This window comes from Aeromonas sp. s8, assembly GCF_040907785.1.
Lineage (GTDB): Bacteria > Pseudomonadota > Gammaproteobacteria > Enterobacterales > Aeromonadaceae > Aeromonas > Aeromonas veronii.
The window spans coordinates 78,256-188,552 of the sequence record NZ_JBFOCL010000039.1; the positions used below are offsets into that span (position 1 = coordinate 78,256).

109 protein-coding genes, 1 other RNA gene and 2 pseudogenes are annotated in these 110,297 nt (G+C 59.6%); 51 read left to right on the forward strand and 61 right to left on the reverse strand.

Going from position 1 to position 110,297, the window contains the following annotated elements; translation table 11 throughout:
• Positions 1-31 precede the first annotated feature (31 nt).
• From aceE to ampD, 3 genes are all read right to left on the reverse strand, one after another.
• A complete protein-coding gene (gene aceE, locus AB5Y86_RS12240; protein ID WP_040068936.1) occupies positions 32-2,692 on the reverse strand; it encodes a pyruvate dehydrogenase (acetyl-transferring), homodimeric type in 2,661 nt (886 codons plus the stop codon).
• A 79-nt stretch (positions 2,693-2,771) separates the two neighbouring features.
• Positions 2,772-3,536: a pyruvate dehydrogenase complex transcriptional repressor PdhR gene (gene pdhR, locus AB5Y86_RS12245; protein ID WP_236382362.1), complete on the reverse strand. Its 765-nt coding sequence runs from the start codon at positions 3,534-3,536 to the stop codon at positions 2,772-2,774.
• 278 nt (positions 3,537-3,814) lie between these two features.
• Positions 3,815-4,390: a 1,6-anhydro-N-acetylmuramyl-L-alanine amidase AmpD gene (gene ampD, locus AB5Y86_RS12250; RefSeq protein ID WP_167571392.1), complete on the reverse strand. Its 576-nt coding sequence runs from the start codon at positions 4,388-4,390 to the stop codon at positions 3,815-3,817.
• A 130-nt stretch (positions 4,391-4,520) separates the two neighbouring features.
• On the opposite strand from ampD, the gene AB5Y86_RS12255 reads away from it, so the two are divergent.
• From AB5Y86_RS12255 to yacG, 9 genes are all read left to right on the forward strand, one after another.
• Positions 4,521-4,991 carry a TIGR02281 family clan AA aspartic protease gene (locus tag AB5Y86_RS12255; RefSeq protein WP_040068932.1) on the forward strand — a complete coding sequence of 157 codons (471 nt, stop codon included), beginning with the start codon at positions 4,521-4,523 and terminating at the stop codon, positions 4,989-4,991.
• Positions 4,992-4,994: 3 nt separating this feature from the next.
• The gene (gene nadC / locus AB5Y86_RS12260; protein WP_368192960.1) at positions 4,995-5,858 is read left to right on the forward strand and encodes a carboxylating nicotinate-nucleotide diphosphorylase; all 864 of its coding nucleotides are present in this window, start codon (positions 4,995-4,997) and stop codon (positions 5,856-5,858) included.
• Between the two features lie 315 nt (positions 5,859-6,173).
• Positions 6,174-6,605 (forward strand): type IVa pilus major pilin TapA, encoded by a 432-nt coding sequence (gene tapA, locus AB5Y86_RS12265; RefSeq protein WP_368192961.1) that lies wholly within the window; start codon positions 6,174-6,176, stop codon positions 6,603-6,605.
• A gap of 7 nt (positions 6,606-6,612) precedes the next feature.
• Positions 6,613-8,319, forward strand: a complete 1,707-nt coding sequence (tapB, locus tag AB5Y86_RS12270; RefSeq protein ID WP_005336134.1) for a PilB family type IVa pilus assembly ATPase TapB — start codon at positions 6,613-6,615, stop codon at positions 8,317-8,319.
• Between the two features lie 240 nt (positions 8,320-8,559).
• A complete protein-coding gene (locus tag AB5Y86_RS12275; protein WP_005336136.1) occupies positions 8,560-9,801 on the forward strand; it encodes a type II secretion system F family protein in 1,242 nt (413 codons plus the stop codon).
• Between the two features lie 61 nt (positions 9,802-9,862).
• Positions 9,863-10,735: an A24 family peptidase gene (locus AB5Y86_RS12280; protein WP_368192962.1), complete on the forward strand. Its 873-nt coding sequence runs from the start codon at positions 9,863-9,865 to the stop codon at positions 10,733-10,735.
• Positions 10,736-10,748: 13 nt separating this feature from the next.
• Positions 10,749-11,363 carry a dephospho-CoA kinase gene (gene coaE / locus AB5Y86_RS12285; RefSeq protein WP_368192963.1) on the forward strand — a complete coding sequence of 205 codons (615 nt, stop codon included), beginning with the start codon at positions 10,749-10,751 and terminating at the stop codon, positions 11,361-11,363.
• Between the two features lie 37 nt (positions 11,364-11,400).
• Entirely contained in the window at positions 11,401-12,123 is a 723-nt protein-coding gene (gene zapD, locus AB5Y86_RS12290; RefSeq protein WP_005355104.1) for a cell division protein ZapD, read from the forward strand.
• A gap of 9 nt (positions 12,124-12,132) precedes the next feature.
• Entirely contained in the window at positions 12,133-12,327 is a 195-nt protein-coding gene (gene yacG, locus AB5Y86_RS12295; RefSeq protein WP_005336142.1) for a DNA gyrase inhibitor YacG, read from the forward strand.
• Positions 12,328-12,404: 77 nt separating this feature from the next.
• Here the strand turns inward: yacG and mutT are convergent, their stop codons facing one another.
• The 21 genes from mutT to rsmI form a co-directional block, all read right to left on the reverse strand.
• Positions 12,405-12,809, reverse strand: coding sequence for an 8-oxo-dGTP diphosphatase MutT (mutT, locus tag AB5Y86_RS12300; protein WP_368192995.1), 405 nt, complete (start codon positions 12,807-12,809; stop codon positions 12,405-12,407).
• An 8-nt stretch (positions 12,810-12,817) separates the two neighbouring features.
• Complete coding sequence (locus AB5Y86_RS12305; RefSeq protein ID WP_368192964.1) at positions 12,818-14,002, reverse strand: tetratricopeptide repeat protein; 1,185 nt, start codon at positions 14,000-14,002, stop codon at positions 12,818-12,820.
• Between the two features lie 66 nt (positions 14,003-14,068).
• Entirely contained in the window at positions 14,069-16,789 is a 2,721-nt protein-coding gene (gene secA / locus AB5Y86_RS12310) for a preprotein translocase subunit SecA (protein ID WP_113740269.1), read from the reverse strand.
• Between the two features lie 59 nt (positions 16,790-16,848).
• Complete coding sequence (locus tag AB5Y86_RS12315; protein WP_005355107.1) at positions 16,849-17,754, reverse strand: M23 family metallopeptidase; 906 nt, start codon at positions 17,752-17,754, stop codon at positions 16,849-16,851.
• Between the two features lie 140 nt (positions 17,755-17,894).
• A complete protein-coding gene (gene lpxC, locus AB5Y86_RS12320) occupies positions 17,895-18,818 on the reverse strand; it encodes a UDP-3-O-acyl-N-acetylglucosamine deacetylase (protein WP_005336146.1) in 924 nt (307 codons plus the stop codon).
• Between the two features lie 99 nt (positions 18,819-18,917).
• The gene (ftsZ, locus tag AB5Y86_RS12325; protein ID WP_005336147.1) at positions 18,918-20,069 is read right to left on the reverse strand and encodes a cell division protein FtsZ; all 1,152 of its coding nucleotides are present in this window, start codon (positions 20,067-20,069) and stop codon (positions 18,918-18,920) included.
• A 39-nt stretch (positions 20,070-20,108) separates the two neighbouring features.
• Entirely contained in the window at positions 20,109-21,368 is a 1,260-nt protein-coding gene (ftsA, locus tag AB5Y86_RS12330; protein WP_005336148.1) for a cell division protein FtsA, read from the reverse strand.
• Positions 21,349-22,101 carry a cell division protein FtsQ/DivIB gene (locus tag AB5Y86_RS12335; protein ID WP_005336149.1) on the reverse strand — a complete coding sequence of 251 codons (753 nt, stop codon included), beginning with the start codon at positions 22,099-22,101 and terminating at the stop codon, positions 21,349-21,351. Before AB5Y86_RS12335 ends, ftsA begins: the two co-directional genes overlap by 20 nt.
• Before the next feature lie 97 nt (positions 22,102-22,198).
• Positions 22,199-23,653 carry a UDP-N-acetylmuramate--L-alanine ligase gene (gene murC, locus AB5Y86_RS12340; protein ID WP_005336150.1) on the reverse strand — a complete coding sequence of 485 codons (1,455 nt, stop codon included), beginning with the start codon at positions 23,651-23,653 and terminating at the stop codon, positions 22,199-22,201.
• Between the two features lie 111 nt (positions 23,654-23,764).
• A complete protein-coding gene (gene murG / locus AB5Y86_RS12345) occupies positions 23,765-24,847 on the reverse strand; it encodes an undecaprenyldiphospho-muramoylpentapeptide beta-N-acetylglucosaminyltransferase (protein WP_236360869.1) in 1,083 nt (360 codons plus the stop codon).
• Positions 24,847-26,028, reverse strand: a complete 1,182-nt coding sequence (gene ftsW / locus AB5Y86_RS12350; RefSeq protein ID WP_005336154.1) for a cell division protein FtsW — start codon at positions 26,026-26,028, stop codon at positions 24,847-24,849. The genes murG and ftsW overlap by 1 nt, the downstream gene beginning before the upstream one ends.
• A complete protein-coding gene (gene murD / locus AB5Y86_RS12355) occupies positions 26,025-27,308 on the reverse strand; it encodes a UDP-N-acetylmuramoyl-L-alanine--D-glutamate ligase (protein WP_368192965.1) in 1,284 nt (427 codons plus the stop codon). Before murD ends, ftsW begins: the two co-directional genes overlap by 4 nt.
• A 4-nt stretch (positions 27,309-27,312) precedes the next feature.
• Positions 27,313-28,395: a phospho-N-acetylmuramoyl-pentapeptide-transferase gene (gene mraY / locus AB5Y86_RS12360; RefSeq protein WP_005336158.1), complete on the reverse strand. Its 1,083-nt coding sequence runs from the start codon at positions 28,393-28,395 to the stop codon at positions 27,313-27,315.
• Entirely contained in the window at positions 28,389-29,744 is a 1,356-nt protein-coding gene (gene murF / locus AB5Y86_RS12365; RefSeq protein WP_110304000.1) for a UDP-N-acetylmuramoyl-tripeptide--D-alanyl-D-alanine ligase, read from the reverse strand. Before murF ends, mraY begins: the two co-directional genes overlap by 7 nt.
• A complete protein-coding gene (murE, locus tag AB5Y86_RS12370) occupies positions 29,741-31,273 on the reverse strand; it encodes a UDP-N-acetylmuramoyl-L-alanyl-D-glutamate--2,6-diaminopimelate ligase (protein WP_368192966.1) in 1,533 nt (510 codons plus the stop codon). The genes murF and murE overlap by 4 nt, the downstream gene beginning before the upstream one ends.
• Positions 31,206-32,960: a peptidoglycan glycosyltransferase FtsI gene (locus tag AB5Y86_RS12375; RefSeq protein ID WP_005336163.1), complete on the reverse strand. Its 1,755-nt coding sequence runs from the start codon at positions 32,958-32,960 to the stop codon at positions 31,206-31,208. The genes murE and AB5Y86_RS12375 overlap by 68 nt, the downstream gene beginning before the upstream one ends.
• Positions 32,957-33,271 (reverse strand): cell division protein FtsL, encoded by a 315-nt coding sequence (gene ftsL, locus AB5Y86_RS12380; protein ID WP_368192967.1) that lies wholly within the window; start codon positions 33,269-33,271, stop codon positions 32,957-32,959. The genes AB5Y86_RS12375 and ftsL overlap by 4 nt, the downstream gene beginning before the upstream one ends.
• A gap of 3 nt (positions 33,272-33,274) precedes the next feature.
• On the reverse strand, positions 33,275-34,213 hold the full coding sequence (gene rsmH / locus AB5Y86_RS12385) for a 16S rRNA (cytosine(1402)-N(4))-methyltransferase RsmH (protein WP_005336168.1): 939 nt from the start codon (positions 34,211-34,213) through the stop codon (positions 33,275-33,277).
• The gene (mraZ, locus tag AB5Y86_RS12390; RefSeq protein WP_013723406.1) at positions 34,214-34,672 is read right to left on the reverse strand and encodes a division/cell wall cluster transcriptional repressor MraZ; all 459 of its coding nucleotides are present in this window, start codon (positions 34,670-34,672) and stop codon (positions 34,214-34,216) included.
• A gap of 442 nt (positions 34,673-35,114) precedes the next feature.
• Positions 35,115-35,501: RNase P RNA component class A (gene rnpB, locus AB5Y86_RS12395), an RNA gene on the reverse strand.
• 156 nt (positions 35,502-35,657) lie between these two features.
• The gene (rsmI, locus tag AB5Y86_RS12400) at positions 35,658-36,491 is read right to left on the reverse strand and encodes a 16S rRNA (cytidine(1402)-2'-O)-methyltransferase (RefSeq protein ID WP_005356638.1); all 834 of its coding nucleotides are present in this window, start codon (positions 36,489-36,491) and stop codon (positions 35,658-35,660) included.
• A 199-nt stretch (positions 36,492-36,690) separates the two neighbouring features.
• Between rsmI and AB5Y86_RS12405 the strand changes: the two genes are divergently transcribed.
• Genes AB5Y86_RS12405 through dolP form a run of 4 tightly spaced genes read left to right on the forward strand, consistent with a single transcriptional unit; the run spans position 36,691 to position 39,974 of the window.
• Positions 36,691-38,478 (forward strand): penicillin-binding protein activator, encoded by a 1,788-nt coding sequence (locus AB5Y86_RS12405; RefSeq protein ID WP_368192968.1) that lies wholly within the window; start codon positions 36,691-36,693, stop codon positions 38,476-38,478.
• Positions 38,399-38,791 carry a YraN family protein gene (locus tag AB5Y86_RS12410; protein WP_085941981.1) on the forward strand — a complete coding sequence of 131 codons (393 nt, stop codon included), beginning with the start codon at positions 38,399-38,401 and terminating at the stop codon, positions 38,789-38,791. Before AB5Y86_RS12405 ends, AB5Y86_RS12410 begins: the two co-directional genes overlap by 80 nt.
• A 9-nt stretch (positions 38,792-38,800) precedes the next feature.
• The gene (locus AB5Y86_RS12415) at positions 38,801-39,391 is read left to right on the forward strand and encodes an SIS domain-containing protein (RefSeq protein WP_005336275.1); all 591 of its coding nucleotides are present in this window, start codon (positions 38,801-38,803) and stop codon (positions 39,389-39,391) included.
• A 4-nt stretch (positions 39,392-39,395) separates the two neighbouring features.
• Positions 39,396-39,974 (forward strand): division/outer membrane stress-associated lipid-binding lipoprotein, encoded by a 579-nt coding sequence (gene dolP / locus AB5Y86_RS12420; protein ID WP_005336277.1) that lies wholly within the window; start codon positions 39,396-39,398, stop codon positions 39,972-39,974.
• Positions 39,975-40,017: 43 nt separating this feature from the next.
• On the opposite strand, the gene AB5Y86_RS12425 is transcribed toward dolP, so the two are convergent.
• The 8 genes from AB5Y86_RS12425 to zapE all read right to left on the reverse strand — a co-directional run bounded on the left by AB5Y86_RS12425 (position 40,018) and on the right by zapE (position 46,191).
• Positions 40,018-40,443, reverse strand: a complete 426-nt coding sequence (locus AB5Y86_RS12425) for a ClpXP protease specificity-enhancing factor (protein WP_005336278.1) — start codon at positions 40,441-40,443, stop codon at positions 40,018-40,020.
• A complete protein-coding gene (gene sspA, locus AB5Y86_RS12430) occupies positions 40,440-41,069 on the reverse strand; it encodes a stringent starvation protein SspA (protein WP_005336279.1) in 630 nt (209 codons plus the stop codon). The genes AB5Y86_RS12425 and sspA overlap by 4 nt, the downstream gene beginning before the upstream one ends.
• A gap of 87 nt (positions 41,070-41,156) precedes the next feature.
• Positions 41,157-41,891, reverse strand: a complete 735-nt coding sequence (locus AB5Y86_RS12435; protein ID WP_110303993.1) for a cytochrome c1 — start codon at positions 41,889-41,891, stop codon at positions 41,157-41,159.
• A complete protein-coding gene (locus AB5Y86_RS12440; protein WP_124928336.1) occupies positions 41,888-43,105 on the reverse strand; it encodes a cytochrome bc complex cytochrome b subunit in 1,218 nt (405 codons plus the stop codon). The genes AB5Y86_RS12435 and AB5Y86_RS12440 overlap by 4 nt, the downstream gene beginning before the upstream one ends.
• A gap of 2 nt (positions 43,106-43,107) precedes the next feature.
• Positions 43,108-43,698, reverse strand: a complete 591-nt coding sequence (gene petA / locus AB5Y86_RS12445; RefSeq protein ID WP_040068840.1) for a ubiquinol-cytochrome c reductase iron-sulfur subunit — start codon at positions 43,696-43,698, stop codon at positions 43,108-43,110.
• 295 nt (positions 43,699-43,993) lie between these two features.
• On the reverse strand, positions 43,994-44,386 hold the full coding sequence (gene rpsI, locus AB5Y86_RS12450; protein ID WP_005336286.1) for a 30S ribosomal protein S9: 393 nt from the start codon (positions 44,384-44,386) through the stop codon (positions 43,994-43,996).
• A 15-nt stretch (positions 44,387-44,401) separates the two neighbouring features.
• Positions 44,402-44,830, reverse strand: a complete 429-nt coding sequence (gene rplM / locus AB5Y86_RS12455; protein WP_005336289.1) for a 50S ribosomal protein L13 — start codon at positions 44,828-44,830, stop codon at positions 44,402-44,404.
• Positions 44,831-45,096: 266 nt separating this feature from the next.
• A complete protein-coding gene (zapE, locus tag AB5Y86_RS12460) occupies positions 45,097-46,191 on the reverse strand; it encodes a cell division protein ZapE (protein ID WP_115544965.1) in 1,095 nt (364 codons plus the stop codon).
• Positions 46,192-46,331: 140 nt separating this feature from the next.
• Between zapE and AB5Y86_RS12465 the strand changes: the two genes are divergently transcribed.
• The 12 genes from AB5Y86_RS12465 to AB5Y86_RS12520 all read left to right on the forward strand — a co-directional run bounded on the left by AB5Y86_RS12465 (position 46,332) and on the right by AB5Y86_RS12520 (position 57,253).
• Entirely contained in the window at positions 46,332-46,712 is a 381-nt protein-coding gene (locus AB5Y86_RS12465; RefSeq protein ID WP_005356646.1) for a YhcB family protein, read from the forward strand.
• An 81-nt stretch (positions 46,713-46,793) separates the two neighbouring features.
• Complete coding sequence (locus AB5Y86_RS12470) at positions 46,794-48,155, forward strand: Do family serine endopeptidase (protein WP_005336295.1); 1,362 nt, start codon at positions 46,794-46,796, stop codon at positions 48,153-48,155.
• Positions 48,156-48,264: 109 nt separating this feature from the next.
• A complete protein-coding gene (gene degS, locus AB5Y86_RS12475) occupies positions 48,265-49,389 on the forward strand; it encodes an outer membrane-stress sensor serine endopeptidase DegS (RefSeq protein ID WP_005336297.1) in 1,125 nt (374 codons plus the stop codon).
• A 314-nt stretch (positions 49,390-49,703) separates the two neighbouring features.
• The gene (locus AB5Y86_RS12480) at positions 49,704-50,063 is read left to right on the forward strand and encodes a transcriptional regulator (RefSeq protein WP_005355140.1); all 360 of its coding nucleotides are present in this window, start codon (positions 49,704-49,706) and stop codon (positions 50,061-50,063) included.
• A gap of 17 nt (positions 50,064-50,080) precedes the next feature.
• Positions 50,081-50,446 (forward strand): SFCGS family glycine-rich protein, encoded by a 366-nt coding sequence (locus AB5Y86_RS12485; RefSeq protein ID WP_005355141.1) that lies wholly within the window; start codon positions 50,081-50,083, stop codon positions 50,444-50,446.
• Positions 50,446-50,742 (forward strand): DUF4312 family protein, encoded by a 297-nt coding sequence (locus AB5Y86_RS12490; protein WP_368192969.1) that lies wholly within the window; start codon positions 50,446-50,448, stop codon positions 50,740-50,742. Before AB5Y86_RS12485 ends, AB5Y86_RS12490 begins: the two co-directional genes overlap by 1 nt.
• Positions 50,743-50,781: 39 nt before the next feature.
• A complete protein-coding gene (locus tag AB5Y86_RS12495; RefSeq protein WP_005355143.1) occupies positions 50,782-51,558 on the forward strand; it encodes a DUF4311 domain-containing protein in 777 nt (258 codons plus the stop codon).
• Between the two features lie 11 nt (positions 51,559-51,569).
• Entirely contained in the window at positions 51,570-52,220 is a 651-nt protein-coding gene (locus AB5Y86_RS12500; protein ID WP_368192970.1) for a DUF4310 family protein, read from the forward strand.
• 42 nt (positions 52,221-52,262) lie between these two features.
• On the forward strand, positions 52,263-53,402 hold the full coding sequence (locus AB5Y86_RS12505; protein ID WP_368192972.1) for an amidohydrolase/deacetylase family metallohydrolase: 1,140 nt from the start codon (positions 52,263-52,265) through the stop codon (positions 53,400-53,402).
• Positions 53,386-54,501: a DgaE family pyridoxal phosphate-dependent ammonia lyase gene (locus AB5Y86_RS12510; RefSeq protein ID WP_368192973.1), complete on the forward strand. Its 1,116-nt coding sequence runs from the start codon at positions 53,386-53,388 to the stop codon at positions 54,499-54,501. Before AB5Y86_RS12505 ends, AB5Y86_RS12510 begins: the two co-directional genes overlap by 17 nt.
• The gene (locus AB5Y86_RS12515; RefSeq protein WP_368192974.1) at positions 54,501-55,241 is read left to right on the forward strand and encodes a KDGP aldolase family protein; all 741 of its coding nucleotides are present in this window, start codon (positions 54,501-54,503) and stop codon (positions 55,239-55,241) included. The genes AB5Y86_RS12510 and AB5Y86_RS12515 overlap by 1 nt, the downstream gene beginning before the upstream one ends.
• Before the next feature lie 107 nt (positions 55,242-55,348).
• Positions 55,349-57,253 (forward strand): transcription antiterminator, encoded by a 1,905-nt coding sequence (locus AB5Y86_RS12520; protein ID WP_199415646.1) that lies wholly within the window; start codon positions 55,349-55,351, stop codon positions 57,251-57,253.
• Positions 57,254-57,270: 17 nt separating this feature from the next.
• Here AB5Y86_RS12520 and npr read toward each other — a convergent pair whose 3' ends face one another.
• From npr to AB5Y86_RS12570, 10 genes are all read right to left on the reverse strand, one after another.
• Positions 57,271-57,543, reverse strand: coding sequence for a PTS phosphocarrier protein NPr (gene npr, locus AB5Y86_RS12525; protein WP_005336318.1), 273 nt, complete (start codon positions 57,541-57,543; stop codon positions 57,271-57,273).
• Between the two features lie 20 nt (positions 57,544-57,563).
• The gene (gene rapZ, locus AB5Y86_RS12530) at positions 57,564-58,430 is read right to left on the reverse strand and encodes an RNase adapter RapZ (RefSeq protein ID WP_064339242.1); all 867 of its coding nucleotides are present in this window, start codon (positions 58,428-58,430) and stop codon (positions 57,564-57,566) included.
• Positions 58,431-58,475: 45 nt separating this feature from the next.
• A complete protein-coding gene (gene ptsN, locus AB5Y86_RS12535; protein WP_005336322.1) occupies positions 58,476-58,922 on the reverse strand; it encodes a PTS IIA-like nitrogen regulatory protein PtsN in 447 nt (148 codons plus the stop codon).
• Between the two features lie 2 nt (positions 58,923-58,924).
• Positions 58,925-59,212, reverse strand: coding sequence for a ribosome hibernation promoting factor (gene hpf, locus AB5Y86_RS12540; RefSeq protein WP_005336323.1), 288 nt, complete (start codon positions 59,210-59,212; stop codon positions 58,925-58,927).
• A 20-nt stretch (positions 59,213-59,232) separates the two neighbouring features.
• Complete coding sequence (locus AB5Y86_RS12545; protein ID WP_005336331.1) at positions 59,233-60,672, reverse strand: RNA polymerase factor sigma-54; 1,440 nt, start codon at positions 60,670-60,672, stop codon at positions 59,233-59,235.
• 65 nt (positions 60,673-60,737) lie between these two features.
• Positions 60,738-61,463 carry an LPS export ABC transporter ATP-binding protein gene (gene lptB, locus AB5Y86_RS12550; RefSeq protein WP_005336333.1) on the reverse strand — a complete coding sequence of 242 codons (726 nt, stop codon included), beginning with the start codon at positions 61,461-61,463 and terminating at the stop codon, positions 60,738-60,740.
• A 3-nt stretch (positions 61,464-61,466) separates the two neighbouring features.
• The gene (gene lptA, locus AB5Y86_RS12555; protein ID WP_040068817.1) at positions 61,467-61,994 is read right to left on the reverse strand and encodes a lipopolysaccharide transport periplasmic protein LptA; all 528 of its coding nucleotides are present in this window, start codon (positions 61,992-61,994) and stop codon (positions 61,467-61,469) included.
• Positions 61,981-62,541, reverse strand: a complete 561-nt coding sequence (lptC, locus tag AB5Y86_RS12560) for an LPS export ABC transporter periplasmic protein LptC (RefSeq protein WP_047438732.1) — start codon at positions 62,539-62,541, stop codon at positions 61,981-61,983. The genes lptA and lptC overlap by 14 nt, the downstream gene beginning before the upstream one ends.
• Positions 62,538-63,092 (reverse strand): 3-deoxy-manno-octulosonate-8-phosphatase KdsC, encoded by a 555-nt coding sequence (gene kdsC, locus AB5Y86_RS12565; RefSeq protein WP_201907782.1) that lies wholly within the window; start codon positions 63,090-63,092, stop codon positions 62,538-62,540. The genes lptC and kdsC overlap by 4 nt, the downstream gene beginning before the upstream one ends.
• Entirely contained in the window at positions 63,092-64,087 is a 996-nt protein-coding gene (locus tag AB5Y86_RS12570; RefSeq protein ID WP_005336342.1) for a KpsF/GutQ family sugar-phosphate isomerase, read from the reverse strand. The genes kdsC and AB5Y86_RS12570 overlap by 1 nt, the downstream gene beginning before the upstream one ends.
• A 207-nt stretch (positions 64,088-64,294) precedes the next feature.
• Here AB5Y86_RS12570 and mlaF point away from each other — a divergent pair, with 207 nt between their 5' ends.
• The 7 genes from mlaF to murA are packed head-to-tail and all read left to right on the forward strand — an operon-like array spanning position 64,295 to position 68,815.
• The gene (gene mlaF, locus AB5Y86_RS12575) at positions 64,295-65,095 is read left to right on the forward strand and encodes a phospholipid ABC transporter ATP-binding protein MlaF (protein ID WP_005336343.1); all 801 of its coding nucleotides are present in this window, start codon (positions 64,295-64,297) and stop codon (positions 65,093-65,095) included.
• Positions 65,095-65,874 (forward strand): lipid asymmetry maintenance ABC transporter permease subunit MlaE, encoded by a 780-nt coding sequence (mlaE, locus tag AB5Y86_RS12580; RefSeq protein ID WP_005336345.1) that lies wholly within the window; start codon positions 65,095-65,097, stop codon positions 65,872-65,874. The genes mlaF and mlaE overlap by 1 nt, the downstream gene beginning before the upstream one ends.
• Positions 65,875-65,881: 7 nt before the next feature.
• Positions 65,882-66,379 (forward strand): outer membrane lipid asymmetry maintenance protein MlaD, encoded by a 498-nt coding sequence (gene mlaD, locus AB5Y86_RS12585; RefSeq protein WP_005336348.1) that lies wholly within the window; start codon positions 65,882-65,884, stop codon positions 66,377-66,379.
• Positions 66,380-66,381: 2 nt separating this feature from the next.
• Positions 66,382-67,014 (forward strand): phospholipid-binding protein MlaC, encoded by a 633-nt coding sequence (locus AB5Y86_RS12590; protein ID WP_005336350.1) that lies wholly within the window; start codon positions 66,382-66,384, stop codon positions 67,012-67,014.
• Positions 67,011-67,283 carry a lipid asymmetry maintenance protein MlaB gene (locus AB5Y86_RS12595; protein WP_194495606.1) on the forward strand — a complete coding sequence of 91 codons (273 nt, stop codon included), beginning with the start codon at positions 67,011-67,013 and terminating at the stop codon, positions 67,281-67,283. The genes AB5Y86_RS12590 and AB5Y86_RS12595 overlap by 4 nt, the downstream gene beginning before the upstream one ends.
• Positions 67,283-67,540 (forward strand): BolA family iron metabolism protein IbaG, encoded by a 258-nt coding sequence (gene ibaG, locus AB5Y86_RS12600; protein WP_005306001.1) that lies wholly within the window; start codon positions 67,283-67,285, stop codon positions 67,538-67,540. The genes AB5Y86_RS12595 and ibaG overlap by 1 nt, the downstream gene beginning before the upstream one ends.
• An 18-nt stretch (positions 67,541-67,558) precedes the next feature.
• Positions 67,559-68,815, forward strand: a complete 1,257-nt coding sequence (murA, locus tag AB5Y86_RS12605; protein ID WP_368192975.1) for a UDP-N-acetylglucosamine 1-carboxyvinyltransferase — start codon at positions 67,559-67,561, stop codon at positions 68,813-68,815.
• A gap of 87 nt (positions 68,816-68,902) precedes the next feature.
• On the opposite strand, the gene pmbA is transcribed toward murA, so the two are convergent.
• Positions 68,903-70,246, reverse strand: a complete 1,344-nt coding sequence (pmbA, locus tag AB5Y86_RS12610) for a metalloprotease PmbA (protein WP_139463640.1) — start codon at positions 70,244-70,246, stop codon at positions 68,903-68,905.
• 113 nt (positions 70,247-70,359) lie between these two features.
• Here pmbA and yjgA point away from each other — a divergent pair, with 113 nt between their 5' ends.
• Both yjgA and AB5Y86_RS12620 read left to right on the forward strand, forming a co-directional pair.
• Positions 70,360-70,884 carry a ribosome biogenesis factor YjgA gene (yjgA, locus tag AB5Y86_RS12615; protein ID WP_368192976.1) on the forward strand — a complete coding sequence of 175 codons (525 nt, stop codon included), beginning with the start codon at positions 70,360-70,362 and terminating at the stop codon, positions 70,882-70,884.
• Between the two features lie 397 nt (positions 70,885-71,281).
• Positions 71,282-72,064: a gamma-glutamyl-gamma-aminobutyrate hydrolase family protein gene (locus AB5Y86_RS12620; protein ID WP_368192977.1), complete on the forward strand. Its 783-nt coding sequence runs from the start codon at positions 71,282-71,284 to the stop codon at positions 72,062-72,064.
• A gap of 12 nt (positions 72,065-72,076) precedes the next feature.
• Here AB5Y86_RS12620 and AB5Y86_RS12625 read toward each other — a convergent pair whose 3' ends face one another.
• Positions 72,077-72,460 carry a hypothetical protein gene (locus AB5Y86_RS12625; protein WP_040069030.1) on the reverse strand — a complete coding sequence of 128 codons (384 nt, stop codon included), beginning with the start codon at positions 72,458-72,460 and terminating at the stop codon, positions 72,077-72,079.
• A gap of 145 nt (positions 72,461-72,605) precedes the next feature.
• Here AB5Y86_RS12625 and AB5Y86_RS12630 point away from each other — a divergent pair, with 145 nt between their 5' ends.
• Positions 72,606-74,132: a cyclic nucleotide-binding domain-containing protein gene (locus tag AB5Y86_RS12630; protein WP_005356684.1), complete on the forward strand. Its 1,527-nt coding sequence runs from the start codon at positions 72,606-72,608 to the stop codon at positions 74,130-74,132.
• Between the two features lie 45 nt (positions 74,133-74,177).
• Positions 74,178-74,576, forward strand: coding sequence for an STY0301 family protein (locus tag AB5Y86_RS12635; RefSeq protein WP_368192978.1), 399 nt, complete (start codon positions 74,178-74,180; stop codon positions 74,574-74,576).
• Between the two features lie 76 nt (positions 74,577-74,652).
• Here AB5Y86_RS12635 and AB5Y86_RS12640 read toward each other — a convergent pair whose 3' ends face one another.
• From AB5Y86_RS12640 to AB5Y86_RS12665, 6 genes are all read right to left on the reverse strand, one after another.
• On the reverse strand, positions 74,653-75,363 hold the full coding sequence (locus tag AB5Y86_RS12640) for an HAD-IA family hydrolase (protein ID WP_338710927.1): 711 nt from the start codon (positions 75,361-75,363) through the stop codon (positions 74,653-74,655).
• A gap of 32 nt (positions 75,364-75,395) precedes the next feature.
• Positions 75,396-76,373: a tyrosine recombinase XerC gene (gene xerC, locus AB5Y86_RS12645; protein WP_368192979.1), complete on the reverse strand. Its 978-nt coding sequence runs from the start codon at positions 76,371-76,373 to the stop codon at positions 75,396-75,398.
• A complete protein-coding gene (locus AB5Y86_RS12650) occupies positions 76,366-77,046 on the reverse strand; it encodes a DUF484 family protein (protein WP_323889012.1) in 681 nt (226 codons plus the stop codon). Before AB5Y86_RS12650 ends, xerC begins: the two co-directional genes overlap by 8 nt.
• Before the next feature lie 92 nt (positions 77,047-77,138).
• Complete coding sequence (dapF, locus tag AB5Y86_RS12655; RefSeq protein ID WP_005336371.1) at positions 77,139-77,969, reverse strand: diaminopimelate epimerase; 831 nt, start codon at positions 77,967-77,969, stop codon at positions 77,139-77,141.
• Between the two features lie 152 nt (positions 77,970-78,121).
• Positions 78,122-79,372, reverse strand: a complete 1,251-nt coding sequence (lysA, locus tag AB5Y86_RS12660; protein ID WP_075115816.1) for a diaminopimelate decarboxylase — start codon at positions 79,370-79,372, stop codon at positions 78,122-78,124.
• A 32-nt stretch (positions 79,373-79,404) separates the two neighbouring features.
• Entirely contained in the window at positions 79,405-79,581 is a 177-nt protein-coding gene (locus AB5Y86_RS12665; RefSeq protein ID WP_019444858.1) for a lipoprotein, read from the reverse strand.
• Positions 79,582-79,654: 73 nt separating this feature from the next.
• Between AB5Y86_RS12665 and cyaY the strand changes: the two genes are divergently transcribed.
• Both cyaY and AB5Y86_RS12675 read left to right on the forward strand, forming a co-directional pair.
• A complete protein-coding gene (gene cyaY / locus AB5Y86_RS12670) occupies positions 79,655-79,969 on the forward strand; it encodes an iron donor protein CyaY (RefSeq protein WP_368192980.1) in 315 nt (104 codons plus the stop codon).
• Entirely contained in the window at positions 79,966-80,619 is a 654-nt protein-coding gene (locus AB5Y86_RS12675; RefSeq protein WP_368192981.1) for an alpha/beta hydrolase, read from the forward strand. The genes cyaY and AB5Y86_RS12675 overlap by 4 nt, the downstream gene beginning before the upstream one ends.
• Before the next feature lie 64 nt (positions 80,620-80,683).
• Here AB5Y86_RS12675 and AB5Y86_RS12680 read toward each other — a convergent pair whose 3' ends face one another.
• On the reverse strand, positions 80,684-83,203 hold the full coding sequence (locus AB5Y86_RS12680) for a class I adenylate cyclase (protein ID WP_368192983.1): 2,520 nt from the start codon (positions 83,201-83,203) through the stop codon (positions 80,684-80,686).
• A 323-nt stretch (positions 83,204-83,526) separates the two neighbouring features.
• Between AB5Y86_RS12680 and hemC the strand changes: the two genes are divergently transcribed.
• Genes hemC through AB5Y86_RS12700 form a run of 4 tightly spaced genes read left to right on the forward strand, consistent with a single transcriptional unit; the run spans position 83,527 to position 87,407 of the window.
• Entirely contained in the window at positions 83,527-84,456 is a 930-nt protein-coding gene (hemC, locus tag AB5Y86_RS12685) for a hydroxymethylbilane synthase (RefSeq protein ID WP_368192996.1), read from the forward strand.
• Complete coding sequence (locus tag AB5Y86_RS12690; RefSeq protein ID WP_368192985.1) at positions 84,453-85,187, forward strand: uroporphyrinogen-III synthase; 735 nt, start codon at positions 84,453-84,455, stop codon at positions 85,185-85,187. Before hemC ends, AB5Y86_RS12690 begins: the two co-directional genes overlap by 4 nt.
• Positions 85,184-86,233, forward strand: coding sequence for a uroporphyrinogen-III C-methyltransferase (locus AB5Y86_RS12695; protein ID WP_368192986.1), 1,050 nt, complete (start codon positions 85,184-85,186; stop codon positions 86,231-86,233). Before AB5Y86_RS12690 ends, AB5Y86_RS12695 begins: the two co-directional genes overlap by 4 nt.
• A gap of 10 nt (positions 86,234-86,243) precedes the next feature.
• A complete protein-coding gene (locus AB5Y86_RS12700) occupies positions 86,244-87,407 on the forward strand; it encodes a heme biosynthesis HemY N-terminal domain-containing protein (RefSeq protein WP_368192987.1) in 1,164 nt (387 codons plus the stop codon).
• A 70-nt stretch (positions 87,408-87,477) separates the two neighbouring features.
• On the opposite strand, the gene AB5Y86_RS12705 is transcribed toward AB5Y86_RS12700, so the two are convergent.
• Both AB5Y86_RS12705 and glpX read right to left on the reverse strand, forming a co-directional pair.
• A complete protein-coding gene (locus tag AB5Y86_RS12705; protein ID WP_075115810.1) occupies positions 87,478-87,729 on the reverse strand; it encodes a YkgJ family cysteine cluster protein in 252 nt (83 codons plus the stop codon).
• A gap of 134 nt (positions 87,730-87,863) precedes the next feature.
• Positions 87,864-88,874 carry a class II fructose-bisphosphatase gene (glpX, locus tag AB5Y86_RS12710; RefSeq protein WP_005336386.1) on the reverse strand — a complete coding sequence of 337 codons (1,011 nt, stop codon included), beginning with the start codon at positions 88,872-88,874 and terminating at the stop codon, positions 87,864-87,866.
• A 221-nt stretch (positions 88,875-89,095) separates the two neighbouring features.
• Here glpX and AB5Y86_RS12715 point away from each other — a divergent pair, with 221 nt between their 5' ends.
• The 8 genes from AB5Y86_RS12715 (at position 89,096) to AB5Y86_RS12750 (ending at position 99,455) form a co-directional block, all read left to right on the forward strand.
• Entirely contained in the window at positions 89,096-90,151 is a 1,056-nt protein-coding gene (locus AB5Y86_RS12715; RefSeq protein WP_019444867.1) for a porin, read from the forward strand.
• Positions 90,152-90,271: 120 nt separating this feature from the next.
• Positions 90,272-91,192, forward strand: a complete 921-nt coding sequence (locus AB5Y86_RS12720; RefSeq protein WP_368192988.1) for an ABC transporter substrate-binding protein — start codon at positions 90,272-90,274, stop codon at positions 91,190-91,192.
• A 33-nt stretch (positions 91,193-91,225) separates the two neighbouring features.
• Entirely contained in the window at positions 91,226-92,104 is an 879-nt protein-coding gene (locus AB5Y86_RS12725; RefSeq protein ID WP_205759564.1) for a DMT family transporter, read from the forward strand.
• 433 nt (positions 92,105-92,537) lie between these two features.
• Positions 92,538-94,004, forward strand: a complete 1,467-nt coding sequence (yjeM, locus tag AB5Y86_RS12730; RefSeq protein WP_368192989.1) for a glutamate/gamma-aminobutyrate family transporter YjeM — start codon at positions 92,538-92,540, stop codon at positions 94,002-94,004.
• Between the two features lie 259 nt (positions 94,005-94,263).
• Positions 94,264-95,175 (forward strand): D-alanyl-D-alanine endopeptidase, encoded by a 912-nt coding sequence (gene pbpG, locus AB5Y86_RS12735; protein WP_005336410.1) that lies wholly within the window; start codon positions 94,264-94,266, stop codon positions 95,173-95,175.
• Positions 95,176-95,394: 219 nt separating this feature from the next.
• Positions 95,395-96,432, forward strand: coding sequence for an acyltransferase (locus AB5Y86_RS12740; RefSeq protein WP_368192990.1), 1,038 nt, complete (start codon positions 95,395-95,397; stop codon positions 96,430-96,432).
• A gap of 292 nt (positions 96,433-96,724) precedes the next feature.
• On the forward strand, positions 96,725-98,767 hold the full coding sequence (locus AB5Y86_RS12745; protein WP_368192991.1) for a TonB-dependent receptor: 2,043 nt from the start codon (positions 96,725-96,727) through the stop codon (positions 98,765-98,767).
• A 64-nt stretch (positions 98,768-98,831) separates the two neighbouring features.
• Positions 98,832-99,455 carry a PepSY-associated TM helix domain-containing protein gene (locus tag AB5Y86_RS12750; protein WP_368192992.1) on the forward strand — a complete coding sequence of 208 codons (624 nt, stop codon included), beginning with the start codon at positions 98,832-98,834 and terminating at the stop codon, positions 99,453-99,455.
• Positions 99,456-100,562: 1,107 nt separating this feature from the next.
• On the opposite strand, the gene AB5Y86_RS12755 is transcribed toward AB5Y86_RS12750, so the two are convergent.
• The 8 genes and pseudogenes from AB5Y86_RS12755 to AB5Y86_RS12790 all read right to left on the reverse strand — a co-directional run bounded on the left by AB5Y86_RS12755 (position 100,563) and on the right by AB5Y86_RS12790 (position 108,923).
• Entirely contained in the window at positions 100,563-101,531 is a 969-nt protein-coding gene (locus AB5Y86_RS12755; protein ID WP_100652460.1) for an aldose epimerase family protein, read from the reverse strand.
• Positions 101,532-101,560: 29 nt separating this feature from the next.
• A pseudogene (locus tag AB5Y86_RS12760) lies at positions 101,561-101,707 on the reverse strand (galactokinase family protein); the annotation flags it as partial.
• A pseudogene (locus AB5Y86_RS12765) lies at positions 101,704-101,844 on the reverse strand (UDP-glucose--hexose-1-phosphate uridylyltransferase); the annotation flags it as partial. The pseudogenes AB5Y86_RS12760 and AB5Y86_RS12765, both read right to left, overlap by 4 nt.
• A gap of 23 nt (positions 101,845-101,867) precedes the next feature.
• On the reverse strand, positions 101,868-103,859 hold the full coding sequence (gene tkt, locus AB5Y86_RS12770; RefSeq protein WP_144715420.1) for a transketolase: 1,992 nt from the start codon (positions 103,857-103,859) through the stop codon (positions 101,868-101,870).
• 100 nt (positions 103,860-103,959) lie between these two features.
• Positions 103,960-104,910, reverse strand: coding sequence for a transaldolase (gene tal, locus AB5Y86_RS12775; RefSeq protein ID WP_100652456.1), 951 nt, complete (start codon positions 104,908-104,910; stop codon positions 103,960-103,962).
• 111 nt (positions 104,911-105,021) lie between these two features.
• The gene (gene araA / locus AB5Y86_RS12780) at positions 105,022-106,521 is read right to left on the reverse strand and encodes an L-arabinose isomerase (protein ID WP_100652453.1); all 1,500 of its coding nucleotides are present in this window, start codon (positions 106,519-106,521) and stop codon (positions 105,022-105,024) included.
• Positions 106,522-106,551: 30 nt separating this feature from the next.
• Positions 106,552-107,250, reverse strand: a complete 699-nt coding sequence (locus tag AB5Y86_RS12785; RefSeq protein WP_100652451.1) for an L-ribulose-5-phosphate 4-epimerase — start codon at positions 107,248-107,250, stop codon at positions 106,552-106,554.
• Positions 107,247-108,923, reverse strand: a complete 1,677-nt coding sequence (locus AB5Y86_RS12790; protein WP_100652449.1) for a ribulokinase — start codon at positions 108,921-108,923, stop codon at positions 107,247-107,249. Before AB5Y86_RS12790 ends, AB5Y86_RS12785 begins: the two co-directional genes overlap by 4 nt.
• 358 nt (positions 108,924-109,281) lie before the next feature.
• Between AB5Y86_RS12790 and AB5Y86_RS12795 the strand changes: the two genes are divergently transcribed.
• Positions 109,282-110,262 (forward strand): arabinose ABC transporter substrate-binding protein, encoded by a 981-nt coding sequence (locus tag AB5Y86_RS12795; protein WP_100652447.1) that lies wholly within the window; start codon positions 109,282-109,284, stop codon positions 110,260-110,262.
• Positions 110,263-110,297 lie beyond the last annotated feature (35 nt).

The window sequence follows — 110,297 nt, forward strand, 5'->3', positions numbered from 1 at the left end:
GCGCCGTCATACGGCGCGACCCTTGATCCACTTACGCGTACAGCGGGTTGACCTTGTCGGCATCGATGCCGTACTTGGCGATGGCGTCGGCCACAACCTGCTTGTCTACCTCGCCGCGCTTGGCCAGTTCGGTCAAAGCAGCAACCACCACGTAGAACTCGTTCACTTCGAAGTGACGACGCAGGTTGGCACGGCTGTCGGAACGGCCGTAACCGTCGGTACCCAGCACGCGGTAGTTCTCGGTCGGAACGAAGGCGCGAACCTGATCGGCGAAGGACTTCATGTAGTCAGTCGCAGCGATGGTGGCTTCGGACCCCAGTACCTGAGCGATGTAGGGAACACGCGCTTCAGAGGTCGGGTGCAGCATGTTCCAGCGATCCGCGTCCTGACCGTCACGGGCCAGTTCGTTGAAGGAGGTGACGCTGAACACATCGGAACCGATTCCGTACTCGCTGGCCAGGATCTGGGCAGCCTTGCGTACGTGACCCAGGATGGAACCACAACCCAGCAGCTGAACTTTCGCCTTGGCACCGGCGACGGATTCCAGCTTGTAGATACCCTTGCGGATGCCTTCCTCGGCGCCTTCCGGCATGGCCGGCATGGCGTAGTTCTCGTTCAGGGTGGTGATGTAGTAGAACACGTTCTCCGGGTTCTCACCGTACATGCGGCGCAGGCCGTCCTGTACGATCACCGCCACTTCATAGGCGTAGGACGGATCGTAGGAGATGCAGTTCGGGATGGTGTTCGCAAGGATGTGGCTGTGACCATCTTCGTGCTGCAGACCTTCGCCGTTCAGGGTAGTACGACCGGAGGTCGCACCCAGCAGGAAGCCACGGGCTTGCTGGTCACCGGCTGCCCACGCCATGTCGCCGATCCGCTGGAAGCCGAACATGGAGTAGTAGATGTAGAACGGGATCATCGGGCAATCGTTGGTGCTGTAAGAGGTCGCAGCAGCCAGCCAGGAGGACATGGCGCCCAACTCGTTGATACCGTCTTGCAGAACCTGACCCTGCTTGTCTTCCTTGTAGTAGGAGACGATGTCGCGGTCTTGCGGGGTGTACTGCTGACCGTGCGGGCTGTAGATACCGATCTGGCGGAACAGACCTTCCATACCGAAGGTACGGGCTTCGTCAGCCAGGATCGGAACGATGCGCTTGCCGATGGACTTGTCTTTCAGCATCACGTTCAGGGAACGCACAAACGCCATGGTGGTGGAGATTTCGCGCGCCTGCTCACCCAGCAGCGGACCGAAGGCATCCAGTGCCGGGATTTCCAGCTTGGTGGTGCTTTCGCGCAGACGGGTCGGCACATAGCCTTTCAGGGCAGTGCGACGGTCGTGCAGGTATTTGTGCTCGGCAGAACCGGCTTCGATCTTCAGGTAAGGCAGATCGGCCAGCTGCTCGTCGGCCACCGGCAGGTTGAAACGGTCACGCAGGTGACGCACGGAGTCCAGCTCCATCTTCTTGACCTGGTGAGCGATGTTCTTGCCTTCGGCCGCTTCACCCATGCCATAACCCTTGATGGTCTTGGCCAGAATAACGGTCGGCTTGCCCTTGGTCTGGGTCGCCTTGTTGAACGCGGCGAACAGTTTGCGAGGATCGTGACCACCGCGGTTCAGAGCGAAGATCTCCTCGTCGGTCATGTCTTTGACCAGCGCGGCAGTTTCCGGATAACGGTTGAAGAAGTGCTCGCGGATGTAGCCACCGTCGCGGGACTTCATGGTCTGGTAGTCACCGTCCACGGTCTCGTTCATCAGCTGGATCAGCTTGCCGGAAGTGTCTTTCTTCAGCAGCTCATCCCACTTGCGACCCCAGATAACCTTGGTGACATCCCAGCCGGCGCCAGCGAACAGGCCTTCCAGCTCGTTGATGACCTTGCCGTTACCGACAACCGGACCATCCAGACGCTGCAGGTTGCAGTTGACCACGAACACCAGGTTGTCGAGCTTTTCACGCACGGCAACGGTCAGGGCACCCTTGGCTTCCGGCTCGTCCATCTCGCCGTCACCCAGGAAGGCGTAAACGGTCTGCTCGGAGCAATCCTTGATACCACGGTCGGTCAGGTACTTCAGGAAGCGAGCCTGATAGATGGCGGCGATGGGGCCCAGACCCATGGATACGGTCGGGAACTGCCAGAAGTCCGGCATCAGTTTCGGGTGCGGATAGGAAGGGATACCCTTGCCGTCCACTTCCTGACGGAAGTTGTCCAGCTGCTCTTCGGTCAGACGACCTTCAGCAAAGGCGCGAGCATAGATGCCCGGGGAGATATGACCCTGGAAGTAAACCAGATCGCCACCATCCTTCTCGTTGCGAGCACGGAAGAAGTGGTTGAAGCAGACATCATAGATGGTCGCAGAAGAAGCGAAGGAAGACATGTGACCACCCAGGTCCAGGTCTTTCTTGGACGCGCGCAGCACGATCATCATGGCGTTCCAGCGGATGATGGCGCGAATGCGGCGTTCCATCTCCAGGTCACCCGGGTAGTCCGGCTCATCGCTGGACGGGATGGTGTTGATGTAATCGCGATTTGCCTTGGCAGCCACGTCCACACCGCTTACGCGGGCTTTCTCGGCCAACTGTTCAAGGATGAACTGAGCGCGTTGCGGACCCTCTTCACGCAGCAGGGATTCCAGAGAGGCAAGCCACTCCAGCGTTTCTATCGGGTCCACATCGTTCTTCAGGATATCAGACATGGCTGGTTCCTATGTTGTTGTGATTGCACGGCATTGCACGGCGAAGGGCGCAAGCATTCGACAATAGAGCCTTGTGGGATTAGTTTTCCTGCTGACGGATCCGACGCATGGATCGCTGGATCCGGCTGTCTTCCCTCTGCATATCCAACAAGGTGTCCTCGATAAAGGCCAGATGCTCATGACAAGCTGTTCTGGCCCGCTCCGGAGCCCCCGAAAGAATAGCCTCGATCAGATGCGCGCGATGGCGACGTATCTTGGCTACCACTCCCGGGCGGCGATTCAAAATCTCGTTATTCTGCAGAATGTTCTGTTCGAGCATCGGGCTCATGGCCCGCAGCAGGTGCAGCAGCACCACGTTGTGGGACGCCTCGGCCACCGCCAGATAGAACTGGGTGACGGCTGCCGATTCGGCCACCAGCGAGCCCAGCTGGCCCGCCTCTTCGATGGTGGTTTGCACCTGACGAATACGCTCGAAATCAGACCCGGTTCCCCGCAAGGCCGCGTAGTAGGCACAGATGCCTTCCAACGCGTGGCGAAACTCCAGCAGGTCATACTGGGCTTCCGGGTGGGTACTGAGCAGTTCGAACAGAGGATCGGCGATCCCCTTGCTCAGGGCATTCTGCACATAAGTGCCGCCGCCCTGACGGCGATAAAGCAATCCGCGCGCTTCCAGTCGCTGGATGGCTTCGCGCAAGGAGGGGCGCGATACCTGAAACTGGATGGCGAGTTCCCGCTCGGGAGGCAATTTCTGCCCCGGTTGCAGGCTGCCTTCCAGAATCATCTGTTCCAGCTCTGCGACAATGGAGTCGGCCAACTTGGGTTGCGTAATCTTGCGATAGGGCATGAGGCTACTTTGTTAAATTGGTATTACCAATTTTATGGATGGGGCGAAAATTAGCAGAGGCCTTTTGAAAAGTCCACTCAAAAGATGATCTGAGTCAAGAATCACCCCCACCACTTAAGGGGTAAAGCAGGGGAAACATGATTTAGCTCATAGAAAATGGTCTGACCAATATTCTTGACCACGCTCACAAATAACATTTGCGCAACCAGAGACAAGAATGGCCTGCCAGATAGGCAAGCCATTGATTTTAAAACCCAAACTGAATTTTAATATTTACTTTAGCTGTTTAGTAACTGACGGTAGTAATCCCACTGGAAACTGGCTCCGGGATCCGTCTTGCGCCCTGGTGCGATATCGCAATGGCCGACAATTTTTTCGTGGGTAATGGCCGGATAGCGCTCCGAGATAGCTCGAGTGAGCCCTGCCAATGCCCGGTATTGAGCCTCGGTATAGGGGGTCTCGTCGGTCCCTTCCAGCTCGATACCGATGGAGAAGTCATTGCACGCCTCCCTCCCCTGCCAGCTCGATACTCCCGCATGCCAGGCGCGCGCGCCGAACGGCACATACTGCACCAGCTCGCCATCACGGCGGATCAGGCAATGAGCCGAGACCCTCAGCTGATGGATACCGGCAAAATAGGGGTGAGCCTCAGGGTCGAGTCGTCCCATAAAGAGATCGTCGATAAAGGGACCGCCAAACTCCCCCGGCGGCAGGCTGATGCCATGAACCACCAGCAGGGAGATATCGTCCGGGGCGGCCCGTTCGTTGTGATGGGGAGAAGGCACCCGGCGCGCCTGCTGGCACCAGCCAGCGGCATCGATAGAGAAACAAGGTTGCGAAGCGAGTTGAGTCATCGGCTACTCGAGTTGGGTGATAAATGGCGAAAAAACGAAGATACCTGATAGGCAACCCGGCACCAACTCACTGAATCAACGGGAAATGGTATGTTAGGCTGAGTCATCTTCCGCTCGATATGGATGGGGTATGCAGCACACGGCACGCTGGATGTGGTTACTGGCCTGGCTCTCTTTGATGGGCCTGCTGACCCTCTATTTTCACTCCCGCAACCAACCAAGTGTCACTGCCAGCGGCGAGCTGTTGCTGCGAGCCGACCAGAGCGGCCACTATCGTCTGGAGGGTGCCATCAACGGCCAGCCGGTGCAACTGCTGCTCGATACCGGCGCCACCCGTATCACCATCCCGCAGCAGGTTGCCGAACGGCTCGGCCTGACCGCTCATGGCAGCAGCCAGGTCAATACCGCCGCGGGGCAGATCCGGGTCGGCAACGGCACCATCGAAACGCTGGCGATGGGGCCATTGACCTTGTACGATCTGGCCATCTTTATCAATCCGGCGGCAGACGGTGACGAAGTGCTGGTTGGCATGAACGCCCTCGGTCGGCTGGAGCTGGTTCAAAAGGAGCGGCAACTGCTGCTCAGACCCTTGCAGGAATAAGGCATGTTTCAACAGGATGTCAGCCGCGCCGTGCGCGCCGCACTACTCGAAGATCTGGGCGATGCCCTCACCACACTGGACCAACCGGACGCCAGCACCGATATCACCGCACAGCTGATCCCGGTAGATCGGATGGCCACTGCCCGGGTCATCACCCGTGAAGCCGGAGTATTCTGCGGCCAGCCCTGGGTGGATGAAGTGTTCGTACAACTCGGCGGCGACGTGAAGGTGGAGTGGAAGGTGCAGGATGGGGAAGTGCTCTCCCCCAATCAGGAGCTGTTCCGCCTCCATGGCCCTGCCCGCCAGCTGCTGACTGGCGAGCGCAATGCGCTGAACTTTGTCCAGACCCTATCCGGCGTCGCCACCCTCACCGCCCGCTATGTGGCGGAGCTGGAGGGCACTGACTGCCGCCTGCTCGACACCCGCAAAACCATCCCCGGGCTGCGCACTGCACAGAAATACGCTGTCACCTGCGGCGGCGGCAAGAATCACCGCATCGGCCTCTACGACGCCTATCTCATCAAAGAGAACCATATCCTCGCCTGTGGCGGCATTGCCGAGGCGATTAATGAGGCTCGTCATCTCAATCCGGGCAAACCGGTGGAAGTAGAAGTGGAATCACTAGCAGAGCTGGAACAGGCGCTGGCGGCAAAGGCCGATATCGTGATGCTGGACAACTTCGACGTGACCATGATGCGGGAAGCGGTCGCCATCAATCAGGGCCGCGCCAAGCTGGAAGTCTCCGGCAATGTCACCCTCGATACTCTGGCCGAGTTTGCTGCCACCGGTGTCGATTTTATCTCGGTCGGGGCGCTCACCAAGCATGTGCGGGCGCTCGATCTCTCCATGCGCTTTATCCCGCAGTGAGATTCACCCCGCAGGCCTGAGCAAATACTCGACCTAACCGGATAAACAACTTGCAAAAGGCGCCATGGGCGCCTTTTCTTTATGCAGGATCCCTCAGCAAAGGAGTGTAATGACGGACCCGCTTTCACCCGTAACAAAGAGTCATAAGAAGCCACTTATTTTATGACTCGCATCAAGTTTTTGGTAAATGACATGAAAGTAGTTAACAAAGGCAGCAATCTCTGTTGCCACCCCTGACAGCTCGGATAAGATACTGACGTTCGGATGGTTTTCTACCGACACTTCCCAGGAACCAAGGATAAAAGGATATTTCAAATGAAGAAACAATCGGGTTTTACCCTTATTGAACTGATGATCGTGGTTGCGATCGTAGCCATTTTGGCGGCCGTCGCACTGCCGGCGTATCAGACTTACACCCAAAAAGCACGCTTTAGTGAAGTAGTAGCAGCAACAGGCCCAGTTAAAACAGCTGTTGAACTCTGCTTCCAAACCACCAATGTTGCAGCAAATTGTCAAGCTGCGGGGAGCAATGGAATACCAACCGCACCAAGTGCTGCAGGTAACGTTGCGAGTGTTGTATTAGCCGCAGGGACTGGGGGAGCTGAGTTTCAAATAACCGCAACATCCCAAAACCTTACACCTAACTACACCTACATTCTCGTTGGAGAAACCTCAACAGGGAATGTTGTCTGGACGGCCAACCCATCTGGTGCCGCAGGAACATGTGCAGCCGCTGGCGTTTGCTAATTAGCACATGACCTCTAGCCCCAATAGCGGCCTGGCGTTAAGCCTGGCCGCCTCTTCACTGATCAGTGAAGAGGACTCCCAGCGCTATCTGAGCCAGGCCAAGGCCCAGCGCAAGCCCTTTGTGACATTTCTGATAGAGAACGAGATCCTCGACAGCAAGGCGCTCGCCGATTTTTGCGAGCTGGAGTATGGGGTACCTCTGCTGGATCTTGCCGCCTTCGACTTGGCCGAGATCCCGCAGAAATACCTCAATCAGAAGCTGATTGAGAAACACCATGTGCTGCCCATCTACACCCAGGGCCACACCCTCTATATCGCCATGTCGGATCCGACCAATGTCTCGGCATTGGAGGACTTTGGCTTCAGCTTCGGGCTTCATACCGAGGCGCTGCTGGTGGAGGAGAACAAGCTCACCGCCGCCATCGGCAAGCTGCTGGAGAGCGAAAACGACGCCCTCGGCATGGAGGATATCGACGAGTCCGAGATTTCGGATCTCGAGGTCTCCGACGAAAACAGTCGGCTGGACGAGAGCGTCAATACTGCCGATGACGATGCTCCCATCGTCAAGTACATCAACAAAATCCTGATGGACGCCATCAAGCGTGGTGCCTCCGACCTGCATTTCGAGCCCTATGAGTTCAAGTATCGGGTGCGCTTTCGCATCGATGGCATTCTGCATGAGATCGCCACACCGCCGGTTAACCTCTCCAACCGCTTCTCCGCCCGCCTCAAGGTCATGGCACGACTCGATATCGCCGAACGGCGGCTGCCACAGGATGGCCGCATCAAGCTGAAGCTGTCGCGCAACAAGTCGATGGATATGCGGGTTAATACCCTGCCCACCATGTGGGGGGAGAAGATCGTTATCCGTCTGCTCGACTCCTCGGCGGCACGCCTCAATATCGAGCAACTCGGCTTTGATGACCGGCAGAAGGCGCAGTACCTGCGCGCCCTCTCGAAACCGCAGGGGATGATCCTGGTGACTGGCCCCACCGGCTCGGGTAAAACGGTCTCGCTCTATACCGGCCTCAATATTCTCAACACCACCGAGGTCAATATCTCTACCGCCGAAGATCCGGTGGAAATCAACCTGCCCGGCGTCAATCAGGTACAGGTCAATCCCAAGGCGGGGCTCACCTTTGCCAGCGCCCTGCGCTCCTTCTTGCGGCAAGACCCGGATGTGGTGATGGTGGGTGAAATTCGCGATCTCGAAACCGCCGAAATCGCCATCAAGGCTGCCCAGACCGGTCACCTGGTGCTTTCGACCCTGCACACCAACTCCGCCGCCGAGACCCTGACCCGGATGATGAACATGGGGGTACCGGCCTTCAACATCGCCTCCTCGGTGACCCTGATCATGGCCCAGCGGCTGGCCCGTAAACTGTGCGACCATTGCAAAGCGCCGGAAGTGGTGCCGGAAGCCGAACTGCTGGAGCTGGGCTTTACCCCACAGCAGTTGGCAGCCGGACTGCGACTGTTCAAACCGGTCGGCTGCAAGGAGTGTTCCGGCGGCTACAAGGGACGGGTCGGCATCTACGAAATCATGCTGATGTCGGAGAATATCGCCAAATTGATCATGCAAGGCGCAAACTCCCTGCAAATCGCCGCGATCGCCCAGAAGGAAGGGATGCGTACCCTGCGCACCTCGGGACTGGAGAAGGCCCGGCTCGGGGTCACCAGTCTGGCCGAGGTCAACCGGGTTACCACCAACTGATCCGTGTGACGGAACGACCCGCCGGTTTGGTTGGCAGAGTCTATCAGCCGTTAACGAATACGGAACGGATGATAGTCCGGACAACAGAGTAATCAGATATTCAAGTGACCGGGCTGGCGCCAAGAAGGTACCACCCACCCTATCAGTACCCCGCAGGCATCAAGCCAGTCGGGCTCCTTGACCAGGTTGGTGATGTGCGGAGTCCGACTCTGACAACCAACCCCATTGCAGGATGCAAAGATGGCAACCCTAACGAAAAAGAACAATGCCCCCAAGAAAGTCTTCGCCTTCCGCTGGCACGGAGTAAATCGCAAGGGGCAGAAGGTCTCCGGCGAGCTGCAGGCCGACAGCATCAACACCGTCAAGACCGAACTGCGCAAGCAGGGGGTCAACGTCACCAAGGTAGCCAAGAAATCCCAAGGGCTCTTCTCCAAGGGAGGCGCCAAGATCAAACCGATGGATATCGCCATCGTCTCCCGTCAGATCACCACCATGCTCTCCGCCGGTGTACCGCTGGTGCAGAGCCTGCAGATCATCGCCCGCAGCCACGAGAAAGCCTCGATGCGCGAGCTGATGGGGCAGATTGCCGCCGATGTGGAGACCGGTACCCCCATGTCGGAGGCGCTGCGTCGCCATCCTCTCTATTTCGATGATCTCTACTGCGATCTGGTGGAAGCCGGTGAGCAATCCGGTGCGCTGGAGACCATCTACGACCGTATCGCCACTTACCGGGAAAAGTCGGAAGCGCTCAAGTCGAAGATCAAGAAGGCGATGTTCTATCCCACCATGGTCATTCTGGTCGCCATCGTGGTCACCTCCATCCTGCTGCTGTTCGTCATTCCGCAGTTCGAGGATATCTTCAAGAGCTTCGGCGCCGAGCTGCCGGTGTTCACCCAGTTTGTTATCGGCATCTCCCGCTTTATGCAGAACTGGTGGTATGTCTTCTTTGGTGGCACGGCCCTTGGCATCTTCCTTTACGTGCGGGCCTGGCGGGCCTCCCAGAAGGTGAAAGACAATACCGACAAGTTCGTCCTCACCATTCCGGTGGTCGGAATGATCCTGCACAAGGCGGCGATGGCCCGCTTTGCCCGTACTCTGTCGACCACCTTCTCCGCCGGTATCCCGCTGGTGGATGCGCTGATTTCGGCAGCAGGGGCCTCGGGCAACTATGTCTATCGCACCGCGGTCATGGCCATCCGCAACGAGGTGGTGGCAGGCATGCAGATCAACGTGGCGATGCGCACCGTCGATCTCTTCCCCGACATGGTGATCCAGATGGTGATGATCGGTGAGGAGTCCGGTGCCATCGATGATATGCTCTCCAAGGTCGCCACCATCTTCGAACAGGAGGTGGATGATCTGGTCGATGGCCTCACCAGCCTGCTGGAACCCCTCATCATGGTGGTGCTCGGGGTGCTGGTCGGCGGCATGGTTATCGCCATGTACCTGCCCATCTTCAAGCTTGGCGACGTTGTAGGCTGATTCATCAGGGCATGGCACCACAACCATGCCCTCCCCCTCATTCAATAACTGACGGTTGGTTATGACACTTCTTCTCGAGCTGGTTCACAGCTTGCCCTGGCTCTACTTCTCGCTGGTTTTTCTCTTCTCCCTGATGATCGGCAGCTTCCTCAACGTAGTGATCCACCGCCTGCCCATCATGCTGGAGCGGGAGTGGCAGGCCGAGTATCGCAGCTACTTCGCCCCTGATGAGGAGGCCACTGCGCCAGAGCGCTACAACCTGATGGTGCCGCGCTCCGCATGCCCTCACTGTGGCCACGCCATCACTGCGCTGGAGAACATCCCGCTGTTGAGCTGGCTCTGGCTCAAAGGGCGTTGCCGCGACTGTCAGGCCCCCATCTCGGCCCGCTATCCGCTGGTAGAGCTGCTGACCGCCCTGCTCTCGGTGGCCGTAGCCATGGTCATAACACCGGGCTGGGGCACACTGGCCGCCCTGTTGCTGACCTGGGTGCTGGTCGCCCTCACCTTCATCGATCTCGACAAGATGTTGCTGCCCGACCAGCTCACCCTGCCACTGCTGTGGGGCGGGCTGCTGTTCAATCTGGCTGGTGGTTTCGTGCCGCTGGCAGATGCCGTGATCGGCGCCATGGCGGGCTATCTGGTGCTCTGGAGCCTCTACTGGGCTTTCAAGCTGCTCACTGGCAAGGAGGGGATGGGCTATGGCGACTTCAAGCTGCTGGCGGCGCTGGGCGCCTGGCTCGGTTGGCAGGCGCTGCCCATAATTCTGCTGCTCTCATCTCTGGTCGGCGCCGTGATCGGCATCAGCCTGATCGCCTTGCACAAACACCATCAGGGCAAGCCTATCCCCTTCGGCCCCTACCTCGCCATCGCGGGCTGGATCGCCCTGTTGTGGGGCGATACCATCACCCGCTGGTATCTCTCTACCCTGCTTTGAGCAAGAGGCCCCCATGTATGTAGTTGCTATCACAGGTGGTATCGGCAGCGGCAAGACCACTATCGCCAATCAGTTTGCCGCGCTGGGTATCGAGGTGGTGGATGCCGATGTGATCGCCCGCGAAGTGGTCGAGCCGGGCACCCCGGCCCTTGCCGCCATCGCCGACCATTTTGGCCCGGATGTGATTGATCCGAGCGGTCAACTCGACCGTCGTGCCCTGCGCGAGCGGGTCTTCAGCGATCCACAGGCCAAGGAGTGGCTCAATGCCCTGCTTCACCCGCTTATTCGCAGCGAAATGCAGCGCCAATGTGCCGCAGCCAGTTCACCTTACTGCCTGCTGGTGGTGCCGCTGCTGGTGGAGAACAAACTCACCGGCCTCGCCAATCGGGTGCTGGTGATCGATGTGGATGAAGCCACCCAGATTGAGCGCACCTGCCGCCGGGATGGGGTATCGGCCGAGCAGGCCCGTGCCATCATTGCGGCCCAAGCGAGTCTGGCGGAACGCCTCGCTGCGGCGGATGATGTCATTGAAAACCACAATGGCAGCGAAATGGCGATTAAAACGCGGATTTTGGCGCTGCACGAGACATATCTGGCAATTGCCTCTCAACAAGCCCACCAAGTGTGAGTACACTAGGCCGGTTTATGGCTGGCCAGGATTAGGCATGATTTACGATTTCCCCCTCAATGAAAAAAGCCGGACCTATCTTCGTCTGGAGTCCCTGTTTTCCCAGATCCGCGACAATCTGGAGAGTGAACAATCCTGGGCACACATCGCCTTCTTCAAGGGGCTGTTCGATCTGCAGGAGTTGCTGGAGCGTGGTGACCTGCGCGCCGACCTCATCAAGGATCTGGAGCGTCTCGGCCAGCGTCTGAGCCACTGGGCCAGCCTGCCCGACGTCGATCTGGAGCAGATCAAACTGATGCAGCAAGAGAGCAGTCAGCTCTCCCGCAATCTGCTCAACTCGCCACGCCCGGGTGCCCGCCTGAAAGAGGATCGTCTGCTCGGCTCCATTCGCCAGCGTTTCTCCATCCCTGGTGGCCTGTGTGCCTTCGATGTGCCGCAGCTACACCACTGGCTCGGCACACCGGCCATTGCCCGTCACCAGCAGATGCAAGGCTGGCTGAGCGATATCAATCTGCTGATGAATGCCATCACTCTGCTGCTGCGCCTGTGGCGCGAATCAGGCAGCTTCAGTGAGCAGGTTGCCAGCAACGGTTTCTTCCAGGACACCGCCGAGAGCGCCGAGCTGATCCGCATCAAGCTGCCGGGCAATCTGTTCTGCTACCCGACCTTGAGCGGCCACAAGAACCGCTTCGCCCTACGCTTTCTGCCCACCGCAGAACAGCCGATTGGCGACGTGCCGTTCCAGCTCGCCTGCTGCTAAGGAGGGCTTATGGTCACCAAGGTAAAGTGTCCGACCTGTCAGAGCGAAGTGGAGTGGGGCCCGCAGAGTCCGTTCCGCCCCTTCTGCAGCAAGCGCTGCCAGCTGATCGATCTCGGCGAATGGGCCGATGAAGAGAAGCGCATTCCCGGCGAAATCAACCCTGATCTGCTGCCGGAGCCGGAAGAGGGCGATCAGTGGCTGTAAGCCCCTGGTCACGCACCTCTGCAATATGAAAAAAGGGCCGATTGGCCCTTTTTTCATGCTTGTTGATTGCTACCGGCTCACGCCAGCAGACCCTGTAGCCGCGCTACAATCGGGCCATTGGCATCGGGGAAATGGTAGCTGTGCAGCTCGGCCACCGGCACCCACAGACACTCCTGACCCTCCTTGCCGAACGGCTCGCCGCTGAAACGGGTCACCTTCCAGATATCCAGCAATACCTGCTTCTCGGGGTAGTCGTGCTGCAGTTCCATAAAGGGGGCACAATCCAAAACCCGAATACCGATCTCTTCCCACAGCTCCCGATCCAGCGCAGTCAGCAGATCCTCACCGGACTCCACCTTGCCACCGGGAAACTCCCAGCGATCCCCCTGATGGCGATCGGAGGAGCGCCTGGCGATGAAGATATCGCCCCGTTCATTCTCGATGACGCCAACCGCCACCCAGATCCGTTTCTTCTGTTCCATCATTGTCCTCAGCGTAAACACGGCAAACGGGCGATCCAAGGGGCAAGCCGAATAGCCTGCTGCTCCCCCCGCGCCCTGAAGAGATCCTGCCCGACATGCTCATTGCCCGGCGGCGCAACCTGCGGCCAAGGCACCGCACCAGGCGGAGTGAAACAACGATCGTGTACCCGCGCGCTCTGGCGCAAATAGCGCCATAAACAGTCTCGCAAGAACCACTGGTCGATGTTAGGGGTTTCCATGGTACTGGGTTGATAGCTCGCCATCAGCGGCGCAAGGGGAGGCAGCACACCGGCCACACCACCCCACATGCCGGCCAGCACCAGATCGGTGTGGCTCCACCAGTCACGCATGATATGGAACCAGCGCCCCGATGCAAGCCAGTCATCGACCGCCCACCGCTCCCGCAGATTCAGCACGGAGTCAGCATCGCGTACAAGAAAACGCCCCACTCCGGGATCATTGGTGACCTGGAAGCGCCAGCAGAGGCGCTGACGCTGGGATTGGCCATCGGGCTGTACCTTTATCTCGGCGCCATGTTCCTGCAGGCAGACCAGAAACCCCTGAGGGACGCTGCCATCCACATAGAAGCGCACCCGCCAGCCGGGATAGAGGTAGGCTGCTGCCAGCACATTGTCGAGCGCCCCCCGTAAATAGCGGGGCTGCGCTCCCCACAAGGAGAATGCGATGACTGCCTGCTTCTTCCCCTGCTCCGCGAGCCAGGCATCCGGCCCCTCTGCCGGCAGCGCCCACCCCGCGACGGGCTGCGAGACAGCCTCATCCTTGAGAGTCAGGGCACGGGTCCCTGCTTTCGCCGCTTCTTCATGACGCCCTAGCTTGGCAAGGGAGGCGCAAAGCCCGTCATGAACCAGATAATCATCCGGCTCGCGCCGCACCAGTTCGACCAGGTGCGTCACGGCCCGCTCATGTTGATCGGAGCGCGAGAGGCAGACACAGAGATTGCGCAGCACCTCAATGTTATCGGGCGTGGCCCGGTACGCCAGCGTCAGCACCTGGGCCGCCGAGGCGGGATCGCCGGACAAAAAGAGGTAATAGGCAAACTGCAGTTGCAAGGGAACGGATTTGTTCGTCTCTGCGTTCAGCCTGTTCAGCACACACCGGATAGCCTCCTGGCGTCTCTCCTGCAGCCAGTGCCCATGTGCCTCCCCATCCCATCCCGCCGGAAATCTGCTCATCGTCCGCTCCTTGGTCCGAAAATGAATACACCGCCCGGAGGGCGGTGTATTCATCATGGCAGGGTATCAGGTCAACTGACCATGGCAGTGCTTGTACTTCTTGCCGGAACCGCACGGGCAGGGATCGTTGCGACCAACCTTCTGCTCGTCGCGCACGAAGGTGGTGTGGCCATCTTCGGCTGCGGCCTGTTCATCGGCCAGCTGGCTCTCGGCAGCGGCGTGGGTGTAGGTGCGGGGAGCGGCTTCCGCCTGCTGGCGTTGCTGCTCTTCCATCGCTTCCACATCGCGCTCCTGCACCTGAACACGGCTCAGGATGCTGACCACGTCGCGCTTGAGGGTTTCCAGCATCTGGGTGAACAGATCGAAGGATTCGCGCTTGTACTCCTGCTTGGGGTTCTTCTGGGCGTAACCGCGCAGATGGATGCCCTGACGCAGGTGATCCATGGCCGCCAGATGCTCTTTCCACAGACCATCCAGAGTTTGCAGCATCACTGCCTTCTCGAAGTTGCGCAGCACCTCTTTGCCGACCAGCTCCTCCTTGTGGGCATAGAGCTTGGTGGCTTCGTCCAGAATGCGCTCGCGCAGCTTCTCTTCATACAGCTTGTCATCTTCCGCCAGCCACTGTTGCAGCGGCAAATCCAGCGCGAAGTCGGCCTTCAGGCGTGCTTCCAGACCCGGCACATCCCACATCTCTTCCAGAGACTGGGGCGGGATGTATTCATCGATCACGGCGCCGTACACATCATCACGGATAACGTGGATGGTCTCGGAGATGTCGTTGGTATCCAGCAGCTCGTTGCGCTGCTCGTAGACCACCTTGCGCTGGTCGTTGGCAACGTCATCAAACTCCAGCAAGCTCTTGCGGATGTCGAAGTTGCGACCTTCCACCTTGCGCTGGGCGTTTTCGATCGCCTTGGTGACCCACGGGTGCTCGATGGCTTCGCCCTCTTCCATGCCCAGCTTCTTCATCATGCCGGTCACGCGATCGGAGGCGAAGATCCGCATCAGGGTATCTTCCATGGAGAGGTAGAAACGGGAGGAGCCCGGGTCACCCTGACGACCGGAACGGCCGCGCAGCTGGTTGTCGATACGACGGGATTCGTGACGCTCGGTGCCGATAATGTGCAGACCACCAGCGGCCAGCACCGCATCGTGACGCACCTGCCAGGCGGCTTTCAGCTCGGCAATCTGCTCGCTGGTCGGGTTCTCCAGCTTGGCAATCTCTGCCTGCCAGTTGCCGCCCAACACGATGTCGGTACCACGACCGGCCATGTTGGTCGCGATGGTGACCGCACCAGTCTGACCGGCCTGGGCGACGATCTCCGCTTCCATGGCGTGGAACTTGGCGTTCAGCACCTTGTGCGGGATCTTCTCTTTGGTCAGGATGCCAGAGAGCAGCTCGGAGTTCTCGATAGAGACAGTACCAACCAGTACAGGCTGGCCCTTGGCCACACACTGACGGATATCTTCGATGATGGCGGCATACTTCTCATTGGCGGTCAGGTAGACCAGATCGCCCATGTCCTTGCGCACCATCGGCTTGTTGGTCGGGATAACCACGGTATCCAGGCCATAAATCTGCTGGAATTCAAAGGCTTCGGTATCCGCAGTACCTGTCATCCCCGCCAGCTTGTTGTAGAGACGGAAGTAGTTCTGGAAGGTGATGGAGGCCAGTGTCTGGTTCTCGTTCTGGATCTTCACCCCTTCCTTCGCTTCAACGGCCTGATGCAGGCCATCGGACCAGCGACGACCCGGCATGGTACGGCCGGTGTGCTCGTCGACGATGACGATCTCGTCTTTCTGGACGATGTAGTCGACGTTGCGCTCGAACAGGGTGTGAGCGCGCAGACCGGCGTTGACGTGGTGCAGCAGGCTGATGTTGGAGGCGGAGAACAGGGAGTCGTTCTCATCCAGCAGCCCCTCTTTCTTGAGCAGCTCTTCCACGAAGATCTGACCGTTTTCGGTCAGCAGGGCCTGACGGTTCTTCTCGTCCACCGTGTAGTGACCGTCACCGGTGTACTCTTCGGTGTCTTCCTTGTCCTGCTTGACCAGCAGCGGGATCAGCTTGTTGACGCGGATATAGAGCTCTGAGCTGTCTTCAGCTGGGCCGGAGATGATGAGCGGAGTACGGGCTTCATCGATAAGCACCGAGTCCACCTCATCCACCAGCGCGTAGTTGAGCGGGCGCTGTACGCGCTGCTCCGGCGAGAACGCCATGTTGTCGCGCAGGTAGTCAAAACCGAATTCGTTGTTGGTACCGTAGGTGATGTCGGCGGCGTAGGCGTCACGCTTCTGGGATGCATCCATACCGGGCACGTTGCAATCGACGGTCATGCCGAGGAAGGCAAACAGCGGGCGGTTCGCCTCCGCATCACGCTTGGCCAGATAGTCGTTCACCGTCACGACGTGCACACCGCGGCCACTCAGGGCGTTCAGGTAAGCTGGCAGGGTTGCGGTCAGGGTCTTACCTTCACCGGTTTTCATTTCCGCGATGCGGTTGGAGTTCAGCACCATGCCGCCGATCAGCTGCACGTCGAAGTGACGCATGCCGAACACCCGCTTGGAGGCTTCACGCACGGTCGCGAACGCTTCCGGCAGCAACTGCTCCAGGGTCTCACCCTGCTCGATACGCTGACGATATTCAGCCGTTTTGGCCTGCAACTCGGCATCGGAAAGAGCCTCGAACTGCGGCTCCATGGCATTGATCTGTTTTACAATTTTGCGCAAAGCCTTGAGCGTTCTGTCGTTCCGGCTGCCGATAATCTTGGTAAGCAGTGTGCTAATCATGGGTACCAACTATTTCTGGTTATAAAAGCGTTCCGTCACTGGAACCTGAAGAAAAAAACCTAACCCCGTCTGGCACTGAGAAAGCGTGCGGGGTTGACCTGACGACCATCTTTCAACACTTCGTAATGCAAATGGACCCCGGTCGCGCGACCGGTGCGTCCCATCAAGGCAATCTTCTGACCCTGATCAACCAGGGTGCCCACCTCAACCAGCAACTTGGAGTTGTGGGCATAGCGGGTGACCAAGCCATTGCCGTGATTAATCTCCACCATATTGCCAAATTCCGGATGACGGCCCGCCCAGCTGACAATGCCGGGCCCGGTGGCCAGAATCGGGGTTCCGGGTTTGCCACGGAAATCGACCCCTTTGTGCATCTTGGCACGCCCGTTGAACGGATCGACCCGTCCACCAAACCCGGACGAGACCCAAACTCGCTCCTGTTTGACTGGCGTGCCGGAAATAAAACCGGCATCGGTGATATGGTGATTCATGATGAAAGATTCAAGTACCGACAGCTGCTCTTCACGGCTGCTGAGCTGCTGGCTGAGGTGCTTCATCGAGGCTTGCAGCTCGTTGAGGCTCACTTCCAGCTCTTCATCATAAGAAGGGCCGCCCATCGGAGGCAGCTCTTTGAAATTGAACTCGTCGGGATCGAGATCGGCCTGCTCGGTCAATCGTTCACCGAGGGCATTGAGACGGCCAAGCTGACCCTGCATGGTGCCCACCTGAGCAGCCAGCATCGCCAACTGTTCACGGGCTTCGTCACCACTCTGGTCAACGGACTGTTGCTCGGCAACGGCAAGCGCCACTTCCAGCGCCTCCATTTTCTGGTGCCAGCTCTGCCAGAGCCAACCACCACCAAGGGCCAACAGGGAGAAGAGAATACCGCCGACCCAGGCCAGACGTTGTTTGGGCAGGTGCAACTTGCGTCGCTGCTTGCCGTGGAGGATCAGGGTAATGCTCATAGAAATCAGTCTGCTCGGTCAGGTGCGGCCAGGAGCCTGCACGGGAAATAAAACCGGGAGATAATCGGTATTAAAGGATGGAGTAAACAAATGACGGAACGTCGGTGCGGAGAGAGGACCGACGTTCCGTTGCACAGCTATCAGGCCAGAACCAGACCGTTATCGTAGTAAGCGATAGGCGCTTTGTCGCCCTCACCCTCGAAGGTCACCAGTTCCCAAGCCTCCTGCTCGGCCAGCAAGGCACGCAGCAGCTTGTTGTTCAGGGCATGTCCGGTCTTGTAGGCACGGAACTCACCGATGATGCTGCGGTTACACATATAGAGGTCACCGATCGCGTCCAGCATCTTGTGCTTGACGAATTCGTCCTCATAACGCAAACCGTCTTCGTTCAGCACCCGATAATCGTCCAGTACCACGGCGTTTTCCAGGCTTCCGCCCAGCGCCAGGTTCTGGGAACGCAGGTACTCGATATCACGCATGAACCCGAAGGTACGGGCACGGCTGATCTCTTTCACGAAGGAGGCACCGGAGAAATCCAGTACGCAACGCTGATTGCGCCCTTCAAAGACCGGATGCTGGAAATCGATCTCGAGATCCATCTTGAAGCCGTTGCGATAGGGGTGGAATTCCGCCCACTTGTCGCCGTCTTCAACCCGGATGCTCTTCTTGATCCGCACAAACTGCTTGGCAGCATTCTGCTCACGGATCCCGACTTCCTGCAGCAGGTAGATAAAGGGATGCGCACTACCGTCCATTACCGGGATCTCGGGTGCGTCAACCTCAACGTAGAGGTTGTCGATCCCCATCCCGGCCAGCGCGGCAGAGAGGTGCTCAATGGTAGAGACACGGACACCGGCTTCGTTGACCAGAGCGGTACAGAGCACGGTATCGCGCACCTGATCGGCATTGGCTGGCAGCTCCACCACAGGATTCAGGTCGGTACGCAAGTAAACGATCCCTGTGTTCACAGGCGCCGGACGGAACGTCATGGTGACTTTCCGGCCCGAATGCAGGCCGACACCAGTCGCCTGTACACTCGTTTTCAAGGTTCTTTGTCTAATCATGGGTGTACCCTAAACAGCTTAAAATCCGGACCAGATGGTCGTTGGCAGGCCATCTTAGCACATTCCTTGAACAACAAACAAACGAGACCCATAAGAGGCTTAGTCAGCTTGCTTGCGCAGGAACGCCGGAATATCTAGGTAATCCGGTTCACGACGAGCTTGCGGCTCGGCGTTGACCACCTTGGCCGGGGCTTCGTCCATCACGCGGCCTTGCATCATGTCGCTAACCAGCGGCTGACGCACCGGGCGCTCTTGCACCTGGCTGCTCTTGACTAGCGTGATGTCGGGCTTGCGCTCGGCACCGATACCGGTAGCAACCACGGTCACACGCAGTTCGTCGTGCATTTCCGGATCGATTACGGTACCCACAACTACAGTGGCGTTCTCGGAAGCGAAGGCCTTGACCGCGTTACCCACGGTTTCGAACTCTTCGATGGTCATGTCCATACCGGCGGTGATGTTGACCAGGATGCCACGGGCACCAGCCAGATCCACATCTTCCAGCAGCGGGCTGGAGATGGCTTTCTCGGCAGCTTCTTCGGCACGGTCATCACCAGAGGCGGAACCGGTACCCATCATGGCAGTACCCATTTCGCGCATAACGGTACGCACGTCAGCGAAGTCGACGTTGATCAAGCCCGGACGGGTGATCAGCTCGGCAATGCCCTGTACCGCGCCAAGCAGTACATCGTTGGCCGCCTTGAAGGCGTCCAGGAGGGAGATACCGCGACCCAGCACCTTCAGCAACTTGTCGTTGGGGATGGTGATCAGGGAGTCGACGTTCTTGGAGAGCTCTTCGATACCGTGGGCGGCGAAGCCCATCCGCTTCTTCCCTTCGAAGGAGAACGGCTTGGTCACCACAGCAACGGTCAGGATGCCCATCTCGCGCGCCACTTCGGCCACGATCGGCGCAGCACCGGTACCGGTACCACCACCCATACCGGCGGCGATGAACACCATGTCGGAACCGGTCAGCAGCTCACGCAGCGCTTCGCGATCTTCCATGGCCGCATCACGACCCACTTCCGGATTGGCGCCGGCACCCAGACCCTTGGTGATGCCACCGCCGATCTGCAGGGTAGTGTTGGCGCTGGAGTTACGCAGTGCCTGGGCATCGGTGTTGACGGTAATAAACTCAACACCCTCAATATTTTGACGAACCATGTGTTCGACAGCGTTACCGCCGCCGCCACCTACACCGATCACTTTAATGACGGCTTCGTCAGTGTGGCTATCCATAAATTCAAACATGTTGTCTCTCCGCTTTATTTGCCTGACTCAGCAAAATTCTTAGAACTCGCCACGCAGCCAGTTGCTAACCCGTTTGACCAGGCCACCGACGCTTGCCTTGGCGGCATATTCTTTGTTGCTACCTGTGGCTTGATGGGTGCGACCATATTGCAGCAACCCGACCGCAGTCGAGTACACCGGTGCCTGCACGTAATCACTCAAACCACGTATGTTCATGGGCTCTCCCACCCGGACCTGGCTCTGGAAGATCTGCTCTGCACACTCCACAATGCCTTCAATCTGGGCAGCGCCGCCGGTCAAGACCACACCGGCTGCCAGCTGATGCTTGACCCCCTGCGCTTTCAACTCGCTTTGTACCCGCACCAGCTCATCATTCACCATGGAGAGCAACTCGGTGTAACGGGGCTCAATCACTTCAGCCAGTGTCTGCCGTTGCAGGCTGCGCGCCGGACGACCGCCGACACTGGGTACTTCAATATTGTCTTCCTTGCTGACCAGACGACCGAGGGCGCAACCGTAGCGCACCTTGATCGCTTCCGCGTCGAGCGGCGGCGTGCCGAAGGCATAGGCGATGTCGCTGGTCACAGTGCTGCCAGCGTACGGGATCACCTTGGTGTGGCGCAGAGCACCGCCGGTAAACAGCGACATGTCCATGGTGCCGCCACCGATGTCCACCACGCAGACACCCAGCTCTTTCTCGTCTTCGGTCAACACGGCATAGCTGGAGGCCAGCGCGGAGAAGATCAGTTGATCCACGCGCAAACCGACCTTCTCCACACATTTCTCAATGTTGCGAGCCATGTCGTTGTGGCAGGTGATCAGGTGAACCTTGGCCGCCATCCGCACACCGGAGAGGCCGACCGGATTCTTGATCCCTTCCTGATAATCGATGGCAAACTCCTGAGGCAGGACATGCAGCACGCGCAGCTCGTCGGAGAGGCGAACCGACTTGGCAGTGTGGATCACGTTGTCCACATCCTCCTGAGTCACCTCTTCATCAGAGATGGGCACCATACCGGTCTCGTTGCGGCAATCGATATGCTTGCCGGACAACCCCAGATAGACCGAGCTGATCTGGCAATCTGCCATCATCTCGGCCTCTTCCACCGCGCGGCGCAGTGACTTGACCACGGAGTCGAGGTCATTGACCCCGCCCTTCTCCATTCCGCGAGAAGCGTGACTGCCCATACCGATGACGTTCAGTTCACCGTCCGGCAATACTTCCCCGACCAGAACCGCCACCTTGGTTGTGCCGATATCCAGTCCGACAATCAAATTCCTATCTGCGGTGTTGGTCATGCACTTTCTCTTCGCTCTTCTTCCAGCCAACTGCCATTCCGGTGTCGTATCGAAGATCCACGTAGGCGACTTGCGCACGAGGTTCGATAACCGGGAAGGCATCGATAAACCGCTGTAACCGGAGCGCAATGTCATTGCGTCCCAGGAACAGCTTGATATTGCCATCCAGGGTCAGTTCCCAGGCATGGCGGGGGGTCAGATTCACCCCCAGCAACTTGTATCCCTTGGCAGCCAGTTGCGACTCGTACTGCCGACTCTCTTTCAACACCCGGGCGGCCTGGTCATCCGGCCCTGACAGCTGCAACAGCGGCGTCTTGACCCGATCCGGGGCACTGAATACCTTGCCCTTGGTGTTGACGAAGCGGTTGCCATTCCAGCGCGCCGCCACATCTTGTTCCGTGAGGTAGATCTTGATCTTGTTCGGCCACTTCTTTCGTACCGAGACCGAGGCCACCCATGGCAAGGCATTGAGCCTTGCCTGCAATTCGTTGACGTCCAATTCGAAGAAGTTGCGCAGCTCGGCGCCATCCAGCACGGCCATCCGCAGCTCTTCGGTTTGCAAATACTGGTGTTGCCCCTGCAGCAACAGCTCGCTCATGGGCAACCGGTTGGCATCTGTCAGCCAACCTTTAACATCCAGCGCCGTCCGGTAGCAGCCCCATATCACCAGCAGGAAAAACGCTACCCCTGCGATGAAGCCACCCTTGGTGCGCCCCTGTGCCCTTGCCTCCACCCGATCGATCCCCGTGTAACGCGCTAAACCGGCCTTTGACAGACCGGTTCGCCATTATATAGGCCCCGGCTTGGCGGTCAAAATACTCATTGGGCCCTCAGGCGCCAGATTTCATGCTATCTATGCTCAATTTCATCTCTCCGAGACGACGGGCCAGCGCCCCGACGTTCCCGGCGCCTTGAGTCAACACCAGATCCCCCTCGCCGATCAGGTCGGCCAGCACGGCTGGCACGTCATCTGGCGTGGCGACGAAGATGGGTTCCAGGTTGCCACGCGAGCGAATGGAGCGGCACAGTGCCCGTCCATCAGCGCCCGGGATCGGCTCCTCACCGGCAGCATAAACCTCCAGCATCACCAGCACGTCTACCTTGGAGAGCACATCGGCGAAGTCCTCGTAGAGGTCGCGGGTGCGGGTATAACGGTGCGGCTGGAACACCATCACCAGACGCTTCTCGGGCCAACCGGCGCGGGCGGCGTTGATGGTGACCTTCACTTCACTCGGGTGGTGGCCGTAATCGTCCACCAGCATCGCCTTGCCGCGACCGGTTTCAAACTCGCCATACTGCTGGAAGCGACGACCGACCCCTTCAAATTTGGCCAGTGCAGAGATGATGGCCTCGTCGCTGACCCCGTCCTCTGTCGCGACAGCTATCGCCGCTGCGGCGTTCAATGCGTTGTGAATACCCGGCAAATTGAGGGTCACCTGCAGCTCACCGGCCTCTTTGCGGCGAACACGGAAGCAGCTGTGGTTGGTGGTCTGGACAAAATCCAGCACCTGCACATCGGCATCGTCAGAGAGACCGTAGGTCAGGGTCGGGCGAGCAATCTCGGGCAACATGCCACGGATCACCGGATCATCGATGCAGACCACCGCCAGCCCGTAGAAGGGCAGATTGTGCAGAAACTCGATGAAGGTGGCCTTCAGCTTGGAGAAGTCACCGCCGTAGGTGTCCATGTGATCCGCTTCGATGTTGGTCACGATAGAGACCATCGGCTGCAGATGCAGGAAAGAGGCGTCGCTCTCGTCCGCCTCGGCAATCAGGTAGCGGCTGCTGCCCAGTCGGGCATTGGTACCGGCACTGTTGAGCAGGCCACCGATGACGAAGGTCGGGTCGCGGTCGGCTTCGGCATAGATGCTCGCCACCAGACTGGTGGTGGTGGTCTTGCCGTGGGTACCGGCAATGGCGATACCGTGACGGAAACGCATCAGCTCGGCCAGCATCTCGGCACGGCGCACCACCGGGATCCGCAGTTCGCGGGCAGCCAGCAGCTCCGGGTTGTCCTGCTTGATGGCAGTAGAGACCACTACCACGCTGGCCCCCTCAACGTGTTCGGCACTGTGGCCGACGAAGATGTGGGCGCCCAGTCCGGCCAACCGCTCGGTCACGGCGTTGCGAGCCAGATCAGAACCCGTTACCTGATACCCTTCGTTGGCAAGCACTTCGGCGATCCCGCCCATACCGGCACCACCGATGCCGATAAAGTGGATGCGACGCACGCGGCGCATTTCGGGGATCACAGTACGCAGTTTTGCCAGTTCAACCTTGGTCATAATCGTCTCTTTAGTCTGCCGCAGGCCATGTGCCGTCAAAGCGCGGCTGTACGGCGGCATCAATACATACAGGTACAAGGCTGCACGGTGTCACCGCTGCAACCTTGCTCATCAATCTTTACCACGCAGCCCGGTTGCGAGCTGTTTGCACTCATCAGCAACCCGCTCGGCCGCATCTGTGATGGCGACGCGACGAGCCGCTTTCGCCATGTTAAACAGGGTCTCCCGGCGACCAGCCAGCCAGGTCAGGCGCGCCGCCAGCGATGCGGTATTCAGCTCGGACTGGGGCAGAAACTCGGCCGCACCGCCGTCAACCAGGGTCAGGGCGTTACGGGTCTGGTGATCATCCACCGCATGGGGCAGCGGCACGAAAATGGCGGCCACACCGGCGGCAGCCACTTCGGAAACAGTCAGGGCACCGGCACGGCAGACCACCAGGTCGGCCCAGGCGTAGGCGCTGGCCATATCCTTAATAAACTCGCTCACCTCGGCATTGATGCCGTGCTGGGCATAGGCAGCAGAGACGGCCTCAGCATTGCCCTTGCCACACTGGTGACGCACTTCAATGGGCACGCCGGATGCCGCCACCGCAGCAGGTACCTGCTCGTTGAGCACCCGCGCACCCAGACTGCCACCCACGATCAGCAGATGCAGTGGCTCGGCTCCGCTGCGCAGTTGCGGATCCGGCAGGGCGACCACTTCGGGACGCACCGGATTGCCCACCACTGCGGTGCGACGGCTCGGCGCGAAGGCGCCCGGAAATGCCATCAACACCCGCCTGGCGATACGGGCCAGCAACTTGTTGGTCATGCCGGCAGCAGCATTCTGCTCATGGAGCAGCAGCGGGATGCCGGAGAACCAGGCCGCCACGCCACCCGGGCCGGAAGCAAAACCGCCCATGCCGAGCACCACATCAGGGCGAACGGTCTTGAGCACCTGACGCGCCTGCAGGATCGATTTGACGATGCGATAGGGCGCCACCAGCAGTCGTTTGATGCCGTTGCCACGCACCCCCTGAATATCGATGAAGGAGATGGGATAACCGTGGGCGGGCACCAGCTCCGCCTCCATCCGGTCGGCAGTGCCGAGCCAGTGGACAGTCCAGCCCTGGGCCTTCAGGCGATCGGCCACGGCCAGACCGGGGAACACATGCCCACCGGTACCACCTGCCATCACCAACAGAGTCTTGCTCACTAAACCTCCCGCACGCGCGCCTGGGCTGTCGCCTGACGCAACTCAAAATCGATTCGAATCAACATGCTCACCGCCACCGACATGATGATGAGACTGGAACCACCGTAACTGACCAGCGGCAGGGTCAAGCCCTTGGTCGGCATCATGCCGCTGGCTGCGCCAACGTTGACGAAGGTCTGGAAGCTGAACCAGATGCCGATGCCGATCGCCAGATAACCGTCATAGAGCCGCTCGGCCACCAGCGCGCGATGCCCCAGCTTGAGCGCCTTGACCGCCAGCGCAAAAATCAGGAACAGGGCGCCCAGCACCCCGACGTAACCCAGCTCTTCACCGAGGATCGCAAACACGAAGTCGGTGTGCGCTTCCGGCAGGTACTCCATCTTCTGAATAGAGTTGCCAAGCCCTTCGCCAAACCAGCTGCCACGACCAAACGCCATCAGCGACTGGGTCAACTGGTAGCCGCTGCCAAACGGATCGGCCCAGGGATCCATAAAGGAGGTCACCCGCCGCATCCGGTAGGGCTCGACGATGATCAGCATCACCACCGAGCCGAGGCCCGCGCCGATCAGGGTCAAAAACTGCCCCAGTCGGGCACCGGCCAGAAACAGCATGCCGAACGAGGTAACGAACATCACCACGGTAGAACCCAGATCAGGTTGCAACAGCAGCAAGACCGCCAGCACCCCGAACACCGCCAGCGGTTTCAGGAAGCCGATCCAGGCTTCACGCACTTCGCTCTGGCGCCGCACCAGATAACCGGCCAGATAGACAAACAGCGCCAGCTTGCCAAACTCGGCAGGCTGCAGGTTGAAGGGACCGAGCGGCAACCAGCGCACCGCACCGTTGACGTTCCGCCCCACCAGCAGCACCAGCACCAGCATCAAGATCGCCAGCAGCAACATGGGGCCGTTGTGCTGTTGCCAGCGCGCCATCGGCACCTGCAACACAAACCAGGAGATACCGAGCGCCATCACCAGAAACAGGGCGTGACGCTTCACAAACATGAAGGGGTCATCCCCCAGCGCAATCCCCTCGGGAATCGACGCCGAGGCCACGATGACCACCCCGACCGCCATCAGGGAGAGCGCCAGCAGTACCAGCTGCCGATCGTAGAGACCGGCAGGACGCGCCGGTAACAACCAGCGCTGGAATAGACCTGCTGCTGCGCGAAGGGCGTTCATAGCGCCAGCACCATCTCAGTGAAGCGATCGCCGCGCACCTCGAACGACTTGAACTGATCGAGGCTGGCACAGGCCGGCGCCAGCAGCACCCAGTCACCGGGCTTGGCATCGGCCGCTGCTTTGGCAACTGCAGCGGCCAAGTCGGCCACCCGTTCGGTCTGCTCTCCCAGTGCCAACAGCACCTCGGCATCCTGACCAAAGCAGTACATGTGATCGATCTGGTTGCCCAGCAGCGCCTGGATCGGGCCAAAATCCTGCCCCTTGCCCTGACCACCGGCCAGCAACAGCAGGCGCCCCTTGACCGACTCGCGCACACCGGCAACGGCAGCCAGAGTCGCCCCCACGTTGGTGGCCTTGGAGTCGTTGATCCAGCGCACCCCGTTCACCTCCCGCACGAAGCGGGCGCGATGGGGCAAGCCCTCGAAACGACGCAGCACGGTGAGTTGCGCAGCACGGGGAATGCCGACCGCATCGCACAACGCCATGGCGGCCAGCGCGTTGGCCTGATTGTGGGCACCGACGATCTTCATCTCGTCCACCGCCAGCAGTGGTTCACCGTGCAGGGTCAACCAGTAGCGGCCATCCAGCAGGCAGCGGCCATAGCCATTGCAGTCGAGACCAAAGCTCTGCCACACCTGACCCACATCAGGCAGGGTCTGGGCATCATCACGATTGACCAGAATGTGTTTGGAGTGCTGATGGATCTCCATCTTGGCGGCGCGATAGTCGGCCATGCCCTGATAACGATCCATGTGATCTTCTGAGAGGTTCAGCACCACGGAGGCGGCAGCACGCAAACTGTGAGTAGTTTCCAACTGGAAGCTGGAAAGCTCCAGCACGCAGAGATCCATCGGCTGCTTGAGCAGCTCCAGCGCAGGCGTGCCGATATTGCCGCCCACACCGACATTGAGACCGGCTTCGGCAATCATCTCGCCCACCAGGGTAGTAACCGTGCTCTTGCCGTTCGAGCCGGTGATGGCGATGACCGGGGTCTGGGTCTCGCGCACAAACAGCTCGATATCACCGACGATCTGCACGCCACACTCGGCAGCGGCTTTCAGTTCGGGGGTCGCCAGCGCGATACCCGGGCTCGCGACGATCATGTGCGCCTGCTTGAGCAGCGCCTCGTCGAGACCGTGAATGAGCTCTACCTCAAGCGGCAGTTGATCCTTGCCGGGCGGGTTGGCACGGGTATCCATCACCAGTGGCGTCACGCCACGGCCGAGGAAGTAATCGACACAGGAGAGTCCGGTTTTGCCCAATCCGATGATGATGACCATGGCCTTACCTCACCTTCAGGGTGGCAAGACCCAGCAGCACCAGCACGAGGGTGATGATCCAGAAGCGCACGATGACGCGCGGCTCCGGCCAGCCCTTCTTCTCGTAGTGGTGATGGATCGGCGCCATGCGGAAGATCCGCACGCCGCGCAGCTTGTATGAACCCACCTGCAGGATCACCGAGACGGTCTCCATCACGAAGACGCCGCCCATGATCACCAACAGGAACTCCTGACGGACCAGCACGGCGATGGTGCCAAGCGCGCCGCCCAGCGCCAGGGAACCAACGTCCCCCATAAAGACCTGGGCCGGATAGGTGTTGAACCAGAGGAAACCCAGACCCGCCCCGACGATGGCGGTACAGACGATCACCAGCTCGGAGGTATAGGGCACGTAGGGAATGTGCAGGTAGTTGGCAAAGTTGACGTTACCGGTAGCCCAGGCGATCAGGGCAAAGCCCCCCGCCACCATCACGGTCGGCATGATGGCCAGACCGTCGAGACCGTCAGTCAGGTTGACCGCGTTGGAGGTGCCGACGATGACAAAGTAGGTCAGCACGATAAACATCAAGCCAAGCTGCGGCATCACATCCTTGAGGAAAGGCACCACCAGCTGGGTTTGGCCCTCATGGGTTGCGGTCGCATAGAGGAACACCGCCACCGCCAGCGCTACCGTGGATTGCCAGAAATACTTCCAGCGAGCGATCAGGCCGTCGGTATTCTTGCGCACCACCTTGAGGTAGTCGTCGGCAAAGCCGATGGCGCCGTAGGCACCCAGCACAAACAGCACCAGCCAGACATAGGGGTTGTCGAGGCGGCACCAGAGCAGCACAGACGTGAAAATCGCAGCAATGATCATCAGGCCCCCCATGGTCGGGGTACCCCGCTTGCTGAGGTGGGACTCGGGACCATCGTTGCGGATCACTTGACCGAACTTCAGGATCTGCAGGCGACGTATCAGGCGTGGCCCCATCCAGAGGGCAACCCCCAGTCCGGTGATTATCGACAGGATGGCGCGAAACGTCAGGTAGGAGAAGACGTTGAAGAAGGTGAAGTGCGGGGTGAGCAGTTCGGCCAGCCAGACTAGCATGTGGCTGACTCCTGATGGCCTTTGACCATCTCGACGATATCTTCCATGCGGGAGCCACGGGCCCCCTTGACCAGAATCGAAATTTCCTGATGTGTATTTATCATTTGCGCAAGCACTTCAAACAACGACGCCTTGTTATCGAAATGTCGGCCAGCCGCGGCATCTGCGGTGTGGCGACTCTCTTCCCCCACTGTCAGCACGGCATCCAGACCGCGCTCGCGGGCATGACGGCCAACCCGGGCGTGTTGCTCGGCAGACTCCTCACCCAGTTCCCGCATATCACCGAACACCAGCACCTTGAAGCCGCCCATGGCGGTCAGGGCATCGATGCCCGCCAGCACGGATTCCACGCTGGCATTGTAGGTATCATCCACCAGGGTCAGACCGCCCCAGCGCTGGACGCAGAAGCGCCCCTTGACCGGCGCCATCTGTTCCAGCCCCGCCTTGACACAGGCGAGGGATGCGCCGAGGGCCAGACAGCCCGCGGCGGCAGCCAACGCATTGGCCACGTTGTGGCGACCAGGGATCGCCAGAGTCAGGCTCAGCTCGCCCTGCGGGGTCACCATCACGAACTCGGCACAACCTTGTTCGTTGAGCACAAGGTTGCGCGCGTGGAACGGCTGGCTCTGATCTTCGATGGAGAAGGCGCACTGAATGCCGCGCTCCCGCCACTTCGGCCAGAATTCGTTGTCGGCATTGACGATGGCGGTGCCACCCTCGCTCAAGCCCTCAAAGATTTCGCTCTTGGCGTGGAACACCCCTTCCAGCGAGCCGAAGCCCTCCAGATGGGCCGCCGCCACGTTGTTGATGATGGCGGCATCGGGTTTGGCCAGTGAAGTAGTCCAGGCGATTTCGCCCGGATGGTTGGCACCCAGCTCCATCACTGCAAACTTGTGTTGCGGCTCGAGGCGCAGCAGGGTGAGCGGCACGCCCACCTCGTTGTTGAAGTTGCCAGCTGTGGCCAGCACTTCCCCTTCGTTGCGCAGGATGGCGGTTGCCATCTCCTTCACCGTGGTCTTGCCGCAGCTGCCGGTAATGGCCAGCACTTTCGGGTTGATGCGCTCGCGTACCAGCTTGCCGAGTCGGCCCAGTCCTTTCAGACTGTCGGTCACCACCAGCTGGGGGATGGCCAGCGGCAGCTCACGCTCGACCAGCAGGGCAGAGGCCCCTGCCTGAACGGCCTGCTCGCAAAAATCGTGGGCATCGAAGCGCTCGCCGCGCAGGGCAACGAACAGGGCACCCGCGCCCAGAGTGCGGGTGTCGGTACTGACGACGCTGATCTCGCCGTCGTCACCAATCAGACGGGCATCGAGTACCTGAGCCAGCTCGGCAAGCCTGAGGGTCATCATTTGAATGACTCCAATAATGTGTGCAAGGCGGCCGCAACGGTTTCCCGGTCGCTGTAGTGCCGCTTGTCGGTTCCAATGATCTGATAATCCTCGTGACCCTTACCGGCCACCAGGATGATGTCCTGTTTGCTCGCCTGACCGATGGCCAGCACAATCGCCTTGACCCGGTCGTGCTCCACCTGCACCGCAGCAGGATCGCGAAGACCCGCCACCATGTCGGCCATGATCCGGGCCGGCTCCTCGGTACGGGGATTGTCGTCGGTCAGGATCACGCGATCCGCATACTGTTCGGCCATGGCAGCCATCATGGGGCGCTTGCCGCGATCGCGGTCGCCACCACAACCAATCAGACACCAGAGCTGGCCGTTGCAGTGCACCCGCAGGGCCTGCAATGCCTTCTCCAGCGCATCCGGGGTGTGGGCGTAATCGACCACCGCCAGCGGCGTATCACCACCGCCGAAACACTCCATGCGACCGGTCACCGGCTGCAACTGAGGCGCTGTCGCCAGCAGCTCGTTGAAGTCGTAACCGAGCACCAGCATCACACCCATCGCGGCCAGCACATTGCTGACGTTGAAGCGCCCGAGCAAGGGGGCGGATAATACACCATTCCCCCAGCTGGAGTTAATCTGCGCGCGAAAACCTTGCTGGTGAAAATCGAGCTGCTGCGCCGTTAATTGACGGCCAGAATGGTGTTCAATCGGGCCATCCACACTGAAGGCCACCGCTGCCGGGTATTTCTCGAGCCACTTGGCACCCAACTCGTCATCACGGTTGATCACCGCATTCGACTCATCGACCAGCTGCAACAGCTGCTCCTTGGCGGCGCCATAGGCCTCCATGGTGCCGTGGTAGTCGAGGTGATCCCGGCTCAGGTTGGTGAAAACGGCAGCGGCAAACGGCAGTGCGGCAACACGATGCTGCACCAGACCATGGCTGGAGACCTCCATCGCCACCAGATCCGCCCCCTGCGCTTGCAGCGCAGCCAGATTGGCTTGCACCTGAACGGCACTGCCGGTGGTATTTTCCGCTTCGATCAGATTGCCAAACAGGCCGTTGCCGATGGTGCCCATCACACCCGCCTTGCCACCCAGCAGGGTGCGCCAGTTGGCGACCAGCAGTGCCGTGGTGCTCTTGCCATTGGTGCCGGTGATCCCGACCAGCGCCAGTTTTTTGGCTGGCTGGTCGTAGAAATATCCGGAGAGCTCAGAGAGGTGAGCGGGCAGATCCCGCATCCCGATACAGGGAACCGGAGTCGATGGTGGGATAAATTCACCATCCTCCTCAAACACAACAGCGGTCGCTCCCTGAGCCACCGCCTGTTCGATAAACCGTCTGCCATCCATCTGATGACCACGAATGGCCACGAAGAGCGAGCCGGGGCCAACCCGCCGACTATCCAGCTGGATATCGGTCAGGGTGAGCGCCGGCGCCTGGATACCGAAGGGGCGCAGTAATGCATCAAGTGCGCGGGACAAGAGAAGCCTCCGTACGGGCAAGTTTGGTGGGCACCGCTGGCGGCACCGCATCGGGACGAATATTGAAGAGCTGCAGCACCCCGCCCATGGCCTCTGCAAACGGTGGGGTCGCCACGGCGCCGCCATAATAGGCGCTGCCTTTTGGCTCGTTGATCACCACCACCATGACGAAACGGGGATCACTGGCGGGTGCGAAACCGGCAAACCAGGCCATGTAATCCTTGCCATAGCCACCGGCGACGGCGACCTTGGCGGTACCACTCTTGCCACCGACCCGATAGCCCGGGATCTTGGCTTTTGGAATGGCGTTGTCGACCACATACTCCAGCGCCTGCAACATGGCAGCGGCGTTGTTGTGATCGATAACCTGCTCACCCTTGGGCGGCGTAGTCACCTTGACGATGGAGAGCGGCACCCGTTTGCCCTTGTTGGCCAGGGTGGCGTAGGCGGAAGCCAGCTGCAGCGGGGTGACTCGCAGACCATAACCGAACGAGAGGGTTGCTCGCTCGATATCGGACCAGCGACGACGCTGGGGCAGCATGCCGCTGCTCTCGCCCATCAGCCCGCTGCCGGTATCCATGCCGAAACCGAACATGCTGAGGGTATTGATCATCTCCTGCGCCGGCATCCGCAGCGCGATACGCGACATACCGATGTTGGAGGAGTAGCGCAGGATGTCGTAGAGGTTGGTCGCCTTGTGGATACTGACGTCCTTGATCTGCTTGGCACCGATAAAGAGCGGACCACCGGGAATGAAATCTTTCCAGCTGGTCACACCTGCCTGCAAGGCACTGAGCAAAATCAATGGCTTGACGGTCGAACCCGGCTCGTAGGTATCGGTCACCACCCGGTTGCGTACCCGGAAGCTCTGATACTGGCCGCGGTTGTTCGGGTTATAGGAGGGGGTGTTGACCATGGCGAGTACTTCACCGGTCTTGATATCCAGCATCACCATGGAGCCGGAGGTCGCCTTGTTCTCGTCGGTTGCCCGCTTGAGGGCACGGTAGGCCAGAGCCTGCACCCGCTGATCGATACTGAGCTGCAGATCGTTGGCGTTCTTGCCCTCTTTGACGATGCCAAGCCGCTCGATGACGCGCCCCTGACGATCCTTGCGCACCCGCATTTCGCCGGGTGTCGCCGTCAGCCACTCGTTGTAGCTGCGCTCAATCCCTTCAATACCGCTGCCATCGATGTTGGTCACCCCCACCAGATGGGCACTGATTTCGCCAGTCGGATAGAAGCGGCGCGCTTCGGGGCGCAGGTAGACGCCACCCAGCTTGAGCCCCTTGATATATTCTGCCACCGCAGGAGTAACCTGACGTTGCAGATAGACGAAGCGCTTGCTGGGGTTGGCGATACGGTGTTTGAGAGTATTGATGTCGAGCTTGAGCACGGCGGAAAGCGCCAGCCAGGCTCGCTCGTTATTGATGGCACCGGATTCATGCACTGTCTTGGGATCGGCCCAGACAGCTTCGACCGGTACAGAAACCGCCAGCTGCTCGCCGTTGCGATCGGTGATCATGCCGCGCACCGCCTGGGTAGAGGTGGTACGCAGGGAACGCATGTCCCCTTCCTGACGCAGACGATCCGGATTGATCACCTGGATCCAGGCCAGACGCAGGATCAGACCCACAAACGCGATGCCGATAAACACCGCAAGCGTGCGAAAGCGCCACGGATAGATCGATGGCGCTTTGACATTCGCTTTGGCAGCTTTGGCTGTAGCCTTGCGTTTCATGGTTGGGTAATTACCTTCTCGGTGGTCACCAGCGGACGACCCATCTGCAACTTGTCCATCGCCAGACTCGCCACCCGGGAGTGTTCAGCCAGGGTGCCCTGTTCCAGCAACAGGTGGCGCCATTCGATATTGAGGCGATCCTCTTCCGCCATCAGATCGTTCTGCTTGGCCGTCAGACCACGGGTCATGTTGGTCACCAGGATCACGGCAAACGCAGTCACCAGCACGGCGACCGACAGAAAAATCTGCAGCTTGTGCCGCCAGACATCGGCAACGATCTCCTTGGCCAGATGAACACGCACTTCGCTCATCGCTTACTCCGCCAGCCGTTCGGCAACCCGCAGCACCGAGCTGCGTGACCGGCTGTTTTCAGATACTTCATGATCAGAAGGCTTGAGTGCCTTGCCGACCGACTTCAATTTGCGACCGCCTGCCAGCTGGGCCTCGGTCAAGGGAATGCCGTAAGGCACTTCCGGTCCCTTCTCGTGCTTGCGGATGAAATGCTTCACCAAGCGGTCTTCCAGCGAATGGAAGCTGATAACCGACAGACGGCCATGTGGTGCCAGCACTTCCAGTGCACCGTTGAGCGCGGTTTCGATCTCGTCCAGCTCGCTGTTGATATAGATGCGAATGGCCTGGAAACTGCGGGTTGCCGCATGCTTGCCCTTCTCCTTGCTCGGATTGACCCGGGCAATCATCTCCGCCAGTTGGCGGGTACGCACATAAGGCTCGGTCACCCGGTCGTGCACGATGGCGCGGGCGATCTTCTTGGCAAAACGCTCCTCACCGAAGGTCTTCAGCACCCAGGCGATGTCATCCACATCGGCCTTGGCCAGCCACTCGGCAGCGCTCTGGCCGGAGGTGGGGTCCATCCGCATATCGAGAGGACCATCTTTCATAAAGCTGAAGCCGCGCTCGGCATCATCCAGCTGGGGTGAAGAGACCCCCAGATCCAGCAGGAAGCCATCCACCTTGCCCAGCAAACCGCGCTCATCCAGATAGGAGGCGATGCCGGAGAAAGGGCCGTGCACGATTTCGAAACGGGGATCCTGGATCTTGGCTGCTTCGGCGATCGCCTGGGGATCGCGGTCGATGGCGATCAGGCGGCCATTGGGGCCAAGGTGCTGCAGGATCAGACGAGAATGACCACCACGGCCAAAAGTACCGTCGACGTAGACACCGTCAGGCTTGATGGCCAGACCTTCAACGGCTTCGTGCAGCAGCACAGTGATGTGTTCAGCGGCTTGGGTCATTTATAAAGAGAAATCCTGTAGTCGTGGTGAGCTTGCCCAATCGTCCCCGGGCAGACCCAAGATGTCGTCATTGACCTGTTGTTGCCAGCGAGCTTCATCCCACAACTCAAACTTGTTGAGCTGGCCCACCAGCATGATTTTCTTGTCCAGCCCCGCATGGTTGCGCAGTGGCTGACTGAGCAGCAGACGGCCATTGCCATCCAGCTCGCATTCAGTTGCATGTCCCAGCAGCAGGCGCTGCAAACGGCGCTCTTGCGGATTCATGCTGGAGAGAGTCTTGAGCTTGCGCTCGACCTCTTCCCATTCATTCAGGGGATAAAGCAGCAGACAGGGATGGGCAATATCGATGGTGCAGACCAGCTGGCCGTCGCTTTCGTCGCGCAGCCAATCACGGAATTTGGTCGGAATTGCCAGCCGCCCTTTACTGTCCAGGCTGATGGCATGAGCGCCACGCAACAAATTGCAGTCCCTGAAGGTGAGTGAGCAGGCAGATTGCCCCTCTAAAAACCACTTTGATCCACTTTTCCCCACCTTGAAGTTTAAGGACGTGCAGGGGGCTTTTCAAGCAAGGAGATGGGACAGAGGGAACATATTGACGCAGCAATTGCATGCTGCGGATTGAGTAGGTTGATTTTCCACAAGTTATTTGGCGTTAAACTCTGGTGATTAATTGAAATAAGTGAATGAACTGAGAACACACACAATATGCGGGTGCGAACAACCATCCTGGGTTCTATCACCATCTATCGCTACCATCGTGCCAAATACGAAACTATTCGATTGATTTAAAACATATAATTTCATTCAAAATGACAAGGCTGAAAATATCCTGTCACCGAAACCATATTTTCTCATGCATAAAAAAGAGCCCCGCGATAAATCACGGGGCTCTTCGGAATGAGGTCGGAGTCGGCCTGTAAGCCGGGTTCTGTACCGGGTTGCCCCGGGTAGCAATCATTCCTCTAGGCCAGCAATCGCTCGCTGGCTCAAGCAACCTACCCGCCCCCAACGCGGGCCGCGCCAATAGGGGCCTATTTGGTCTTGCTTCGGGTGGAGTTTACCGTGCCACGAACTGTTACCAGTCGCGCGGTGCGCTCTTACCGCACCCTTTCACCCTTACCTGATCCCTTGCGGGCCATCGGCGGTCTGCTCTCTGTTGCACTGGTCGTAGGCTCGCGCCCCCCAGGCGTTACCTGGCACCCTGCCCTGTGAAGCCCGGACTTTCCTCCCCTCCGCCCGTCTGTCCCGAGGGACACAACGACGAAGCAGCGATTGCCCAGCCAACTCCGAGGCGCGGATTATAGCCTTGCGATACGCACGGGGTAAACCGGCAATTCCCGTTTACAGCCATTTATCGCGCTTTGGCCCCCGTTTACAGGCTGAATGCTTGTCAGTACGGGGGATTGCGCAGGTCAGAAAACAGCCTTACAGCCTATTAACCGGCTCAATAGTGCTCGAGACCATATTTGTAGAGGGCATTCTTCTTCACGCCGTGGATCTCGGCGGTCAGGGCGGCCGCTTTTTTCAGTGGCAGTTCGGTCACCAGCAGTCCCAGAGTACGGATCGCCTCGGCTGGCAGATCCTCTTCATCTTTGGAGGCGCCAGCCACGACCAGCACGATCTCGCCGCGGCAGCGGTTGTCATCTTCACCAAGCCAGGCCAGCATTTCGGAAGCTGGCAAACCGTGGATCGACTCAAAAGTCTTGGTCAGCTCGCGGCACACCACCACCTGACGCTCACCGAGAATGCGAGCAATCGCTTCCACTGTATCCTGCACACGGCGCGGGGATTCGTAGAACACCAGCGAGCGGGTGTCTTCAATAACGGCTTGCAGGCGATCGTCACGTCCCTTGCTCTTGGCGGGCAGGAAGCCCTCAAAGGCAAATCGATCGGTGGGCAGACCGGCCGCGCTTAACGCCGTGATGGCGGCACAGGGGCCGGGCAGCGGCACCACCTTGACCCCGGCTTCACGACAGCGGGTGACCAAGTGATAACCGGGGTCGCTGATGAGCGGGGTGCCGGCATCGGAGACCAGCGCGACACTCTTGCCCTCTTTGATCCGGCCGATCAGTACATCGGCTTTCTGCTGCTCGTTGTGATCGTGCAGGGCGAAGGTCGGCACCGAGATTTGGTAGTGGCTGAGCAGGATACCGGTATGACGGGTATCTTCGGCGGCCACCAGATCGACACTGCGTAAAATGTCCAATGCACGCTGGGTGATGTCCGCCAGATTGCCGATCGGAGTGGGGACTATATACAGGGTTGGGATGTCACTCATGGGATCTCCGAGTGCCCCGACAATTGTGTCGCCATATTGGCCCGTTTACACTATGGGGAACTTCAACACTGGTCGGGGAATGAACTTGAACCGGGTTACAAAGCAGCTAAGTGTATCACGACTCTTCGGCATCATACTCGCGGCAGTACTGCTCGCCGCCTGTGCGTCGGAGCCCAATCAACCGTCAGGGCAGTCAGGCATGCCCTCTGCGTTCTCCAATCTGACCAAGAATGCCCAGTGGTATCTTGAGCAGGTGGACCCGGCCAAGCCGGCCGAGGCCTTTACCTGGCAGATGCTGGCGGCACGCAGCTATCTGGCGCTGGGCCAGGCCAAACCGGCCTCGGCACTGTTCCAGCAATTGCAGAAGCAGGCCAAGGATCCCGTTCAGAAGGCACAGTTGCAACTGCTGCAAGCCCATCTGTTGCTGGCGCAAGGCCACGCCAATCAGGCGCTGATCCTGCTAGAAGGCAAACCCGAGGTGGTGCTTGATGCCGATACCCAGAAGGATTGGTATCGCCAGCGCGTAGTGCTGCAGCTCGACATCAACAACAAGTTTGGCGCAGCCAAGTCGTTGATTGCACTGGAGCCCTACCTCAATCAGAGCGAGCAGGCGACCAACCATCAGCAAATCTGGTCGTTGCTCAAAAGCATGACCCCCTCCACCCTGCAAGCGCTGGAAGAGGCTCCGGCCCCTGATGTGACCACCGGCTGGTTGCGACTGGCGGCACTGGTCAACGAGTTTGGCGCCCAGCCGAACCTGCTGGCCCGCCAACTGGCAGGCTGGAAGCGCGACTTCCCCAACCATCCAGCCCAGAAGGATATGCCGGCAGGATTGGGCGATCTGGCGGCCACTGCCAGCACCTCGGTGCAACAGATCGCTGTGCTGCTGCCCCTCTCCGGCAATCTGGAGCCGCAGGGCGCCGCCATCCGTAACGGTATGCTGATGTCTTATAAGGAAAATCAGGGGCAATTCACCCTGAACTTCTACGACACCCAGAGCAAGTCAACCGGCGACCTTTATAAGCAGGCGATTCAGGAAGGGGCTGACATGATCATCGGCCCGCTGCTGAAAGACCGGGTCGAGGAGCTGCTCAAGGCCAATCCGACCGTGCCGGTACTGGCACTCAACGAGCTGGACAAGCCGGTCGTCAACGACACCACCTACTACTTCTCCCTCTCTGCCGCCGCAGATGCCGCGCAGGCAGCCCAGTACCTTTACACCCAAGGCTACCGTAAACCGCTGCTGATCGCCGCCCAGGGGCGGATCGGTTACAGCAGTATCAAGGCGTTCGAGCAGAGCTGGGCTACCCTGAGCCAGGATAAGCCGGTCGTTGCCACCTTCGGTGCCCGCAACGAAGTGCAGGGGATGGTCAAGAATGCCCTGAGCGGCCGCTCTACCGCCCGAGCTGGTGAAGTGGTGCAACTCTCTGATGCCGCACCGCGCAGCATCGATGCCGTATATGTGGTGGCCAACAGCCTGGAAACCCGGATGATCAAGCCCTACGTGGATGTCTCGGTCAATCCGATGGGCAGCCTGCCCATCTACACCAGCTCCCGTGGCTACGACAGCGCCGCCACCGAGGTCGCCTCCGAGCTCAACGGCATGCATATCGCCGATATGCCGCTGCTGCTGGGCGGCTACGAGAAACAGCGCGAGCAGATCGCCCTGCTCTGGCCGCAGACCCAGGGTGACCTGTTGCGCCTGTTTGCCATGGGCTACGATGCCGTCAGTCTGGCAGAGAACCTGCAGCAGATGCGCAATGTGGGTGGCATGCAGCAGGCCGGCATGAGCGGTCAGCTGAGCGTGGATGCCCAGGGTAATATCGTGCGGATGCTGAGCTGGGGTACTTACCAGAACGGCAAACTGGTCGACGAGAACGCCGTTCAGCAGCTGGAGGAGCCCTCCAATGAAGGAACTATGGAAACGGATGCGCCAGCAGTTGCCGAGCCTGTTCCCCTCACCAACGAGCAAGGGACAGCACTTTGAACAAGTCGCTGAACGCTGGTTGCAGGCTCGGGGCCTGCAACCGGTAGCTCGCAACTACCGCTGTCGTGGCGGTGAAATAGATCTCATCATGCACCAGGGCCAGACCCTGGTGTTTGTTGAGGTGCGCTACCGGGCCACCGGCAGCCATGGCGGGGCCGCCAGCTCGGTCACCCGCAGCAAACAGCACAAGATCATGCTGGCAGCGCGCCACTATTTGAAGCAACATGCCATCAACGAGGCCAATCAGGCCTGCCGATTCGATGTGATTGCGTTCGAGGGCGACCAGCCAGCCTGGATCCAGAACGCATTTTAAGAGGACCCTATGACTGACCGCATCAAAGAGAACTACACCGAAAGCATCCAGACCAAGATCGCCGCCGCCGAAGCGCTGCCGGATGCCATCCATACTGCAGCCCAGATGATCACCATCTGCCTGCTCAATGGCCACAAGGTGCTGGCATGCGGTAACGGTCCTTCTGCCGCACTCGCGCAACTGTTCATCTCCGAGCTGGTCAACTGCTACGAGACCCAGCGCCCCTCCCTGCCCGGCATGGCCCTGACCCCGGACATGGCGACCATCAGCGCCATCGCCACCGATCACGGTTTTGAAGAGGTCTACGCCAAGCAGATCCGCGCGCTGGGCCAGCCTGGCGACATTCTGGTGGTCATCACCACCTCCGGCCACAGCCGCAGCCTGATCAAGGCCGCCGAGGCTGCCCTCTCCCGCGATATGACCATAGTGGTGCTGAGCGGGGGTGACGGGGGGGAAATGGCAGGTCTGCTCGGTCCGAATGATGTGGAGATCCGGGTTCCCTCCGCCCGTCGCCCTCGCATTCTGGAAGTGAACCTGTTGACCCTGCACTGCCTGTGTGATCTCATCGACCAGACACTTTTCCCGCAACAGGAAGATTGAAACCATGAAAAAGCATACTATCCTGCTCGGTCTGCTGGTTAGCACCCTGCTGCTGCAAGGCTGCGCAGCCTTGGTTGTTGGCGGCGCCGCAGGGACTGCCAAGGCCTCTGGCGATCGCCGAACCCTGGGCGCGCAGTGGGATGACCAGACCATCGAGCTGAAAGCGGCCAATCTGCTGGCCGACAACAAACCGCTCAGCGCAGCCAGCAAGATCAGCGTCTACAGCAACAATGGCCGCGTCCTGCTAGTCGGCCAGACACCTTCTGACGTTTACAAGATTGAGGCGGGCAAAATTGTCAGTCGCATCGAAGGGGTCCGCCACGTCTACAACGAATTGCGCATCGGCCAACCTGCCAGTTTCACCACTCGCAGCAATGACTCCTGGATCACCTCCAAGGTGAAAGCCGACATGTTCGGCACCAAGAACTTCGACAGCACCAAGGTCAAGGTGGTCACCGAGAACGGCGAGGTGTTCCTGATTGGTCTGGTGACTCGCCAAGAGGGAGAGCAGGCAGTCAACATCGCCCGCCATGTCACCGGCGTGAAGCGCGTGATCAAGGCCTTCGAATTCGCCCAGAACTAAGCCCGACCGCACATAAAAAAACGCAGCCAATCGGCTGCGTTTTTTATTTGATCACCTTCAGGGTCGGACGACCGCTTGGACGCGGCGGTTCCGGCTCAGGCTCCACCGGCGCTTCGGCCTGTTCCAGCCATATGTCGTAACCCGGCTCGGGCGGGAACATGGTGCCCACGCCGTTCTCCCGGGCATGGATAGCCAGTACGGCTGCCATCGGTATGTAAACCTGCTGGGAGACCCCGCCAAAGCGGGCACTGAAGCTGATAGCCTCGTTATCCATGTGAAATTGCATCACGGCTCGGGGCGCGATATTCAGAACAATTTGCCCGTCCTGAGCAAACTGCATCGGCACCATCACATGGGGAATGTTGACGTTGACCACCAGATGAGGGGTCAGATCGTTGTCCAGCAACCAGTCAAAGAACGCCCGTAACAAGTACGGGCGACTCGGCGTCATTGTCGGTTCCATGCTCATACGCCAGCACGGATCTCGCGTTCGGCTTCGGTCAGGGAAGCCTGGAAGGACTCACGCTCGAACAGACGAACCATATAGGCCTTCAGCTCTTTGGCGCCACGTCCGGTCAGGTCGATGCCAAGGCTCGGCAGACGCCACAGCAGCGGTGCCATGTAGCAATCCACCAGACCGAACTCTTCGCTCATGAAATAGGGCATTTCACCGAAGATCGGCGCGATGGCCAGCAGGTTGTCACGCAGTTCGTTGCGTGCTGCTTCAGCATCGGTACCGGCCATGATCTTGTCGGCCAGGGAGTACCAGTCCAGCTCGATGCGGTGCATCATCAGGCGGCTGTTACCACGGGCAACCGGGTAAACAGGCATCAGGGGCGGATGCGGGAAGCGCTCGTCCAGATACTCCATAATGATGCGCGAGGTGTAGAGTGCCAGCTCACGATCAACCAGGGTCGGTACAGAGTTGTACGGGTTCAGCTCGGCCAGCTCATCCGGCAGATTGGCTGGATCAACCTGGCAGATATCCACGCTAACACCCTTCTCCGCCAGGACAATACGCACCTGATGGCTGAACATATCGTTGGCACCGGAAAACAGCGTCATTACCGAACGCTTATTGGCAGCTACAGCCATTGAACCCTCCCGTCATTAAAAAGCAGAAACGGCAATGAAGCATCTTGGTCTTCATTGCCGTGCATTATATTACCCGTATCTGGTCGCTTAGTGAACGTCGCGCCAGAATTCCTTCTTCAACAGCACAGTGAAGATGAAGAAGATCACGATGAAACCAAGCACCCAGAAGCCCATGCGTTCACGCTCCTGTTGTACCGGTTCAGCCGAGTAGACCAAGAAGTTTACCAGATCCAGTACCGTCTGATCATACTCTTCGTCATCCATTTCACCATTACCGTCAGATTTGATGCTGACAACCTGTTGGGTTTCCACTCCGTCGACCGTGTGAGTAGCGAACTCGGCACGGGGGGTTCCCTGCAACGGCTCCAGCACATGGGGCATGCCCACGGACGGGAACACGGCGTTATTCACCCCGAACGGACGGGTCTCATCCACGTAGAAGGAGCGCAGATAGGTGTAGATCCAGTCTGCACCGCGCACCCGGGCAACCAGTGTCAGATCGGGGGGCGGCGCACCAAACCACTTGGCGGCATCCTTCTCGGACATGGCGCTCTTCATCAGATCACCCACTTTGGCGCCGGTGAAGATGAGGTTCTCCTTCATCAGCTCCTCTGGGATCTCCAGATCGGCAGCAACCCGGTTGTAGCGTTGATACTGGGTAGAGTGGCAGCCTGCACAATAGTTCATGAAGGTGGCAGCCCCACGTTGCAGGGATGCCTTGTCGCTCAGATCATAATTGGCTTTGTCCAGATGCACGGCCCCAGCATTGGCAAACACCAGTGATGGCAGCAGGGTCAGCACTGCAAATATTATTTTTTTCATTTAAATGTAACCCTCTCCGGCAGCGGCTTGGTGCGTTCGTTTTTGCTGTAGAAGAACAACAGCACGAAGAAACCGAAATAACCCAAGGTACAAATCTGGGCAACCAGCGTCAGAGTCGGCGTCGACGGCAGCACCCCGAGGATCCCCAGAATCACAAAGCACACCACAAACTGGGCAATGTTCAGCTTGTGCAGCTTGCTGCGATAGCGAACAGAACGCACCTTGCAGCGATCCAGCCAAGGCAGCAGGAACAACACCACAATAGAGAGGCCCATCATGATGACGCCAAGCAGCTTGTCAGGTACCGCACGCAGAATCGCGTAGAAGGGGGTGAAGTACCACACAGGCGCGATGTGAGCAGGAGTCTTCAGGCCGTTGGCCACTTCAAAGTTCGGCTTCTCGAGGAAGTAACCCCACATATCCGGCTTGAAGAAAATGATGGCGCAGAAGAAGAACAGGAAGCCCGCCACACCGATCATGTCCTTGACGGTGAAGTAAGGGTGGAATGCCACCGCATCCAGCGGCCAGCCGTTCTCGTCCTTGTGCTTCTTGATGTCGATACCATCCGGGTTGTTGGAGCCCACTTCGTGCAGCGCCAGAATGTGCATGGCAACCAGCATCACCAGCACCAGCGGCAACGCGATGACGTGCAGCGCGAAGAAGCGGTTAAGGGTCGCACCGGAGATCACGTAGTCACCACGGATCCACAGGGTCAGATCGTCACCGATGACCGGAATGGCGCCAAACAGCGAGATGATGACCTGAGCCCCCCAGAATGACATCTGGCCCCAGGGCAGCAAGTAGCCCATAAAGGCCTCTGCCATCAGCACCAGGAAGATCAGCATGCCGAAGATCCACAACAGTTCACGAGGCTTCTGATAAGAGCCATAGATCATGCCGCGGAACATGTGCATGTAGACCACGATGAAGAATGCAGACGCACCGGTTGAGTGCATGTAACGCAGCAGCCAGCCGTACTCCACATCGCGCATGATGTACTCCACGGAGGCAAACGCACCTTCCGCAGAGGGGTTGTAGTTCATGGTCAGCCAGATACCGGTGATGATCTGGTTGACCAGCACCAGCATGGCCAGCGAGCCGAAGAAGTACCAGAAGTTCAGGTTCTTCGGTGCCGGATACTTGGCCATGTGGTCGTTGTACATGGCCGTGAGCGGGAATCGATAATCGATCCAGCCCATCAGTTTACTCAACATGGTCAGGCCTCCTTGCCATCGGCACCGACCAGGATGGTGGTGTCATTAATGAATTGATAGGGCGGAATGACCAGGTTCAGCGGTGCAGGCACCCCCTGGAACACACGGCCGGCCATGTCGAACTTGGAGCCATGGCACGGGCAGAAGAAGCCGGACGTAACGCCCTGCACCTGCTCGCCAAAGCTGTCAGGCAGATAGGAAGGTGAACACCCCAAGTGGGTGCAAATACCGACCGCGACAAAAATTTCGGGCTTGATCGATCGGTACCCGTTATGGGCATAGTCAGGCTGCTGCGGCTCTTCAGATGAGGGATCCCGCAGCTTGTCATCATGCGCGGCCAAGGCATCCAGCGTCTGTTTGGTGCGTTTCACCACCCAGACAGGCTTGCCTCGCCACTCGACACGGATGAGCTGACCCGGTTCCAACTTGCTGATATCGACTTCAACCGGCGCACCGGCTGCTTTGGCCTTGGCGCTCGGATTCCATGACTTTATAAACGGCACTGCGGTAAACGCAGCTCCTACCCCACCAACGGCAACCGTTGACCAGGTAAGAAATCTGCGGCGACCGGTATCAACTGGCGCATTGCTCATCCAAAAACTCTCCCATGTGGACTCCGCACATTCTTATAGTGTCCCTGTTCCCCATTTTTCCCGTGACAACAGCGGCGGAAGCTGGATTTACAATTGCCACAGAAAACAGGGGAAATTTTAAAGAAAAGATAACAACTTGACAAGAAAGAGCGGTGAGCAATGAAAACAATAAAGAAACAATTTTTTGTCTTTTGTGACGCGTGGTTAGCATTGATGTCGGTAATATTACCAATAAAAAAAGCCTGGCAGTTGCCAGGCTTTTTTGACACTCGAAAGAGTGAGTACCAAAAGCGAATTAACGCTTGGAGTACTGCGGACGCTTACGAGCTTTGTGCAGACCAACTTTCTTACGCTCAACCTTACGGGCATCACGAGTAACAAAGCCAGCTTTACGCAGTTCGGAACGCAGGGTTTCGTCGTACTGCATCAGAGCACGAGTGATACCGTGGCGGATCGCACCAGCTTGACCGGAGATGCCACCACCGTTAACGGTGATGTACAGGTCCAGTTTCTCGGTCATCTCAACCAGTTCCAGCGGCTGACGAACTACCATGCGGGCAGTCGGACGGCCGAAGTACTGCTCCAGGGAGCGCTGGTTGATTACGATCTTGCCGCTACCCGCTTTGATAAATACGCGAGCAGTGGAGCTTTTGCGACGGCCGGTACCGTAGTATTGATTTTCTGCCATGTTGCCAGTTCCCGATTAGATATCCAGTACTTGAGGTTGCTGAGCAGCATGAGCATGCTCGGCGCCTGCGTAAACTTTCAGTTTACGGAACATGGCGCGGCCCAGAGGACCTTTCGGCAGCATGCCTTTGACGGCTGCTTCGATTACCATTTCCGGTTTACGCTGAATCAGCTTGTCGAAGCTGATTGACTTGATACCACCCGGGAAACCGGAGTGAGCGTGGTACATTTTGTCGGTAAATTTCTTACCGGTTACGTGTACCTTCTCAGCGTTTACAACGATGATGTAATCACCGGTGTCAACGTGCGGAGTGTACTCAGCTTTGTGCTTACCACGCAGACGAGCAGCGATCTCGGTTGCGATACGACCCAGAGTTTTACCTTCTGCGTCCACAATGTACCAGTCACGTTTTACGGTTTCTGGCTTGGCAACGAAAGTTTTCATTAAGTTAAACCCAATTACCTGTTACAGACCCAATTGCTTATGGGGGCTCTCCCACAAACAACAAACGATGGCCTACCTGTACCCCTTCGAATACAAGTAAAGCTTAAAGTGTTGCTGTCTTATCGACAGCTGTAACGTGGGCCGGGCGATTATAAGTGAAGTTGCCTTAAATATCACCTGCTAATTTCACTGCCATGAAACCAGCAAATGTCGCCCGGCCCTACCTGCCGCAGATGCCCATCCGACTGGCAGGCGCGGTATTGTGACTAAGGAAGGTGCACTCTGGCAAGGTATTCGTGCGATTGCATTTCCTGAAGCCGCGAAAGACAGCGTTTGAATTCGAAATTCAGCAGCCCTTCACCGTAGAGTTCTGTCATGGGAACCGCCGCCGACATGATGAGTTTGACGTGCCGTTCGTAAAACTCATCGACCATGGCAATGAAGCGGCGAGCCGCGTCATCCGTGCCTGTGCCCATTGGCTGAACATTGGCCAGCAGAACGGTATGGAACAATCTGGCCAGCTCGATATAGTCGTTCTGGGAGCGGGGAGTACAACAAAGTTGCTCAAATTCCATATAGAGCACCCCTTCCCCCATCCCGAGCGACCTCAGCTGACGATGATTGACCTCGAACGCCCCCTCGCAAGCCGTGTGTCCGCCGGTTAATTGCTGAAAATAGTGGTCAAGATTGGCTTTTGCCTGCAAATCCAGCGGGCAGTGATAAATCTCGGCTTGTTCCAGCGTACGCAGGCGATAGTCGATACCGCCATCCACGTTAAGTACCTCGCAATGACGCTCGATAAGCTCGATAGCAGGCAGAAAACGGGCTCGCTGCAGCCCGTTGCGATAAAGATCCTGCGGCGGAATATTTGAAGTGGCGACCAGCACGACACCGTGACCAAACAGCTCCTGAAACAGCGTTCCCAGCAACATGGCATCGGTGATGTCGGAGACAAAAAATTCGTCGAAACAGATGATGTCTGTCTCGCTGGCAAGCTTGCTGGCCACCAGCTTGAGGGGATCGGACTGCCCGCTCAACCCCTGCAGTTCATCGTGAATGCGGTGCATGAAGCGGTGGAAATGGCTGCGCATCTTGCGCGTCCCCGGCAGGCTGTCGAAAAAAGTATCCATCAGCCAGGTCTTGCCTCGGCCCACTCCGCCCCACATATAGATACCGAGGACGGGCTCCGGCGGCTTGGGCTTTTGCAGCCAACCCAGCAGCCCTCGAGATCTGGTCGGAGTCGGGCGCCGTAGCAAATCCTGATACAGTCGCTCCAGCCTGCTAATGGCCATCCCCTGCGCGGGGTCGGCCACAAAGCCGGGGCGCAGCAGATCCTGCTGGTATTTTTGCTGCGGTGTCATCCTTGAGCGCCTCTCCAAGTCCCTGAATCGAGGACAAAATGGTATCACGGCCTCAGGACGCACGGTATAGTGCCATCAAGGCATGGCGGTTATGACGACCGCATAAACCCACTCTGTTTTAGCTGTAACAAGGAGCATCTATGAGTCTGTTAACTGGGATCCTGCTGGCTGTCGCGGCCTTGATTATCGGTATCGTTCTCGGCCGTTTTTCGGTGCGTAGCCGCGATGCTGGCCGTCTGGAACAGGAACTGAAGAAGGCCCACAAGGAGCTCGAGAGTTATCAGGGCCAGATCAACACCCACTTCGCCGACAGTGCCGCCCTGATGGAGCAACTGGCCGAGCAGTATCAGACCCTCTATCGCCACATGGCCGAGCAGAGCAAATTCCTGGCCAAGGCGCAGGAACCGCTGTTCCGCGAATCACTGGTAGAAGAGGCCCCTGCCAATGTGGCAGAAGAGCCGGGTGTTCCGCCTCGCGACTATGCTGGCGCCTCTTCCGGACTGCTCAAGCAACCAAACTAGTTCCTCGCGGAACTAATTGGCCAGTCCCGTGGTCTGACCTTGACGATTGCAATGCAACTTTTTCTGGGAGCTGTTTTTCATATGCGTAAACCTCTTTCCATGCTCAGTGTGCTAGCCCTCAGTGTCGGTATCGCCATGTCTGCGGCCCCTGCTCAGGCTGCACTGCCTTCCCTGTTAGGTTCAAATCAGGAGATGCCAAGCCTGGCGCCTGTTCTCGAACAGGTCACACCGGCGGTGGTCAATATCTCGGTTTCTGGCAAAAAAATTACCCGTCAGCGTCTGCCGGAACAGTTCAAGTTCTTCTTCGGCCCCAACATGCCCGATGAACAGGTGAGCGAGCAGCCGTTCCAGGCGCTCGGCTCCGGTGTCATCGTCGATGCCAAGAAGGGTTACGTGATCACCAACGCCCACGTGGTGCACGAGGCGGACGAGATCAAGGTCAATCTGAAGGATGGTCGTGAGTACGCAGCCAAGAAGATCGGTGAAGACAAGCAGTCCGACATCGCCCTGCTGCAAATCAAGGCCGAGGATCTGGTGCAGATCAAGTTTGCCGACTCCGACGAGCTGCGGGTGGGTGACTATGCGCTGGCCATCGGCAACCCGTTTGGTCTGGGCCAGACCGTCACCTCCGGTATTGTCAGTGCGCTGGGTCGCAGCGGCCTCAACATCGAGAATCTGGAGAACTTCATCCAGACCGATGCGGCCATCAACTCCGGTAACTCCGGCGGCGCCCTGCTCAACCTGCGTGGCGAGCTGATCGGTATCAACACCGCGATTCTGGGCCCGAACGGCGGCAACATTGGCATCGGCTTTGCCATCCCCTCCAACATGGTGCGGGATCTGACCGAGCAGATCGTCAAGTACGGTGAAGTGCGTCGCGGCCAGCTGGGTATTACCGGCACCGAGCTCACCTCCGACATCGCCAAAACCTTCGGTTACAACAAGAAGGATGGCGCCTTCGTCAATCAGGTCATGCCGGATTCGGCGGCCGACAAGGCGGGCATCAAGGCCGGCGATATCATCGTCAGCATCGATGGCAAACCGGTTCGCTCCTTCGGCGAGCTGCGTGCCAAGATCGCTACCATGGGCGCTGGCAAGCAGGTCGAGCTTGGACTGATCCGCGATGGCAAGTCACAAACTGCCAAAGTAACCCTGAAGCAGGCCGATGACAGCGAAGTACGCGCCAGCGCGCTGCATCCGGCACTGGAAGGGGCCAAGCTGAGCACCACTACCGACCCGGTCTCCGGTGTTGCGGTGGCCGACATTGATCCTCGCTCTCCGGCAGCCGCTTCCGGCCTGCAGAAGGGTGACATCATCATCGGAGTCAACCGCCTGCGCATCAACACCCTGGGCGAGCTGACCAAGGCGCTCAAGAACAAACCTGACGTGCTGGCGCTCAACATCCAGCGTGGCGACTCCTCGCTCTATCTGGTGATCCGCTAACACCCGGGTTGTTCGCCACTCCCTCCATCACCCGCGGCCTTCACCGCGGGTGATTTTTATCCATCGATAGTGTTATTCTCTGCGCGCAGCCTGTACGGATGAGAATGACATGAAAATCCCCCCTTTAGTCAGTTACTTGGGCAAGTCTGTCGGTTTTGGATTGACCGTCGCGGCGCTGCTGTTGCTGCTGTTTCCCCATTTTCGCGGTGGTGCCCAACTGCCCGGCATCATCACCAATGCCCGTGAACTGAGTTTCTCCTATGCCGCCCATCGGGCAGGCCCTGCCGTCGTCAACATCTATACCCGCAGCTTTGCCCCCAATCAGGGCAATCAGGGGGAACTGCGCCCGCAAGGGCTGGGTTCCGGCGTCATCATGAATCAGCGCGGCTATGTGCTGACCAACTACCATGTCATCGCCGATGCCGACCAGATCATCGTAGCGTTGCAGGATGGTCGCGTCTTCAGTGCCGAGCTGGTCGGAACCGATCAGCTCACCGACCTCGCCGTGCTCTATATCGAGTCAGACAACCTGCCGGTGATCCCGCAGGATCCGGAACGACTGCCAGAAGTGGGGGATGTGGTGCTCGCCATCGGCAACCCCTACAACGTCGGCCAGACCATCACCCAGGGCATCATCAGTGCGACCGGCCGTACCGGCCTCTCCAGCATGGGACCCGACAGCAATGGCCGCCAGGATCTGCTGCAGACCGATGCCGCCATCAACGAGGGCAACTCGGGTGGCGCGCTGGTAAACGGCCGTGGCGATCTGGTGGGTATCAACACCGCCACCTATCACCTCAACGGCAATCAGGAGAGCTACGGCATCAGCTTCGCCATCCCCTACCGGCTGGCAAAACGGATCATGGATGAGCTGATCGCCAACGGACGGGTGATCCGCGGCTACCTCGGGATCTCCAGTGTCGAGATCAACCCCATAGTCGCGCGGATGATGAACCTCGGCGACCTTCGTGGTCTGGTGGTGGAAAGTCTGGATCCCAACGGACCGGCAGCCAAAGGCGGCCTGCAGCGAGGGGATGTGCTGCTCAAGATCAACGGAGAGGCCATCAGTGGCGTACGCAGCGCCATGGACAAGATTGTCGAGAGCCGCCCCGGCACCAAGCTGACCATCTCGGTATTCCGCTCCGGCAAGCCGCTGGAAGTGGTGGTCACTATAGAGGAAGACCTGCGCTATCAGCAGAGAACGGCCAGCTCGAGCGCCGCATCGGCCAGCTAGTGTCACTCCTTGTTATGAGAAGGGCGGGAAACCGCCCTTTTCCATATCTGTCCCCTCGGCTACGTCTCTTATCGTGAGATGACTCACAGTTTCCCGCAACGTTTGCCCTGCCCCCGCCCCCCGATTAGTGCGCTACCGATCACACAAAACCAGCTTCAATAAGCACTCTTTTTGCCTTTTCAGTATCCAAACGCTCACTTTGGGGCCATTTCCTCAGGAATTTCCGCTTCGAATCGGAAAAACACTGCCTCCTCCACATCGACGCGCAGGCTTAGGGTAACGCCATACCTTCTGCCAGCCTTGGAGAGCAGACATTGCAAACAGAGACTCACGACCAGACCCTGACCCCGAACAGCCCGGAGTTGCTGCGCCAGACCGATCATATCCTCGCGCGCATTTATCCCCTGCTGGCCGAACAGGGCATCATCCCCAACGAGGTGCAACGGCAGATGCTGGCCTCCCATGTCAAAGCCATGGTGTGGCGCTCCCACAGCGGTGAGCCCCTGCCAGAAGTTGACCTCAGCCTGTTTGAAGAGATCTCCCCCCTCTCACTGCGTCTCGCCGAACAGGTCGTCAGCTGGCTGGATCAGCTTGCTTATGAGGAGGCACACCTCTTGTCCGTCCATTTTGAAGTCGCCAAAGAAAACGAACTCAGCTCGGTGCAGAACCCGTAACTCAAGGAGAAATCGATATGACAGCCATCAAACTCGTGATTGGAGACCGTCTCGGCAAGGGTCAGAAAGTGGGCGCAGGCGCGGAAGCTGCCGGGGCCAACGTGACCATCATCCCCGGCATGGCCGCTGACATGAAGCTCGGCGACGTGATGAACAAGGAGCAGGCGGATCTCGGCATCTCCTTCTGCGGCAGCGGCGGTGCCGGGGCGATCACCGCCCAGACCAAATACGGCTACAAGTGCCGCTACGGCATGCGCTCTGTTGAAGAGGGCGTCACCGCCATCAACGAAGGGTGCGTGGTGCTGGGCTTCGGTTTCATGGACAAGGAAGAGCTGGGCCAGAAGCTGGTCGAAGCCTTCGCCAAGAAGCACGGACGCGCCTGATGAAAGAGAACTTCACCACCCAGGTCATCGTCAACGGCAAGGGGACGACCCGCCAGCAGGCGTTTGCCTCCGCCCTCAGCCAGGTGCAACCCACACTGCTCAAGGACAACCAGCAGGTACTGCTGCGTATTGAGCCGGTCGATGTACACGTGCTCAAAGCCGAGGAGTCGGTCCGGGTGGAGAAGTTCCTGTTCTTCTTCCTGCCGCGCCAGCGCCGCGAATACCGCGTCCAGCTGGAGATCAAGGTTCAGGTCACCAGTCTGGATGTCGCCAAGGTGACATTCACCCAGGTGTGATGCCTGCGCAGGCACAACCCCACAAGAAGGATACGTTGGATGTTTCTAATCATTTTTATCAAGTCACTCATCATTGGCGGCCTGGTTGGCGTCGGGGTGGGGGCCGGCGCGGCGCGGATGTTCCACGCCCCGACCGTACAGGGCATGGGTGCCTTCCGCACCCTGGGCGAACTTAACTCCTGCGAAGGGGATCCCGCTTCCCACTTCTCGTTTGGTCTGGGCTTCTTCTTCAACGCCTGGGCCTCGACCGTGGCGGCAGGCGCCTTCACCCAGGATGTGGATCACCGCATCATCCCGCACTGGGCCACGGCGGCACTGCTGTTCAAAAATCGGGATCTCGCCACCACTCTGCACGACCCGAAAAAGATGGCCATCGCTGGCGGCATCATAGGTGCCATCGTGGTTGCCTTCCTCAACAGCACGGCAGCTGCCGTCCCGGCCGCCCTGCAGGTCACTGCGGTCAAGGTGCTGGTACCGGCCGCCAACCTGCTGGTCAACACCGTCATGCCGGTGATCTTCTGGCTGGCCGCCATCGAAGCGGGCAAGAAATCCGGTTTCTGGGCCACAATCTTCGGCGGTCTGGCACAGCTCATCATGGGCAACGCGGTACCGGGCCTGGTGCTCGGCATCCTGATAGGCAAGGGGGTGGAAGAGAGCGGCTGGAACCATGTCACCAAGGTGATGATGGCTGCCATCGTCCTGCTGTTCGTGCTGAGCGGCTTCTTCCGCGGTTTCGATATGAAACTGATTGAATCCTTCCATATGGGTGTCCCCCTGTGGTTGGAAAGTGTCCATAACCTGCTGAGCGGCAAATAAGGGGTCACACCATGGATGAGAAACTGAAAAACAACTTCTGGTACGCCGACTGGTCCTTCCCCATCTTCGTCGGCCTGCTCTCGGCCGGGGTCTTTGCCGGTACCCACACGTTCTATCTGTACGGGGTTGGTGCCTTCAACGAGGTAGCCTTCGTCGCCATGCTGAAAGCCGGCATGGACACGGGAGCCTACGGCGCGGTAGCCGCGTTCGGTGCCAGCTTCCTGTTCGCCCGCATCATCGAGGGATCCCTGGTGGGGATCCTGGATATCGGCGGCGCTATCCAGACCGGGGTCGGACTGGGCGTTCCCGCCCTGCTGTTGGGGGCCGGCATCGTCTATCCGGTGGAGAACTTCGGTGCCTCGCTGGCAACCGGCATGGGGATTGGTCTGGCCATCGGCTACGTCATCATTCTGGCGCGCAAGTTCACCATCAACCAGAGCAACTCCACTTACGGTGCTGACGTGATGATGGGCGCTGGCAACAGCTCTGGCCGCTTCCTCGGCCCCCTCATCATCCTCTCCGCCATGGGCGCCTCCATCCCCATCGGTATCGGTTCCCTGCTGGGTGCGCTGCTGTTCTACGTGTGGGGCAAGCCCATCACCGGCGGTGCCATTCTGGGAGCCATGCTGCTGGGTACCTTCTTCCCGGTCGCCCTTGTGTAAGAACCAGCCGCCCTGCGGGGCGGCTCGCCAGAGGTTATCAGCATGTACGACATGATCATCAGAGCCGGGCGCCAGGGAGATGGCCAGCTCGTCGATATTGCCATCAGGGAGGGCAAAATCGCCGCCATCGGCTCCCTGCCGGAGATGGCAACGGCGCGGCAGATCCTGGATCTCGGCGGCCGGGTGCATGTGAGCGCTGGCTGGATCGACGGCCACACCCACTGCTACCCCGCCTCCCCCATCTATCACGATGAGCCGGACAAGGTGGGCGTAGAGTCCGGCGTCACCACCGTCATCGACGCCGGCAGCACCGGAGCCGACGATGTGGATGACTTCCAGCAGATCGCTGCGGTCTGCAAGACCCGGGTGCATGCCCTGCTCAACATCTCCCGCATCGGTCTGCTGCGCCAGAACGAGCTGGCGGATAGCCGGGACCTCGATATGGATCTCGCCTCGGCAGCCATTCGTCGCCACCCCGACTTTATCGTCGGCATCAAGGCGCGGATGAGCGGTAGCGTGGTAGGTGAGAACGGCCTGCAACCACTGCGCATGGCCAAGGCGCTGCAACAGACCCACGGCCAGCTACCGCTGATGGTGCACGTGGGCAACACGCCGCCGGATCTGGACGAGATAGTTGCCCTGCTGGGGGATGGCGATCTGCTGACCCACTGCTTCAATGGCAAACCGAACCGCATTCTGACCCCGGCTGGCGAGCTGCGTCAGGCGGTGCGCGAGGCAATGAAACGGGGCCTGTTGCTCGACATTGGCCACGGCGGCGCCAGCTTCAGCTTCGAGGTGGCGGAGCTGGCTATCCGGCAGGGGATCCTGCCCCGCACCATCAGCTCCGACATCTACTGCAAGAACCGCATCAAGGGGCCGGTCTACAGTCTGGCTCACGTGATGTCGAAGTTTCTCGCCATCGGCATGACGCTGGAGCAGGTGATTGCCTGCGTCACCCATCAGGCCGCCGATGCCCTGCGCCTGTCCGGCAAGGGGCGGCTCAAGGTAGGCGCCGATGCCGATCTGACCCTGTTCGAGGTCACCAGCGGCCCGACCCTGTTTATGGATAACGAAGCCCAGTCCCGCAGCGGTGACCAACAACTGCAGCCTCTCGCCGCCCTGGTCGGTGGCGAACTGGTTCTGACTCACTATGGGAAATCACACCATGCCTTCTGTTTATGAGAAATATCAGCTCAAACCTGTGATCAACGCCTCCGGGCGCATGACCATTCTCGGCGTCTCCACCCCCGAGCAGGAGGTGGTCGATGCGGTCAATTTTGGCCTGGGTCACTACTTCGAGGTCAAGGATCTGGTCAACAAGACCGGCGCCTATCTGGCTGGTTTACTGGATGTGGAAGATGCGGTGGTGGTCTCCTGTGCCAGCGCCGGCATCGCCCAGTCAGTCGCCGCCATGATAGTGCGCGGCGATCCCTACCGCCTCGAGCAACTGCATGCCCACCCTCATGACGTGCCGAGTGAAATCGTGCTGCCCAAGGGGCACAACGTCAACTTTGGCGCCCCCGTCGGTACCATGGTCAATCTGGGTGGCGGCAAGGTAGTGGAAGCCGGTTACGCCAACGAGTGCTCCCCCGCCCAACTGGCCGCTGCCATCAATGCCAACACCGCTGCGATCCTCTATATCAAGTCCCACCACTGCGTGCAGAAGAGCATTCTGTCGGTGGCCGAGGCCGCCGAGGTCGCCAAGACCCACGGGCTCCCGCTCATCGTCGATGCGGCTGCCGAAGAGGATCTGCGCCTCTACTACAACCAGGGGGCGGACCTGGTCATCTACAGCGGAGCCAAGGCCATTGAAGGGCCCACCAGCGGGCTGGTGCTCGGCAAGCGTCAGTACGTGGAGTGGGTCAAACAGCAGGCCAATGGCATCGGTCGCGCCATGAAGGTGGGCAAGGAGGGTATCCTCGGCCTGACCCACGCCATCGAGCGCTATCTGGCCAAAGAGAAAGAGAGCGGAGCCGCCATGGTCGCCAAGATGAGCCCCTTTATCGAGCGCCTCAACCAGCTGCCCGGCGTCACCGCCAAGGTGGTATGGGACAGCGCAGGACGCGACATTGCCCGCACCGATATCGCTTTTGACCACCAAAAGATCGGCATGACCACAGTGCAGGTCGTCAGCCGTCTGCAACAGGGTACACCTGCCATCTACTGCCGCGGCTACAAGGCCAACGAGGGGCACATCGAGATCGATGTGCGCAGCGTCACCGTGCCCCAGCTCGACCAAATCCACTCCGCCATTGCCAACCTCGTTCAGGAGAATCGCTGATGTCCCTTACCCCCAACTACTACCGTGATCGGGTCTGTCTCAACGTGCTGGCAGGTTCCAAAGATAATGCCGTCGCGGTATACGACGCAGCCGAAGGCCACGTGCTGGTCGGTGTGCTCTCCAAAAACTACCCGGATATTCCCTCCGCAGTTGCCGATATGAAGGAGTACGCCAAGCTTATCGACAACGCCCTCTCCATCGGGCTGGGCGCCGGCGATCCGCGCCAATCCGCCATGGTGGCCGAACTGGCCTGCCAGCTGCAGCCCCAGCACGTCAACCAGGTGTTCACTGGTGTCGGCGCCAGCCGGGCGCTGCTCGGCCAGTCACAAACGTTGGTGAATGGGCTGATCTCCCCTACCGGCAGGCCGGGCATGGTGAAGATCTCCACCGGTCCACTCAGCGCCGGGCAGCCGGATGGCATAGTGCCCATCGATACCGCCATTGCCTTGCTCAAGGACATGGGCGGCAGCTCGGTCAAGTTCTTCCCCATGGGTGGGCTGGCCTGTCGCGACGAGTATCAGGCAGTGGCCGAGGCTTGTGCCCGCCACGGCTTCTGGCTGGAGCCCACCGGCGGCATCGATCTGGAGAACTTCGAGGAGATAGTGCGGATTGCGCTGGATGCCGGGGTCGAAAAGGTTATCCCCCACGTCTACAGCTCCATCATCGACAGCGCGAGCGGGCACACTCGCCCCGAGGATGTTCGCACTCTGCTGGCCATAGTGAAACGACTGTTGGCCTGATGGCAGCCACGGGCACCGGTTTAATCACTGACCGGTGCCTGGCTTGTTGATGACCCACTTGTTAACATCGACCCTTTATCTCGCAACAGGAGTCTTGCATACCCCCTATGATCAAGCTGCCACACCCCAGGCTCCATCAACTGCTGATCCAGCTCCACGCCGAACCACTGCCACAGGAGGAGCTGGCTCGCCGCCTCAATGTCTCCACTCGCACGGTGCGCACCGATGTGGCGACCCTCAACGAACTGATTGCCACGCACGGCGCTCACCTGATCCACCAGCGTGGCAGCGGCTACCAGCTCAAGATCTACAATCAGGGACTGTTCGACGCCCTGCTGGCTGCCCAGGGTCAGGATAGCGGCCTGCCACGCACCAGCCGGGAGCGGGTGCTGCACCTGCAGATCCTGCTATTGACGGCAGAGCAGGGGATCAAGCTCGATGAGCTGGCTGATACCTGGTATCTGAGCCGGGCGGCACTGCAGGGGGATATGGCGGAAGTCCGTGAGCAACTCAGCCACTTCAGGCTCAGCGTCGAGAGCAAACCCCGCCTGGGGATGCGCATTCAGGGGGAGGAGACGGCGATCCGTGCCTGTTTGACCCAACTGCTCTATCAGGAGTTGCTGCACAACAACCAGTTGCAAACCCTGTTGCCCAACCTTTGCCCCAGCAAGACGATGGAGGTAGTGGGCAATCACATCCATGCCCAGCTTGCCCGACATCAGCTGCGTCTCGCTGACGAGAGCTTGCAGCAGCTCGCCATCTACTGCGCCGTTGCCCTGCTGCGTCAGGCATCCGGTCACGAGTTGCGCCACTTCGCCAGCGAGGATCTGACTCTGCCGCTGCTGGCAGTATCTCGCGATATTTATGCGGTATTGCCAACCCTGACGCCCCCCGTAGAGGACGAGATCGCCGGTCTCGCCATCCAGATCCAGGCGCGCCTGATTGCCGATACTCCCCAGCTCAGCCCGGCGATGGCCGCCGAGAGCGAACAGCTGGTGGAGCATCTGCTGACCTACATTCATCAACACTACCCTTACGACCTGCGAGGCGACCAACAGCTGCGGGCCGACCTGCAAACCCATATCAGCGCCATGCTGCTACGGGTCAAATACCAGATTGGCAACCACAACCCACTGGCCGATCACATCAAGCAGTACTACCCCCTCGCCTACGACATCACGCTGGCGGCCATTTCGGAGTGGATCAAGCAGACCCCCTACCGACTGACCCACCACGAGATCGGCTATCTGGTGATCCATATCGGGGTCGGGCTGGAGCGCCATTACGACATAGGCTATACCCGCCGCCCGCAGGCGCTATTGCTTTGCGATGCGGGCAACGCCACCTTCCGGGTGCTGGAAGCACGCATCAAGCGGGAGTATCCCCAGTTGCAGCTGACCACGCTGGAGTCGGTGCGGGATTACGAAGGTCTGGCGCAGATCGCGCAGGACTTTGTCATCAGTACCGTCAAGGTGAACGAAAAAAACGCCCCCGTGGTACTCGTTGCCCCCTTCCCGACCCAATACCAGCTGGAGCAGCTTGGCAAGCTGGTGCTGATCGACCGCACCCGCCCCTACATGCTCGACAAATATTTCGATGCCGACCACTTCATGGTGGTAAAAGAACCCCTTACCCAGGCCGAACTGTTTACCCGTATCTGTGATCAGCTGGAGGCGGAAGACCTGGTGGAGAGCGGCTTCAGAGCCTCACTGCAGGAGCGGGAGCGGATCGTCTCCACCATGTTGGGAGAAGGGATCGCCCTGCCCCACTCCCTCGGTCTGCTGGCGCGCCGCACTCTGGTTTACACCGTGCTGGCACCGCAGGGGATCGACTGGGGCAACGGGGAAATCGCGACGCTCATCTTCGTGCTGGCCATCAGCAAGGCCGACTACGAGGAGGCGATGGGTCTCTACGACCTGTTTCTGGCACTGATGAACGAAAAAGCCAGCAGGAATCTGCTGGCTTGTCGGGATTTTGCCAGCTTCAAAGCGCTGGCGCGTACCGGTTCATAACATATAACGAGGAGTGACTACTCCTCATTGAAGCCGGAGGTGAACAGCTCCACCACGGCGGCCAGGGCCTCCACCTCTTCGGGCCCTTCAACCTGTACTTCCACCTGCCGCCCTTGCGCCGAATCCAGCATCAGCAGGCCGATGATGCTGTCAGCATCGGCCTCCACACCATCTTCATTGCGCAGCAGCACGTGAGCATCGAAACCCTGCACCAGCTCGAACAGCATCATGGCTGGTCTGGCATGAATACCCAGTTTGTTTTTCACTTCAACCGAGGCGGAAACAGTCATCGGGTCGTCCTATTGGTCCGTCAGGATTGGGAGGCACTCTTGTCGAGAGTGCGGTGGCGGATCTGCACGTTCTTGCCAAGCAAACGGAATGCACTGGCCAGCCGTTCTGCAATAAAGACCGAGCGGTGCTGACCGCCGGTGCAACCGATGCCGACCGTGAGGTAGCTGCGATTGTTGCGCTCCAGATGGGGCAACCAGGTCGCCAGCATGTTTTCGATCTGCTGGGTAAACAGCATCACGTCAGCCTGCGCCGAGAGGTAGTTGGCGACCGGCTCATCCTTGCCGGTGAAGGGCTTGAGCTCGGGGATCCAGTGCGGGTTGGGCAGGAAGCGGGCATCGAACACGAAGTCGGCATCCTTGGGAATGCCATATTTGAAACCGAACGACTCGAACACCAGCACCAGCTCGTTCTCTTTCTTGCCGAGTACCCGGGTCTTGATGAGCTCGCTCAGGTCATGAATGCTGAGGGTGGTGGTGTCGATGCGCAGGTCAGCGGTCGAGGAGATGGGCGCCAGCAGGTGGGTCTCCTCCCGAATCGCCTCATCCAGCGACAGCTTGTTGCGTGAGAGGGGGTGCAAACGGCGGCTCTCGCCATAGCGCTTGAGCAGGGTGCCGTTGTCGGCGTCGAAGAAGAAGCTGGAGAACTCAACCCGCCCCTCATTGCGCACCTGAGCCAGCAAATTTTCCAGTTTCTCCGGATCGCTCGGCAGGTTGCGCACATCAATACTGACCGCCAGCTTGTCGTACTGGCTCTCCACCGAGACAATCAGCTGGGGCAACAGATTGACCGGCAGGTTGTCCACACAGTAGTAACCCAGATCTTCCAGCACTCGCAGGGCTACCGTTTTACCGGAGCCCGAACGTCCACTTACCACGATTAACTGCATCTTGTTCCCTCACGCCAAAACGGGTGTCTCATCCTTGGCCTGCTGTCAGGCCGAGGTCATGATCTGATAGAGCTCTTCGTCGCTGGTTGCCTGACGCAACTGGCGGCAAACCGCCTTGTCACCCAGCTTGGAAGCCATCAGAGAAAGGGTCTTGAGATGCTGCTTGCACTCGCTTTCCGGCACCAGCAAGGCAAACAGCAGGTCAACCGGTTGATTGTCGATGGAGTCGAAAGGAATAGGGTCGGCAAAGGTCATCAGGATCGCGGTTGGCGGGAACTCATCGTCAATGCGACCGTGGGGGATCGCAATACCGGCACCGATCCCGGTACTACCCATTTTTTCGCGGGCCAGCAAGCATTCAAACAGCGCCTGACGGGAGGTGCCAAGGCGTTCGGCGGCCAGCTCGCTGATGATTTCGAGGGCGCGTTTCTTGCTGGTACAAGGGACTGCACTCTTGGTGCAGTCCCGACTCAGTATGTGTTCAAGTTGCATGGTTATTTTTTATTTAACTTATCTTTGTGCTTGATGATCTGCCTGTCCAGCTTGTCGAGCAAGGTGTCTATCGCAGCATACATATCGGCATGTTCAGAGTTGGCGAACACTTCGCCACCGCTGACGTGCAATTTGGCTTCCGCTATCTGGTTCAGTTTTTCCACGCTAAGCACCACATGAACATTGTTGATGTGGTCGAAGTGACGCTCGAGTTTGGCAAATTTGTTATTCACATAATCACGCAGAGCTTCGGTGATCTCGACATGGTGTCCGGTCAGGTTAATTTGCATAACATCATCCTTTTGTTTGCCTAAACCAGGCGTTTGCGCTGATTGGAAGGTGGGATAAACAAGGATTCGCGATACTTAGCGATCGTGCGTCTCGCCACCATAATACCCTGTTCGGCCAGCAAATCCGCGATCTTGCTATCACTTAACGGCTTGGCAGGATTCTCTGCCGTGACCAGCTTCTTGATGAGCGCGCGAATTGCGGTCGATGAGCACTCTCCTCCTCCTTCGGTGTTCACATGGCTGGAGAAAAAAAACTTCAATTCGAAGATACCACGGGGGGTATGCATGTACTTCTGGGTCGTCACCCGGGAGATGGTCGACTCATGCATCTCTACCGCTTCGGCGATGTCATTGAGCACCATCGGCTTCATCGCCTCTTCACCATACTCGAAAAAGCCCTGTTGCTGCTCGACAATGCAACTGGCCACTTTCAGCAGGGTGTCATTGCGACTTTCCAGGCTCTTGATGAACCACTTGGCTTCCTGCAAATGGGAGCGGATAAACTGGGTGTCGGTGCTGCTGCGGGCGTTGCGGGCCATGGCGGCATAGGTCTCGTTGACCCGGATGCGGGGGGCGGAGTCGGGATTGAGCTCGACCACCCACTTGCTACCCTTCTTGACCACGGAGACGTCGGGGATCACGTACTGGGAGTCGCTCTGGATGATGCCGTTGCCGGGACGCGGCTCCAGCAGCTGGATCAGATCCAGCACCTCCTTGAGGTCGCTCTCTTTGAGTTTTGTCTTGCGAGCGAGGGTGCGGTAATCCCGGTTGCCGAGCAGCTCCATGTGCTCGAGGATCACCTCTTTGGCCTCGTTGAGCCAGGGGGTCTGCGGGTCATACTGATCCAGCTGGATCAGCAAACACTCCTGCACAGAACGGGCAGCAATGCCGACCGGATCGAAGTGCTGCACCCGCTTGAGTACCGCCTCGACCTCATCGAGTTCCACCTCTACGTCATCGCTGGTGACGGCAGCCTGGATATCCTCCAGCGCAACGGTCAGATAACCGGATTCGTCGATGGCATCGATGATGGCGAGCGCGATGGCAGCATCCACATCGCTGAACGGTGTGAGCCGCATCTGCCACAGCAGATAATCCTGCAGGTTTTCGGTAGTTTCACCCTGATAGACGCTATCTTCCCCATCATGGATGGGGCCCGCGCTCTGGGCGGTGCCGGCAGAGTAAACCTCGTCCCAGGTGGTATCCACCGGCAACTCGTCCGGCATCTGCTCCTGGGCCATGGCATCGCTGGAATCCAGCTGGCTGGCATCGACCGGCGCTTCCGGACTGGTCTCTTGCGCCTCGCTCTCTTCCTGCTCCAGCAGAGGGTTGTTTTCGAGCGCTTGCTGAATTTCCTGCTGAAGTTCCAGAGTGGAGAGCTGGAGCAGACGAATCGCTTGTTGTAATTGCGGCGTCATGGTCAGGGACTGACCGAGACGCAACTGTAATGTCGGCTTCATCTACGTCGGGATATCCTTATGTTCAGCGAGGCACTCGTCAAAGGAAATGAAGGCATGCCCCCTTACTATAGACTGAATTGATCGCCCAAATAGACGCGCTTGACCTGCTCATCGGCAAGGATGTCAGCCGGTGCACCTTCGGCAATCATCTTGCCGTGGCTGACGATATAGGCCTTCTCACATACGTCCAGAGTCTCTCTGACGTTGTGGTCGGTAATCAAGACGCCAAGGCCTCTATCTTTCAGATGCTGAATGATCTTCTTGATGTCTATCACAGAAATCGGGTCAACCCCTGCAAAGGGTTCATCCAGCAGAATAAAACGCGGCTCGGCCGCCAGCGCACGGGCGATCTCGACCCGACGGCGCTCACCGCCGGAGAGGCTCTGCCCCAGGTTGTCGCGAATGTGGGTGATGTTGAACTCTTCCAGCAGTTGCTGAACCTTGTCCTCACGCTCCTCACGGCTCAACCCCTTGCGGGTCTGCATCACGCCCATCAGGTTGTCGAACACCGACAGGCGACGGAAGATGGAGGCCTCCTGCGGCAGGTAACCGATGCCGTTGCGGGCCCGCACATGCATGGGCTGCAAGCTGATGTCCTGATCGTCGATGGTGATGAGACCGGCATCGCGCTGTACCAGCCCCACGATCATGTAGAAGGAGGTGGTCTTGCCCGCCCCGTTGGGGCCGAGCAGGCCGACAATCTGGCCGGTGCCCACTTCAAGGCTGACGTCACTCACCACCATGCGGCGCTTGTAGCTCTTCTGCAGGCCCACTGCTTTCAACACTGCCATGGCTTATTTTCCCTGCTTCTTCTGGTCGGCGGGCTTGTCGAAATTCTCTACCTGATCCGGCAGGAACACGGTTTTGACCCGCTGGCTCGGGCTCTTGCTCTCGGCAATCATCTTCTGTTTGACGATGTCGTAGCGGATCAGATCGCCATTGACCTGGCTATCTTCCTGCTTGAGCTGACCGTTGCCGGTGATGGTCACCAGACGGTTCTTCAGCTCGTAGCGGATGGTATTGCCGTGGGCATTGACCGGCTTGCCGTTATCCAGGATCTGGAAGAAGGTGGCGGGTTTGCCGTAGGCAGTCATCACCTCGGCCCCTTTCTCACCGGAACGGGTCACTACCACCTTGTCAGCTTTGATCCGGATGGTGCCCTGATTGATGGTCACATCCTCTTCGAAGGTGATGCGGTTGTCCTGCATCTCGGCCACCTGTTTGACGGCATCGACGTAAACCTTCTCGGCAAAGTCGGACTCTTTGGCAGTCACCGCACCACACAACAACAGGGCTGCGAGGGCCAGATTAGCGTTTTTCATTGAAATAGATGGCATGGCCTTGATCCAGTAACTCAAAATATTTGCGGTCCAGATGGCCCTTGAGGCCAACCCCTTGGGTCTGGAAATCCCGACCCAGAATGTTCACTTCCCGGTTGCTGCGCACATCCTGTGTCACCAGATCCAGCTCCAGATAGGATGTATCCAGTGTGGAGATGAAAGAGGTAGGTAGCAGACCATCCAGATGCACCTTGTCCCGCAGGATGACGTTGTCGCCGGTGTTGAGCACGCCGGTTTCAGCGGTCACCTTCCACTCTGCGGCACCCTGATCGTCATACATGTAGACCACCGGCTTGTCGAAGGTGGCCTGCTCGAGGATTTGATAATACTCGGCGTAGGTCGACTCCAGCCGCTCGGTGCGCTTGCCGTTGATATCAAAACGGGTGGTCACCAGATCTTTGGCGACAAAATCCGGCTGATAGTTTTCGATTTTGACGGCGCTCTCAGGCACCAGCTCAACCTTGCCCAACTGCCAGGCAACCAGCGCGACCAGAAACAGCAGGGCAAACAACAGGGTCTGTCTGCTCATACCGAGGCCTCGGGCTGATAATCGCCGTGGCCCTGCGCCTGCAAAATGAGGTCACACACCTCGCGCACCGCGCCCATGCCACCGCCAAGCCGGGTCACCATATCGGCACGACTCAGCACCAGCGGATGGGCATCGGCCACCGCGATACCCAGGCCGCAAGCGGCCATCACCGGCAGATCGATGGTGTCATCGCCCATATAGGCGGCCTGTTCAGCAGTCAGCCCCAGCTTGGCCAGCAGCGCTTCGAAGTGAGGCAGCTTTTTATCAGCCCCCTGCACCACATGAGCCACCCCCAGGCTTTTCATCCGATCGCTGACGATACGGGAATTGCGCCCGGTGATGATGGCGATCTCGATCCCGGCATTGAGCAACGCTCGCATGCCCGCACCATCGCGGGTACAGAAGGTTTTCAGCTCTTCGCCGTTGTTTCCCATGTAGATGAGGCCGTTGGAGAGCACCCCGTCCACATCGCACACCAGCAGGCGGATTTGCGCCGCCTTCTCAAACTGGCTGCGCGTCACCGGACCATAGAGGGTCGGTACGTTTTGCATCAAATTACTCCGGCTTTCAGCAGGTCGTGCATGTTGAAGGCGCCGAGCGGGCGTTTCTCTTCATCCACGACCAGTAATCCGTTGATTTTTCTCGTTTCCATCAGCTTGACGGCTTCTGCAGCCATCATCTCTGGACCTACGGTAACACAGTTGGCCGTCATTACGCGGCTGATGGGGGTGTGATGGATATCGATCTGCTGGTCAAGAATGCGGCGCAGGTCGCCATCGGTAAAGAGCCCGGCCAGCAGGCCATTGCCATCGACCACTGCCGTCATACCGAGCCCCTTGCGGCTCACTTCCAGCAGCGCCTGGCTGATGGTGGCATCTATCCCTACCCGGGGCAACAGATCGCCACTGTGCATCAGGTCGCCGACCCGCAGCAACAGACGCTTGCCAAGGGAACCGCCCGGGTGAGAGAGGGCGAAGTCATCGGCGGTAAAACCGCGCGCTTCCAGCAGGGCGACCGCCAGGGCATCACCCATCACCAGGGTTGCCGTGGTGCTGGAAGTGGGTGCCAGACCCAGCGGGCAGGCCTCTTTCTCCACCTTGATGCACAGATGCACGTTGGCCTCTTTGGCCATGGTGGAGGCCGGATTACCGGTCATGCAGATGAGCGGAATGCCGCGGCGCTTGAGCACAGGCAGCAGAGCCAGGATTTCGTCGCTCTCACCGGAGTTGGAGATGGCGATAATAAGGTCGCCGCTGGAGATCATCCCCAGATCGCCGTGACTCGCTTCTCCCGGGTGGAGGAAGAAGGCCGGTGTGCCGGTGCTGGCGAGGGTGGCGGCGATCTTGCTGCCGATATGGCCCGATTTGCCCATGCCGGTGACCACTATCTTGCCACCGCAGCGCAGCACCATTTCGCACGCCTTGTCGAAGGCGTCGTTCAGATACTGATAGAGTCCATCAATGGCTTGCTTTTCTGTGTCCAGCACCGCGCGGGCACTGCGACGAAAATCGAACAGTTCAGACACTTTCTCAGGCTTTACAGACATAAAGACACAGCTCCGGGCCGAAATTAGCTGCGGGATTATAAAAAAGTCTGCCCGGATAAGCGAATCGGATGGCAAGTCCTGCTCTCAATGACGCACTTTGTTACAGAAAACTGTCGTGCAAATGGGCTTGCAGCCTGTTCAATAGTTGTTCCTTGCTGTTGCTTAGACCTAGACTACCCCATAAAATTCGCACCTCATTTACACCGGATGGACAATTGTTTGAACAATGACCTGATCACCATCTCCGACCTGACCTTCAGTCACGGAGATCGGCTGTTGTATGACGGGATCAACCTGACCATTCCTCGTGGCAAGGTAACCGCCGTCATGGGCCCGAGCGGCATCGGTAAAACCACCCTGCTGCGGCTGATCGGTGGCCAGCTCAAGCCGGAGTCCGGTCACATTCTGTTTGACGGAGAAGATATCCCCACCCTCTCCCGTTCGCGCCTCTATGAAGTGCGCAAACGGATGAGCATGCTGTTCCAGAGCGGCGCCCTGTTTACCGGCATGACGGTCTACGACAACGTGGCCTTCCCGCTGCGGGAACACTCCGGCCTGCCGGAGGAGCTGATCCACACCATCGTCATGATGAAGCTGCAGGCGGTGGGCTTGCGCGGCGCAGCGAAACTGATGCCCTCCGAGCTCTCCGGCGGCATGGCGCGCCGGGCAGCGCTGGCTCGGGCAATTGCGCTCGATCCTGACCTCATCATGTATGACGAGCCGTTCGTCGGGCAGGACCCCATCACCATGGCGGTGCTGGTCAAGCTGATCAAGGAGCTGAACGATGCCCTCGGCATCACCTCCGTCATCGTCACCCACGATGTGAAAGAGGTGCTGAGCATCGCCGATTACGCCTACATCATCGCCAATCGCAAGGTGGTGGCACACGGCACACCGGATCAGCTACGCGAGGAGCACAATCCCGAAGTCGAGCAGTTCCTCAAAGGATTGCCCGATGGTCCTGTTCCGTTTCATTTTCCGGCAGGCGATCTGCTACAGGATCTCTGATGTTGATAAGTCAAATAAGCAAGCTGGGGCGGGTTGGAGTGCGGTTTATCAGCTCCGTCGGTCGCGCCACCATCATGTTGTTCCATGCGCTGGCGGGCAAACCCGAGCCGCGCAAGCACTTCCCGCTGCTTGTCCAGCAGCTCTATGTGGTGGGTGTGCAGTCGGTGGCCATCATTCTGGTCTCCGGCCTGTTCATCGGCATGGTGCTCTCGCTGCAGGGTTACAACGTATTGAAGGATTTTGGCGCCGAGCAGAGCCTGGGGCCGCTGGTCTCCCTCTCTCTGCTGCGGGAGCTGGGCCCTGTGGTCACGGCACTGCTGTTTGCCGGCCGAGCCGGTTCGGCCCTGACCGCTGAAATTGGCCTGATGAAGGCCACCGAACAGCTTTCAAGCCTAGAGATGATGGCGGTCGACCCACTGCGCCGGGTAGTTGCCCCCCGTTTCTGGGCTGGCGTCATCAGCATGCCGCTGCTGGCCTTTATGTTCAGCCTGATCGGTATCTTCGGCGGCAAGCTGGTCGGTGTGGACTGGCTCGGCGTGGACGAAGGGGGCTTCTGGTCTGCCATGCAGGCCTCCGTCGACTGGCATGAAGACATCATGCAGGGCGCCATCAAGAGCCTGATTTTCGCCCTAGTGGTCACCTGGATTGCGCTCTTTAACGGCTATGATGCCAAGCCGACCTCGGCCGGGATCAGTCAGGCCACGACCCGAACTGTGGTCCACTCATCCCTCGCCGTGCTCGGCCTGGATTTTATACTCACTGCAGTCATGTTTGGATAAGGTAAAGATGAAGTTCAGCAAAGTAGAATTCCTGGTCGGCACCTTCATGCTGGCTGGCATCGGTGCCATTCTGGCACTGGCCCTGCAAGTGGCCGGTTTGAGCTTCAAACCGGAAGGAGAAACCTATACCCTGCGCGCGCATTTCGATAATATCGGCGGCCTGAAAGTCCGTTCGCCGGTCAAGGTCGGCGGCGTGGTGGTCGGTCGGGTCAGCGACATCGTACTGGACCCGAAAACCCAGGTGCCCGAAGTGACCCTGATGATGCAAAAGAGCGCTGGCGAGTTCGCCGATACCAGCTCCCTCTCCATCCTCACTTCCGGTCTGCTCGGCGAGCAGTACATCGGTCTGGCCCCCGGCTTCAGCGATGAGGAGATGGGCACCGAGATGCTCAAGGATGGCGACCTGATTGAAGACACCAAATCCGCCATCGTGCTGGAAGATCTGATTGGCAAGTTCCTCTACAGCCAATCCTCCGACAGCAAATCAGACAGCAAGAAGGAGTAACCATGTTCAAGAAAATCGCCCTGCTGCTGGGTCTGATGACCAGCATGCTCTTTTCCCTGTCTGCCCAGGCCGCAGTCGATGCCACCGATCCCAACGCGCTGGTGGATCAGGCTGCCAAGCAGACCTTTGCCCGCCTGAAAGCCGATCAGGCCCAAGTGAAGAGCAATCCGGATCACCTGCGGGTGATCATCCGCGAAGAGCTGCTGCCCTATGTGGACAACCGCTTCGCCGCCTACAAGGTGCTTGGCAACCAGATTAAAGAGACTACCGAAGCGCAGCGCAATGCCTTCGTCGAGGTGTTCACCGAGTACATGGTGAGCTCCTACGCCGATGCGCTGGCCCATTTTGACAAGCAGACCGTCAAGGTCGAGCCGGGCAAAGCTCCCAGCGGCAACATCACCGCCGTCAACGTCAGCGTGAAAGAGGCCGGCAAGCCGGACATCTTCCTCGAGTTCAAACTGCGCAAGAACAACAAGACCGGCGAGTGGAAAGCCTTCGACATGGTGGCCGAGGGGATCAGCCTGCTCTCCGCCAAACAGAGCGAGCTGGGCGGCCTCATTCGCCAGAATGGCATCGATGCGGTGATCGCCCAGTTGCGCGAACACAACGCCAAGCCGCTGGTACTCAAACCATGACCCTCAGCGGTGATCTGCAGGCGCCACAGGTCAATGACCTGTGGCAACGCCGCGCCGAATGGTGGCAGGACGACCAGCTCGAGCTCGGCGGCGTCACCACCCTCGACTCTGCCGGACTGGCCCTGCTGGTCAAATGGGCCAAAGCCGTATTAGCGCGAGGCGCCACACCGCAGCTGGTGGGCGCCTCCAGTGATTTCTATACCCTGGCCAACCTCTACGGGGTGGCCGGGCTGTTTCAGTCAACCCCGCTCACAACTGAGGACGCATAATGCAAGTCTCTGAAATTGAAGCGATACTCCTTGAGGCTCTGCCATTGTCCGAAGTCCATGTCAAAGGGGACGGTAGTCACTACCAAGTGATCGCCGTCGGTGACATGTTTGACGGCATGAGCCGGGTCAAGAAGCAGCAGGCCATCTATGCCCCGCTGATGGACAAGATCGCCAGCAACGCCATTCACGCCCTCTCCATCAAGGCGTTCACCGACGCCGAGTGGAAACGCGAACGTAAATTCCTATTGCCCTCCTGATTTGGTAACGAAGTAAAAATGGACAAATTCAAAATCGATGGTCGTTGTACTCTCAACGGCGAAGTGACCATCTCCGGCGCCAAAAACGCTGCCCTGCCGATCCTGTTCGCGACCCTGCTCTGTGATGAAGAGGTACACCTCTCCAACGTGCCGCGCCTGAAAGATGTGGGCACCACCATCAAGCTGCTGGAGATGCTGGGCGCGACCACCAAGGTCAACGGCAACGTCACCGTGCTGACCGGTGCGGTGAACAACCACGTCGCCCCCTACGAGCTGGTGAAGACCATGCGCGCCTCCATTCTGGCGCTGGGCCCGCTGGCTGCCCGTTTCGGCGCCGCTGATGTCTCCCTGCCCGGCGGTTGCGCCATCGGTGCCCGTCCGGTCAACCTGCACGTCCACGGCCTGGAGCTGATGGGCGCCAAGATCACCATCGAAGATGGTTACATCAAGGCCCGTGTCGATGGCCGCCTGAAAGGCGCCCACATCCTGATGGATATGGTCTCCGTGACCGGTACCGAAAACCTGATGATGGCCGCCACTCTGGCTGAAGGCCGCACCGTGATCGAAAACGCTGCGCGCGAGCCGGAAGTGGTCGATCTGGCCAACTTCCTCAATACCCTGGGTGCCAAGATTCAAGGCGCGGGCACCGACACCCTGACCATCGACGGTGTCGAGCGTCTGCACGGCGGCAACTACAGTGTGCAGCCTGACCGCATCGAAACCGGTACTTTCCTGGTGGGTGCAGCGGTCACCGGCGGCAAGATCACCTGCCGCAAGACCGACCCGACCCTGCTGGAAGCGGTACTGGTCAAGCTGGAAGAGGCTGGCGCCCTGATTGAGAAGGGTGAAGACTGGATCACCCTCGACATGACTGGCCGCACCCTCAAGCCGGTCACCATCAAGACTGCCCCCTACCCGGCCTTCCCGACCGACATGCAGGCACAGTTCACTGTGCTGAACGCCGTCGCCAAAGGCACCGGCATGGTCACCGAGACCATCTTCGAGAACCGCTTCATGCACGTTCCCGAACTGGTACGGATGGGTGCAGACATCGAACTGCAGGGCAATGTGGCCATCTGCCGTGACACCGAGCAACTCAAGGGTGCCCAGGTGATGGCGACCGATCTGCGCGCCTCCGCCAGTCTGGTACTGGCCGGCTTCGTAGCCGAAGGTTCCACCATCGTCGACCGTATCTATCACATCGACCGTGGCTACGAAGACATCGAGCAGAAGCTGCAGGGTCTGGGTGGCCGCATCAAGCGCATCAAGGGCTGATAGCCCCCTGATCGCTGGCCGATAAAAAGGCCCCCTCGCGTTGGCGAGGGGGCCTTTTTCATGGTTTCGGTTCTGTTGAAACCGGGATCAGTGACCCGCCAGCTTCATATTCTCTACCAGCACCGAGCCGGTCTTGAGACTGGAGCGCTCATCCTCGTCACGACCTACCGCCACGATATGGCTGAACATCTCGGCCAGATTGCCGGCGATGGTGATCTCCTCGACCGGATAGGCTATCTCGCCATTCTCGACCCAGAAACCAGCAGCACCGCGGGAGTAGTCACCATTGACGATATTGACCCCCTGCCCCATCAACTCGGTCACCAGCAGACCAGTGCCCATCTCTTTCAGCATGCCCTGAAAATCCTGGCCAGTATTGGAGACCTGCCAGTTGTGGATGCCACCGGCATGACCCGTAGTAGTCAGCCCCAGCTTGCGAGCGGAGTAGGAGGTAAGCAGCCAGCTCATCAGCTCGCCGTTACGGATGATATCCATGTCACGGGTACGCACCCCTTCGCCATCGAACGGGGTACTGGCAAGCCCGCCCAGCAGGTGGGGGAACTCCTGAATGGTGAGCCACTCGGGCAGGATCTGCTTGCCCAATTTGTCGAGCAGGAAGCTCGACTTGCGATAGAGGTTGCCGCCGCTGATGGCCATCACCAGATGGCCCCACAGACCGGAGGCAGTGTCTGGGTGGAACAGCACCGGCGCATGACGGGTAGAGATCTTGCGGGCGCCGAGGCGGGAGACGGTACGCTCAACGGCTTCGTCGGCAATGCGCTGCGGGCTCCAGAGCCCGTCGAGGGTACGGCTGGAGGAGTAGCCGTAATCACGCTGCATGTCGCCATCCTGCTCGCCGATCAGCACGCAGCTCAGAGAGTTGCGCGACGCCGCGTAGCCTTTGACGAAGCCGTGGCTGTTGCCATAGACCTTGATGCCAAGATGGCTGGAGAAACCGGCGCCGTCGGAGTGCTTGATACGGGCATCGCGACCAAGCGCCAGCCGCTCGCACTCGATGGCCAGCTCGATGCCGCGCTGGGGATCCAGTTCGATTTGGTGGCACAGTTGTAGATCGGGGGCATCCCAGGCCAGCAGCTCGGCGTCCGCCAGACCGGCGCAATCATCGGCCGAGGTGTGGCGGGCAATCTCGATGGCCGCTTCAACGGCGGCACGAATGGCGGGTTTGCCCAGATCGGTGGTCGAGGAAGATCCCTTGCAACCATCGCGATAGACGGCGATACCGAGGGCGCCATCCTTATTGAATTCAATGCTTTCTAGTTCACAACCCCGGGTGTTCACCGACAACCCGGTCTGCTTGCTGATGGAGACTTCGGCCAGCGAGGCGCCCAGTCCTTTGGCTATCTCCAGGGCTTCGGCAACCACGGCCTCGAGATGGGCTTGATCCTGGCGGATTTGGTCTTGCTGATCCATAACTCACATCTGTATGAAAGAAGGAAAGGGGGTAAGCATATCAGACCCCTGCGCCCAGCGGGAGAAGCTGGTAACATATCCGCCAAACGTGAATGACAGGAATCAAGAGACCGATGAGTCAATATCAAGACGACAACGAGTTCGAAGACTGGGGCCCCAGCAAGAGCCAGCTCAAGCGCGATGCCGAAGCATTGCAGAAAATGGGGGAAGAGATCGTCTCCCTCAGCCACAGCGAGCTGGAAAAAATCCCGTTGGATGAAGAGCTTGCAGAAGCTGTCGAGCTGGGTCGCAAACTCAAGCCGAAGAAGGATGAGTCCTTCCGTCGCCATCTGCAGTTCATCGGCCGCCTGATGCGCAGCCGCGATATCAAGCCGATTGCCGAAGCGCTCTCTATCATCAAGAACCGTCACTCCACCGTGAATGCCCGCCTGCATCGGCTGGAGCAGTGGCGAGAGCGCCTGATCACCGAAGGTGACAGCGCCCTCAACGAGCTGATGTCCCAGTTCCACGAGCTGGATCGCCAGAAGCTGCGCCAGCTGATCCGCTCTGCCAACAAGGAGCGGGAGCTGAACAAGCCGCCGGTCGCCTACCGCGAGATGTACCAGTATCTGCGCGGCGAGATCGAAGACCTGCTGTGATCCCCGAAACACGCCTCCCCTCGGGGAGGCGTGTTTCTATTGATGCCTTTTCCTCTCCACATCCCCCCGCCATCCCTGCGCGTTTAATATATCCACCATTTTGCTACCCCAGCCATAACGGCCCATCTCAACAACCCCGTTAAATCGCCGCTTCAGAGCAGACCAAAACAGACATGTTAACAATTTGGTATCATTTTGTTTGACATATTGAACGGCCTTGGCAGACTGAAGAGAGGATCCATGCCGTCGCTGCCCAGGCTGACCAACGATTCTGCCACCCGGCCCGACGCGGGATCCCATGACCATGCCTTGAGGCATGCCCTTGCCCTGCCGGTTTGCAAGGGCCTGCCCAAGGCGCAGGATGAGACTTCAACGCCAAGGATAATCAAGGTGCCCTATGCCAAATCCCCTGCCTCCCGCTCCCCGTAAACCTGTCGTACTGATGACCATGGGCGCCCAGCCCCGCAACGGCCACGCCTATCAGGTGATGACCCACAAATACATCATGCCGCTGGTGGAGATAAGCGGCTGCGTCCCGCTGCTGGTGCCCACCTGCTGCGGCACCACCGATCTGGAGCAGTATCTGGATCTCGCCGATGGGGTCTATCTGAGCGGCGCCGGCTCCAATATCGATCCGGCCCTCTACGGTCAGGAGAACCTCACGCCAGAAAAACAGCAAGACAGGGATCGCGACCTGTTCGATCTGCCCCTCATCAAGGGGGCGCTCGCCCGTGGCTTGCCGATCCTCGGTATCTGCCGCGGAATGCAGGAGATCAACGTGGCGCTGGGGGGAGACATCCATCAGAAGGTCTACAGCGAGCCGGGTTATGACGATCACCGGGAGGATGCCGACGATCCGGTCGACGAGCAGTATGGGCCGAGCCATCAGATCAAACTGCTGCCCGGCAGCTGGTTTGCCGAACTGATGGGGGAAGAACAGATTCCGGTCAACTCCCTGCATGGACAGGGCATCAACCGGTTGGGGAAGGGTCTGGAGCCGTTGGCCCACGCCGAAGATGGGCTGATAGAGGCACTTCATGCTCCCGCACTGTCACCCTTTTTGCTGGCAGTGCAGTGGCATCCGGAGTGGAAAGCCAATGAAAACCCCCACTCCATCAAGATCTTTCAAGCCTTTGGCGATGCCTGCCGCCAACGCAGTGCATTGATGGCAGCGAGGTAATCCCTCATCGATTCAGTCGCCAAACCCGCGCGCCTTGAGCTTGGGCAGTCCGCCCCGCTCGGGGCGCAGGGTACGGCAGATATCCATCCCCTTGAGCCCGCGCTGGATATGGTCAGGCGAATGGCCAAACACCATACCGTTGCTGCGGTAGAGGTTGTTGTCGTCCAGCTCGAACTTCTCGCCGCCGATCAGCAACTGCTCGCGGCCATTGACCGTGTCACCCCGCTTGATGGGCACCTTCATATCACTCAGCACCTCGCCGGTGGCGCACCCCTCGCGCCAGCGTGCCTCGCTGGAGAAGGGGGTAATGGCTATTTCACGCCAGGAACCATCCCGGAATTCGACCCGATACTTCTCGGCCAGCAGATCGCAGCCAGCCAATGGCAACAGGGCCATCAAACAGATGATTTTCTTTGAAAATTTCACTCAATCGCACTCCTTTACCCGGTTCTGCACAGGATAAATAAATTGCCGCCCCAACGCACCATTTCCCCGCGCCGCAGCAGCTATGCTGGAAATAAAACCACAATAAGGTGCTGCTATGGCTGGCGAAAACCTCACCGCGCTACCGACGCTGATCTGGATTGGCGAACACCCGTTCTGGACCCTGCTCACCCTCTCCCTGATGCTGATCCACTTCTGGCGCCGTCCGGGACAGCGACGGGAGCTGCTCTCCGAGCTCAGTTTCGTGATGATAAGCGCGGTGGTGATCCTGCTGATCCAGCTGGAAGGGGGCTGGTTCAAACTGCCGCTGCCCCATCAATTGCTGATCGAGATTTCAACCCTGCTGGCCGGCCTGATACTGGTCAAGATATGGGGGATCCTGCTGTTCGAGTTTCTGCTCCCCCTCTGCCATGTGCGGATCCCGCGGATCATCGCCGATATCGTCATCACCATCGGCTATATCGGCTGGGGTCTGTTTCGCCTCTACGCCTCCGGCATGGCGCTCGGGGAGATAGTCACCACCTCGGCGGTCATCACCGCGGTCATCGCCTTCGCCATGCAGGACACCCTTGGCAACCTGTTGGCCGGGGTCTCCATTCAGCTCGACAACTCCATCGCCATCGGTGACTGGCTGCAAGTCGACACCACCCAGGGCCGGGTAGTGGAGATCAACTGGCGTGCTACCACCATCGAGACCCGCAACTGGGAAACTGTGGTTATCCCCAACAGCCATCTGCTCAAACAGCGCTTCACCGTGCTCGGGCGTCGCCGTGGCGAGCCGCTGCAGTGGCGGCGCTGGGTCTGGTTCGATCTGACCCTGGATACCCTGCCGACCCAGATCATCGCCCTGATCGAGAAATCCCTGCGAGAGACCAAGCTCCCCTGCGTCGCCAAGCATCCGCAACCGGACTGCCTGCTGATGAACGTCGAAGGAGGGATTGCCCGCTATGCAGTGCGCTACTGGCTCACTGACCTGGCTCGCGACGATCCGACCGACTCCATGGTGCGCAGCCTTATCGATGCCGCCCTGCGCCGCAACGATCGCCGCCTCACCCCGCCGATCTTCAACGTCTTTATGGCCAAGGAGAAGCAGCATCTGGATGCCCGCCACAAGCGCCACACCGCCGAACGAACCGATACCCTGCGCAAGCTGCCGCTGTTTGCCATGTTGCAGGAGAACGAGCTGCTCCAGCTGGCCGATCAGGTGAAGTTCGCCCCCTTCGTCAGCGGCGACATCATGCTGGAGCAGGGGGATGTCTCCAGCTGGCTGTTCGTGCTGGTCAAAGGGGAGGCCGAGATGGTGGTCAATGTCGAAGGGCGAGAGCTGAAGCTTGGTACGCTCAACGCGGGGGACTTTTTTGGCGAACTGAGCCTGCTCACCGGCGAGCCCAGCTCCTTCACGGTACGGGCGGTGGCCACCGTCGAAACCTATCGCATCAATCAGGCAATGTTTCAGGAGCTGGTGATGCAGCGCGAGGCGCTGGTCGAGCCCCTCTACCGGGTGCTGAGCGACCGCCAGCAGGAGCAGCGGGCGCTGCTGGAGCGGGAGGCGGAAGCCATGAAACAGCCACCACAACAGCTTGATCTGCTTGATAAACTGATGAAGCTGTTCGGGGGCAGATGACGTAGCATGGCATCTTGTTGAGGACGTGAAGAGAGAACAGCAGCCATGTTACTGACAACCCTGGCCCTTGCCACCAGCCTGCAATTTTATTGTCCCGCCACCATCGAGAGTCGCCAACAGCTGCTGACCCCGCAGCAGGGCTGGCAGGCGTTCACCCGCAATGACGATGGCAAACCGGACGAAACCCTCAGCCACCGACTCGATAATCTGGCCCTGTTCGACGGAGATCCTGCCGAGCTGGCCCAACTCAAACCGGATAATGGCGACAGCGACGAAATCCACTACTGGAGCCAGCTCGATGGCAGCCTGCGCCCGCTCTATCTGGTCTGCCGCTATCAGAACAGCGCCATCACCCTGCAGCAGGCGCTGCCCGTCGGCATCAGCTACTGCCGCGTCAACCAGCGCGACCGCTACACCCTGCTCGGGCTGATTTGCCGCAAATAGCGGTCGTGACCCCTTGCCATATATCGCTATTCGCTGACAGCCATTACCGCCTGAGCCGGGCCACCCGCCAGCGCCATCAGAGCAGCAGCTCGGCCAGCTCCTCCAGTGCCGTCAGCTCCACGTCCGGCAACAGTTGCAGCTGTTGCCACGGTTGCTGCCGCTCGTTGAGCCAGGCGGCGCGAAAGCCGTGCCAGCGGGCACCCAGTACATCGGTCTCGGGATGATCCCCCACATGGAGGATCCGCTCTGCTGGCAGCTTGAGGGCACTGCGGGTCTGCTCAAACATATCCGGCGCCGGTTTCATTCTGGCGCCCGCCCCCGCCTTGCAGACCAGCGTGAAGTAGCGATCCAGCCCAGCCTGAACCAGATCCAGATTGCCGTTGGTGATGACCACCAGCGGGTAGCGTTCGGCTAGTCTGGCCAGCAGCTGATGAGTGGACTCGCTCACCTCGATCTTCGAGCGCTCTGCCAGAAACGCAGCAAACACCTGCTCCGCCTCGCGGCTGGCCTGCTGGTCGGCCATCCCCCCCTCGACCATGGCGGCGTGGATGGTCTGCTGGCGCGCCAGACTGACATCGTGGCGCAGCTCGGGCCTGGCCAGCAACACGGTGCGTTTTAGCTCCAGCCAGCGCGGCTTGTCGAGCATGGCGGTGGCCAGATATTCGCTGCGCAGATGGCTCAGCATCCACTGCTCGGCGCGCACGATGGCGGGGCCGTTGTCATAGAGGGTGTCATCGAGGTCAAACGAGATGGCAGCAACCGGCTGCCAGCGGCGATAGAAGTGCATGGACTCTCCTCTGCAACGGGGCTCAGGGCCCGTTATTCATCGTCCTGCGCATCCGGGTCACGCTTGGCCCTGGGGTGGGCGCTGTCGTAAACCTTGGCCAGATGCTGGAAGTCGAGGTGGGTATAGATCTGGGTGGTAGAGAGGTCGGCATGTCCCAGCAACTCCTGCACCGCCCGCAGATCGCCGGAGGACTCCAGCATATGGGTGGCGAAGCTGTGGCGCAGCTTGTGGGGATGGACGTGGGCGTTGAGCGCCTGCTTGTTGCCCCAGCCATCGAGGCGGGCCTGCACCGAGCGGGCCGACAGCCGCTGCTTGCGGCTGGAGACAAACAGCGCCTCGCTCTCGTCCCCGGCCAGCAGCGGGCGCACCTTGAGCCACTTCTGCAGCCACTCGACCGCCATCCGGCCGATGGGCAGCACCCGCTCCCGCGAGCCCTTGCCGGTCACCTTGAGCTGGCGGTCGTCGAGCTTCAGATCCACCAGATTGATCCCCACCAGCTCAGCCAGACGCAGCCCTGAAGAGTACATCAACTCCATGATGGCGCGATCCCGCACCGCCAGCGGATCCTGCTCGTCGGTGATGTTGAGCAGCTGGTGCATCTCGTCCACATCGAGGTTTTTCGGCAGCGGCCGCCCCTGTTTGGGGGTGACGATGCCACGGGCCGGATTGGCGGTCAGCCGCCCCTGCCGCACCTGCCAGTCGAAAAAGCTGCGCAGGGCAGAAACCTTGGTGGAAAGGGAACGAGGAGCAAGGCCCGCCTTGTGCATCCGGGTCACCAGAGTGCGTACCTGACTCGCCTCGAGCCGACCCCAATCAGTGAGCCCGAGGGCCACCAGCTCGGCGGTCATCGCCTCCAGATGGGCTTGATAGTTATTGCGGGTATGAGGGCTGAGCTGACGCTCGACCCTCAAGTATTCGATAAAGGCCGCCAGCTCGTCCGCCAGTGCCGCAGGCAGTGGCGGTGCGACGACGGGAGCTTTGGCGGGTGCCCTGGCCGGTGTTCTAGCCATGAGTCAACTCGGGCAGACGCAGTTGCAGCAGGCGCCCCAGTTGGCCCAGCAGCAGGGTGTCGTTATGGGGAGTAAAGTGGCCGGGATCCGAGCTGGCGAAGGCCAGCACACCGAGATCGCCGAGCCGCATCAGGGCCACCGAGTTGACCAGCACATCGTGGCCAAACAGTGCCTGCTTCTCACTCTGGCTCAGGCGGCCAAAGTAGTAATCCTGCCCCGGCAGACGCTGACCCAGCAGGGATTCGAGCTGCTTGCCCTGTGCCAGAAAACGCTGCTCGGGCCCGCTCAGGGCAAACTTCTTGGGATTGAGCCAGAGCCGCAGCCCGGTCAGGCGCAGCCGCTGGACAAAGGCCTTGCCCATCACGGCACTCACCTCGAACAGGGTCTGGCAACCGTACAGCTCGCCATAGAGATCGGCATAGACCCGGAAGATCCGTTCGTTCTCGCTGGCGATCCCCATCAATTCGGTGATCTCCTGCTCCAGCTGTTCGATCCGCTCGCGCTGGCGCTCCAGCTGGCGCTCGACCAGCGAGACCGACCCTTTGCGTTCATGGGGAATGTGAATCCGGTCCAGCACGGCGGCATGGCGTTGGAAAAACTCGGGATAACGGGCCAGGTACTCCAGCACAGTGGCTTCATCCACCGATTGCTCCTGCCGTTTGAGTTCGCTCATAAATTGGTTGATCCATCAGAGAAATGGGGCTCGCTGCCCCGACATCTTGGGCAAAGGGGGGCCAACGCCCCCCGTACCTGAACCTTTATCGGCTAAACCTCTATCTGGCCGTCAAACACATGCTCGGCGGGACCTGTCATATAGACCGGCTGGCCCGGTCCCTTCCAGGCGATGGTCAGCTTGCCGCCCGGCAAGCTGACGGTGACCCGCTCCTTGAGCTTGCCCTGACTGATGCCAATCACCGCCGCCGCACAGGCCCCGGTACCGCAGGCCAGGGTCTCGCCACAGCCCCGCTCGAATACACGCAGTTTGATCTCGGTGGCATTGACCATCTCCATGAAACCGACGTTGACCCGCTCAGGGAAACGCTCGTGGCGCTCCATGATGGCACCGAGCGTCTCGACCGGTGCATCGGCGACCGAAGGCACCTCGATGACGCAGTGGGGATTGCCCATGGAGACCACGCCACACATCACGGTATGCTCCTGTGCCCGCAACAGATAGGTTTTCTCTGCCTTCTGGGCCCGGAACGGGATCTTGCCCGGCTCAAACTGGGGAACCCCCATGTTGACCGTGACCTGGTTCTCCCCCTCCAGCTGCAACACGATGCGACCCCGGGCGGTACTGACCGCGATGCGATCCCGGTTGATCAGCCCCTTGAGACGCACGAAACGGGCAAAACAGCGGGCACCGTTGCCACACTGCTCCACCTCGCTGCCATCGGCATTGAAAATGCGATAGTGAAAGTCGAGTTCAGGGTCATAGGGCGGCTCCACCAGCAGCAGCTGGTCAAAGCCGATCCCGAAGTGGCGATCTGCCAGCTTCTTGATGACGTCATTGCTGAAAAATACCTTCTGGGTGACGCCATCCACCACCATGAAGTCGTTGCCCAAGCCATGCATCTTGGAAAAATCTATCAACATCGTGCATTCCTGTGCTGTTAGGGCTGTAAATACTCACCATCAACCACTATGAAGTCATTGGCCACAGCCCCATGCATCCTGGAACAATCTGTACACATCGCGTACTCCTGTGCTGTCAGGGCTGTAAAATTCTGTCATCTCTATCTACTGCATCAGGGCAGCAGGTGCTCACCGCGCCAGAGATCGGCCAACTGCTCACGCTCGCGGATCAGGTGCGCCTCGGCACCATCCACCAGCACTTCGGCAGCGCGCGGACGGGTGTTGTAGTTGGATGACATGGTAAAGCCGTAGGCACCGGCCGAGCGCACTGCCAGCAGGGAACCCTCGGCAATAGCCAGGGTGCGCTCCTTGCCGAGGAAGTCGCCGGTCTCGCACACCGGGCCCACCACGTCATAGAGCGCGGGAGCATGACCGGCACGGCTATCCACCTCGATGATGTTCATCCAGGCGCCGTAGAGCGAGGGGCGCAACATGTCGTTCATGCCGGCATCGATCAGCGCGAAGTTGCGGGTTTCGCCCGGTTTCAGGTACTCGACCCGGGTCAGCAGCACGCCGGCATTGGCGACGATGGCACGGCCCGGCTCGAACAGCAGGGTCAGATCCCGGCCCGCCAGCTTCTGCTTCAGCGCTTCGGCATACTCGGTCGGATGGGGTGGCTGCTCGGAACCGTAGTTGACCCCCAGACCGCCCCCCACGTCCAGATGATGGATATGAATCCCTTCTGCAGCCAGACCGTCGATCAGCCGCAGCAACTTGTCAGCCGCCTCCATAAAGGGATTCAATTCAGTGAGTTGCGAGCCGATATGGCAATCCACCCCGACGATCTCGATGTTCGCCATCGCGGCCGCCTTGCGATAGATGGCTGGCGCCAGCTCGATGGGAATGCCGAACTTGTTCTGCTTGAGGCCGGTGGAGATATAGGGGTGAGTACCGGCATCGATATCCGGATTGACCCGCACCGAGACGCGAGCCTTCTTGCCCATGCTGCCCGCCACCCGATTGAGGCGCTCCAGCTCGGCTTCCGACTCCAGATTGAAGCAGAGGATCTCTTTATCCAGCGCAAGGCGCATCTCCGCTTCACTCTTGGCCACCCCGGAGAAGACCACCTTGGCCGGATCACCGCCCGCCGCCAGTACACGCGACAGCTCGCCACCGGAGACGATGTCAAACCCCGAGCCCAGACGGGCCAGCAGGTTGAGCAGCGCCAGGTTGGAGTTGGCCTTCACCGCGTAGCAGATCAGATGGGGAATATCGCCAGCGGCCTTGTCGAAAGCATGCCAGTGGCGCTCGAGGGTCGCACGGGAGTAGACGTAAAGCGGGGTACCGTACTGCTCGGCAAGCTGTTGCAGCGAGGTTTGCTCGGCCTGAAGCTGGCCGGCGGCGTCGTAGTTAAAGTGATCCAAGGGGGCGGTTCCTTCCTAGAATGGGTGCGGCATTAGTGCGGCGCGGCCTCGGTGGCAGCCTCAGTGGTCGCAGGCGGTGCTGCTTGCGGTGTACTCTGGCTCTGTGGCTGCTCGGGGGGCGGCATATAGAGCGGCCCCTTCAGACCGCACGCGGCCAACCCGAGGGACAGAAGAGTGGCAAGCAGACACTTGGTGAACTGGGTGATCATAATGGTTCGCTGCGAAAAAATTTTTGGCCCTCTATAATCGCACTCACATTGTTAAAAGCAACAGGATAAACCGATGAAGGATCACGAGTATCACGCCCTGACCGACGCCTTTTTCCAATATGTGGAAGACACGCTCGACGAGGGGTATCCGGATATCGACTGCGAACGCAACGGCGGCGTATTGACCCTCTCTTTCGAGAACAAGACCAAGGTCATCATCAACAAGCAGGAGCCACTGCACCAGATTTGGGTCGCCACCCGCGAGAACGGCTTCCACTTCGAACTGCAAGGGGAAAACTGGATCGACAACCGCTTCGGCCACGAGCTCAAGGCGCTGCTGAGCCAATCCTGCACCGCCCAGGCGGGCGAAGAGGTGGTGTTCCCATGATTGACCTGCACCCGCAGGGTGCCCGTCATGCGGTGATCTGGCTGCATGGGCTGGGTGATTCCGGCACCGGCCTCACCCCGTTGGTGGACGCGCTGGATCTGCCTGCTGACTTACCGGTGCGTCACCTGCTGCCGGATGCCCCCGAGCGCCCCATCACTATCAACATGGGCTACAAGATGCGCGGCTGGTACGACATCAAGAGCTTCGAGGATCCCGCCGAGCGGGCCGTGGAGTCCCATGTGCGTGAATCAGCCGACCAGATTGCCGCATTGCTCGATCAGCTGGTGGCCGACGGGTTTGCCCCCGAGCATATCGTGCTGGCGGGCTTCTCTCAGGGCGGCGTCATAGCCTCCTTCACCGCGCTGCGCTATCCAACGCCGCTGGCGGGCCTGCTCTGCATGTCCACCTATCTGGCCGCCCCCGACAAGCTGCTCGGCGAGATGAGCGAGTCCGCCCGCACCCTGCCCATCTGTTACATGCACGGCATCTACGACGATGTGGTGAGCCTGTCGCTGGGTTGGGATGCCAAGAACCGGCTGGAAAGCGCCGGACTAGTCCCCGAGTGGCACGAGTACCCGATGCGTCACGAGATCTGCCGTCCGCAGCTCGGCGACATTCGCAGCTGGCTGCTGGCTCGCCTCGGCGCCTGAGCAACCGCAAAAGCAAACGGCCTGCATCTGCAGGCCGTTTTTTATGACGATTCCAACTGGCGGGTCAGCCCACTTCCCGAGCGGGCGGCACCTGTTCGCGCAGAGTGCCCTGACTGCGATAGGGGATCACATCCAGCTCGCCATTCACTTGTACTATCTCGTAGTACTGGGGCAGGTTGAAGTTGATAAACTGCCCATCATCGCTGAACCGTTCGTGATTGGAGGTGTAGAAGCGGTTGACCCCCGCCACCAGCTCATCCTTGTTGCCGGCAAAGTGCTGGTAGATCTCCACCCGGTTCGCCTCATCGAGGATGTAGATGTTGGTGCCCGCATCCCGTGTATCGAAGAAGAACTGCACCAAGCCTTCGCTGGCATAGGCATCGACGATGCTCGGCAGATGCTGGCTGTGGGTCTTGTCGAGCCGCAGCGGCAGGTGATCCAGCTTGTTGTGGGAGATGTGACGGTAAAAATCGATGGCGTTCTCCAGCTTCTTCACCGACACCCCGCGCCGCTCGAAGAAGATGCCGTACTTCTCGCGGCCAAGGGCCATGGTCTTGACCAGCTGTTGCTTGTCGCGGGCAAGGCGCAGGTCGATACACTCCGCCACCAAAGTCTGGAAGCGGGAGCGCACCAGAGAACGGAAGTGCTGGCTGTAGCAGAACACCTCGATCATCTCGGGGGCGGCGGCATCCTGATGCATCTTGCCGAGGATGGTGGTGAGGGCATCGACCACGGCTTCATCCCCCTGGAAATGCAGGGTGCGGATCTCGCTCCAGGAGTTGCGATAGACCAGATCCACCGAGCCGACCAGACACTCCTGATTGCGGCCGAACGAGAAGACATCCACGGTGTTGGCGTCAAATTCGATCACCTGACCTACCCAGTGACTGGTCGGGTCCATCTCTAGGTTGAGGAAGATGGAGAGCTGACGGATCTCGCACGGCCGGCTGAGGGCCAGGTTGGTGGCCAGCGGGTACTTCTCGGGGAAGCAGCCGGAGAGATCGCGGCAGAACTGGTGCAGATTGTCGATGTGCAGATCCGAGCCCTGATTGAACAGGTGCACCCGCGACTGGGGGGTCAGCAGATCGTTGAAGTAGGCCCAGGAGACCAGCTTGCTGATGTAGCCGTTGAACTCCAGCGGCGCGCGGCCAATGATGTCCACCGGCTCCAGCGAATGTTTGTAGAGATACCAGCCAGCGCGGTTGAGGCGACCGTGAGGCACCTGCACGAAGCTGAGATCCGGCTCGCTGAGATCCGGCGCGATCTTGAGGTTGATGCGCTGCACCTTGCCCGGCAGACTCTCGAACGCAGCGTAGAGTTTGCGCGACAGAATGCCGATATCTTCCGGGTTGATCGACTCGCTGATGTTGTTGCGGCGAGCGAACTGGATCAGGTTGCGGTAGCTCTGCATCAGGGCTTCCAGCAGCTCGGCATGAGCGATCTTCACCTCTTCGATCTTCCATTCGTGGCGATGATCGAGTTGATAGAGCTTTTCCTGACTCCAGCCCCAGTAGGAGACCAGCTGGCTCATCTGCTCGCGACGCCACTCGGGGGAGTGATCATCCTTGGGATGGCTGAGACCGTCGCACACCTTGAGGTAGAAGCAGCGGCGCACCAGATCGAGCCGCGCCATGTCGCCGATGGACTTGAGGTAGTTGGTCACCTTGTCCAGCATCAGACAGTAGTTGTCGAGCCGGTAGTGCATCCCCTCGTTGTGCTGGAACCAGTCGCGACCAATCATCGACAGCAGGCGGGTGTTGGGATACTCGTGGGAGTAGGCTTCCATCAGCACCGACTTGAGCACCGCCTTGTAGGGAGAGTCGATCCCCTTGTAGAGCTGCCACAGGGCGGAGCCGAAATACTCTTCGGCCGGAATACGGTCAAAACTGCCTAGATCGAGCCAGTCGTCCTGCTTGAGCTTGCCGCTCTCGAACAGCTCGTTCACATACGCATCGTAGTGATCATCACACTCGGTGGGCACCAGATACCAGATCAAGCGTTTGCCCGCGATACGCATGGCACTGCGGTAGAACTCGTCGAGCAGCAGCAGGTGCTGGGCACTGCCGCAGCTCTCCCCCTGCATCTGGGCATCGTTGGTCTGGCGGAACTTGTCTTCCGGGATCAGGAAGAAGTTGAGATCGACCCCGCGCTGTTCGGCCCACTTGGAGAGTTGCTGGCATTTCAGCTCCAGCAGATCGAGCCGCTCCTGCGACAAACCGGCCACGTGGCAGACCCAAATATCGAGATCGGAGTGACAGCACTGACCGATGGAGGAGGTGCTGCCCATGGAGTAGAGCCCCTGAATGGCCCGATCATGGGTGGCAAGACCGCTCTGGCAGTTGGCGTTGCGACAGAGGTCATCGATGAAGGCTTGCTGCTCGGCGGTGGCGCTGAAGCTCCAGATGCCATGAGGGACATCACCGGAGACATAACCGGGCAGCAGGGGATGATTGAAGTGCAGCATGACAGGCAGCAGTTGGAATACCTGCTGCCCATAGCGACTCATGAGGCCTAACGCCCGTTGCGTCTTGAGACGGGTAATATCGTCATAACGCGCAACCAGCGTATCGATGTGTTCCTGCAATGCCCTGCCTATCACCTAAGTGAAAATGACGCACCAAAAGAGGGATACGTCAAAAAAGTGTGATCATGTTAACAATGCAAACAGCGGTGGTAAACAAGCCTTCAGCTAAACGCCAGATTATTTCTGGTATGACCACATCAAGTATCAGGGGAAATCATTAAATTTCAATACATTCAATGAATTAATCAACACCACTTGCTTAATGAAAATCATTTTCAGCATGCATTTTTGAGCTTGGCCCCGCTTTTGCCGGCTCCGCCATGAAAGCCCGGGCAAAGGGTGGTAATATCGATTTCCTTCTAAAAATGAAACAACTGATTGATATGGCAGCCCGAACCCTGAAAATTGCCACTCGCAAGAGCCCGCTGGCCCTGTGGCAGGCCAACTTTGTCAAAGACCGGCTCGAAGCCCTGCACCCGCAGTTGCAGGTCGAACTGGTGCCTATGAGCACTCAGGGTGACAAGATCCTCGATACCCCGCTGGCCAAAGTGGGCGGCAAGGGATTGTTCGTCAAGGAGCTGGAGACCGCCATGCTGGAAGGACGGGCCGATATCGCCGTTCACTCCATGAAAGATGTGCCGGTGGAGTTCCCCGAGGGGCTCGGCCTGCACACCATCTGCGAGCGGGAAGATCCCCGCGATGCCTTCGTTTCCAACCGTTTCAAGGCCATTGCCGAACTGCCGCAAGGGGCCGTTGTCGGCACCTCCAGCCTGCGCCGCCAGTGCCAGCTGCGCGCCGCCCGCCCGGATCTGGTGATCCGCGACCTGCGTGGCAACGTCAACACCCGCCTCGCCAAGCTGGATGCAGGTGAGTACGACGCCATCATCCTCGCCGCCGCCGGTCTGAAACGACTGGAGATGGCGCACCGCATCACCGCCTTTATCGAGCCGGAGCAGAGCCTGCCGGCCAACGGTCAGGGGGCTGTCGGCATCGAATGCCGCCTCGACGATACTGAGCTGCACGCTCTGCTAGCGCCGCTGGAGCACACCGAGACCCGCGCCCGGGTGCTGACCGAGCGCGCCATGAATCGCGCCCTGCAAGGGGGATGTCAGGTGCCTATCGGTGCCTACGCACTGGTCGAAGGCGAGCAGATCTGGCTGCGCGGTCTGGTGGGCAGTCCGGACGGCAGCCAGGTGATCCGCGACGAGATCCGCGGTCCGCTGGCCGATGGGGAGGCCCTCGGCGAGCAGTTGGCCCAGCGCCTGCTGGCCGCCGGTGCCGACGAGATCCTCGCCGAGGTCTACCGCGCATGACCCCGCTGGTGGTGCGTCCGGCCACTCAGGCCGCCGAGCAGGTGCAGTTGCTGCGCCAGCACGGCCATGCACCACTCTGCTGCCCGCTGCTGGAAACCGTGGCGGGCAGCGAACTCCCTCTCCTGCCCGACCTGCTGCGAAGTGCCGACGCGGTTATCGCCGTCAGCATCCATGCCGTTCATTTTGCACACGATTTTCTGTTGCAAACTGGTCAGACCTGGCCACATATTGAGTACTTTGCGGTGGGTCAGGCCAGCGCAGATGCGTTTGCCGCCATCGGCATCACGGCAAGCTGCCCGGATGACCCGCGCAGCGAAGGGCTGCTGGCCCTGCCCGCCCTGCAGCAGGTAGCAGGCAAACGGGTGCTGATCCTGCGCGGCAATGGCGGGCGGGATCTCATCGCCAGCACGCTGGCCTCACGCGGTGCTCTGGTGCACTATTGTGCGGCCTATGAGCGCCACTACCCCGAGCTAGACGGGGACAGATTGACCCACCACTGGCAGGCAGCGGGGCTGGACAGCCTGCTCATTACCAGTGGTGAACTGCTGCAACGGCTGCTGGAGCTGGTTCCCGACCACCAGCGGCCCTGGCTTTTTGACCGCCTGCTGGTGGTCCCCAGCCCGCGCGTGGCCGAGATGGCCCACTCCGCGGGCTTTATCCATATCACGATTGCCCAAGGTGCATCCAACCAGGCCATGACGGCCGCACTGGAACTGAGGAAGATGGAATGACAGAACAACAAGAATCCCAGGTCAAACCCCAGCCGACCGCTGCGGTCAATGGCAGCAAGAGCCGCTCCGGTGCCGTACTGGGAGGGGTTGCCATCCTGCTGGCCCTTGGCCTGACCGGCGGTCTCTATCTGCACGGTCACAAGAACGCCGTGGCCCAGCAGGCCGAACTGGCCCAGCTCAAGCAGCAGCTGGCGAGCGCCCTGAGCAAGATCGACCAGACCAGCAGCAAGGATGCCGAGCAGCTGGCCGCGCTGGATCAAACCCAGCAGCGGCTGCAGGGGGAGATGCAGGGTCTGCAGAACCGGGTACTGGATCTCAACGACAAACGTCCCAACGACTGGATGCTGGCCGAATCCGAGTATCTGGTACGGATGGCGGGCCGCAAACTGTGGCTGGAGCATGACCTCGTCTCCGCCATCACCTTGCTCGGCAATGCCGACGAGCGCATCGCCGCCCTCAACGACCCCAGCCTGATGCCGATCCGCAAGGCGCTGGCCGAAGATATCGCCAAGCTCAAGGGGATGCCGCGCATCGACCGCGAGGGGCTGACCCTCAAGCTGGCTGCGCTCTCCGACCAGATCGAGCTGCTGCCCCTCTCCACCGTCAGCATGCCGGAAGCCAAGGCCGAGCCGGATCAGGCGGTCAGCACCAATCCCGACGAGTGGGAGAGCAACCTGAAGAAAAACTGGGTCAAGTTCACCGAGAACTTCGTCACCATCCGCCGCCGCGATGGTGCAGTAGAGGCGCTGCTCTCGCCGCAACAGGAGATCTTCCTGCGTGAAAACCTCAAGACCAAGCTGTTGCAGGCCCAGCTCTCCGTCTATCGCGAGCAGCAGGCGCTCTTCGAAGACAGCCTGGACAAGGCCCAGCGCTGGCTGACCCAATATTTCGACACCGACAACAGCGCCACCCGCTACATGCAGGGCGAGATCGACAAGCTCAAGGGTGAGCAGATCCAGATCGACTATCCGGCCCAATTCAAGACCCAGGCGATGCTGGAGCAGGTGCTGACCGAACGCCTGCAACGCATTCTGGCCAGCAGCTGAGGAGGGCACCATGATCCGTATAATCATTCTGGTCGCCGTGATGGTCGCAGGGCTGATCTTTGGCCCGCAAGCCTCCGGTAACAAGGGCTATGTGCTGATTGCTCTTGGCAATTACACCATCGAATCCTCCGTCACCAGCGCTGTGATCCTGGCCGTGCTGTTCTACGGCGCCCTGCTGATCGTCGAGTGGCTGCTGGGTCGGGTATTCGGCCTGCGCCGCAAGACCCTCGGCTGGTACGGCTCGCGCCGCCGCCGCAAGGCCAATCAACAAACCGTCGCCGCCACCCTGGCAATGGCCGAAGGGCACTACAGTCAGGCTGAAAAGCTGATGATCAAGGGGGCCAGCAACAGCGACACCCCGCTGCTCAACTACCTGAGCGCCGCCAAGGCGGCACAGGCCCGTGGTGACGATGCACGCCGGGATCAATACCTGCAAAAAGCGCAGGAGGAGAATCCCAAAGCCGAGCTAGCGCTCACCCTGACCCAGACCCAGTTGCAGATCGAGCAGGGCCAGTACGATACCGCGCTGGCGATGCTGGAGTCAGTCTACGCCCTCAACCCGCGCCACCCCATGGTGCTGGATCAGCTGCGCCAGGTGCATCTGGCCCGTCAGGACTGGAGCGCCCTGTGCGACCTGATACCGGCACTGCACAAGGTGGGCAAGCTGACCCCGAAACAGGAAGAAGATCTGCTGCAACAGGCTTGGTCTGGTCGTCTGCAACAGGCTGCCGGCAGCCTCGAGACCCTCAAGGCGGTATGGCAGGATCTGCCGCGCAAGCTGCGCCTTGAGCCAGAACTGCTGGCCTGCTACGGCGATCTGCTGCGCCAGCTGGGTGCCGACGGCGAGGCTGCCACCCTGTGGCAGGAGGCGCTGCGCAAACAGCCGATGCCCCAGTTGCTGGCTCGTCTGCCCAAGCTGAAACTCGACAGCTACCAGCCGCTGCTGGCGCTGCTGCAAAAACAGCAGGGGCAACCGGAGGTGGACACCGCACTGGCCCAGCTCTATCTGCTGGCAGGCCAACTGGACGATGCCCAGAAGCTGCTGGAGCAGGAGGTGGAGCGGGCGCCGAGCGCCGCCGCCTACCACGCCCTCGGCCAGCTGATGGACAAACGCCGCCTTACCAACAAGGCCAACGAGTACTATCGTCAGGCACTGGAGCTGGCGGGGATCTGATCCCCGGCAAACAGAAACGCGAGAGGCCGCATGATGCGGCCTCTTTTTTTATCTCTTCGCCCTGCCCTCGTCAGGTGGTGAGCCGTTCCAGCTCGCCGATCAGCCAGATAGCCTCGGCGCGATGGCTGCCGCACACATCCATCATGGGGCGAAAACCGCCGCACACCGCTGGCCGCTCCGGTTGACCGAAGATCTTGCAGCCAAGGGTACTATCGAGCTGGATACAGGGGACGCCAGCCGGTTTGCCATCTGGCATACCGGGAATGGCACTGCTGATACTGGGGGCGATGCAACAGGCAGCGCAGCCGCTACGACACTCCATAGACTCCACTCCTTTGGGATGGTCTGAGCCACCATAGCCGAAGCGGCGGCACAAACGTAGCTGGCACACAACAAAAAGCCCGACCGCACGGGCGATCGGGCTTCAGACAACACAGCCGGTTCAGCGAGCCATCATCACAGGATGATGTCACGTACCACGCTGTCTTTGCGCTCCAGGTAATGGATCGACTTGATACGACGAATGGTACGGGATTTACCACGGATCAACAGAGTCTCGGTGGTCGCCATCACGCCATCGCTGGTGATGCCATCCAGCAGATCACCCTTGGTGATGCCGGTAGCGGAGAAGATGACGTTGTCATTCTTCGCCATGTCTTCCAGCTTGAGCACCTTGTTCACATCGATACCCAGCGCTTCGCAGCGGGCAATTTCCTGCTCGCCCAGTGCACGCACTTCCGGGCTGTCGCCCTTGACGCGGTGACGCGGCACCAAACGGGCTTGCATGTCGCCATCCAGCGCACGGATCACCGCCGCGGAGATCACCCCTTCCGGTGCGCCGCCGATGCCATACAGCATGTCGACTTCGCTGTCCGGCAGACAGGTGAGGATGGAGGCGGCAACGTCACCATCAGGAATGGCGAACACCCGCACGCCCAGACCCTGCATCTCCTTGATTGCCTTGTCATGACGCGGCTTGGCCAGGGTAATGACGGTCAGACGGGAGAGCGGCTTGCCCAGCGCCTTGGCCACGGACTTCAGGTTCAGCTCGAGAGCCTGATCCAGGTCGATGGCGCCTTTGGCCTTGGGCCCGACGATCAGCTTTTCCATGTACATATCAGGCGCTTTCAGGAAAGAACCCTTGTCGCCCACCGCCAGCACGGCCAGCGCGTTGGCCTGACCCATGGCAGTCATGCGGGTACCCTCGATGGGATCGACCGCGATATCCACCGCGTCGCCGTGTCCGGTACCGACCTTCTCGCCGATATAGAGCATCGGCGCTTCATCAATTTCACCTTCGCCGATCACAATCTCACCATCGATCTCGATCTGGTTGAGAATGTGGCGCATGGCCGCTACGGCCGCCCCATCAGCGATATTCTTGTCACCACGTCCGAGCCACTTGTAGCCAGCCAGTGCAGCCGCTTCCGTCACTCGGGAAAACTCGATTGCCAGTTCACGTCTCATCGCATATCCAACCTATGGAGCTCGAAAACGGGCGGCATTCTACCACAAGGGCAAACCTTTGCGCACAAAAGTAGCCGCTGCGAGCAAGAATGTAGCCAATTCATCCAATTGCAACCCAATTGCCATCGACTCTTCATCCAACTGTCACCCCGCTGTCATCCCTGCTGCCTAGCATGACCCCGTTTTCAAAACAAAAGCTTGCAACACCACAAGGGATTAAGATGAAAAAGCTGACTGTAGTGGCACTGGCTCTCACCGCAGCCTTCCAGGCTCAAGCCGTTGAAGTGTACAAAAATGACACCTCCATGCTGGATCTCTATGGCCGTATCTACGCTGGCCACTTCTTTGGTGACAAGAAGGAACTGGATGCCAGCGGCAAACCGAAAAGCGAATACAGCGACAAACAGGGTGCCAACCAGTTTGTCCGTTTCGGCGCCAAGGCCGAGACCCAGATCCAGAGCGGCCTGAAGGCTCTGGCTCAGTACGAAGTACAGATGTATATCAATGACAGCGAGAAGACCATCAGCGAGAACTCCGACAACCTGCGCACCCGTCTGGCGTTTGCCGGTGTCGGCGCTGACTGGGGCACCGTGACCTTCGGTCGCCAGAAAGGGGCCCCGGGTTTCCTGGCCGACTGGACTGATGTCTCCCTCTCCGACGGCTACGGCAACGAAGCGCTGGGCGCCAAGACCGATACCTTCGCCACCAACCGCGCCGGTTCCGTGCTGAAATACTCCGGCCTGTTCAATGGCTTCCAGCTCGACACCAGCTACAAGTTCGACGGTGGTGACACCGAAGAGACCACCAGCAAGGATAGCGACGCCGCCTACGGTGCTGCCGTGGCCTATACCTTCCCGTTCAACCTGTCACTGGGTACCGCCTACAACGTCGGTATCCGCGACAAGAGCGGTGAAGAAGATGCCAAGCTGTGGCTGATCTCCGCCAAGTTCGATAACAAGGCCGCCTACGCAGCCCTGAGCTATGCCGATGGCAGCGACTTCCTGGCGACCGGCACCGATCACACCGGTTGGGAAGCCGCGCTGGGCTACAACTTCGAGAACGGCTTCGGTCTGATGGCCCTGTGGAACAAACAGGAGCAGGACAAGGCTGGTATCAAGAAAGACAACGTGGATTACTACACCCTGGGTGCCCAGTACAAATTCAACAAGAACCTGCGGGTGATTGGCGAGTACCGTATCAACAATCTGGACAGCAAGGAGAGCGGTAAGCTCAACGTCAAGGATGACTTCCAGCTGGCTGCCCGCTACGACTTCTAATCGAGGTTTTGCGGATCCCCAAAGCGCGATGGCTTGCCATCGCGCTTTTTGCTGAGCGTCGCTCACGACCGGAGAAAGTAGCCTAGGCTCAACAGTAGATGTATCGCCGGAGAGATGATCATGGTCAGGCTGCTTTTCGTCCTGCTGTTGCTGCTAGCTCTTCCCGCTCACGCCCTCTCTATCGCCATGGTGCTGTGGCGCGGTGAAACCGCAGCCGAAGCGGGCTTTCGGGCAGAGCTGACCCGCCTTGGCTATCAGGCCACTATCACCACCTATAACGCCGATCAGGATCGTACTGCGCTGGCAACCATGCTGCGCCAGCAGATGCTGCCGAAACTGGCCGAATACGACTACATCTACACTTTTGGCACCACCGCCACCACCATGACCAAGAGTCTGGTGGCCAACCGCAAGCCTCTGATTTTCAATGTGGTTTCCGATCCGGTCGGGGCAGACATCCTCTCGGAAGACAAAGCCAAGAACAGCATGGTGGCCGGGGTGAGCAACATGGTGCCGATGGCACTGCAACTGGCCAACGCCAGCGAGCATCTGGCCACCGGCAAACGGCTGCTGCTACCCTTCAACCCCCGTGAGCAGAACACCCTGCTGGTGGCCGATATGCTGCTCAATGAAGCGAAGCGCTATCAGTGGCAGATGGTCACCTGGCGAATGGCCCCTGACCCGCGACGGCTGGACAACGAACTGAAGCGGCTGGAACAGGATGCCAAAAACGACATCGTCTTTCTGGCCGCAGACAGCTATCTGCTCTCCATCGCCCCTCGTTTGCTGAATGCACTCAACGCAGCGGCCATCCCTACCATCTGCAGTGCCGAGCTGTTCGTTGAACATGGCTGCAGCGTTGGCACCATCAGCAGCTACGAAGCGCTGGGCAAAATGGCCGCCGGGATCATCCATCGCCATCAGCAGGGAACAGAGTTGCAGGATATTCCGCTGCAGACCGATCCCCATCCCAAACTGGTGCTGGGGCAACTGGGTAACACCCTCAAGCAGGAGGCGAGCCCCGAAAAGCCGAAGCCTTGATAAAGATCTCGGCCAATCAGGCTCCGGGCGGGTATGCTGTTGACCCCCATCGCCCGAGAGCCCTTTCCCATGAGCACCACCGTCTTTTTTGCCGTTCTGCTGGCAGCCCTGCTTCACGCCAGCTGGAATGCGCTGGTCAAGATTGGCGAAGAGCGGCTGGTGGGGGTGTCACTGGTGGCGATCTTCTCAGGGCTTATCGCCGCTGTGGCGCTGCTGCCCATGGGGCTTCCCTCTGCTGCCGAGCTGCCCTGGCTCGGCCTCTCAGTCCTGCTCCATATCGGTTACTGCCTGTTTCTCAGCCATGCCTACAATCAGGGCGATTTTGGCCAGATCTATCCGCTGGCCCGTGGCAGTGCCCCGCTGCTCGCCATGGCGTTAAGTGCCCTGCTGCTGGGGGACTACCCCGGTTACGGCGGCATCATCGGCGCCTGCGTGCTGATCATGGGGGTCTTGCTGATGGCCTGGCGAGGCGGGCAGCAGCGCCTTGACAGCAAGGCAGTTCGGGCAGCACTGATCACGGCCATGTTCACGGCGACCTATACCCTCTCGGATGGAGCCGGCGCCCGCGCAGGGGGTGAACCGGTACGCTACACCCTCTGGCTCTTTGCCTGTACCGGGCTGGCGATGCTGCTGGTGTTGCTCGTCCACCAGAAACGCAACGCATGGCGCCAGATCCGTCGCCATGCGATGGCGGGAATGGCAGGAGGTGCCATGTCACTGCTCGCCTATGGGATTGTTATTTGGGCCATGACCCAAGCCCCCATTGGCGTGGTCGCGGCTCTGCGCGAAAGCAGTGTGCTGTTTGCCATGCTGCTCTCGGTCTGGCTGCTGAAAGAGCCGCTCGGGCGCATGCGGCTGACGGCGGCGGCCATTATCACTGGCGGCGTGCTGCTGACCCGGCTGGGAGGATAAGCCCTGTCGCCATTGGTGCAGATTTATCTGACAGGATGGCGTAATTCACTCCGCCAAATATGCCGAATACCAATAATGGAAATAAGTGTCGGCCCGGGCGTAAATGTTTACATCCGCAACGTATCAATTAACTGGCAGGTCTGTTTATTTCAACCACAGCTTCATTCGGGAAACTTACCTGCCCAGCAGCATTAATGATAAAATCGTTCACAGTTAATTTTCGGCAACGCTGACCAATACCGCGCATGGCACAGACCATGCCGCTCCGCCCATACATTCTGACCGCCTGACGGGTAAGCCAGCCCGGTCAGAGATGACCCGATCGCGCCCGCCACAGCAGGATGGCATGGCGCTACCGCGTTATTAATGGGCCCAGTTTCGTCTGTTTAATTTTTGATTATTTTAAATCCAGCACCATCAGGGAGTTTTTAATATGTCAGCAAAAAAGCTGAAGTTGGGCGCCTTTATATTGATGATATTAACATCGGTATTTGGCGTCACTAATATCGGGATCGGTTTTTACCGAATGGGATATGCCGCCATTCCGATGTTCGTCATTGGCGGTCTGTTTTTCTTCATCCCGTTCATTTTAATGATGATCGAATTCGGCACCGGCTTTCGCAAAGAGGCGGGCGGCATCTTTACCTGGATGCGCCACTCGGTCTCGACCCGTTACGCCTTTATCGGGCTGACCATGTGGTTCGCCTCCTACGTCATCTGGATGTTTGGCAAGGCGCTCTCTATGTGGGTGCCCCTCTCCTTCATGCTGTTTGGCCACGACATCACCGTCATCCCGGTCACCCTGGGTACCGGCATCGACTTTGGCCCCTTTATTCTGGGTGTGGTCGCCATCGCGCTGGTTGCCACCGTCACCAAGCTCATCACCCTGGGTAGCGCCCGCTTCGCCAAAGTGGCGGCCATCGGCGGTCTCTCCGTGGTGGCACTCAACGTGTTGCTGCTGGTTGGCGGCGTCTTCACCTTCACGGTGAGCGGCATGACCCTGCAGGAGCCCTTCGCCCAGGCATCGCTGACGGCCTCTCCCAATGCCGCTTTCAACGACATCACCCCCTTCCTCGGCTTTATGGTGTTCGCCATCTTCGCCTACGGCGGGGTCGAGGCGATGGCCGGGGTGGCTGACGAGCTGGAAGATCCCGAGCGTGACCTCAAGCGCGGCATCTTCCTCTCCGGCGCCTTCATCGTGCTCTGCTACATCATCGGCTTTCTGGCGGTCGGCTCCATCATGCGCTGGAGCGACTTCCCGGCCGAGGGGATCACCTCTCTCTCCGCCCTCTTCATCATCATGCTGGAGCTGGGGCGCCATCTTGGTGGCGAGTGGCTGGGACAGGTGTTCATGCGCTTTGCCGGATTGGGCATGTTCCTGAGCTATCTGGGTGCCTTTATCGCCCTCTCCTACGCACCGCTGCGCCAGTTCATCACCGGCACCCCGAGCTACTTCTGGCCGGAGCGTTTCCAGCGCGAGAACGAGAATGGCGTGCGGATTGAAGCCCTCAAGGTGCAAGCCTGGGTGGTCTGTCTGTTCATTGCCGCCAAGTCCATCTTTACCCTGATCAACCCGGAAGGGGCCGCCGCCCTCTATGAGCTGATCATCACCATGACCAACGTCGGCATGACCCTGCCCTACATGTTCCTCATCTACGCCTGGTATCGCTATCGCAACAACCCGGCGCTGGGCAAGGACCTGATCTTCTTCAAGAGCGCGGGCTCGGTACTGCTGGCCACCATCATCAGCCTGATCCTGGTCGCCTTCGGCAACGTCTTTACCGTGGTCGCCCCCTTTATCTCCGGCGATATCTCCACCGGCGTCTGGACAATCATTGGCCCGCTGCTCTTCGTGGTGATCGCCATGCGCTTCAAGATCAAGCAGGAAGATGCCCACTAACCGGCAGGCAATGCTCCATGCCAATCGGGACCGTTCTGGTCCCGATTTTTTTAGCGCTGGCTTCCGCTCACCATCACGGCCAGCCCATAGTTTCAATGCAAAAAAAGACTCCATAGAGACCTCTTTTACGCGCTCCTCGCCGTTAGAGCGCGCTCAACGCCGTAAATTATCAATATCAAGGTGAGAATGATTGTGAAGCGCCAGTTCACGACATATAACTTAGCGAGATATCCCTGTATTTCGTCCGGTAGAGCTGATCATGATGATGCGTTCCCTCCTTCCCCTGTTGCTTGGCGCAGTAATGCTGCCGGCCACTATGGACAGTGCCCATGCCAACCCCTTTTCCGCCAGCAGCAAGAGCAGCAGCGGCTTTCTCGAGCGACGGGATGTGCCTAACCTCAGCTCGGCCGCTTTCGTGGTGGCCAACCACAGAACCGGCGAGGTGATCTCCGAGCGCAACGGCAACCGGGTAATGCCCATCGCCTCACTCACCAAGCTGATGACGGCGCTGGTAGTGCTGGATGCCAACCTGCGCCTCAACGAAATGCTCACCGTGACCAATGCCGACATCGACCGCATCAAGGGAACCGGATCGCGCTTGGCCATAGGTTCCAGGCTCAGTCGCGCCGAAATGCTCCATATCGCCCTGATGTCCTCTGAAAACCGCGCCGCCTCGGCGCTAGCCCGCCACTATCCCGGCGGCCAGCGTGCCTTTGTCGAGGCGATGAACGCCAAAGCCCGCATGCTGGGGATGTGGAATACCCGCTACGCCGACAGCACAGGGCTCAACCCGCGCAATGTCTCCACCGCGCAGGATCTCGCCAAACTCGCCGCCGCAGCGGCCTCCTATCCGCTGATCCGCCAATATTCCACCGACGAGCAGAGCTATGTGCGTACCAACAAGCGTCAGCTGCACTACCTCAACTCCAACCGGCTGATCCGCGAAGGGCAATGGGAATTCACCCTCTCCAAGACCGGCTATATCCGCGAAGCGGGCCGCTGTCTGGTGCTGGGCACCAAGGTCAATCGTGAGCCGGTGATCATGGTGCTGCTCAATGCCGAGACCACCAACGATCGGGTCGCCGATGCCAAGCGGATCAAAACCTGGCTGGAGAGCTCGGGCAGAACCACCCTGGCAGCCAACCAGAGCAGCATGCTGACTCACCAGTAAACTCGAGATCCCCAACCAAGCGAGGCGCCCGCCTCGCTTTTTTTGCGTGAGCGCGCCCAAAAAATGGGATCCAGTTCCCGCTACAGGTAACACCTTCCGCCATCCCGTTACAAAACGTAACTACTCAACAGCGTGATTCACACTAATAGAATCAATTGGTTGTAAGTTTTCGGCAAGAATTTTAGCGTGCCATCACAACCCCTGTAACGACGAGCCACCATGCGTATTTCCAGTATCGAGTGCGGGCGGGTGCTGGCCATTCTGGCCGTGATGACCATTCACATATCCCCCTTCGCCAATCCGTTCAATCCCGCCCTGTGGGGAAGCGGATCCTGGCTCTGGCTGAGCGGCACCATCAACCAGTTATGCCGCTTTGCCGTGCCGCTGTTTTTCCTCTGTGCCGGTTATTTTCTGCAGCCGAGACTGAGTCGCGAGGCGCCACTGACCGTGGCCTGGCGCTACTGCCGCCCCTTGCTGCTACTCTGGCTGGTGTGGAGCCTGGTCTACCTGCTGGTGCCGTTCAATCCGCTGGATGCCGTGCAGCAAGGCTATCTGGCCTCCCTGCGCGGGCAGTGGCAATTCCAGCTCGGCGACCCCCTCAATGGCTGGCTGGTGGGCGGCATGATCCACCTCTGGTTCCTGCCAGCCCTGATCATGGCGGTGACCCTGCTGGCACTCTGCTACCGGCTTGGCAGACCAGCGCTCGCCCTCTGGCTGGGTCTTGGCCTTTACCTGCTGGCGCTGCTGGGGGGCTCCTATGCCAAGCCGCTGCTGGGTGCCGAGTGGCCACTGCTCACCCGTAACGGCCCCTTCTTCTCCCTGCTGTTTGTGGCGCTTGGTGCCCTGCTGCGCCAGCGTCAGTGGCAGCCCGATGCCCGCATGGGCTGGCAACTGCTGCTGGCGGGCATGGCGCTCTATGGCTGTGAAGCCTGGGCGCTGCAGCACTTCGCTGGGGTGCCACTCACCCGCCACGACTTCCTGCTCGGCTCCCTTCCCTGGGCTATCGGCCTGTTTGGCCTGCTGCTGGCCAACCCCGAGTGGGGCAAGGGCAGCTGGCTTGAGCGCCAGGCCCCCAAAGTGCTCGGGATCTACTGCCTGCACATGATGCTGGTGGTCTGGCTCTTCGTATTCGGCCCGCAGGGCGCATCCATCCTGTGGGAGATCACCAAGGTGCCGCTGCTGCTGGGAGCGTCTCTGCTGGCCTATCGCCTGCTGGCGGCCCTGCCCCTCGCCCGCCGACTGCTGCGTACTCGCTGAGTCCGATATCCGGCCCGTCCTATCGGGCCGGATGCCTCTTCACGTTTTGTCCCTTTCTCTTCCGCTACGCCCTTTTCCCTCGCTTCGTTCGCGCGGTTTGCGGCAATGGCTCTGCTTTTCAGCCGAGCGTCCCCGACCGCACAACCCGCCTCCAATGCCCCTCTCCATTTTCACCTTGCCAGACAAATGAAAATCAATATCATTGGCATCCCGCTTTGGTGGGTCAGGCTAATTATAATTAAATCAATATGTTCGAGCCGTCAGGTCGACATCCAAAGAGTCAATATTGAATATGCAGCACCCTCACTTTCGCAGAACGCTGGTCTCGCTGGCACTGCTGGGCACCGGCTTCACTGCCCAGGCCGCCGATGAAACCATGACAGTGGTTGGCAAACGATCCCAGCATCAGGAAGTTGCTACCGCAACCCGTACCAATACGCCAGCCAAGCTGGTGCCCCAGACCATCGACAGCGTCAAGGTCAGCGAGCTGACCGCCTTCGGCCAACCGACGCTGAGTGAAGCCCTGAGCGGCATTCCCGGGGTCAACGCCAGCGGTGATACCCGCTTCGACGGGGTCAACATCCGCGGCTTCAGCGCCAGCAACGACTTCTATCTCGACGGGTTCCGCGACGACATGCAGTACACCCGGGATCTCGGCAACATCGAGCGGGTAGAAGTGCTCAAGGGCCCGGCCGCCGTGCTCTACGGCCGCGGCAGCACGGGGGGCATCGTCAACCGGGTCAGCAAGAAGCCACAGAAAGGGCAGGAGTCCAGCGTCACCGCCCGGGTCGGCAGCTTTGACAGTCAGAGACTGGCCGCCGACCTCAATGGCGAGGCGAGTGAGCAGGTACAGTTGCGCCTCAACATGGCGCAAGAGGACAAAGATAGCTTCCGCAACGGCGTGAAGAGCAAACGCACCCTGCTGGCCCCCTCCGTCAACTGGGAGATCAGCGACAACCTCAACTGGCTGGTGCAGTACGAGCGCAACGAACATGACCGCACCCCGGATCGCGGCATTCCCGGGGTCAATGGCCGTCCGGCCGATGTGCCGAGGGAGTATGTTTACAGCGATACCAGCCGCGACTTCATCGATGACGTGGCGCAATCCACCCGCTCCCGCCTCTCCTGGGATATCAACGATCAGTGGCAGTTGCGCCAGCAGCTCGGTTACTCCACCCTCGACAGCCAGTTTGACAACACCTATGTCACCAGCGTCAAAGGGGATAAGGTGACCCGCTCCCGCTGGCAGCAGGATCTGAAAGCGAAGAACCTCATCAGCAACACCGAGGCAGAAGGTCTGTTCCAGACCGGCCCGGTGGAACATCGCCTGCTGGTTGGCTTCGAGCAGAACTGGCAGGAGCGCACACCCAAGCTCTACCAGAACGCCACCGCCATCCCGTCTGGCAATCTCTACGATCCGGGCTCACTGCCTACCTACAATGGCGCCATGAAGCTCTCCAGCGACGCCAAACACAAGGTGCGCGGCAATGGCCTCTATCTGCAGGATCAGCTCAGCCTGGGTGACTGGCATCTGGTGGGCGGGCTGCGCCGTGACGACTTCACTGTCACCAGTCGCCGCTACGACCTCAACAAGGAGGAGAGCGTCTCGGTCAACAGCCTGAGCCCGCGCCTCGGTCTGGTGTGGAACCCCCTCGAGGATCACGCCTTCTACACCTCCTACAGCAAGACCTTCACTCCGGTGGGCGGCGAGCTGATCGGCATCACCCCGGGTGACAAGAACAACGGGCTGGAACCCCAGCACACCCGCCTCTACGAAGGTGGTGTGAAGAGTGACTGGCTGAACGGCAAGCTGGCGACCACTCTCTCCCTCTATCGACTGGAGATGTACAACAAGCGCACCAAGGATCCGCTGGATCCCACCAAGGTGATCCTCACCGGCCTGCAGCGTACCGAAGGGGTCGAACTGAGCGCCCGCGCCGAGCTGACCGACGAGATCTATCTGCGTGGCGGCTTTGCCATTCAGGATGCCGAGCAGGTCAAGGCGGATGCGGATCTGCAGGGCAAGCGCCCGATGAACGTCTCCCGTCAGAATGGCCAGTTCTATCTCGGCTACAAGAGTGGCGAGCAGGGCTGGTTCGGCGAAACCGGCGTGACGGCAGTGGGCGATCGCTTTGCCGACAACGCCAACACCACCACTCTGCCCGGTTACGCTCGCTTCGATGCGCGCGCCGGTTATCGCTGGCAGCAGTGGGAAGCCGAGCTGAGCGCCGAAAACCTGACCGATCACGAGTACTTTGTCAGCGCCACCAGTGCCACCCAGATCATGCCGGGTACGCCCCGTCAGCTGAGTCTGACCGGTACCTACCGCTTCTGATCTCTGTGACAACCACCCCGACTGGCCAGCCCCTGCTGGCCAGTTTTCTTATGAAGCAACCACGATGAAACGCAGAAGAGTTCCCCTTCACAACAACAAATGGGTACGCCGCCTCCATACCTGGGCCGGTTTTTTTACCCTCGCCCTGATGCTGATGTACGGCATCACCGGCCTCTGGCTGCAACACCGTGCCGTGTTGCCCATTCCCGGCCCCCACACCGACAAATCGAGTGAAGAGATAGTGCTGGAGGCGCCACTCGCCAGCCCGGAGCAGCTGAAAAGCCTGCTGCAACAGCGCTATCCCGATACCTTTGCCGACGGGCGAACCATGATCACCCCGGCCCAGACCCTGCCCACCCCGAACGGCCCGCTCACCCTGCCCGCCAAGTGGGAGATGCGCGGCGTTACCCTCAGCCAGAGCGTGGCCGCCAGCTATGTCGAGGGTACCCTGCTGATACGTACCGACCTGCAACTGGCCAACTTTGCCGCCAGCCTCAACCGGCTGCACCGCGGCATGGGCACCGGCCTCGGCTGGCAGCTGTTTGGCGATATCGCCGCCCTGGCCCTGCTGCTGCTCGCCCTCACCAGCCTGTTTATGTGGACCAAGCTGCACGGCACACCCAGAGCCATCATCGCGCTGACACTCGCTGGCAGCCTCGGCACCCTGCTGTTTGCCCTGCTGGGATAGCACGGCAACCATGTTCTGATGCAGCAAGGTTTGGAAGAAAACCGCAATAGAAGCAGGCCGCTAGCGGTGGTGCCGTCAGCGGCTATATCAAGAAAAGGAAATAATGGAGAGCAGGAAAAGAGAAGGGATACCAAGAGGTAACGGGAAGTACTGCCAGCTCAACAGTAACGCCCCAAAAGCACAGAAACGCCAAAAAAACAAAAGGCCATCATTGCTGATGGCCTTTTGTCATGAATTTGATGGTGCCCGGGGTCGGACTCGAACCGACACGGTTATTCACCGGCGGATTTTGAATCCAGAAACAACGGTTGAGTGTAAATTCTGGCAGTTATAAGCCGTTGATTCAAGCGGGTTAGGTTAATTTTGGTTGCGTATGGTTTCTGCTGGTTTGCACTGAATTGCACGAAATTGCACGAAAATGAGAGAGTGCAGGGACTCGAATCAGGACATCACACTTCGTGCCCAGCACCTCAACATCAAAGACCAGACTGACCTTTCTGCAGCTCTCTAACCACAGCTTGTTAATGTACATGCGCCACACCGTCGCCAAATTGGCGCCATCATGGATTGCTCCATTTTTCGCGATTCATCCCCTCGGGTCCGGAGAACGGTTACCCAGTTGGAGCGAGCTCAGGAACACCTGCATAACCATTTGCAACGCGACCAACCCCATCAAGCATTAGCTGCGTAGCATTCAATTTTGCCAGCCTGCCCCGGCTGCCAGTCATCCCATGTCATTCACTGGGGGCGTTCGTGGGGACAACAGCATTATCGTTGCAAAACCTGCGGCAAGACATTCAATCAGCTGAATGGCCCGACCCGGCAGGACTGCATCACAAGCTTAAGTGGACCACCTATGCCAACTACCTCAGCCGGGGGCTGTAGCTGAGCGCGGCTGCAAATGAATGTGGTATCAACTTAAGAACCGCGTTTCGCTGACCCACAGCCACCACACATCGTTTACAACTTCTGTGTCCCGCTCTCATCACCTAATTGATTCGAGAAGCAGCAGCCCCCCCTCCCGCGGGGGAGAAGGGCGCCGAGGGCGTTTTCCCAGGGTGGCAACACTGCGCAACCCGGTTCTGCATTTTTGCCCTCGGGAAGGACTCAATTTGAGGGGAACAGGCGGTAGCGGGTGAGATGACGATAGGTCTCGCCCGGCAGGAGCCAGGGATCCCCCAGCTCGGGCCGGTTTGGGCTGTCCGGGAGTTGCTGAGCCTCGAGGCAGAGCCCCTGATGGTTGCGCCACTCACCGCCGCCGAGGGCCGGTGTGCCGCTCAGCCAGTTACCGGTGTAGAGCTGCACCCCGGGCTGGTCAGTATACATCTCTAGCTTCAGGCGCTCATCGCCGGCAACCAGGGTCACTGCAGGTTTATCCTCAGTTGTGTCGAGCAGGAAACAGTGATCAAAGCCGCGCGCCAGCATCTGTTGCGGATGGCTGAGCCACTGCTGACCGATGCGGCGTCCGTGGCGCAGGTCGAAAACCCCCTCCACTCCGGCACGCTCCAAGGGCAGCAAGAGTTCGTCGATCGGCAGATAATGGTCGGCAGCCAGGGTGATTCTGTGATCCCGCACGTCGCCCCCGTCCAGATTGAAATAGGCGTGACTGGTGAGGTTGACTGGCGTCGGCGCGTCAGTGGTTGCGCCGATCTCGATCACTAGGTCGAACCCCTCCAGCCGGTACTCCAGCTCGACGGCCAGGTTGCCAGGAAAGCCCTGCTCCCCGTCTGCCAGCAGGGTGTGCAGGCGGATGCGATCCTCGCCCTGCTCAACGAGGTCCCAGAGACGGTTGTGCAGGGACTGGCTGCCGCCGTGCAGGCAGGTGGGGCCCTCGTTGGCGTCCAGCTGCCACTCCTGGCCGTCCCGCGCCAGACGGGCGTTGCCGATGCGGTTGGCGAAGCGGCCGACCATGGCCCCCAGATAAGCGCTCTGGAGGGGGTAGTCGAACGGTTCGCACGCCAGCAGCACGTTGCGATAGCGGCCGTCGACCGGTACGCCAAGGCTGGTCAGGGTCGCGCCGAAGTCCAGCACACCGACACGCAAACCCGCCTCGTTCTGCAGATGAAACTCTCTCATGCGATCACCCCGGACCCGGCTTTGGCGCAGTCGATAGCGCAGGGCAGCACGAAGCCGTCGTTGTGGTCGGTGTGCTCGCCGATGAGGTTGAAGCAGCCGGGGGCTACCATCAGTAGGTCGGGTTGCGGTTCAAACTGCTCGGCAAAAACGGCGCTGGAGCGTTGGCTCGGGGTCATGGGGTTACCTCATTAGTTTTGGGGGGAGAAAGCCCCAGCCATTCTGCGGCTTTCTCCGGGGTCAGATCGCGCTGGGTCAATGCCAACATCTCAAAACCCACCATGAACTTGCGCACTGTGACGGGGCGCAACAGGGGGGTATCTGCCCAACGTTCAGCGATTACAGGGATTCGGCGGTGGCGACCACGTTTTCCACGGTAAAGCCGAATTCCTTGAACAGCAGCTCGGCCGGTGCAGATTCACCGAAGGTGTGCATGCCGATGATCTTGCCGTTCAGGCCCACGTACTTGTACCAGTAGTCGGCGATGCCCGCTTCGATGGCGACGCGCTTGGTGACGGAGGACGGCAGCACGGACTCCTTGTACTCGGCGGATTGGGCGTCGAACACGTCGGTGGCCGGCAGGGAGACCACACGCACGGCACGACCCTTGGCGGTCAGCTCAACGTAGGCAGCCACGGCCAGCTCCACTTCGGAACCTGTGGCGATCAGGATGATCTCCGGGGTACCGGCACAATCCTTCAGCACATAGCCACCCTTGGCGACGTCGGCCAGCTGCTGGGCAGTACGGTCCATCTGGGCCAGGTTCTGACGGGAGAAGATCAGGGAAGTCGGGCCGTCTGTGCGCTCGATGGCGTGCTTCCAGGCTACCGCGGACTCCACCTGGTCACAGGGACGCCAGGTGCTCATGTTCGGCGTCAGGCGCAGGGAGGCGATCTGCTCGACCGGCTGGTGAGTCGGGCCATCTTCACCCAGACCGATGGAGTCGTGGGTGTAGACGAAGATGGCGCGCTGCTTCATCAGGGCGGCCATGCGCAGAGCGTTGCGAGCGTATTCCATGAACATCAGGAAGGTCGCGCCGTAGGGAATGAAGCCACCGTGCAGGGCGATGCCGTTCATGATGACGGACATGCCGAACTCGCGCACACCGTAGTGGATATAGTTGCCGGAGGCATCTTCATTGGTCAGGGACTTGGAGCCGGACCACATGGTCAGGTTGGACGGCGCCAGATCCGCGGAACCACCCATGAACTCGGGCAGCAGCTTGCCGAACGCTTCCAGGGCGTTCTGGGACGCCTTGCGGGTCGCGATCTTGGCCGGGTTCGCCTGCAGGGCTTCGATGATCTTGGCGGATTCAGCGGCCCAGTTGGCCGGCAGCTCGCCAGTGGTGCGACGCTTGAACTCGGCAGCCAGGGTCGGGTGTGCGGCTTCATAGGCGGCAAACTTGGCAGCCCAGTCGGCTTCCAGCTTGGTGCCCTTCTCCTGGGCATTCCACTCGGCGGCGATGTCAGACGGGACGACGAAGGGCGCGTGATCCCACTTCAGGAAGGCGCGGGCGGCGGCGATCTCGTCGTTGCCCAGCGGTGAGCCGTGGCAGTCGTGGGAGCCGGACTTGTTCGGGGAGCCGTAACCGATGATGGTGCGGCAGCAGATCAGGGTCGGCTTGCCGGTCTCGGCCTTGGCGGCCTCGATGGCGGCATTGATGGCTTCCGGGTTGTGACCGTCAACGGCCGGGATGACGTGCCAGCCGTAGGCTTCGAAGCGCTTGGGGGTGTCATCGGTGAACCAGCCCTCGACGTGACCGTCGATGGAGATGCCGTTGTCATCCCAGAAGGCGATCAGTTTGCCGAGCTGCAGGGTGCCGGCCAGGGAGCAGGCCTCGTGGGAGATGCCTTCCATCAGGCAGCCGTCGCCCATGAAGGCGTAGGTGTAGTGGTCGACGATGTCGTGACCCGGCTGGTTGAACTGCTCGGCCATGGCCTTCTCGGCGATCGCCATGCCCACGGCATTGGTGATGCCCTGACCCAGCGGGCCTGTGGTGGTCTCGATGCCAGGGGCATAACCGTACTCCGGGTGACCCGGGGTGCGAGAGTGCAGCTGGCGGAAGTTCTTCAGATCATCGATGGAGAGATCGTAACCGGAGAGGTGCAGCAGGGAGTACAGCAGCATGGAGCCGTGGCCGTTGGAGAGGATGAAACGGTCGCGGTCGGCCCACTTGGGGTTGTTCGGGTTGTGCTTGAGGTGGCCACGCCACAGCACTTCGGCGATGTCTGCCATTCCCATGGGGGCGCCCGGGTGACCGGAGTTGGCTTTTTGAACGGCATCCATACTCAATGCGCGAATGGCATTGGCAAGCTCTTTACGAGAAGGCATCTGTATCTCCTGCGATTATTTCATTTGGTGGCCAAGTTTTTGGCGTATTACTGCCGCAGCAGGGCGCTAGTGAGTGCCCTGCTGGTTTGTGTAAGAGGCATCAGAGATGGCTAGCCAGCATGGTTTCCAGCTTGCCCTGGTCGACGGCGAACAGGCGGATGCCTTCACCCAATTTCTCGACGGCCATGGCGTCCTGATTCAGCTCCCAGCGGAATTGGACCTCGCTCATCGGGGTAGGTTTGGCCTTGCGCTCGCCTGTGTAGTTCAGCTTACGCACCACGGTGCCTTCGCTCTTGCTCAGCTCCTCCAGCAAGGCAGGGCCTATGGTCAGGCGGTCACAGCCGGCCAGCGCCAAGATCTCGCCGGTATTGCGGAAGCTCGCACCCATGACCACGGTCTGGTAGTCGTGCTGCTTGTAGTAGTCGTAGATGGCGGTGACAGAGACCACGCCCGGATCTTCGCTCGCACTGTAGTCGCGATTGTGCTTGGCCTTGTACCAGTCGAGGATGCGACCCACGAACGGGGAGATCAGGAAGGCGCCGGCTTCGGCACAGGCACGGGCCTGGGCGAAGGAGAACAGCAGGGTCAGGTTGCACTGGATGCCTTCCTTCTCCAGCACCTCGGCGGCGCGGATCCCCTCCCAGGTGGCGGCCAGCTTGATCAGGATGCGATCGTTGGCGATGCCGGCCTCGTTGTAGAGGCGGATCAGCTTGCGGGCCTTAGCGATGCTGGCGGCGGTGTCGAAGGAGAGGCGGGCATCCACCTCGGTGGAGATGCGGCCCGGGACGATCTTCAGGATTTCCAGGCCGATGTTGACCGCCAGCTTGTCGCCAGCATCGATGATTTGCTGTGCCTTGTCCTGGCTCTGGGCCCTGGCCCAGCTGATGGCGTCTTCGATCAGTGCCGCATACTCGGGGATCTCGGATGCCTTCAACACCAGGGAAGGGTTGGTGGTGGCATCGATGGGCTGGTAGCGCTTGATGGCTTCGATGTCGCCGGTATCGGCAACGACCGTGGTCAGGGCTCTCAGCTGGGTCAGTTTGTCAACCATAGGGGTTTATCTCTGTGGGTGAAGGCAGGGGGTACTAAAGAAATGCCACCGCGCTGCAGTGGCATCCGACTCATGATGGGAGAGCAAAGGCCCTCCCGACGTTGGTTACGGTTACTGGCAGATCTTGTAGAAGACCTCGTTCCAGCGGATCTGCTGTTGCAGCTCGGGGATGCGGGTGTGCTCGTCGATCAACAGGAATTCGATGTTCATGATGTCGGCGAAGTTACGCAACTGGTCAACCGTGACCGCTTGGCTGAATACCGAATGGTGAGCTGCTCCGGCCAGGATCCAGGCCTCTGCGCTGGTCTGTAAATCCGGCATGGGTTTCCACAGGGCGCTGGCGACAGGCAGCTTGGGCATGGCTTCTGGCAGATCCACCACTTCCAGCTGATTGACCACCAAGCGGAAGCGGTTGCCCATGTCGATCAGGCTGGCGTTGACCGCCTTGCCGGCCGGGGCCGAAAACAGCAGACGGGCCGGATCGGCTTTCTTGCCAATCCCCAGATGCTGGGCATCGAGCACAAGCTTGGCGGCGGCGATGGAGGGGCAGACTTCCAACATGTGGGCCCCAAGCACCAGATTGTTGCCCGCCTCGAGATGATAGGTGTAATCCTCCATGAAGGAGGTGCCGCCCGGTAGGCCATGCCCCATCACCTTGAGGGTGCGCAGCAGAGCCGCAGTCTTCCAGTCCCCTTCGCCGCCGAAACCGAATCCTTGCTGCATCAGACGCTGGCAGGCCAGTCCAGGCAGTTGGTGCAGGCCGTGAAGATCCTCGAAGGTGGTGGTAAAGGCGCTAAAGCCACCATCGGTGAGGAATTTCTTCATCCCCAGTTCCTGGCGTGCCGCCTCATACAGCGATGCTCGCTGGGGGCCTCCTGCCTGCACCGCCTCGGTCAGGGTATAAGTCTGCTCGTACTCTGCCAGCAGCGCCTCAATATCGGCGGCGGGAACGGCGTCGATCACTTTGACCAGATCGCCAACCGGGTGATAGTTCACCTGATAGCCAAACTGGATCTGTGCTTCAATCTTGTCACCTTCGGTCACAGCCACGTTGCGCATGTTGTCGCCAAAGCGTGCGATCTTCATATGGCGACTGTCGTAAATGGCGGCCGAGATACGCATCCAGTTGCCAATCTTGCGGTGGGCATCCTCATCCTGCCAGTGACCGACCACCACGGTGCGCGGCAGGCGCAGGCGGGCCCCCATAAAGCCGAACTCGCGCCCGCCATGGGCGGTCTGGTTGAGGTTCATGAAGTCCATGTCGATCTCACTCCAGGGGAGATCGCGGTTGAACTGGGTGTGGAATTGCAACAACGGCTTCTGCAACTGGCTCAGGGCCGGGATCCACATCTTGGCGGGGGAGAAGGTGTGCATCCACACCATCAGGCCGGCGCACTGCTCGCTGTGGTTAGCATCGCGGGCGATGGAGCTGATTTCATCAAGGGTGGTGCCGGTGGGCTTGAGCACCAATTTGAGCGGCAGTTTGGTCGTGGCATTGAGCTGACTGACGATGGTCTGAGCATGGTCGGCCACTTGTTTGAGGGTCTCGGCACCATAGAGGTGCTGGCTGCCGACGACGAACCAGACTTCGAGTTGTTTCATGAATTCCATCTTGCTGTCCTTTCTTTGTTCGGGGTGATGTCAGGCGTTGCCTTGACCGTAATAGGCGTTCTTGCCGTGCTTGCGCTGGTAGTGCTTGTCCTGAATGTAATCTGGCAGGCTGGTTGTTTGCGCCGAGAGCTGGGTACTGATCCAGGCCATGCGTGCCACTTCCTCGAGCACTACGGCATTGTGAACCGCATCTTCCGGGCTCTTGCCCCAACTGAAGGGGCCGTGCTGGGCGATCAGCACGCCCGGCATGGTGAGAATGGGGGTCTGTCCCAAGGTTTCGACGATGAGATGGCCGGTCAGCCCCTCGTAGTCTTCGGCCACTTCTCCAGCCGTGAGCAGGCGGGAACAGGGGATGGCGCCGTTGAAGTAGTCGGCCTGGGTGGTGCCAAGGATCGGGATGGCGCGCTTAGCTTGGGCCCAGGCGGTAGCGTGGGTCGAGTGGGTATGCACCACGCCGCCGAGTTCCTGGTAGCGGCGGTAGAGCACCAGATGGGTGGCAGTGTCTGAGGAGGGGCGCATTTCCCCCTCAACCTGCTGCCCGTTCAAGGTCAGCACCACTAGGTCCTCGGCACGCATCCGCTCGTAACTGACGCCGCTCGGCTTGATCACCACCAGGCCATGCTCGCGATCGATACCGCTCACGTTGCCCCAGGTGAAGGTCACCAGGTCGTGGCGTGGCAGATCCAGATTGGCCTCCAACACCTGTTCACGGAGTGCTTTCAGTCTCATGCCAGCTCTCCCGCGTTGTAGAGAGGCTCGGCAGCTTGGCTCCAGCCGAGGTAGCGCTGGTAGAGACGTTCATACTCAACCACCTTGTCCGGGCGCGGCTGATGGGTGCGTTCTATCCGACTGGCCATGTCGGCCTGGGCACTGGCCACATCCGGGTAGAGACCGGCTGCCACGGCGGCGAAGATGGCGGCGCCGAGGGCGCAGCACTGATCCGAATGCACCACCTCGATGGGACGGTTCATCACGTCGGCGCACACTTGCATGATGATGGGCGACTTGCGGGCGATACCACCGAGCGCCACCACCTGCTCGACCGGCACCTGCTGGCTGGTCATGCACTCCATGATGCTGCGGGCGCCGAAGGCGGTGGCGGCGATCAGGGCACCGAACAGGTCGGTGGTGCTGGTGCCGAGGTTGAGCCCGGTGATGGTGCCTTGCAGGCGCTGGTTGGCGTAAGGGGTACGGCGACCATTGAACCAGTCCAGTACCACCGGCAAATGGCGCAGATCCGGTCGAGCATCCCAAGCGGATCCCAATGCAGGCAGCAGCTGTTGTTTTTGATCTTCAATGGTGGTGCGCAGTTCAGGGAACTGCTCGACCAGGCGATCGAGCGGCCAGCTCAGCAGGCGCTGGTACCAGGCATAGATGTCACCGAAGGCGGACTGGCCGGCTTCAAGGCCGATCATGCCGGGCACCACGCTGCCATCTACCTGGCCACAGATCCCGGCGATGGCCCGCTCACCGATGGTCTCTTGATCGGCGATCAGGATGTCGCAGGTGGAGGTGCCGATTACCTTGACCAACGCGTTGTTACGAGCGCCAGCCCCAACAGCCCCCATGTGACAATCGAAGGCGCCGCCGGCAATCACCACGTCGCAGCTAAGGTGCAGGCGCTCGGCCCACTCCGGAGTCAGGGTACCGACTGGCAGATCGGCGGTCCAACTGTCGGTAAACAGCGGGAAGTCGAGATCTCGGGTCAGCAGCGGATCCAGTGCGTCGAGGAACTTGGCGGGGGGCAGTCCACCCCAGCTTGGGTGCCACAGGGACTTGTGTCCCGCAGAGCAGCGACCTCGTCTGATGTCAGCTGGAGCCTCGGTGCCGCTCAGGATGGCCGGCACCCAGTCGCACAGTTCGACCCAGTTACAGGCAGCCTGGCGCACCGTCGCATCGGCCCGTGACACATGCAGGATCTTGGCCCAGAACCACTCGGAGGAGTAGATGCCCCCGATGTAGCGGCTGTAATCGTCAAACTGGCCGCTGTGGCAAAGCGCGGTGATTGCCTCGGCTTCCTCGATGGCGGTGTGATCCTTCCACAGCACGAACATGGCATTGGGGTTATCTGCAAACTCGGGGCGCAGTGCCAGCACTCGGCCTTCAGCGTCGATGGGAGCCGGGGTTGAACCCGTGCTGTCGACACCAATCCCGCGCACCGCTTCACGTTGTGTGGGGGTGAGTTGGCTCACCACCTGGACGATGGCCTGCTCCATCGACTCCATATAGTCGAGGGGGTGGTGGCGGAACTGGTTGCTGCTGGGTTGGCAGTAGAGGCCAGCCTGCCAGCGTGGGTAGTAGACCACGTGGGTTGCCAGCTCGGCACCGTCGCGGCAGCGGACGGCGAGTGCACGTACCGAGTCGCTACCAAAATCAAGGCCGATGACGATGTGCTCAGACATAGAGAGTGCTCCTGACCATGTAGGTTGAATGAGCAGGAAGTTAGAAGATGTTGGCTTGAATTGGTTAGTAATGAATGGCTAATTACATGGACATTACCGCTATCTATGTGAGGGGGTGATGGGTATTGCAAAATCCATATGTAACGATTTTGCTGAAAATATGGATAAAAAAGCCGTTATTACACTGTGCGGCACAGATCACTAACTGTTCTGTAAATATCACTTACATATTAAGCGCCCCAGAGATGGGATCTTTTAACTGCATGTTTGTAAGTGAAAAATAGCTGCCGCCGTAGTTTGCCATACCGAGGGAAACCACGATGACAATGGAACGATTAGAACAGTTGGAGACAAGCACATGAAAAAATTGGTTAAAAGTCTGCTTGCGGTTGGATTGGTCATGGGTATGGCAAATTCTGTCGTCGCGGAGACGCTAAAACTGGGTTATCTGGTCAAGCAACCAGAAGAGCCCTGGTTCCAAACTGAGTGGAATTTTGCTGACAAAGCGGGCAAAGATCTCGGCTTCGAAGTGATCAAGATTGCCGCACCAGATGGTGAGAAGACCCTCAATGCCATCGACAGCCTGGCGGCCAACGGCGCCAAGGGTTTTGTCATCTGCACCCCGGATCCCAAACTCGGCTCCGCCATCATGGCCAAGGCCCGCAGCTTGGATCTCAAGGTGATCACAGTGGACGACCAGTTCCTCAACGCCAAAGGGCAGCCCATGGCTGACGTTCCCCTGATCATGATGGCGGCCACCAAGATCGGTGAGCGCCAGGGGGCGGAGCTCTACAAGGAGATGACAAATCGCAAGTGGGACGTCAAGGAGACTGGTGTGCTCGCCATTACCGCTGACGAGCTGGATACTGCGCGTCGCCGCGTCGAAGGCTCCATCAGCGCCCTCAAGACCGCGGGCTTCCCGGAGGCCCAGATCTATCGCTCCCCGACCAAGAGCAACGACATCCCAGGGGCACTCGATGCTGCCAACTCCATGTTGGTACAGCATCCGGAAGTGAAACATTGGCTCATCGTCGGCATGAACGACAACACCGTGCTGGGCGGCGTACGCGCCACCGAAGGGCAGGATTTCAAGGCGACTGACGTGATCGGCATCGGTATTAACGGCACCGACGCTGTGAGCGAGCTCTCCAAGTCCAAACCGACCGGCTTCTTCGGCTCCCTGCTGCCGAGCCCGGACGTCCATGGCTACAAGAGCGTCCAGATGCTGCAAGACTGGGTGGTCAATGATGTCGAGCCACCCAAGTTCACCGAAGTGACCGAGGTCGTGCTGCTCAGTCGCGACAACTTCAAAGAAGAGCTGAAGAAGAAAGGCCTGTAACCCAGACCAAGCCGGCCGGTGCGGTAAACCGCACC

What these genes read in the sequence shown, in the direction of transcription:
- aceE (WP_040068936.1), bottom strand. Translation starts at nt 2,692, where the DNA reads ATGTCTGATATCCTGAAGAACGATGTGGACCCGATAGAAACGCTGGAG.
- pdhR (WP_236382362.1), bottom strand. Translation starts at nt 3,536, where the DNA reads ATGCCCTATCGCAAGATTACGCAACCCAAGTTGGCCGACTCCATTGTC.
- ampD (WP_167571392.1), bottom strand. Translation starts at nt 4,390, where the DNA reads ATGACTCAACTCGCTTCGCAACCTTGTTTCTCTATCGATGCCGCTGGC.
- AB5Y86_RS12255 (WP_040068932.1), top strand. Translation starts at nt 4,521, where the DNA reads ATGCAGCACACGGCACGCTGGATGTGGTTACTGGCCTGGCTCTCTTTG.
- nadC (WP_368192960.1), top strand. Translation starts at nt 4,995, where the DNA reads ATGTTTCAACAGGATGTCAGCCGCGCCGTGCGCGCCGCACTACTCGAA.
- tapA (WP_368192961.1), top strand. Translation starts at nt 6,174, where the DNA reads ATGAAGAAACAATCGGGTTTTACCCTTATTGAACTGATGATCGTGGTT.
- tapB (WP_005336134.1), top strand. Translation starts at nt 6,613, where the DNA reads ATGACCTCTAGCCCCAATAGCGGCCTGGCGTTAAGCCTGGCCGCCTCT.
- AB5Y86_RS12275 (WP_005336136.1), top strand. Translation starts at nt 8,560, where the DNA reads ATGGCAACCCTAACGAAAAAGAACAATGCCCCCAAGAAAGTCTTCGCC.
- AB5Y86_RS12280 (WP_368192962.1), top strand. Translation starts at nt 9,863, where the DNA reads ATGACACTTCTTCTCGAGCTGGTTCACAGCTTGCCCTGGCTCTACTTC.
- coaE (WP_368192963.1), top strand. Translation starts at nt 10,749, where the DNA reads ATGTATGTAGTTGCTATCACAGGTGGTATCGGCAGCGGCAAGACCACT.
- zapD (WP_005355104.1), top strand. Translation starts at nt 11,401, where the DNA reads ATGATTTACGATTTCCCCCTCAATGAAAAAAGCCGGACCTATCTTCGT.
- yacG (WP_005336142.1), top strand. Translation starts at nt 12,133, where the DNA reads ATGGTCACCAAGGTAAAGTGTCCGACCTGTCAGAGCGAAGTGGAGTGG.
- mutT (WP_368192995.1), bottom strand. Translation starts at nt 12,809, where the DNA reads ATGGAACAGAAGAAACGGATCTGGGTGGCGGTTGGCGTCATCGAGAAT.
- AB5Y86_RS12305 (WP_368192964.1), bottom strand. Translation starts at nt 14,002, where the DNA reads ATGAGCAGATTTCCGGCGGGATGGGATGGGGAGGCACATGGGCACTGG.
- secA (WP_113740269.1), bottom strand. Translation starts at nt 16,789, where the DNA reads ATGATTAGCACACTGCTTACCAAGATTATCGGCAGCCGGAACGACAGA.
- AB5Y86_RS12315 (WP_005355107.1), bottom strand. Translation starts at nt 17,754, where the DNA reads ATGAGCATTACCCTGATCCTCCACGGCAAGCAGCGACGCAAGTTGCAC.
- lpxC (WP_005336146.1), bottom strand. Translation starts at nt 18,818, where the DNA reads ATGATTAGACAAAGAACCTTGAAAACGAGTGTACAGGCGACTGGTGTC.
- ftsZ (WP_005336147.1), bottom strand. Translation starts at nt 20,069, where the DNA reads ATGTTTGAATTTATGGATAGCCACACTGACGAAGCCGTCATTAAAGTG.
- ftsA (WP_005336148.1), bottom strand. Translation starts at nt 21,368, where the DNA reads ATGACCAACACCGCAGATAGGAATTTGATTGTCGGACTGGATATCGGC.
- murC (WP_005336150.1), bottom strand. Translation starts at nt 23,653, where the DNA reads ATGACCAAGGTTGAACTGGCAAAACTGCGTACTGTGATCCCCGAAATG.
- ftsW (WP_005336154.1), bottom strand. Translation starts at nt 26,028, where the DNA reads ATGAACGCCCTTCGCGCAGCAGCAGGTCTATTCCAGCGCTGGTTGTTA.
- murD (WP_368192965.1), bottom strand. Translation starts at nt 27,308, where the DNA reads ATGGTCATCATCATCGGATTGGGCAAAACCGGACTCTCCTGTGTCGAT.
- mraY (WP_005336158.1), bottom strand. Translation starts at nt 28,395, where the DNA reads ATGCTAGTCTGGCTGGCCGAACTGCTCACCCCGCACTTCACCTTCTTC.
- murF (WP_110304000.1), bottom strand. Translation starts at nt 29,744, where the DNA reads ATGATGACCCTCAGGCTTGCCGAGCTGGCTCAGGTACTCGATGCCCGT.
- murE (WP_368192966.1), bottom strand. Translation starts at nt 31,273, where the DNA reads ATGCGGTGCCGCCAGCGGTGCCCACCAAACTTGCCCGTACGGAGGCTT.
- AB5Y86_RS12375 (WP_005336163.1), bottom strand. Translation starts at nt 32,960, where the DNA reads ATGAAACGCAAGGCTACAGCCAAAGCTGCCAAAGCGAATGTCAAAGCG.
- ftsL (WP_368192967.1), bottom strand. Translation starts at nt 33,271, where the DNA reads ATGAGCGAAGTGCGTGTTCATCTGGCCAAGGAGATCGTTGCCGATGTC.
- rsmH (WP_005336168.1), bottom strand. Translation starts at nt 34,213, where the DNA reads ATGACCCAAGCCGCTGAACACATCACTGTGCTGCTGCACGAAGCCGTT.
- rsmI (WP_005356638.1), bottom strand. Translation starts at nt 36,491, where the DNA reads ATGAGTGACATCCCAACCCTGTATATAGTCCCCACTCCGATCGGCAAT.
- AB5Y86_RS12405 (WP_368192968.1), top strand. Translation starts at nt 36,691, where the DNA reads ATGCCCTCTGCGTTCTCCAATCTGACCAAGAATGCCCAGTGGTATCTT.
- AB5Y86_RS12410 (WP_085941981.1), top strand. Translation starts at nt 38,399, where the DNA reads ATGAAGGAACTATGGAAACGGATGCGCCAGCAGTTGCCGAGCCTGTTC.
- AB5Y86_RS12415 (WP_005336275.1), top strand. Translation starts at nt 38,801, where the DNA reads ATGACTGACCGCATCAAAGAGAACTACACCGAAAGCATCCAGACCAAG.
- dolP (WP_005336277.1), top strand. Translation starts at nt 39,396, where the DNA reads ATGAAAAAGCATACTATCCTGCTCGGTCTGCTGGTTAGCACCCTGCTG.
- AB5Y86_RS12425 (WP_005336278.1), bottom strand. Translation starts at nt 40,443, where the DNA reads ATGAGCATGGAACCGACAATGACGCCGAGTCGCCCGTACTTGTTACGG.
- sspA (WP_005336279.1), bottom strand. Translation starts at nt 41,069, where the DNA reads ATGGCTGTAGCTGCCAATAAGCGTTCGGTAATGACGCTGTTTTCCGGT.
- AB5Y86_RS12435 (WP_110303993.1), bottom strand. Translation starts at nt 41,891, where the DNA reads ATGAAAAAAATAATATTTGCAGTGCTGACCCTGCTGCCATCACTGGTG.
- AB5Y86_RS12440 (WP_124928336.1), bottom strand. Translation starts at nt 43,105, where the DNA reads ATGTTGAGTAAACTGATGGGCTGGATCGATTATCGATTCCCGCTCACG.
- petA (WP_040068840.1), bottom strand. Translation starts at nt 43,698, where the DNA reads ATGAGCAATGCGCCAGTTGATACCGGTCGCCGCAGATTTCTTACCTGG.
- rpsI (WP_005336286.1), bottom strand. Translation starts at nt 44,386, where the DNA reads ATGGCAGAAAATCAATACTACGGTACCGGCCGTCGCAAAAGCTCCACT.
- rplM (WP_005336289.1), bottom strand. Translation starts at nt 44,830, where the DNA reads ATGAAAACTTTCGTTGCCAAGCCAGAAACCGTAAAACGTGACTGGTAC.
- zapE (WP_115544965.1), bottom strand. Translation starts at nt 46,191, where the DNA reads ATGACACCGCAGCAAAAATACCAGCAGGATCTGCTGCGCCCCGGCTTT.
- AB5Y86_RS12465 (WP_005356646.1), top strand. Translation starts at nt 46,332, where the DNA reads ATGAGTCTGTTAACTGGGATCCTGCTGGCTGTCGCGGCCTTGATTATC.
- AB5Y86_RS12470 (WP_005336295.1), top strand. Translation starts at nt 46,794, where the DNA reads ATGCGTAAACCTCTTTCCATGCTCAGTGTGCTAGCCCTCAGTGTCGGT.
- degS (WP_005336297.1), top strand. Translation starts at nt 48,265, where the DNA reads ATGAAAATCCCCCCTTTAGTCAGTTACTTGGGCAAGTCTGTCGGTTTT.
- AB5Y86_RS12485 (WP_005355141.1), top strand. Translation starts at nt 50,081, where the DNA reads ATGACAGCCATCAAACTCGTGATTGGAGACCGTCTCGGCAAGGGTCAG.
- AB5Y86_RS12490 (WP_368192969.1), top strand. Translation starts at nt 50,446, where the DNA reads ATGAAAGAGAACTTCACCACCCAGGTCATCGTCAACGGCAAGGGGACG.
- AB5Y86_RS12495 (WP_005355143.1), top strand. Translation starts at nt 50,782, where the DNA reads ATGTTTCTAATCATTTTTATCAAGTCACTCATCATTGGCGGCCTGGTT.
- AB5Y86_RS12500 (WP_368192970.1), top strand. Translation starts at nt 51,570, where the DNA reads ATGGATGAGAAACTGAAAAACAACTTCTGGTACGCCGACTGGTCCTTC.
- AB5Y86_RS12505 (WP_368192972.1), top strand. Translation starts at nt 52,263, where the DNA reads ATGTACGACATGATCATCAGAGCCGGGCGCCAGGGAGATGGCCAGCTC.
- AB5Y86_RS12510 (WP_368192973.1), top strand. Translation starts at nt 53,386, where the DNA reads ATGCCTTCTGTTTATGAGAAATATCAGCTCAAACCTGTGATCAACGCC.
- AB5Y86_RS12515 (WP_368192974.1), top strand. Translation starts at nt 54,501, where the DNA reads ATGTCCCTTACCCCCAACTACTACCGTGATCGGGTCTGTCTCAACGTG.
- AB5Y86_RS12520 (WP_199415646.1), top strand. Translation starts at nt 55,349, where the DNA reads ATGATCAAGCTGCCACACCCCAGGCTCCATCAACTGCTGATCCAGCTC.
- npr (WP_005336318.1), bottom strand. Translation starts at nt 57,543, where the DNA reads ATGACTGTTTCCGCCTCGGTTGAAGTGAAAAACAAACTGGGTATTCAT.
- rapZ (WP_064339242.1), bottom strand. Translation starts at nt 58,430, where the DNA reads ATGCAGTTAATCGTGGTAAGTGGACGTTCGGGCTCCGGTAAAACGGTA.
- ptsN (WP_005336322.1), bottom strand. Translation starts at nt 58,922, where the DNA reads ATGCAACTTGAACACATACTGAGTCGGGACTGCACCAAGAGTGCAGTC.
- hpf (WP_005336323.1), bottom strand. Translation starts at nt 59,212, where the DNA reads ATGCAAATTAACCTGACCGGACACCATGTCGAGATCACCGAAGCTCTG.
- AB5Y86_RS12545 (WP_005336331.1), bottom strand. Translation starts at nt 60,672, where the DNA reads ATGAAGCCGACATTACAGTTGCGTCTCGGTCAGTCCCTGACCATGACG.
- lptB (WP_005336333.1), bottom strand. Translation starts at nt 61,463, where the DNA reads ATGGCAGTGTTGAAAGCAGTGGGCCTGCAGAAGAGCTACAAGCGCCGC.
- lptA (WP_040068817.1), bottom strand. Translation starts at nt 61,994, where the DNA reads ATGAAAAACGCTAATCTGGCCCTCGCAGCCCTGTTGTTGTGTGGTGCG.
- lptC (WP_047438732.1), bottom strand. Translation starts at nt 62,541, where the DNA reads ATGAGCAGACAGACCCTGTTGTTTGCCCTGCTGTTTCTGGTCGCGCTG.
- kdsC (WP_201907782.1), bottom strand. Translation starts at nt 63,092, where the DNA reads ATGCAAAACGTACCGACCCTCTATGGTCCGGTGACGCGCAGCCAGTTT.
- AB5Y86_RS12570 (WP_005336342.1), bottom strand. Translation starts at nt 64,087, where the DNA reads ATGTCTGTAAAGCCTGAGAAAGTGTCTGAACTGTTCGATTTTCGTCGC.
- mlaF (WP_005336343.1), top strand. Translation starts at nt 64,295, where the DNA reads ATGGACAATTGTTTGAACAATGACCTGATCACCATCTCCGACCTGACC.
- mlaE (WP_005336345.1), top strand. Translation starts at nt 65,095, where the DNA reads ATGTTGATAAGTCAAATAAGCAAGCTGGGGCGGGTTGGAGTGCGGTTT.
- mlaD (WP_005336348.1), top strand. Translation starts at nt 65,882, where the DNA reads ATGAAGTTCAGCAAAGTAGAATTCCTGGTCGGCACCTTCATGCTGGCT.
- AB5Y86_RS12590 (WP_005336350.1), top strand. Translation starts at nt 66,382, where the DNA reads ATGTTCAAGAAAATCGCCCTGCTGCTGGGTCTGATGACCAGCATGCTC.
- AB5Y86_RS12595 (WP_194495606.1), top strand. Translation starts at nt 67,011, where the DNA reads ATGACCCTCAGCGGTGATCTGCAGGCGCCACAGGTCAATGACCTGTGG.
- ibaG (WP_005306001.1), top strand. Translation starts at nt 67,283, where the DNA reads ATGCAAGTCTCTGAAATTGAAGCGATACTCCTTGAGGCTCTGCCATTG.
- murA (WP_368192975.1), top strand. Translation starts at nt 67,559, where the DNA reads ATGGACAAATTCAAAATCGATGGTCGTTGTACTCTCAACGGCGAAGTG.
- pmbA (WP_139463640.1), bottom strand. Translation starts at nt 70,246, where the DNA reads ATGGATCAGCAAGACCAAATCCGCCAGGATCAAGCCCATCTCGAGGCC.
- yjgA (WP_368192976.1), top strand. Translation starts at nt 70,360, where the DNA reads ATGAGTCAATATCAAGACGACAACGAGTTCGAAGACTGGGGCCCCAGC.
- AB5Y86_RS12620 (WP_368192977.1), top strand. Translation starts at nt 71,282, where the DNA reads ATGCCAAATCCCCTGCCTCCCGCTCCCCGTAAACCTGTCGTACTGATG.
- AB5Y86_RS12625 (WP_040069030.1), bottom strand. Translation starts at nt 72,460, where the DNA reads ATGGCCCTGTTGCCATTGGCTGGCTGCGATCTGCTGGCCGAGAAGTAT.
- AB5Y86_RS12630 (WP_005356684.1), top strand. Translation starts at nt 72,606, where the DNA reads ATGGCTGGCGAAAACCTCACCGCGCTACCGACGCTGATCTGGATTGGC.
- AB5Y86_RS12635 (WP_368192978.1), top strand. Translation starts at nt 74,178, where the DNA reads ATGTTACTGACAACCCTGGCCCTTGCCACCAGCCTGCAATTTTATTGT.
- AB5Y86_RS12640 (WP_338710927.1), bottom strand. Translation starts at nt 75,363, where the DNA reads ATGCACTTCTATCGCCGCTGGCAGCCGGTTGCTGCCATCTCGTTTGAC.
- xerC (WP_368192979.1), bottom strand. Translation starts at nt 76,373, where the DNA reads ATGGCTAGAACACCGGCCAGGGCACCCGCCAAAGCTCCCGTCGTCGCA.
- AB5Y86_RS12650 (WP_323889012.1), bottom strand. Translation starts at nt 77,046, where the DNA reads ATGAGCGAACTCAAACGGCAGGAGCAATCGGTGGATGAAGCCACTGTG.
- dapF (WP_005336371.1), bottom strand. Translation starts at nt 77,969, where the DNA reads ATGTTGATAGATTTTTCCAAGATGCATGGCTTGGGCAACGACTTCATG.
- AB5Y86_RS12665 (WP_019444858.1), bottom strand. Translation starts at nt 79,581, where the DNA reads ATGATCACCCAGTTCACCAAGTGTCTGCTTGCCACTCTTCTGTCCCTC.
- cyaY (WP_368192980.1), top strand. Translation starts at nt 79,655, where the DNA reads ATGAAGGATCACGAGTATCACGCCCTGACCGACGCCTTTTTCCAATAT.
- AB5Y86_RS12675 (WP_368192981.1), top strand. Translation starts at nt 79,966, where the DNA reads ATGATTGACCTGCACCCGCAGGGTGCCCGTCATGCGGTGATCTGGCTG.
- hemC (WP_368192996.1), top strand. Translation starts at nt 83,527, where the DNA reads ATGGCAGCCCGAACCCTGAAAATTGCCACTCGCAAGAGCCCGCTGGCC.
- AB5Y86_RS12690 (WP_368192985.1), top strand. Translation starts at nt 84,453, where the DNA reads ATGACCCCGCTGGTGGTGCGTCCGGCCACTCAGGCCGCCGAGCAGGTG.
- AB5Y86_RS12695 (WP_368192986.1), top strand. Translation starts at nt 85,184, where the DNA reads ATGACAGAACAACAAGAATCCCAGGTCAAACCCCAGCCGACCGCTGCG.
- AB5Y86_RS12700 (WP_368192987.1), top strand. Translation starts at nt 86,244, where the DNA reads ATGATCCGTATAATCATTCTGGTCGCCGTGATGGTCGCAGGGCTGATC.
- AB5Y86_RS12705 (WP_075115810.1), bottom strand. Translation starts at nt 87,729, where the DNA reads ATGGAGTGTCGTAGCGGCTGCGCTGCCTGTTGCATCGCCCCCAGTATC.
- glpX (WP_005336386.1), bottom strand. Translation starts at nt 88,874, where the DNA reads ATGAGACGTGAACTGGCAATCGAGTTTTCCCGAGTGACGGAAGCGGCT.
- AB5Y86_RS12715 (WP_019444867.1), top strand. Translation starts at nt 89,096, where the DNA reads ATGAAAAAGCTGACTGTAGTGGCACTGGCTCTCACCGCAGCCTTCCAG.
- AB5Y86_RS12720 (WP_368192988.1), top strand. Translation starts at nt 90,272, where the DNA reads ATGGTCAGGCTGCTTTTCGTCCTGCTGTTGCTGCTAGCTCTTCCCGCT.
- AB5Y86_RS12725 (WP_205759564.1), top strand. Translation starts at nt 91,226, where the DNA reads ATGCTGTTGACCCCCATCGCCCGAGAGCCCTTTCCCATGAGCACCACC.
- yjeM (WP_368192989.1), top strand. Translation starts at nt 92,538, where the DNA reads ATGTCAGCAAAAAAGCTGAAGTTGGGCGCCTTTATATTGATGATATTA.
- pbpG (WP_005336410.1), top strand. Translation starts at nt 94,264, where the DNA reads ATGATGATGCGTTCCCTCCTTCCCCTGTTGCTTGGCGCAGTAATGCTG.
- AB5Y86_RS12740 (WP_368192990.1), top strand. Translation starts at nt 95,395, where the DNA reads ATGCGTATTTCCAGTATCGAGTGCGGGCGGGTGCTGGCCATTCTGGCC.
- AB5Y86_RS12745 (WP_368192991.1), top strand. Translation starts at nt 96,725, where the DNA reads ATGCAGCACCCTCACTTTCGCAGAACGCTGGTCTCGCTGGCACTGCTG.
- AB5Y86_RS12750 (WP_368192992.1), top strand. Translation starts at nt 98,832, where the DNA reads ATGAAACGCAGAAGAGTTCCCCTTCACAACAACAAATGGGTACGCCGC.
- AB5Y86_RS12755 (WP_100652460.1), bottom strand. Translation starts at nt 101,531, where the DNA reads ATGAGAGAGTTTCATCTGCAGAACGAGGCGGGTTTGCGTGTCGGTGTG.
- tkt (WP_144715420.1), bottom strand. Translation starts at nt 103,859, where the DNA reads ATGCCTTCTCGTAAAGAGCTTGCCAATGCCATTCGCGCATTGAGTATG.
- tal (WP_100652456.1), bottom strand. Translation starts at nt 104,910, where the DNA reads ATGGTTGACAAACTGACCCAGCTGAGAGCCCTGACCACGGTCGTTGCC.
- araA (WP_100652453.1), bottom strand. Translation starts at nt 106,521, where the DNA reads ATGGAATTCATGAAACAACTCGAAGTCTGGTTCGTCGTCGGCAGCCAG.
- AB5Y86_RS12785 (WP_100652451.1), bottom strand. Translation starts at nt 107,250, where the DNA reads ATGAGACTGAAAGCACTCCGTGAACAGGTGTTGGAGGCCAATCTGGAT.
- AB5Y86_RS12790 (WP_100652449.1), bottom strand. Translation starts at nt 108,923, where the DNA reads ATGTCTGAGCACATCGTCATCGGCCTTGATTTTGGTAGCGACTCGGTA.
- AB5Y86_RS12795 (WP_100652447.1), top strand. Translation starts at nt 109,282, where the DNA reads ATGAAAAAATTGGTTAAAAGTCTGCTTGCGGTTGGATTGGTCATGGGT.